The following is a 113,031-nucleotide window of genomic DNA, read 5'->3' as shown; positions in this document are numbered from 1 at the left end:
GTTCGGTCGCGGCAGCGGCGATCGACGGTGTCACGGGCGAGTACTTTCAGGCGAAATTGACCCCGGCCCACGATCACATCCGGTCCTGGTTGTCCGGGCTGCCGGGCCCGGTCGCGGTGGCGTATGAGGCCGGACCGACCGGTTTCGGCCTGTATCGGGCGCTGACCGCGGCCGGTGTGCGGTGCGAGGTCGCGGCACCGTCGAAACTGCAGAAACCTTCGGGGGACCGGGTCAAGACCGACGCCCGCGATGCGGTGCACCTGGCGCGGTTGCTGCGCCTGGACGAGATCACCGCGGTGTCGATCCCGACGGTCGATCAGGAAGCGGCGCGGGATCTGGTGCGGGCACGGGAAGACTGCCGTGGTGACCTGATGCGGGCGCGGCATCGGCTCTCGAAGCTGCTGTTGCGCCATGGCATCGTCTACTACGGTGGCGCCGCCTGGACCGGTGCCCACGATCGGTGGCTGCGCAGCGAAGCAGCCCCGCAGTTGAGCCTGCCGGCGACCCGGATGGCCTTCGATGCCGATTACGAGCACGTACTGACGATGCAGGCCCGCCGCCGGCGCCTGGACATCGCGATCGAAGAGATGGCCACCGGCAGCGAGTTCACCCCGGTCGTACGCCGGGTGTCGTGCCTGCGCGGGGTGAGCACGTTGACCGGGTTCGCGTTGGCCGTCGAGATCGGTGACTGGCATCGGTTCACCGGCAACACGATCGGGTCGTTCGTCGGTTTGGTTCCCTCGGAGTACTCGTCGGGTTCGGCGCGAGTGCAGGGCCCGATCACCAAGACCGGGAACACCCACGCACGGCGACTGCTGGTCGAAGCGGCCTGGCATCACCGGCCGCAGTACCGCGTCGGGGCGGTGATGCGGCAGCGGTGGGAGCAGGCACCAGCGGCCGCCCGCGCCCGCGGCGACGAGGGCAACCGACGCCTGCACAGCCGGTGGGTCGGTTTCCTGCACCGCCGCAAGCGTCCGGTGGTGGCGAACGTGGCGATCGCCCGCGAGTTGGCCGGATGGTGCTGGTCGCTGGCGGTAATGAACGACTGATCGCTCCCTGTTCTGCTTCCTTCCCGAGTTGGTGGTGGCAGCGCGTGGACCGACCCGCGAAGCGACTATGAGCAGACCCCCGTGGTCGACGCTCGATTCTAGACACGCGGATACGGTTCAGCCGAAACCCCGTCCTGCGGTACCCAACCCGCGTATATCAGTCTGACCGCGCGTCGCTAACGACACGCTCACCACACAGACTCGCCGAGGAAGCAACGAGGCGCCGTCGGGGTCGCTCCCCGGCGGCGCCTCCTCATGCCCTCTTGACAAACTTCTCTACATATCAGTCGCGAACTGCCGGCATGCCGAAGTCGCGTTGCATGAGCGTCGAGTCGGGCGCCGAGAACCCAAACCTCGCATAGAGCTCGTGTGCGTCGGCGGTATGCAGCATCCACCGGAACTTGGCTCCCGGACCGTCGTCGACCATGCCTTGCACGATCGATGTCCCGAGTCCGAGGCCGCGACAGTGCGGCGCGACGTAGACATCTGCAAGATATGCAATCGCGGCACCATCCGAGAAGGCGCGTGCGAATCCGACCATCGCCCCCAACAGGCGTTCATATGCCGCCACGATCCGCCAGGCACAGTCCAATTGGCGTTCGAACATCTCACGGGTCCGGTACTTGGCCCAGTAGGCACGTTCGGTGAGCTCGGCCCATAGCCAGTCGCGATCGACTCGTGAAAGTTCGGTTCAGTTCAAAGTCCATAGGTGCGCCCTCGCTCAACTGGTCCCCAGATTTCCAGACCCACCGCACATCAGACTGTGGGACGACTTCGGCAACTGGTACACCGTCTTCCTCACCACTGCCTCTAACCTGGTCGGTACCACGTACCAAACCAACTATGGGTTCTACGGAAATCCGCAGGGTCTGAATCTGCCTCGAACCGCCGTCATCTTCGGGTGGCGGCGGTTTCGTGTTCAGGTGGGCGGGTACAGGTATGCGCATGGCCTTATTCGATGCGGCGGGTGTCGCGGGAGTTATCGCGGGACACGGCATGACAGTGGCCTATCGGCAGAACGGCGAGCCGTACATCGAGTGCGGGTGCCTCGGCGCATTCCCCGACCCGAGGACGTGGGGCGCGCACATCGCCCGGGCGATCCGGGAGGCGTAGGACAACAAGCCGGCGTCACCTACCCGCGACGATCACGCCGGCGCGAAGCCCGCAAGGTGGTCGCGGTGGCTGATCGCCCGCAGGAATGTCGCCAGTATCCAGGTCATGAACCGGTCGGGTATCAACGCGGCCGGGCGCAGCGCGGATTCGGCGTGCGACACCTGTAGCGAGGTCAACCACGACACGATCGCGACCTTTCGCCGCCGCATCTTCTCGTATCCGCGCAGCGCCCTGGAAAGATCCTCGGCCGATGTCAGCGCCCTGCGCAGAATCATGGCGTCGAGCAAGGCCTGGTTGGTGCCCTGAGCCAGAGTCGGTGGAATCGTGTGCGCGGCATCACCAAGAAGGGTGAACGGCCCCTGTCCCCATTCGCGGGGAATCGGATGCCGATAGTGCGGAAAGGGCGAGAGATCCAAATCGGCATCGGTCAAGGTCGCGAGGACTCGGTCGGTCGCCTCGGACCACCCACTGAATTGCGCTCGCACCATCTCGATCGGCCGGTCCGGCCGGACGAAATCAGTGGACCACGGCAGATCGAACCACCACTGCAGCTGCGACCCTCCTGCGGGCCAGAGGCCGAGATTTCCGTGCTCACCGATGATGATCGTGGCGTCGTGGTTGTCCGCGACTTCGGGCAATGAGATCAGCCCCTGCCAACTGCACCAGCCGGTCGGCTCCGCTGCTTGGGCGCCGAACATCTCCCGAACCATGGAATGCCGACCGTCCGCGCCGATGACAAGGTCGCCGTCGACGGCGCTGCCGTCCGCGAATTCGACCCGTGCACCCTCGGGCGTCTCGAGCACCCGGACCGCAGGCGAGCCGCATTGGATGCGATCGGTCGGGAAGCCGGCCAGCAGCCGCTCCAGCAGCACTCGACGCGGGACCATCCGGGTGGGGGCGCCGAGCGTGGCCGAGATCGCGGTCACGTCGATCGTCGCGATTGGGCGGCCGCCCGAGGTAACGACCCGCACCGTGGACAGCTGCTCGCCAGCGCCGTCCATGTCGACGCCCAGTTGCCTGAGCACCGTCGCGCCGTTGGACCAAATGGTCACGGCGCCACCGCCGGTCCGTACTTCCGGCATGCGTTCGAAGACGGTGACGTCATGCCCGTCCTGCAGCAGCCCTCGTGCAACCGCGATTCCGCCGACACCAGCGCCGATCACGAGTACCCGCAACGGCGTTACCGGCCGCGCCACCCGCGATGCCTTCGACTTCGATAGCCGCCTGCCGGGATGCATCCCGGTGCTCTTGTCCCGCAACAAATTCGCCATGTGCTGGCTCTCCATTCGGCGCCGACCCGCGCCGCGACGGGCCCGGGTTCTCCGAAATCAGAGTGGGCTCGGCGCGCGCGCGGCGATAGGCACCGCAGGGTGAAAATGGCACACCCTTACCAAACCGATGGAACGTTGCCGTCCGTCCAGAGCAGGTCAGGTCATGCGCTCATCCAGCTGGATCGTGACTTCATCGCCGACGGCCTTACCCAGGATGCGGAGCATGTCCTTCTTGACCGGTAATTTGTGCGTCCCGTCGCCGAGCGCCATGAACGAGCTGCGGAAGGGGTGGCCGTCGACGGATCCGCGTACCTTCACCAGACCACGGGTGCCGAAGTATTCGGCCGATCCGGGCATCACGACGAAGGTCCATCCACCCGGGTTCGGACTTTTCTGAATGCGGGCAGTGAACTGCTTGTCGAGAGGAGTGGGTCCCGGGGCCGATTCGCGTGCGCACATGATCCTTACTCAACCGGCGGCTACCTCGTCAGTCCATACCTTGAAGCTCGTCAGTGTGGCGGGACCGAACGCGTTGCAGAGCGCGACGTCGGCGGCGTCGCGGCCACGCGCGATCAATACCCTGCCGATGCGGGGCGTGTTGTTGCGCGCGTCGAAGGTATGCCATTGCCCGCCGAGGTACACCTCGAACCAGGCAGCGAAATCCATCGGACCGTACGGCGGGGCCATACCGATGTCGCCGAGGTAGCCGGTGCAGTAGCGGGCGGGGATGTTCATGCAGCGGCAGAAGGCAACGGCAAGATGGGTGAAGTCACGGCAGACGCCGGTGCGGTCGTAATAGGCTTCCAGCGCCGTGCGTGTCATGCGCGCGTGCTCGTAGCCGAACGTGAGATGTCGGTGGACGTAGTCGCAGATTGCCTGAACGCGGTCCCATCCTGGTGGTGTGTGCTCGAAGAGATTCCACGCCGTCTCCGACAGCCGATCGGTTTCGCAGTACCTGCTCCCGAGCAGGAAGATGAGGGTTTCCTCGGGCAGGTCCGGCACCGGAATCTGTTGCGCCTGCGCGACAATGGTGTCGGGTATACCAGTGTCGTAGATGAGTGCATCGGCCCAGATACGGGTGCGGCCGGCGGGCGCAACGATGCGGGTGCACCAGTTGCCGAAGTCGTCACGATAGGCCGCCATCGGGACTGGCGGGTCGACCATCAGGTTGTCCCGGCCGACCAGGTCGGACACGCGGGTGAAGTGGACGTTGAGGTTGAAGATCATCGGGGTGGGTTTCGGGCAGTCGTAGATCATTTCGAATCCGACTTGAATCTGCATTATTTCTCTCCGGTATCCGTCGGGCGCGGACGGGCGTGACCGCCGACGTCGGCGGTGGAAAGGACATCCCGTGTGCTCCTTGGCGCGGGCGTGAAGCATGGCGTGCAATCGGACCGCACCTGCCGTGCACAGCGAATCGACCAGTATGCGCCGAAATGTCGTCCGGCGCCGTCCAGCGAATGATGCCCTGGTTGGCTGCCAGTTCGATTCCGGTGTAGTTGCCGTGCACGAAAGCGCACACGCAAACGCGCCACCCGAGGAGACGACCTGTCTGCGATCGAGCCATCACTGTGGTTCGCGGCGCTGCCGTCGCCGGTTAGCTGGGCGGGAATTCCAGCGGCAGTGTCTGCAACGACACCGACGCGGCGGGCCAGGACAACGTCGGGGTGCCCGCGATGGTGTAGTCGGGGATGCGGGCATGGAATTCCTCGAGCATCAGCCGAAGTTCGGTGCGTGCGAGGTGCGCGCCGAGGCAGCGGTGTATCCCGCCACCGAACGCGAGGTGGGAGATGCGCTCGCCGAGATCCGGAACGTCAAAATCGTTCGCGCGCAGGCCCTCGCGATTCGCGGTGCCCAGCACCAGCGCTACCTGCATACCGGCGGGGATGAGCGTGCCGGCCACCTCGACATCTTCGGTCGTCATCCGCGGCACCATCTGCGCCGGGCCGTCCAGCCGTAGCACCTCCTCGATGAAGAGCGGGATACGGGACGGGTCCGCGATCAGCGCATGCCGCAGGACGGGATCCTCGGCGAGCCGCAACAGGCAGAACCCGATGGCCCCGGTGACGGTGTCGAGCCCGCCGAGCACCAGCACGAAGCACATGCCGAGCATCTGTTCGTCGGTCCACGCCTCGTCGCCGGTGATGGCCAGCACACTACTGATCAGGGCGTCATCGGGATGTGTCCGTTTGTGCGCGATCTTGTCCTGCAGATAGCCGAACAACGCGAGCGAGCATTCCATCTGACGCGTATTGGGCTCGCCGTTGGCCTGACTTGCCGTATCCGAATGGAAAATGCCGTCGACCCAGTCCAGAAACTGCGGCAGGTCGGCATGCGGAAGGCCGAGCAGCGTCAGGATCGCCTGCGTCGGGAACTTGCGGGCGAGATCGGTCATCGCTTCACAGTGACCCGTCGGGGCGAACGCGTCGATGTGGGCGCGCACATCGGCCCGCAGGCCGTCCTCGAGTTCGCGCATCCGCCTGGGCCCGAAGAACGGGTCGAGGACCTTTCGGTACTGCGCGTGCTCGGGCGGATCGACGGCGATCGGGATCAGTTGGATCATCGCGCTCAACCCGTCGAAGGCCTTTGCCGAGGAGAAGATCTCGGGGTGCGTCTGCGCGAATCGCACCCCTTCTCGGCTGGTGATGTAGTACACGTCGCCGGCTCGATACACATCGCCGGGACGCCGCAAATACTCGATGGCAGCGGCCCTGTTCGGCGCCATCGGCGCGTCGTCGTAGTAGCTCCGGGGAAGGGTCTGCATCGGCATACTGTAAGCCTAACGAGAACGACCGGGCGGTCAGGTCCGATCGGACTCTGGCGTTTTGCTGACGACGTATCCGTCACCGAGTCGTCGTCATGCCGGCTCTCTCATCACGCCGATATGGCGCACCGTCCCGGAAAGGCCTGGCAGCTCTTTCACCGGCGACCAGGTAAGCAGCCCGTCCGTGCTGTCGGAATAGAGATACTTTCCTTCGGTATAGGCGTCGAGATAGATCCGCCACGTGTCGTTCGGCAACTGAACCAGGGCTGGGCCCTCCCGCAGCGAACCCCAATTTCCAGGCGCGACGAACGAATAGGGTCCCGTCACCGACGACGCGACCGCATGCTCGATGACCTTCTGCGTCTCGTTCTTGGTAAACGCGTGATAGGTCGATCCCACCTTGACCACGGTCGTGTCGATGTGGTCCGCGCCGATCCCGGCGAGCGGAACGGGCAGGCTCCACATCCGGAGTGATGGATCCAGCGCCGTCATGAGGTACGGCACGAATCCGCCACCGGTCGACAGCGACAGGATGACGTTGACGCGGTTGCCGTCCACGAACCATTCGGGCGCCCAGGCTTTCGTGGTGAACGGCGACAGCGACGGTCCGTCGCTGAACCCGGCCGACCCCGAGGAGCCCGGTGGGCTCGCCGAGCCGGTACCGTCCCCGGTTCCGGGCAGGAAGGCGCAGCAGAACGGGACCGGCCAGTTCCCAAGGAACGTCCAGTTGATCCGGTCGACGCTGCGCGCGAAGCCGATGTTCGCCCCGTCGGCTGTGGTGTAGGTGAGGTAATAGAGCCCATCAGTGTTCCGGAAGATGCTCGGGTCACGCACAGCTCCCGAGGGGGGTCGATACGCCGATAGCCGGGCGGGTTGGAACGCAGTGGCGTCCCACGACTCGTACACATCCAGGTCGTGGTCGCTGGTGTTGCTGAACGCCACCATCGTGTATCGCCAGTCGGGCGGTGCGGCGCCGCTGCTCCCCGGGGCCGCGACCAGCAAACCGGCGACAGCGAGCAGCACCATCGATAGGGCGGAAAAGCAGGTTCGCTTGGTCAGCTTCACCGGTGCAGTATGCCTTACATTAAGCGCGCCATCTGTAACTTTGGCCGTACGCCTCGCCCGGAGACCCGGTGCGAACAGGACCCCGTTCGCACCGCGGGAGACAGGCTCAGATTTGCTCCACCACCCAGTTGGGTGGGCGCTTGTCGATGAACGCTTGCACACCCTCGAGCGCGCTCGGGTCCATCATGTTGCAGGCCATCGTCGCGGCCGCGTCGTCGTAGGCCGAGCCGATGCCTTCCTCGAGTTGGCGGTAGAACAAGGCCTTGCCCATCGCAACCGCGACCCGCGGCTTGGCGACGATGCTTGCGACCAATGACTCGACCGCCTCATCGAGGGCCTCGGGCGCGGCGACGCGATTGACGAGGCCTTTCGCCTGCGCCTCCGCAGCTGAAATGAACTCGCCGGTCACGAGCATCTCGAAGGCCGCCTTGCGAGAGAGGTTGCGCGACAGCGCGACACCGGGTGTCGAGCAGAACAGGCCGACGTTGACACCGCTGACGGCAAAGCGCGCGTCGCTGCTCGCTACGGCCAGGTCGCACATCGCGACGAGTTGGCAGCCGGCCGCGGTGGCGAGTCCCTGCACACGCGCGATCACGGGCACATCGAGGTGCTGAATCGCAAGCATCACGGCGGAGCATTGCGCGAAGAGGCGCTGGTAGTACTCGAGCGACGGGTCGGCCCGCATTTCCTTCAGGTCGTGGCCGGCGCAGAAGGCTTTGCCCGCGGCGCCGAGCACGACGGCTCGGACCGACTCGTCCGTGGCAAGTGAGACGAGCGAGTCGGCGAGCGCGGCGAGCATCGCCTCCGAGAGCGCGTTGAAGCTTTGCGGTCGATTCAGCGTGAGTGTGACGACGCCGCGTTCGTCGCGGTGCTGCAACAGGGGCTCTTCCATCGCCATGACCTCACTCGATCGGCGGGTGCCGTGCGCGCTCGGGCAACCGGATTCTTCTCGATTCTGCCAGCTCGGGTGGCCCGTGGACGGCAGCGTGCCGGATCGGCAGTGCCCATTCGTCCAAGCCCGGTGGTGGGACGCCGGGCTAGCGTGAGGCGAAATAGCCCCGATCTGTGAGGAGAACCAGGTGAGCAGCGTCGATCCGATCCCCGCACATCTGCACACGGTCACTCCGCGACTCGTCGTCCGTGACGCTGCCGCGGCGATCGAGTTCTATGCCGCCGCCTTCGGTGCGGTTGAGCGCCCCGGCCGGTTCACCGCTGCGTCCGGTGAAATCGTGCACACCGAGGTGACGATCGGCGATTCCGTGGTGATGTTGACCGACGAAGGCGCCGACGCGGATGCTCCGGCACGGTCGCCGATGTCGGTCGGCGGGACCGTTTCGGCAATCATGGCCACATATTGGTCCGACGTGGACGCGGTGTGGGAACGCGCCATCCGCGCGGGCGCGGAGATCGTCTATCCGCTCGCCGACCAGTTCTACGGCGATCGCGGTGGGCGTCTGCGGGATCCGTTCGGTCACCAGTGGATGCTCGGCCAGCACCTCGAAGAGGTGTCCCCGGAGGAAGTGGACCGCCGGGCCGAGGCGCTGTTCGGGAGCGATTGACCACCGAGCTATTTGATGTCCGTCGAGGCAGCGATCTCGGTCTGCGTTTCGAAATCGGCGATGCGCTTCTGCAGGGTCGCGATCGTCGATTGCAGCGCAACCGAACCGAGCACCATCCGCAGCGGTGCGGGCTGTTGGTCGGCGCTCTCGATGATGCGGGTGGCCATTAGCGCCGGATCGCCCGGAGCGAGACCGTTGGCCGGATCCAGCATCTGGAGAAATGCGTGCGCGGGTGTGTCATCGTATACGGGCATCAGTTCGGCGACCCGCGCGCTTCCGTAGCGGAATTCTGTTCGGGCGCCGCCGGGTTCGACGATGGTCACACCGACGCCGAACTTCTCGACCTCCTGGGCGACGGATTCGCAGAAGCCCTCGATGCCCCACTTGGTGGCGTGGTACAGCGAGTTGCCGGCAAATGCCACCTGACCCCCGTACGACGAGATTTGGATGATCCTGCCACCGCCCTGCTCGCGAAGATGTGGCAGCGCGGCACGGATCAACGTGATTGGGCCGGTGAGGTTGGTTGCAACGATGTCACCCACTTGGGTATCGGAAAGTTCTTCGGCCGCTCCGAACAAGCCGTAGCCGGCGTTGCTCACAATCACGTCGATTCGCCCGAGATCGCGGAACTTTCGGTCGACGAGTTCGCGCACTGCGGCGGTATCGGTCATCTCGAGCAGCTCCGCGATGAACGTATCCGGATGGGCCTCGGTGAAGTCGGACACCTTCGCGGTATTACGCACGGTGCCCACGACGCGATCTCCGCGATCGAGGAGCTGTTGGGTGAGCTCCCTGCCGAAGCCGCTATTCACCCCGGTGATCATCCAGGTCTGTGGTGACATGTTCTCAGGCCATTCCAGTTGCCGGCGTGGCGACTTCGTCGAGGGCGGCAAGTCCGTTGAGGGTTCGGGGATATCCGATGAACGGGATGGGTTGTGTCAGTACGTCGAGCAGAACCGTTCGATCGTTCCCAACGTTGAGGTTCGCGGCCACATGGCCCTTGACCTGGGACTCACATCCGCCGAGTGCAACCAACATCGAGAACGTCAGCAGTTCGCGCGTGGCAATGTCGAGGCCGGCACGCGACACATGATCACCGAAACAGTTGGCGGACAGATACTTCTGAAGGTGTAGCTCGTCCACCGGCGCATTGGCGTACATGGCATCGACGCGGGCGGTCCCGACGATCCGCTTCTGTACGGCGAGGCCTTCGTCGAACCGGGTCGCGGGAGTCGTCGTCGCCTGGGACGGCAGCGGGAGGTCGACGCCTCGTTCGGTGAGGACCTCGTTGGTGATGTGGAAGAAGTCGAAGACCTTGGCGATGCCGACGTAGGGCACCGCTTGGTAGAGGATTTCCTTCGCCTCGACCGGTGTCACGCCGGTCGTGAGGGCGGCACCGAGCATCGTTCGGTACTCGCCATGCGCCTGGCAGGCGATGATGGCGGAGAGTTGGGTCATCAGGCGCAGCCGTGGATCGAGGTCGTCGTGTCGAAGGACTTCGTCGAAGGCGAAGTTGTCGAACACCTCGATGAGGTCGGGATCGGTCCGAGCCAGTGTGGACACATGGCCGGGGAACAGATATCGCCGTGGACGCGTTGCGCCGCATCGTTCGGGGGCATGGGGTGCGTGAACTCCTATCGGTGATTCGGTGAACGTCGGAGCAGTGCGATCATGTCGTCGGGCTGCCGGGGTTCGTGCCGTAACTCATGCTCATGCCCATGCAGCCGAAGCCGAGCGCCGATACTTCCGGCCCGTCGGTTCCGACTTGTCGTGTTTTCATACGTGCCTCCACTTGTCCGTAGTGCGTCGAGTGCCACGCAACGGTGACGTCATTGGAGTCCCTACACGGGGCGTTGCGGACCGCGGCGAGATGGTATTGCGAGGGTCGATGCTTGGGGTCAGTCCCGTGCGCCGGCCGGGAAATGTTCGGCATCGACCTGGTCATTGCTTGCTGCCCACGAAGCAAGCAGTTTCAGCGCGTCCGCGGTCGGCGTATCCTTCGCCGCGGTATAGATGTTGAGGTACAAGCCCGGTTCGGACGGAAGTTCCATGGCCTCGAAATCGAGGTCGAGTTGGCCGACCACTGGGTGGCGGAGTCTCTTTCGGCCGCTGCGGTGGAACCGCACATCCTGGGAGGCCCAACGCCGGCGGAAGAGTTCACTTTGTGTCGAGAGCTCTCCGACCAATTCGATGAGGGCCTTATCGTGCGGATTGCGGCCGGCCTCGAGGCGGAGCATGGCTGCTGCGTCGCGGGCGATCTGGTCGTAGTCGACGAAGAACTGTTCGGCGGCATCGGGGTGCAGGTAGACGAAACGGGTGGTATTCGCGGGCCGCCGGGGGTCGGCGAGCACGGGAGCGTAGAGCGCCCGGGCCAGCGGGTTCATCGCGAGAATGTCGTGGCGGCCGTTGCGGATCCAGGCGGGCGCGTCGGTGATCGCGTCGATCACCTGCTGGATCGCGGGTCGCACCTGCGTCGCGGGTGCGCGGCGGCGCCGACCGGGGCTCGTATGCGATTGGCGAGCCAGGGCCAGGAGGTGGTCGCGCTCGGCGTCATCGAGTTTCAGGGCGCCGGCGAGAGCGTCGAGCACGCTGTCGGAGGCGCTCGCAAGGTTGCCGCGTTCCATCCGGATGTAGTAGTCGACCGACACTCCCGCGAGCATGGCGACCTCTTCGCGGCGTAGCCCTTTGACCCGACGGTTGCCGCCGAACGCGGGGAGACCGGCCTCCTCGGGAGTGATGCGGGCCCGCCGCGAGCTCAGGAACTCGCGGATCTCGGTACGCAGGTCGGTGCCCATGCCTCAACGGTAGGTAGTGCTTCGGGCAAGTGGGAGGCACTGGCGTTACCTGGAATGGCTGTCACTCCCCGAATGCGCGGGCTCCGGGTCAACTGGATGGCATGCGAGCAACCTACATGTACGGCGCGGGCGACGTCCGCGTCATCGACGTCTCCGACCCGGTCATCGAGCAGTCGACCGACGCGCTGGTGCGCGTGGTGCGGGCCTGCGTGTGCGGCAGTGACCTGCACCCCTACCACTCCATGCCCACCACCTCCGCAGGCACACCGATGGGACACGAGTTCATCGGTGTCGTCGAGGACATCGGTTCGGACGTCGCATCCGTCGGGGTGGGCGATTTCGTGATTGCGCCCTTCGCCGTCTCGTGCGGGAAGTGCGTGTTCTGCAGGGGAGGGCTGTACACCTCGTGCGAGAAGGGCGGGTTCTGGGGCAATGCCGCGGTGGGCACAGCAGGGGCTCAGGCGGAGGCAGTCCGGGTTCCGCTGGCCGACGGCACCCTGGTCAAGGCGCCGGTGCGGGCAGACGCCGACGATGCGTTGCTGGCATCGGTGCTGACATTGTCGGATGTCTACGGCACCGGATGGCACGCCGCCGTGCGTGGCGGTGTCCGAGAGGGCAGTTCGGTCACCGTGATCGGCGACGGTGCTGTCGGCCTGCTGGCGGTGCTTTCGGCAAAGCAACTCGGCGCGGAGCAGATCGTGTTGATGGGCCGGCATGCCGTGCGCACGGACCTGGGCCGCGAGTTCGGTGCCACCGACGTGGTTGCCGAGCGCGGTGACGAGGGAATCGCGAAAGTTCGTGAGCTGACCAAGGGGCTGGGCACCGATATCGTGCTCGAGGCCGTAGGCCACCGGCCGGCCTACGACCAGGCCGTCGGCGTGGTGCGCCCGGGCGGGGTGATCAGCCGGGTTGGCGTGCCCCAATACGAGGATGCGCCCATCGGTTTCGGCAGCCTCTTCGGGCCGAACGTCACGCTCACCGGCGGCCCGGCACCGGTGCGCGCCTACATCGAACACCTGCTCCCCGGAGTGCTCGACGGCACGGTCGAGCCGGGCAAGGTCTTCGATCGGACGGTCGGCATCGAACAGACCCCACAGGCGTATGCCGCGATGGACAGCCGCCAAGCCCTCAAGGTCGTTGTCCGGCCGTGACGACCAATCGCGCACGGACGCCGGCCGCAGGGCCGCGAGTTTCGCGACCGTTCTGACCTGCTACTTCATGGTGTTGTTCGACTACTCGGTTGGTGCTCACCAATCACGAATAGATCTGTCCGGCACGGGATTTGGTGCCGAGACTGTCGGCTCAGGCGCGGGGGAGGAGTTGGAGCGTCGCTGCGCGCGCGGCGGGGCTCGTGATGCGTTCGACGGCGCTGGTCGAACCGCGATACTTTGTGCGATACGCCGCGTCGAGCCGGGTTTGCAGGGCGCTGTCGTCAGCGGGGATGTCGACGAACTCGACGCCGCGGTGTGCGGTACCCGCGGTGAGCTCGCCATGCATCCGATCGTGCGCGTGCCGGAACCACAGCGCGTCGATGCCGTTGACCGACCTGACGTACACGTGGTCACCGTCGGTGACGCCCCAGACGATCACCGATTTGCGGACGGTGTCATCCGGGCGGGCGGTGGCGATTTGCCATTCGCCGGTGGCTGCGATCGTTGCGTGCTCGAGTGCGGGCCACTTGCCCGTCTGCTGTGACTCCGAATCGTCGGTCATCGTTGCGCTCCTCTCGGGTCGGCATCCACACGTTCAGGAAACACCGAGTTGCGCAGTCGCGGGAGTGCCTACCGATCCATGTACTGACAGACCCTCCCTGCCAATCGGTAGCGCGCCTAGCGTTGAACCTCATGACCACCATTCCGCTACTGACCCTGAACAACGGTGTCCAAATACCGGCGCTCGGCTTCGGTGTCTTCCAGACTCCACCCGACGAGACGCTCGCCGCCGTCGACGCCGCCCTGACCACCGGATACCGCCACATCGACACCGCAGCGGCCTACGGCAACGAGCGCGAAGTGGGACAGGCAATTCACCGGTCCGGAATCGATCGCTCCGAGATCTTTATCGAGACCAAGATCTGGATCACCGACTTCGGCTACGACGCGACGCTGCACGCCTTCGACAAGGCGGCCGGCAAGCTCAGTGTCGAACAGATCGATCTGCTGATCCTGCATCAAGCGCTGCCTGGAGAGTTCGACCTCACCATCGGTGCATACAAGGCCCTCGAGCGGTTGCTCGGCGACGGCAAGGTGCGCGCAATCGGCGTCAGTAACTTCATGCCCGACCACCTCGCACGGCTGCTCGAGGCCACGTCGGTCGTTCCGGCGGTGAACCAGATCGAGGTGCACCCGTACTTCCGGCAGTCCGAGTTGCTTGCGGTCGACGACGAACACGGCATCGTCTCGCAGGCATGGTCGCCGATCGGGGGAATCACGTTCTACCGGGATGGATCTCACGGCTCGACTCTGAAAGATCCGGTCATCGGAGAAATCGCCACGGCGCACGGCAAGAGCGCTGCCCAGGTGATGCTGCGCTGGCATCTTCAGCAGGGGCGCCAGGTCATTCCGAAATCGGTGACGCCCTCGCGGATCGCCGAGAACTTCGACGTATTCGATTTCGAGCTGTCCGCCGAGGACCTCGGCGCCATCGACGCTCTCGACACCGGCGTGCGCGGTGGGCCGGAACCGGAGGTCATCACCCGCGAGAGGTTCGGCCGTGACATCCCGGAAGCTTGAGGACGGGCACTGCGGAGCGAACTCTGCCCAAATCGAGACAATCTCGAAGCCTTCTGGACGTCGGATTGGCAGCAGTCACCACTTATGGTTGAACTGGAACGTTAGGCGCGCCGGGGGTATTGAGCTGCGCGGACGTCAGTTGGATTGATCAATTGTCCAGTCCGCCGCGACGAGAGAAGCCGACCCGCGGTATGTTTTCCGGCGAAATTCGGGAATTCCGGTCCGAACGTTATGACACCGATACTCGATTGCCGCGTTCCGTTTAGCCGACGGCCTTGTTGGGCATACAACGTAGGTGTCACGGTGAGTGAGCGGTCCTTAATCGGGACCGCGTCGGAGATCGGAGTCATCCCCCTATGTCTCTCGCAATGGAGCACCCGGCCGAACCCGCGCCCGAATCGCATCTGCTCGGCAATCGCCTTGCCGCGCGCATCGGAGTGGTCGCCTTCGGTGCCGCGCTAGCGCTGTTCAGCGCGATTCTGGTCACCTCGGTGCCCGTCGGTCTGTTGATCGGGGCGGTCGCAATCGGGTTGTGGTGCCTGACGGTCGCCGTGCTCTGAGGGACCGGCTCGCTTCGTTCCAATCCTTGCCCTCGCGCTAGTGCGCGTGCTTTCTCCCCGCGCGTGCTTCCGGTGAACACGTACGCACGTGAACCGGCCGCGCTCGGCGAACAGATCTTCGCGATCATGTGCACGCGCCGCCGTCTGTTGGGTCATTCCGGGGCGCCCGAGTCGCCGAACCGCCGGCACGCACGCGCACGTCGTGTGCCCGCCGCAGGAACCCGGGGTGGTCTATGTTGAATCAGCCGTTGGGCAGTGCTGAATCGACAGTGTGAAAGCAGGAGGGCGCCGATGAGGTCCGACTCGACTCCATCGGCGACGAACGGCGCCGGGTGGTCGATGCCGCGCGGGCTGATTGTGCTGCTCGGTCTCGCCGGGCTGGTGGTCACCGTGGCCGGAATCAAGTCATTCTCGGGAATCCTCGCGCCTACCTTTCTGGCGCTGATGCTGACGGTTGCCGTGAATCCGTTGCCTGCTTGGTTGCGCGGCAAGGGATTACCCGGCTGGGCGGCAGTGACGGTCGCGCTGCTCGCCGTTTACGGGATCCTGTTCGTGCTGGTGATGTCCATCGTGGTGTCGGTTGCTCGACTCGCGACCCTGCTGCCGAGTTACGCCGACAAGCTCGATGACCAGATCGGCAACGTGCAGGGCGCGCTCCAAGATCGCGGCATCGGCTCCGATCAGGCACAGGATTTGCTCTCACATATCAATGCCGGCACCGTTTTCGACTTCTTCACCGCGATACTGGAGAGCGCGGCGGGCATCTTCTCCGACCTGTTCTTCCTGGTTACGCTGCTGCTCTTCATGGCCGTCGACGGCGCAACCTACAAAACGCGAATGGGGATGCTGGCCGGGCTGCGCCCGGACATCGCCGGTGCCTTGACCGCCTTCGCGCACGGCACCCGCAAGTACCTGATCGTGTCGACGATCTTCGGACTGATCGTGGCGGTAATCGATGCCGGGGCACTGTGGGCGATGGGCATCCCGTTGCCGATCCTGTGGGGCCTGGTCGCCTTCGTCACCAACTACATCCCCAACATCGGCTTCGTCATCGGGTTGGTACCGCCTGCGCTGCTCGCGTTGCTCGAAGGCGGTCCCAGCCTGATGTTGTGGGTCATCGTCGTCTACTCGGCGATCAACGTGACGATTCAGTCCATCATTCAGCCCAAGTTCGTCGGGGACGCGGTGGGCTTGTCGGTGACGTTGACATTCATGTCGATGGTGATCTGGACCTGGATTCTCGGGCCCCTCGGTGCGGTGTTGGCAATCCCGTTGTCGCTGTTGACGAAAGCGCTCCTCGTCGACATGGATCCGTCGACTCGCTGGGCAGACATTCTGCTGCGTAGCTCGGTCCCCGACGATGTGGAGTCGCGAACAGTGCCCGCCACCACGCGGGACGAACCGCCACCCCAACCCAAACGACCCGATGAGGGGGATGCCGCGGCCGAGAAGACCGACCAGGAGCGTGCCCCGTCGTGACCACCGAACCGGGGCCGATCGAGCGGACGGCGGCCACGGCCAAGACTGCGTTGCAAAAGTTTGGTTCCACAGCGCGCGGCTCGGTGATCCTGAACGTCGTCGCGGACCTCGCCCGCAGCGATATCGCGGATCGGTCAATGACGCTGGCTGCTCAGTTGTTCACGTCGATTCTGCCGGTGCTGCTGGTGATTTCGTCGATCGGCCACAACGACGGCGTCGACCGGATGGTTGAATGGATCGGCGTCGTGCCCATCAGCGACCAGCTTGCCTACGACGGAACGAGCAGCTTTCCCTCGACCACCACGTTCAGCGTGGTGGGCGCGCTCATGGTGATTCTCAGCGCGACGTCCTACGCGCGGGCACTCGGGCGCTTCTACTCGCGAGCGTGGCAGGTACCGATCGTGCCGATGCGCGCGGCGTGGCGGTGGTTCGCGGTTGTCGCGGTCATGGTCTTCGCGGTCGCGATGGTCGGCTGGGGGCACCTGCTCGACGACGCGCCCTACGTCGGCGGAGTGTTGGACGTGGCCGCGGGCAGCGCGGTGTGGTGTGTGGTCTGGGCGGCGATTCCGCACATCCTCACTCGGGGAGCGTTGAGCCCGCGGATCCTCGCGGTGACCGGAATCCTGACCGGGCTTGCGTTGAGCATCCTGCGAATCGGCAGCGAGCTGGTGATGCCGCGCGTGTCCGCGACGGCCATCGCCCAGTACGGGATCATCGGCATCATCTTCACCATCGTCGGATGGCTGTTCGTCTACTCGGTGATCGTCGTCGCGAGCACGATCGTGGTCGGGTCAGTGGCGCGCGACGAGACCATCGGGCGCTGGCTGGGCTCGCATTTGCGACCGCGCCAGGCCGGCGCGTTCACCGGCTGGGTACGTGACAGCTGACTAGCTGCGCGGCGACAACTCGACAATCGCGATGGGCCGCTTCGTCTTCGCCTGATACGCGCGGTACTGGCCACGATTGGCGGCATTGACGATGTCCCAGTACCGCTCGTAGTCCGCGTCGCCGGGCAGCACCTTCCTGGCGGTCACCGCATGCTTGCTCGGGCCCACCTGGATCTCGCAATCCGGTGCGGCGGTGACGTTGAGCAACCACGCCGGCGGCCGCGGTGAGCCGCCGTTCGACGCCGTCACCAGGTACTTTTCACCGTCCCGGCCATAGGTGAGGGCCGACGTCCTCGGCTCACCGGTGCGCCGACCGACAGTGCGCAGCAGCAACGTCGGGATGCCGAGCAGGATGCGGTGCCCGATCCACCCTCGGCTGTGTTCGTACACCGCCTGATGCACCTCGAGCGACTTCACGAAAAGACTCGTCATGTTCCCCCCTGTACGGACCGTCCGGCACCGAGCCTACGGATGTCGGGGTCGATGGCTGTCGGGCTGGTCCGGCTCGAGACCCACCGGGTAGCATTCGGCACGCTCGGCGCGCGCTCGCCGGGCATGGGGCGGTAGCTCAGTCGGTTAGAGCCGTGGACTCATAATCCATTGGTCGCGGGTTCGAGCCCCGCCCGCCCCACGGCAGAGTTTTCGACCGCTGTCCGCAGCTACGATCCATCGGCTGTGCCGACTGTCCGGTCGAGAAGATCCCTCGTCATCGATCAGGGCCGCTGACTCCACGAGAACGGCCCGCCCCCGGAGAGGGAACGGGCCGCAGTGGCAGCTGGTCCTGATCCGACTGGGATTTGTACGAACCGAACCCCAGGGGGCCGGCGGGAGTCAGGAATCCCAAAAAGCGGGGTTGCAAAACCAAGGCACTGCCAGTGCCGTCTCCGAGGTCTATGCCAAATGCGAACTTCTTGACCTTCAAGGTTCTCTCCGTCCGGGTTCGGACGGCCTGCCTCTGGGCAGGAGAGCAGGCCGTTACATGATTTGGATACTCGGTGCCCGGGAAACCGGCGCGCGCGGATGCCGCTGCGAAGCTTCCTTGGCCGAGTACGTCCCGACTGGGTCGGCATCCATCGGCCAACCATCGCAAAATGAGTAGGAATCGTTGGGATTCCTCGGCATCACGGACGGACAATACCCGGCGTATTCCGTTGTCGCCCATTGCTGAATGGGTCTCGTTCGAATCGAACGGGAACCGCGTTCGGAAATCCATTGGTCGCGGGTGCGAGCCCCGCCGCCCGACGGCCGCGTCGCTCTCCTCGCGCCAAGGCCATCGCCGAGCGCTCGATCGACTTGTCGCAATCGGATGCGGTGGAGTTTGCTGCTAGGTATGCACTCTGACACCGATCCCAGCCACGACGCCCCGCGCTGGTTCCTCGACGCCATCGCAACGCCGGCAGAGGATGCCGCTGTGAACGTCGGCGAAACGAGGATCGCGGTGCGGTGCTGGGGGCCTGCCGACGCCGAGTCTGCCGTGTTGCTCGTCCACGGCGGAAGCGCGAATTCCCATTGGTGGGACCACGTCGCACCACTGCTCGGCGACGACCGTCAGGTGTTCGCCCTGGACATGTCCGGGCACGGCGACAGTGACCGACGGTCCATCTACTCCCTCGACGACTGGTCGGAGGAGGTCGCGGCGGTGTGCGCGGCTGCCGGTGTGCCGCCGAACCCGATCCTGGTCGGACACAGCATGGGCGGCTGGGTGGCGCTCAACTGCACCATCAACCATCCCGATCTCGTCGGCGGCGTCGTGGTGCTCGATTCTCCGATCCGCGAGTTCAGCCCCGAGGAACAGGCCGCAATCGACAGTCGAGCCTTCGGACCGCTGAAGGTCTATCCGGACCGTGGCGATGCGATCGCACGGTTCCGGCCGGTGCCCAAGCAGGAGAACAATCTGCCGTATGTGCTGTCACATATCGCCGAGACGTCGTTGCGCGAGGTTCCCGGCGGGTGGAGTTGGAAGTTCGACCCGCAGATGTTCGCCCGGAACATGCCGCGGCCGGAGATGCTCAAACGGGTCAATGCCCGGGTGGCGCTGATCCGGTCCCAGTTCGGCCTGGTGACACCCTCCGTCGGCGACCAGATGTACGAGTGGCTCGGTCGGCGCGCGCCGGTATTCGAACTGCCCCTGGCGGGCCATCACCCGATGCTCGATCAGCCGATCCCGCTGATCGCCGCGCTGCGGGCGATTCTCGCCGACTGGGAACACTCCTCGCCGATCACCGCCGCACGCTGAACCGGTGCGCGGGGCTCAGATGCTCTCGGCGAGCCGTTTGAGGTTCGACAACTGGCGCCTGGCCATGACCAGATCGCCGAGACACAAGAACGGTCCGAGCAAGCGCCAACTCGGTTGTGCGACTTTGAGTACGAGCCGGGTCGAACCGTTGCCGTCCGGAACGAGAACGTAGGACAGGACTGCCCCCATGATCGTCGCGGTCAGGTGCCCCCCGGGCACCACCGAGAGGACACGGCCCTGCGGTCGACCGCCTGTTGCCGTGAACGGATCACCCGGCACCGGATCCGGCAGCCGGTGCAACTCGTGTGGTGACCGCCGGCCGAGGTTGTCGATCCAGTCGTAGGAGTACGGCGCGAGCCGCAGTTGCACGATCCACGGCCACACCCGATCGGGCGTGGTGTGGACGGTGACTGCGCGCCACGCCTGCATCACGGGCTTCGGCACGAACTCGTCGCACGGGTACGGCCGGCTCGTTTCGGCGTCCGTCACGCCCCACCGGTCGCCGATCACGGCGATTTCCCGTGCTGCTGCACGGGATTAGCGTAATCCCGGTTCGTTGCCTGTCGGTACGGCAGAGTTGGAAGTATGACGAATCCCAAGCTGCCCAACCCGGCCGAGATCCTCGCCGCAGCACAGGCCGCAGCGCAAGCCGCCGCCGAGGCCGCGCAGGCAGCGGCGGGATCGGCATTCGACTCGGCGGTGCGCCTGCCACCGGCATCCGCCCGACTCGCGGCCGAATTGCCCGATCTCGTGGACAACCTGGCGAGCACGCTGGAACGTCTCAACGACGCCATCGACCGGTGGGAACGCATGATGGTGCTGATGGACCCGATGTTCGGGGCGCTCGACCGGCTCATCCCGCAGCTCGAAGCGCTGGTGTCGGTCGGCGACAATGTTTTCGCCAGGTTGGGGCGGCTGCCCGGCATGGGCACGCTCGGGAAGGTCACCGGCGTCTCGGTGGACAAGGAGAAGGAGAAAGCCGACGAACGGGCGCGCGGCCGAACGAAGGCACGCAAGCAGCAGCCGCCGACGCCCGGTCGGGACCGGCGCTAGGCGGTTGTGAACGGGCCCGGCGAGCATGCCCTGGCGGCTGCGGCGGCCTTGAGCACCATTTCCCGATACTCGTCCTCGGCGACGGAATCGAGCACGATCGCGCCGCCCGCGCCGATATGCCAGCGCCCATTCGCGAGAACCGCGGTGCGGATGACGATGTTGAGGTCCGCCGTTCGATTCAGTCCGAGAAACCCGATCGTGCCCGAATACACGCCGCGCGCTTGGGTTTCCAGCGTGTCGATGATCTCCATCGTGCGCAGCTTGGGTGCGCCGGTCATCGACCCACCGGGGAAGCAGGCCCGCAGACAGTCGATCGCGTCCAGTCCCGGTCGTAGGGTGCCGCGGATGGTGGACACGAGTTGGTGCAGCGTCGCATAGGTTTCGGTGACCATCAGCTCGGGCACGTGCACGGTGCCGACCTCGCACACACGGCCGAGGTCGTTGCGCAGCAGGTCGACGATCATCAGGTTCTCGGCCCGCGTCTTGGGGTCGGCGGCCAGCGCACGTCGGAGTTGGTCGTCCTCGGCCGGGGTGGCGCCGCGCGGTGCGGTGCCTTTGATCGGTTTGCTCTCCACCACGCCGCAGCGATCGAGCTTCAGGAACCGCTCCGGAGAGGAGCAGGCCACCTCGACATCGTCGAACCTGAGGTAGGCGGCATACGGTGCCGGATTGCACCGTCGCAGCGTGCGATAGAAGTCGATACCTGCTTCGGTGGCGTCGACTTGGACGCTGTCGGTCAGGCAGATCTCGTACGATTCGCCGGCCCGCAGCGCGCGATCGCAGTCGGCGATGTCGGCGAGGTAGCGATCGTGCCCACGACGCAGCATCGACTCGACGGCGGCAGTGTCGGAGGAGACGAAGAGCTGCGCCGGGTTCGACCAGTCGGGCACCGATTCGAGGACGACACAGGTTTTTTCGATCCACTCCTGTGCCGAGCCCGTGCTGTCGGCGTCATCGAGGGCGATCAGATACGTCGCGTTGGCAACGTGATCGACGGCGATGAAACGGTCGGTGAAGATCAGGCGGGCGTCGGGGAAATCGGAGCGGAACGTGTTGGGGGAGCCGCAGTCGGCTTTCGTCTCATAGCCGAAATAGCCGACGTAGCCGCCGGTGAAGTCGAACGGCATTGGTGCGCAATCGATGCTGCGTCGGGACAGCTGACCGGAGAGGTAGTCGAAGATTGGCGACGGGACGTCGGTGACGTCGGCGCCGCGGTGCACCCGAACGGTTCCGGTGGTGACGTCGTAGCCGATGACCTCGGCGAGCGGACCGGACGCGTCGCCGAGGAAGGAGAAGCGATCCAGGCCCGGCTCGACATGTTCGCTGTCGAGCCAGAACGCGGTGCGCGACTGTGCATAGAGTCGGTCGAAGGTCGCCTCGGTATCCACGGCGCGGTCGATACGCAGCGTCCGGGCGCGGTAGGTCGTTGTGCCCGTTGCGGCGCGGGTGGGTGCTGCCGTCGCGCGCGTGGACGGTCGAGGCGTGATCGGCCGATGCTGTGCGGCAGTGAATTTCGCGAAGTTGCGGAGCAGCGTCGCGCCGTATTCCGCAGCGACCGACTCGGGATGGAACTGCAACCCCCATTGCGGCCGGTGCCGGTGCCGCACCGCCATCACCACGCCGTCGGGCGTGCGTGCAGTCACGGCCAGATCGGCGGGCAGTGGCTCGATCGCACACAGCGAGTGGTAACGCACCACCGTGAAATCCTGTGGCACACCGTCGAAAAGGCCTTCCTCGTCATGGCGCACGCTGTCCAGGAATCCGTGCCGCGGGGTCGGGGCGGGTCCAATCTCACCGCCGGCATCGAGCACCACGCCCTGATGGCCGAGACAGATTCCGAGCAGCGGGACGCGGGTCTCCCGCACGACACGTGCCGAGATCCCGAAGTCGCGGCGGCGGTCGGGGCGGCCGGGACCCGGAGCGATCACCACGTTGTCGAACGAGTCGAAATCGAGCCCGGCGCAGGCCGACTCCTCGTCGTTGCGCAGCACGACGGGCTCGACTCCGTTCACCACGCTGATCAGCTGAAACAGGTTGTAGGTGAACGAGTCGTAGTTGTCGATCAGCAGGGTCCGCATCGTCGAGAAAGATTACGCTTCGGGCGCCTCACCTGCGCCAACCGCGGGGATGGGGCGTTGCGGTGAGGGCGCTCACGCGTGTGCGGCACAATCGCGCCATGTCAACGCAGCAGCAGCCCGACGGTGTCGATCGGGAACTCGTCGATTTCGCGGTTGTCGCCGAATGGATGGATCGGCAAGGCCTGCCCGGAGGCCGGATCGAGAACGTGGCGCCGATCGGTGGCGGTACGCAGAACGTGCTGATGCGGTTCTCCCGCGGTGGCGAAGAGTTCGTGTTGCGGCGACCGCCGCGCCACCAGCGTCCGAAGAGCAATGAGGTGCTGCGTCGGGAGGCGCGTCTGCTCGCCGCGCTGGCGGACACGAACGTGCCGACCCCCGAACTGGTTGCGGCCTGCCCCGACGAAGCGGTGCTCGGCGGAGCGGTCTTCTACCTGATGCGGCCGATCGACGGCTTCAATCCGGGGGTCGAGTTGCCGGAGCTGCACACCGGTGACGCGAGTATTCGGTACCGGATGGGACTGTCGGCGGCCAAGGCGCTCGCCGATCTCGGATCGGTCGACTACGAGGCGGTCGGCCTCGGCGACTACGGCAACAAGCCGGAGAGCTTTCTCGATCGGCAGGTGTCGCGGTGGCTCGGCGAGCTGGAGACCTACACGCGCAACGAGGGATACCCGGGCCCCGATATCCCGGGAATCGATGCGCTCACCGACTGGCTGGAGCGCAACCGGCCGGCGGATTGGCGTCCGGGCATCATGCACGGGGACTGCCACATGTCGAACACGATGTACCGCTACGACGGCCCGGAGCTCGCCGCCTACGTCGACTGGGAAATGTCGACGATCGGCGACCCTCTGCTCGATCTCGGTTGGTTGCTCGCGACGTGGCCCAATGGCACAGCCCTCGACGGACTCGCCGGCGCCTATGCCGCACATGGTGGCCTTGCGACAGCGGAGGAGCTCATCGCGCACTACGCCGCCCACTCGGACCGTGATCTGAGCGCCATCGATTGGTACGTGGTGCTGGCGTGCTTCAAGTTGGGCATCGTCCTGGAGGGCACCCATGCGCGTGCGTTCGCCGGCAAGGCGCCGAAAGAGGTGGGCGATCGGCTGCACGAGCTGACCCTGCTGTTGTTCGAGCGTGCCCGCGGATTGATCGCCTGAGCAGGTAAAACGTACTCCCGCCTCGCCTAGCTACCGGGTGGTACTAGAACGTGTTTCAGTTCTGTCGTAGTGTGTTCAATCACAAGCGGTACGACGGAAGGCGAGAACGAGATGAAGACCAAGGGCGCCATTCTCTGGGGTGTCGGTGAGGACTGGAAGATCGAGGACATCGAGATCGGCGATCCCGTTGCCGGTGAAGTCCAGATCCAGCTCGAGGTGGCCGGGATGTGCCACTCGGACCACCACATCGTCACGGGTGCTACCCCGATGCCGTCCTACCCGGTGATCGGCGGTCACGAGGGCGCCGGCGTCATCACCAAGGTTGGTCCCGAGGTCCACGATCTCGAGGTCGGCGACCATGTCGTGCTGTCCTTCGTGCCGTCGTGTGGCCGCTGTCCGGCCTGCGTCTCGGGCAACATGGCGCTGTGCGATCTGGGCGCCGGGCTGCTCTCCGGCCAAGCCATCAGCGACGGCACCTTCCGGATCCAGTCCAAGGGTGAGAACGTCATCCCGATGTGCCTCCTCGGCACCTTCTCGCCGTACATGACGGTGCACCAGAGCTCGGTCGTGAAGATTGACAAGAGCATCCCGTTCGAGGTCGCTGCGCTCGTCGGCTGCGGTGTGCCGACCGGATTCGGATCGTCGACGCATGTCGCCGACGTCAAGGCCGGCGACACCGTCGCGATCATGGGTGTCGGTGGTGTCGGCATGAGCGCGCTGCAGGGCGCGGTCGTCTCCGGCGCGCGCCGCGTGATCGCCATCGATCCGGTGGAGTTCAAGCGCGAGCAGGCCATCAAGTTTGGTGCGACGCACACCTACGCCTCCGCTCAGGAAGCCATGGGCGGCATGTTCGAGCTCACCGAGGGCCGGATGGCCGACAAGACCATCATCACCGTCGGCGAGATGAAGGGTGAGTACGTCGAAGAGGCGCTCACGCTCACCGGCAAGGGCGGCACCGTCGTTGTCACGGCCATGGGTCACATGCTCGACTTCGACGTGAAGATGAACTGCTTCCTGCTCTCGATGTTGCAGAAGACCGTCAAGGGCTGCATCTTCGGTGGCGGTAACGCGCGTCAGGACATCCCGTTCCTGCTCGAGCTGTACAAGTCGGGTCAGCTCAACCTCGATGACATGGTCACCCGGAGCTACTCGCTCGAAGAGGTCAACCAGGGCTACAAGGACATGCTCGAGGGCCGCAACATCCGCGGCATCATCAAGTACTCCGACGCGGATCGGTAGCCCACCGCGCTCCTGATTCGATGGGGAGGCGGTAACTTGGCGCGGGTGGAGAGCCTCGAGCTGGTGCGGACGTGGCCGGTGGACAACGTTGCCGCGGCGGTGGTGACTCCGGACGGGCGCCACGGCAGCGTCGGGGACACGGAACGCGTGTTTGCGCTGGCGTCGGTAACCAAGCTGCTCGTCGCCTACGGCGCGCTGATTGCCGTTGAGGAAGGTGCAATCGACCTCGACCAGCCGGCAGGGCCGGACGGTTCGACGGTGCGGCACCTGCTCGCACACACTTCCGGGCTCGCCTTCGACGAGCGGCGGGTGCTTGCCGGGCCCGGCACCCGACGCATCTATTCGAGTGCCGGGTTCGAGATGCTCGCCGAGCTGATCGGCGAAGAGAGCGGGATCGCGTTTCCCGACTATCTGCGCGAAGCGGTTTTCGAGCCGCTGGACATGACCAGTTCCGCGCTGACCGGCAGCGCCGGGCACGGTGCCGAATCCAGTGTGGCCGACCTCGCGCGGTTCGCGGCCGAACTGCTCACCCCGACGCTGCTCGACCCCCAAACGCTCGCCGACGCGACCACCGTGCAGTTTCCCGGACTGCCCGGGGTGCTGCCCGGCTATGGATCGCAGCGCCCCAACGACTGGGGTCTCGGCTTCGAGTTGCGCGACGGCAAATCGCCGCACTGGACCGGCAGCCACAATTCGCCGAAGACCTACGGGCATTTCGGTCAGGCCGGGACCTTCCTCTGGGTCGACGCGACGTTGGCCGGCGCTTGCGTCGTGCTCACCGACCGGGCATTCGGGGACTGGGCGAAACCGCTGTGGCCCGAGCTCTCCGACCGGGTGGTCGACGAAATCGGCGACTGACATTCCCGATTTCTCCGCTGGGGTGGCGCAACAGGGGTAACACGGGGCACACTGGTTATCAGTAGCACCTATCACCTGGTCCGACGCAGGCCGTTGGGGAAGACGTCCCTTGTCGACCGGAGGTGTTGTAGGTGCGCGCATTGAATCAGTTCGCCGATGCGACGACTGGAGTGGTGTACATCCACTCCTCTCCGGCTGCGCTATGCCCACACGTGGAGTGGGCACTCGCCTCGACGCTCGAGTCACCGGCCAACCTCAGGTGGACGAGTCAGCCGGCATCCGATGGGTTACTTCGTGCCACTACCGAGTGGGTCGGCCCGGTCGGTACGGCCGCGCGTCTGGCCAACGTCCTGCGGTCCTGGACGATGTTGCGTTTCGAGGTCACCGAGGATCCGAGCGAGGGCGTGGACGGCGAGCGCTTCAGCTTCGTTCCCGGTCTCGGCCTGTGGCGCGGATCGACCAGTGCGAACGGTGACGTCGTGGTGGGGGAGATGCGGCTGCGCGCGATGCTCGAGGGCGGCGGCGAGCGGCTCGCGGTCGAATTGGACACCGCGCTCGGCACGGCCTGGGACGAGGCGCTCGAACCGTTCCGCAGTGGCGGCGAAGGTGCCGAAGTCACCTGGTTGCGCCGCAACGTGGGGTGACTGTTACGTTCCGGCTCGTTTGAGTTCGGTCGCCGGGGGGCACTCGCCGGGGTGTGAGTGACAACACAGCAGACCAAGCCGACGCAGAGAAGCAACCGTCCGAGCCGTCGGACCAAGACGTCGAAGACGCCAAGAAGAAGATGGCCGAGATCGACGAGCGCTACGACCCTGGCAAACGGCACACCACGATCGTGCCGGGCACCAACGGAACGGTGACCGGTACCGCGTTCGCGGACCTCGTCGATGAATCCGAGGACGACTTCGTCGGCGCAGGACACAGCACCGGCGCGAAGACGGGCGACGGCCGTCAGGACACCGCCGACGAAGCCGAGCAGAGCAAAGCCCGAGACTCGTAACCGAGCCCCCGGCCTTCGCGTAGGAAGTTCCGCCGGCTACAGCGGAATGTTCTTGTGTTGCCCCCGGCGCTGCGGTGCGGCCGCCAATGCTGCCGTGATCGTGCTCCGGGTGCGCTTCGGGTCGATGATGTCGTCCACCACGCCGATCGACATCGCACGCCCGACTCCGCCCGCGATTGCCTCGTGCTCGGCCGCCAGACGGTCGTGCAGGGCCTCGCGCTCCTCGTCCGGGGCGGCGGCGAGGGCGCGCTTGTGCAGGATGCCCACGGCGGCGCGAGCGCCCATCACGGCGACCTCGGCCTCCGGCCAGGCATAGACGGCCGTCGCGCCCAAGGCGCGCGCATTCATCGCAATGTAGGCGCCGCCATAGATCTTGCGGGTGACCAGCGTGACGCGGGGGACCGTCGCCTCGGCAAACGCGTGCAGCAGCTTCGCGCCGCGGCGGACCACGCCGTCCCATTCCTGGCTGACACCGGGCAGGTAACCGGGCACGTCGACCACGACGACGAGCGGCACACCGAACGCGTCGCACATCCGGACGAAGCGGGCGGCCTTCTCGGCGCTCTCGGAGTTGAGGCAGCCGCCGAGCCGGAGCGGGTTGTTCGCGATAACGCCGACGGTGCGGCCGCCCATCCGGCCGATTCCGACGACGATGCTGCGAGCCCAGTTTGCCTGCAGCTCCTCGAAGCTGGATTCGCCGTCGACGTTGTCGAGTAGTTCGTGCACGATCGGCTTCACGTCGTAGGCGCGCTTGGCCGACTCGGGCATCATCGCCCGCAGGTCGGTGTCACCGTGCTCGGCTGCGACCTGATCGAAGCTGCCCTGATCGGACAGCATCGACACCAGTCGCCGCGCGCGGTGCATGGCGTCGGCCTCGTCGTTGGCGGCGATATGCGCGACGCCGGACTTCTTGGTGTGGGTGGCGGGTCCGCCGAGGGACTCCATGTCCACCTGCTCGCCCGTCACACTTCGGACGACGTCCGGTCCGGTGACGAACACGCGGCCCTCGGGGGCCATGATCACGATGTCGGTGAGTGCGGGACCGTATGCTGCGCCGCCGGCCGCGAAGCCGAGCACTACGGAGATCTGCGGAACGAGGCCCGACGCGCGGACCATCGCCTCGAACACCAGTCCAACGGCGTGCAGCGCCTCGACGCCCTCGGCGAGCCGAGCACCGCCGGAGTGCCAGAGGCCGACGACGGGGATCCGGTGGTCTATGGCCGTGTCGATGGCGTCCACGATGCGCTTGCAGCCATCGACGCCCATCGCGCCGCCCATGACCGTCGCATCGGAGCAGAACGCGACCGTGCGGCAGCCGTCGACCTCACCGACCGCAGCGAGTACGCCGGACTTATCCCGGGGGTGCAGTAGCTTGGCCGTCCCGGCGTCGAAGAACCGCTCGAGCCGGTCGTGGGGATCCCGCGGATCGACGGCTGTTTCGCTCTTGTGAGTTGGGGCCAAGATCGTCATGGTGTCTCCTCGCCGGCCAGGCTGCACGGGCCTGAAGTGAATGCCCGTCGCGGGCTGGTGCGGTGGCCGTCCGGTTGGGTGCCCAACCCCCGGAACGGGTGGGGTGAGTGGGCCGCAGTTGCCTGCGGCCCACTCGACCGTTCTGGCGCCGGGTCAGACCCGACCAAAAGCGAGAGCAACATTGTGTCCGCCGAAGCCGAACGAGTTATTGATCGCGTACTCGATCTCGCCGCGGCGGGGTTCGCCGTGCACCACGTCGAGGTCGATTTCGGGATCCAGGTTCTCGAGATTCAGCGTCGGAGGAACGACGCCGTCGCGGATGCTCAACACCGTGAGCACCGACTCCAGTGCACCCACGGCGCCGATCGAGTGACCGAGTGCCGACTTCGGTGCGTAGACCGACGGATGGTTCCCGACGGCCTTGGTGATCGCCTTCGCCTCCGCGGTGTCCCCGATCGGGGTTGCCGTGGCGTGCGCGTTGACATGGGTGATGTCTGCCTTGGTCAGACCAGCTGTCTGCATCGCCCGTGCCATTGCACGCGCCGCTCCCGTTCCTTCCGGATCGGGCGCGACGAGGTGGAAACCGTCGGAAGTGATGCCGGCCCCGAGCAGGCGTGCAATGGGCTGCGCACCACGAGCCTTGGCGTGCTCTTCGGTCTCGATGACCACGAGCGCGCCCGCCTCACCGAAGACGAATCCGTCGCGATCCCTATCGAAGGGCCGCGAGGCACCCCTCGGGTCGTCGTTGCGGGTGCTCATCGCACGCATCATTGCGAACGCCGCGATGGGCACCGCATCGATATGTCCCTCGACACCGCCGGTGACGACCATGTCCGCATCGCCCATCACGATCATTCGCCAGGCGTGGGCGAGTGCCTCCGAACCGGACGAACATGCAGAAACCGGGGTGATGACACCGGCCCGCGCCTGCAGTTCGAGCCCGACGACAGCCGACGGTCCATTCGGCATAATCATCTGGACCGCGAGCGGCGACACCTTGCGGTAACCGCCGTTCTTGAGCTTGTCGACGGAATCGATCAGCGCGTCGCCGCCGCCGAGCCCGGTGCCGATCGCGACCGCGAGACGGTCCTTGTCGACATCGGGACTACCGGCGTTCTTCCAGACTTCGCGTCCGAGGATCGTCGACAGCTGTTCGACATAGGCGAGCCGGCGCAGTTCCACGCGGCTGAGGAGGGTATCCGGTTTGACCTTCAGCTGACCGCCGATCCGCACCGGAAGGTCGTACTCGTCGACGAACGGCTCATCGAGAACATCGATGCCGCTCTCACCGTTGAGCAGGTTCTTCCAGGTCGTCTCGGCGTCACCCGCGAGCGACGTGGTCGCAGCAAGTGCCGTCACCACGACATTGGGAAAATTCCCATTCTTGGTGGAAGGTCCCGTCACGACGGCCTCACTCGTCCTTTGCGTCGAACTTCGCGCGGATGGCGTCGGCGGCGTCGGCGTTCTCCGCCTCGAGCTTCTGGATGTAACCGACGGCGTCGCCGACGGTGCGCAGTCCGGCAAGATCCTCGTCCGGGATCTTCACGCCGTACTTGTCCTCGGTCTGCACGGCGATCTCGACCATGGACAGCGAATCGATATCGAGGTCGTCCACGAAGGACTTCTCGATGGTCACCTCGGACGGCTCAATGCCGGTGACCTCCTCGATGATCTCCGCGAGACCGGCAATGATTTCTTCCTGGGTGGCGGCCACTGTGGTGGCTCCCTTCTTCTTGTGGGTGAAAACTTCGAGCTTTTCAGCGGTGACACGTCGTGTCGTTTCGAGCTGACACATCGTGTCGGGTTCATGGCCCGGTGAACACGGTGCGACGTTCGGCCACGGGAGGCGAACCTATCCGAGTCCTCCGTGCTCGCCGATTGCCGGGATGTCCCCGGGGGTCTTGAGTGCAACGGTCGGTGTGCCGCGAAGCTCGCGCTTCGCAATACCGACGAGCGTGCCTGCGGGCGGAAGCTCGACGATCGCCGAAACTTGCGCGGACCGCATCGATGCGGTGCACAGGTCCCAGCGCACCGGGCGCGTCACCTGTGCAGCCATCTTCTCGATGGCGTCGGCGCCGGAGGTGACCGGCTGACCGTCGTAGTTGGACAGCAGCGTACGCGTGGGCTCCGATGGGGTGATCTCGGCGACCGCGGCGGTGACTGCATCCTGGGCCGGTGCCATGAACGCGGTGTGGAACGCGCCGGCGACCGGAAGTGCCCGGACCCGCGCCTTCTCGGGCGGATTGGCGGCCAGCTCGGCGAGCGCATCGAGCCGACCGGCCGCGACGATCTGACCGGCGGCGTTGCGATTCGCCGGCACCAGGCCCAACTCGTCGAGACGTGCGAGCACCGCCTCCTCGTCGCCGCCGAGCAATGCAGACATTCCGGTCGGCTCCAGTGCGCACGCCCTGGCCATCTCGGCACCGCGGATGGCGGCGAGGTTGACGGCGTCGTCGGCGGAGATAACCCCGGCCACGGCAGCGGCCGCGAGTTCACCGACCGAGTGCCCGGCCACGACCGCGTCCGCAGGCGCAACCCCGGACTGCTCCAGTTCCACCCAGGCGAGGAGAGCGGCCGCGACGACGAGCGGCTGCGTGACGGCAGTGTCGGTGATCTCCTCATCGGAGGCGGTGGTGCCGAGTCGTTCCAGATCGAGTCCGGACGCCTTGGACCACAGATTCACTCGGTCTCGCGCGCCCGCGAGCTCCAACCAAGGAATCAGCATCCCGGACGTCTGGGCACCCTGGCCGGGCGCAAGCAGCGCAATCACAACTCCAGGGAACACGTTGGCGGCGTTCTATGGACGTGTCGTTGGGGATGAAGCTTTCCGGGCAGATTTGTGAGGTTCCCACAAACCTGCAGGAATCTGCCCGCAATCGGGCGAGTGGCACTCATTGTTACCGCTGTTGGGTGTATCTGGTTCCTATGTGGCTGATGTTGCATTGGTGAGTGATTCGTTACCCTTTTGTGTCAGTCGACCAAGTGTGGCAGCAATTCGGAGCACGTACGCGTCCCGAGGTTTCGTCGGATCGCGGCCGGTCACTTCCGTGATTCGTTTGAGTCGGTATCGAACCGTATTTGGATGGACAAACAGCTGTCGCGCGCAAGTTTCGACCGCGCCACCAGAGTCCAGATAGGCGTCGAGGGTGTCGGTCAGTGCCGGTCCCGCCGCGGCCAGCGGTTGCACGAGCAGCTCGTTGAGTGCCGCCAATGCGGCCGTATCGCCGAGCAGTGCCCGCTCGGGAAGCAGTTCGATCGCATGTACCGGCCGCGGTGCCCCGCGCCAGCCGACCACCGCCTCCATGCCCGCGAGGGCCTCGACGGCGCTCGCATGCGCGGCGCCGAGGACCGGCATGGTCGGGCCGATTACGACCGGCCCATCGGAGAACGCTTCGATCAGTTCCGCCATGAACGCGGTGCTTGCGGGATCTCCCGAGATGCTGCCACTGATCACCGTCACCAGCCGCGAACCCTGGACCACGGCAAGTGCTGCCCGCCCGTGCCGTTGGGCGATGGTGTGCACCGCCCCCATCACCGACACGCCCTCGTCGGCGGGCGGCGTGCCGACCAGAACAGTAGCGGGTGCCGTGGCGTCCCAATTGAGTGTCGCGGCGCGGGAAAGCATGTCCGAACCGGTATCGCCCCGCACCACCGCATCGACCACGAGGGCCTCGAGCCTGGTGTCCCAGGCGCCCCGCGATTCGGCGGCCGCCGCATAGACCGACGCAGCGGCGAAGCCGAGTTCCCTGCCGTACCGCAGCACGGCTTCGGTCAGGGCTACCAGTTGACGCTCGTTGCGGGCCAGCGCGGGCAGCCACTGCTCGAAGAACTCCATCGCGACCCGGACCATATCGACGGTCTGGCTCAACGTCAGCCGGCGCGCCAGATCCTGCGGCACGAGCTGGAAGGCATCGAGGCTGAACCGGATATCGCTAGCCGGGTTCTGCAACCACTCCAGGAAGTTGACGACCGCGGTCTGCACGATCATGTGGACACTCGCGCGCTGATCCGCGTCGAGCCCGGAGAAGAAGTCGAGCCGGTCCTGCATGGACGCGACCGCCTCGGTCGACAGTCGCCCAGAGAACTGCTTGACCCGTCGGAGCAGCGTGTCCGGGAGCGGGTCGCGCACCTGCTTCACCGCGGCGAGCGCACCTGTCGGGAGATAGACCTCTCGCTCCGTGGTGGTGGGGGTGACCGGACGCGGCGGGCGCGGTTTGCTCTCGGGTATCACTCCTACAGTCTCCCGTCATACGCCGACCGCGAACCGTTGCGTCCAGCGTCCCTGCTTCCCGGCCGGGTTCATTGTGGACCGTGCCACGGTGTATCGGGGTTCTTTCCCCGATACACCGCTTCCGGCGGGTCGGTCAGGCGACGCCGGGATCGGACGTCTGTTCGGGTGCGGCAAGCACGTCGTCGATGCCGTACTTCTGCGCCGCCTCGACCGCTCGGGCCCGGTCGATCGATCCCTCCCGCGCGAGCGCCGACAACACCGCCACCACGATCGAATGCGAATCGATGTTGAACACGCGGCGCGCCGCGGTCCGGGTGTCGGAGAACCCGAATCCATCCGCGCCGAGCGTCGTGTAGTCGCCCGGTACCCACTGGCGAATCTGGTCGGGAACTGCGCGCATCCAATCCGACGCCGCGACGAACGGGCCGACCGCACCGGATAGCGCCCGCGTCACGAACGGCACCGGAGCGTCGTTGCCGGGGTCGAGCAGTGCTCGCTGCTGCGATTGCACCCCATCGCGGCGCAGCTCACCCCACGAGGTCACCGACCACACGTCGGCGTGCACATCCCATTCCGCTCCGAGCATCTCCTGTGCCTTCAGCGCATCGGGCATGGTGACGCCGGAGGCGAGGATCTGTGCGCGCGGCGAACCCTCGGACCCGCGTTTGAAGAGGTAGATGCCCTTGAGCAGACCCTCCACATCGAGGTCGTCCGGCTCGCCCGGCTGGTGGTAGGGCTCGTTGTAGAGGGTGATGTAGTAGAAAACGTTCTCGCCGCCGAACCCGTCCTCGTTCGGCGTGCCACCGTACATCCGGCGCAACCCGTCCCTGACGATGTGCGCGATCTCATAGGCGAAGGCCGGGTCGTAGGCCACCGCCGCCGGGTTCGTCGAGGCGAGCAGCATCGAGTGGCCGTCGGCGTGCTGCAGGCCCTCGCCGGTCAGCGTGGTGCGACCGGCGGTCGCACCGAGGACGAATCCGCGTGCCATCTGATCCGCTGCCGCCCACAGCCCGTCGCCGGTGCGCTGGAAGCCGAACATCGAATAGAAGATGTAGACGGGGATCATCGGTTCGCCGTGCGTCGAGTACGAGGTGCCGACCGCGGTGAACGATGCCGTCGAACCGGCCTCGTTGATGCCCTCGTGCAGAATCTGCCCGATCGCGCTCTCCTTGTAGGCGAGCATCAGCTGGGCGTCCACCGAGGTGTAGAGCTGCCCGTTGCGGTTGTAGATCTTCAACGACGGGAACCACGAGTCCATCCCGAAGGTGCGGGCCTCGTCCGGGATGATCGGCACGATCCGGTTGCCGATCTCCTTGTCGCGCAGCAGTTCCTTGAACACCCGCACGAGCGCCATCGTGGTGGCGATCTCCTGCTTGCCCGAACCCTTCTTGAATGCCTTGTAGGCGTCGTCGCCGGGGAGTTTGAGCGGCTTGGTGTCGGTGCGGCGCTCGGGCAGGAACCCGCCGAGTGCCTTACGCCGCTCGAGTAGGTATTTGATCTCGTCGGAGTCGTCGCCCGGGTGGTAGTACGGCGGCAGGTACGGATCGCGCTCGAGTTCGGCGTCGCTGACGGGGATCCGCTCGCGATCGCGGAACGCCTTGAGGTCGTCGAGGGTCAGCTTCTTCATCTGGTGCGTGGCATTGCGGCCCTCGAAGTGCGGACCGAGGGTGTAACCCTTGATGGTCTTGGCGAGGATCACCGTCGGCTGGCCCTTGTGCGCCATTGCCGCTGCGTAGGCCGCGTAGACCTTGCGGTAGTCGTGCCCGCCGCGCTTGAGATTCCAGATGTCCTCGTCGGACAGGTCCGCGACGAGTTCCTTGGTGCGCGGATCGCGTCCGAAGAAGTGTTCGCGCACGAATCCGCCGTCGTTGGCCTTGTAGGTCTGGTAGTCGCCGTCCGGGGTGCTGTTCATCAGGTTGACCAGCGCACCATCGCGGTCGGCCTTGAGCAGGGCATCCCACTCCCGGCCCCAGACCACCTTGATGACATTCCAGCCGGCGCCGCGGAAGAACGACTCGAGTTCCTGGATGATCTTGCCGTTGCCGCGCACCGGCCCGTCGAGGCGCTGCAGGTTGCAGTTCACCACGAAGGTCAGGTTGTCCAGGCCCTCCGTGGCCGCGACGTGCGCGAGGCCGCGCGATTCCGGCTCGTCCATCTCGCCGTCGCCCAGGAACGCCCACACATGCTGGTCGCTGGTGTCCTTGATGCCGCGATCGTGGAGGTAATGATTGAACCGCGCCTGGTAGATCGCGTTCATCGGGCCGAGGCCCATCGAGACCGTGGGGAACTCCCAGAAGTCGGGCAGCAGCCGCGGATGCGGGTAGGACGGCAGCCCACCGCCCTTGTTCTCGTGGCTGTACTCCTGGCGGAAGCCGTCGAGCTGGGAGGCCGGGATGCGGCCCTCCAAGTACGCCCGTGCGTAGATGCCGGGGGAGGCGTGGCCCTGGATGAAGATCTGGTCCCCGCCGCCGGGATGGTCCTTACCGCGGAAGAAGTGGTTGAAGCCGACCTCGTACAGCGCGGCCGACGAGGCGTAGGTGGAGATGTGGCCGCCGACGCCGACGCCCGGCCGCTGTGCGCGATGCACCATGATCGCGGCGTTCCAACGGATGTAGGCGCGGAACCGGCGCTCCACCTCCTCGTCGCCCGGGAAGAACGGTTCGTTTTCGGTCGGGATCGTGTTGACGTAGTCGGTGGAGGTGAGCGCGGGTATCGAGACGTGGCGCTCGCCGGCGCGTTCGAGCATGCGCAGCATGAGATAGCGCGCGCGGGTCGGTCCGGCGTTCTCGAGCATCGCATCGAACGAGTCGAGCCACTCGGTGGTTTCGTCGGGATCGGTGTCGGTCAGATACGACGCGACGCCTTCCCGGATCAGCCGAACACGTTCGCCGGAATCGCTACCGTGGCCGTTCGTCGACCCCTGTGGGGGGCTTGCCGGGGTAGCACTCGAGGACGAATCGTGGATCAGGTCGGACAACGTCTGACGCTCCTTGTGGTTGGTTGCACGCGAGGTGTGCGTGTCTTCCCCAGCGGACCCGTCCGGGGGTGTGGGCGGCCCGCACGCCGAACGGCGCGCACCCCATCCTTCCCCATCGAGCAACGAAGGTCACCTGCTCACGAGGATTATTGGCTGAGTCACATTCGCGAATTCTGGCCAATCAGCTTGCGCTTGCGCCGCCAACAATGTTCGCTAGCACTACATTGCACCCACAACGCTAGGAGGGAACCACCGTGGTCGCCGCGGCGGATGCGCAGAATTTCGCTCAGCAGCTCGGTATTTCGCACGGCATGGTGGTTCAGGAGCTCGGTTGGGACGATGACACCGACGACGATCTGCGGGCCGACGTCGAGGAGGTCATCGGAGACGAGCTACTCGACGAGGACTCCGACGAGGTCATCGACGTTGTGCTGCTGTGGTGGCGCGACGGAGACGGTGACCTGGTCGACGCCTTGATGGATGCCATCGGGCCACTTTCCGACGAGGGCTTCGTCTGGGTGCTGACCCCGAAGACCGGCAAGCCCGGACACGTCGAACCCAGTGAAATCGCCGAGTCGGCGCCGACCGCAGGCCTCACGCAGACTTCGGCGGTCAAGCTCGGCGCGTGGACTGGCAGCCGGCTGGTACAGCCCAAGGCGCGAGCCCCCAAGCAGCGCTGATCGAGCGGGCCCGGCCCGCTGGTACGCATATCCCCATCGACGAACAGAGGAACTCCATGCCGCTCGAGGTTGGCACCGTCGCGCCCGACTTCACGCTCAAGGATCAAAACAACCAGCCGGTCACGCTGTCCGACTTCCGGGGCAAGAAGAACGTGCTGATCGTGTTCTACCCGCTGGCCTTCACCGGGACCTGCCAGGGCGAACTGTGTGCGGTGCGCGACGAGCTGCCGAAGTTCGAAAACGACGACAGCGCGATTCTGGCGATCTCGGTCGGCCCTTCGCCGACGCACAAGATCTGGGCCGCCGAGCAGGGTTACCTGTTCCCGCTGTTGTCCGATTTCTGGCCGCACGGCGCGGTCGCGCAGTCCTACGGTGTCTTCAACGAGGACTTCGGTTTCGCGAACCGGGGCACCTTCCTCGTCGACAAGGAAGGCGTCATCCGGTTCGCCGAGATGAACGGCCCGGGCGAGGCCCGCGACCTGACCGCCTGGCAGCGGGCGCTCTCCGCGGCGCAGTAGGCGCCGACCGACCTAGCGAAGCCGGGGACCGGGATTTCCTGGGTTCCCCGGCTTCGCGGTATGGTCGCTCTCGCAAAACGCGCGATTCCCGACTTTCGGGCGTCGCTCCGGGCGTATAGCTCAGTGGTAGAGCTCTGGTTTTACACACCAGCGGTCGGGGGTTCGAACCCCTCTGCGCCCACCGAAAGTCCTGTATCCGAACGATCGGTAACCCGGTGGCGGCGCGCTCAGATCCCGAGTCCTCGACTGAGCACCGGCCATGACTTCTTGAACGCGTCCTCCCAGTAGCCCCAGGAATGGGTGCCCGTGGGCTGGAAGTCGTAGGTGGCCGCGATGCCGAGTTGATCGAGGCGGTTCTGTAGGTTGCGTGTGCACCAATTGGTGCCCGATTCGATGGCGCCGCCGACCACTTCCTGGTTGAGCAGACCGGCCACGCCCGGTGTGACCAGATGGGGATCATCGATCCTGTCGTGGATTCCCGGCATGCCTGTTCCGGTGGAGATGAACAGATCGACGCCCCGCAGTCCCTCCGCATTGAGATACGGATCGTTGGCCCGCCACATCGGATCGCCTTCGGGACCGTACATGTTCATGGTGTCGCCGCCGCCCCACGTGTTCACGGTGACATTGACGAAGCGATATCCGATCGGGTCACTGATCTGGGCGCACCCGCTGTAGGCCGCCGCCGCGCGGTACAAGCCGTGACGGGAGATGGCCAACTGCAAGACCGACGTGCCCGAGGTCGATAGTCCGGCAATGGCGTTGACCCCATTGGTACCCAACGCCGCGTCGATGATCGGTGGCAACTCCTCGGTGAGGAACGTCCGCCACTTATTGACCCCGAGATGTGGGTCGGGGGCACGCCAGTCGGTGTAGTAGGTCCATGCGCCGACCATGGGTTGCACGACGTTCGCATTCTTGTCCGACAGGAACTTCTGCACGTCGGTCTGGGCCGTCCAGGTCGCCGCATCTTCGCCGCCGCCCGCGCCGTTGAGCAGGTACAACGTCGGCTGCGGCCTGCTCGCATCCGCCGGACGCTGGACGTAGACCTTGACGACACGGTTCATCGCCGTGGAGAGCACGTCAATCCAAATATGGTTGTCCACCGTCAGGTTCGCGCTCACGATCCGTGAGCCGTCGGGAGCGGCGACCGCGCGAATCAGGCTGCGTTGCGCCACGATCGGATCGACCGGCTGCGCTTGCGCCGCGCCTGCATCCACGATCACCATCGTCGCCGCCACGAGCGCCGCCGCGATCGCTGCCCGAACTCGACTCCGCCGCAATGGGACCCCTTTCGGATCGCCCAGCAGTACGCCACAGCGATCGCAGAACCGTGCGCGCCGATCCTTCGGTCTCGTCGACGCGAGTACGTGTACGGGATCTCGTCCGGTGGGTTGGTCCGGTGCGCGTGAGAGTCGGCCATCGGTGTGTGCAGGTTGCAGCGTATCCGGGTAGCGCGGTAACCGGGGCGAAATGTCTGCGGTGGTGGCTGTATTCGGCCTCGAGTCTCCTCCGCACGTCACGGCCTATGAAATTTTCGCATACTGGGACAATCCGGTCTCCTTATCGCTACCCTCTGATGAGGATTAGCCGGCTAGCGGTCGAACAGTCTATGCAGCGCTCGGGCACGTGTGAATCAAGTACGCGTCAACCGAAAGTACGAACAATGACCCTCAGATGGACCGCTGTCGTGATGGGTATTGCCCTCGCGTTGACCCTGTGTAGTGCTCCCGTCTCCGCCGAACCCTCAGCAACCGCACCACCCCCACCCCCACCCGCGCCTGCGATCTCGATCAGCGGCAGCGCGCTCGGGATGCCCGTACCGGGTGCGGTCGGCGGTCCCGATCTCGGACTCGGCAGTGCTGGAGTAGCACCGGGCGTGACGGCTGGCGCCGGATCGGGCGGCCTGTCGCTGCCGAGCGGCAGTGCAGGCCTATCCCTGCCGAGCGGCAGTGCAGGCCTTCCGATTCCGCTCGGCAGTGGCAGCGCGGGAATGTTCGCACCCACGGGCAGCGCCATCGACAACACTGCCGACCCGGAGCTACAGCCGATCCAGGCCCCCCCCGAAGACGAAGATTTGATAGATCGTCTACTGGCCGGGTCATCTGCGCCCTGTGTGTCGGTGCCTGATCCCGATGACCCCACTGCGCCACCCACCACTACGTGCTGCGGCAGCGGCAGCGCCACCGGCAGCACGACCGGCACCGCGATCGGCACCGGCTCTGCCGGAATCAGCGCGGGCGGAGCAGGCGACGGGGAGATCATTCCCAACGACCCCTGCCAGTGCCCCGGCGATCGCTCACCCGTGCCCGAAGCCTCCGGCTCCGGTGGCGCCGGCGGATCTGCCGGCATCACCGGGACCGGAAGCGGAACCGGCAGTGGCAGCGGCAACATAGCCTGCGGCTTCGGTGGGGGCCTTCCCGCTGTCCTGGGCCTCTTCGTCCCCATCATCACCGGCAGCGCGCTGGGCCTGTTCCCATTCGTGGTCCCCATGGGACCGCCGATGCCACCCGGGCCCTGGGGTCCCGGCACCGGCTACCCGGCGCCCCCGCCCGGCTACCCGTACCCGTACCCGTACCCGTACCCGTACCCGAACTACGGTGCGGCTCCCGCCGGCTACCCGTCCAGCGCCGCTGCCCCGCACCTGCCGACCTACGGCCCCGAAACCGGCTTCGGCGGCGCGATGAACAGCATCAAGACAGCGGCCACGTCCATCTGGGGTCTCTGCCTCGTCTGGCTGCTCGCTCTCGCGGTCGTATTCCGGCGCAGGATCTTCGGACCGTTGTGGGCCCACACCGCCGGACGCTCCAACGTGAAAGTACGGTCTGCACGTTGAGCCTCCGCCGCCCTTCGTGGTTCGTCACCATCGCCTTCACCACGGCGATCGCCGTCACCTGCATCACCTTCACCCAGGGCCTCACCCGAGATGCCGATCGTCGCGACCAACGAGCCGACGTGCGCCCACATGTCACGGCCCCACAGCCGGCCGACTGGTCGTCCGTACCGCCCGGATATGCCGTGCCCACGACGATTCGGGCCGCGAAGATCAACCTCTATGCCCAGATCGCCACCCTGCCGCGTGCCACCAGCGACGTCATGCCGCTTCCGGTGGACCCGCAAGTCGCGGGCTGGTACCCCGACAGCGCCGCGCCGGGCCAACGCGGCACCAGCGTCATCCTTGGCCACTTCGATTCCAAGACCGGCCCGGCCGCCTTTTATACTGTGCCCCAACTGCAACCCGGTGACCTCATCGATATCGACCGATCCGACGGAACCATCGCCCATTTCGCCGTCACCGACGTCGCCATCTACCCCAAGGACAGCTTCCCCGCCGACAAGATCTACCAACCCGCGCCCGACAGTGAAATCCGACTCATCACCTGTGGCGGCAAGTTCAATGACCAACTCCACAGCTACGACTCCAACATCGTCGCCTACGCCACGTACACCTCCAGAGTGGGCGTATCCAACTAGAGGCGCGTTCTCCACTATAAGGCTAGCCTTACCTCATTCGCCCGTGTAGTGTCCGATCGGACGGCACGGCAAGCGCTTCTGGCGGTACGGGGGCTGCGCGCACCGGGGCCGCCTTGGTCGCAATCCGCTCACCGTAGGGAGACATGCATGTCGACAGCACTGGTCGGGGACCTCGAGCAGATCCTCCGCGAAGACTTGGCCATCGATACCAGCCGCATCTCGCGAGAGTCCCGGCTGATCGACGATGTGGGCCTCGACTCGGTCGGATTTGCAGTGGGCATGGTCGCCATCGAGGAGAAACTCGGCGTGGTGCTCGACGAGGAAGAACTACTGAGCTGCAACACCGTCGGGGACCTCGCGGACATCATCACCGCGAAAGCAGGGCAACAACTCCCGGCCTGAACCGGCACACCGCCCATCGACCGGCAGATATCGAGGAGAATCTCGCTTGACCACGCTGAAAACAACCGAAAGATGCCTGGCTGCAACGGTTTCCCACGCGATGCGAACTTCTGTCGCCGATCTCGTTGTACTCGATGGGCAGACCAAGACCTGGCGGCGCACCGCCTGGCCCGAGGTCTACGCCAAAGCCGAAGCGATCGCCGAACGAATTCTGGACAGTTCGCCTGCGCGCGCGCCGGTTCCGGCTGTCGGCCTAGTCGGGGAGCCGAGCGCCGACCTGGTGGCCGCGATCGCCGGCGCATGGCTGGCCGGTTCCGCGGTCTCCATCCTGCCCGGCCCCGTCCGCGGCGCGAGCAGTGCGCAATGGGCGCACTCGACGATGGAACGCTTCGCCGGCATCGGTGTCGGTGTCGTGCTCGGCCACGGCGACCAGCTCGACCTGCTCTGGGATGCACCGTCCGAGTTGCCGATTCACGATCTCGTCGACGTCGCCCGACCCGGCTCCGGGCCTGCGCTGGTGCTACCGCATCTCGATGGCGCTCGAACGGCGGTACTGCAGGGAACGGCCGGCTCGACCGGTAGCCCGAAGACTGCCGCGTTATCGGCGAACGCGTTGCTGCACAACGCAACCGCACTCGCGGAGCGGGGGAAGATCGACGCCGGCCGGGACGTCGGGCACAGCTGGCTTCCGCTCTACCACGACATGGGGCTGGCATTCCTCATGCAGGGGCTCGTCAGCGGGATGCCGATGTGGCTCGCACCGAACTCGGCGTTCGCCGGTGCACCGTTCCGCTGGCTGGAGTGGCTCACCGAGAGCGGTGCGACCTTCACCGCCGCACCGAACTTCGCCTACGACATCATCGGTCGATACGGCCAGCGGGTGAAGGAAGCCGACCTCGGCCGCATCCGGATTGCCGTCAGCGGGGGAGAACCCATCGACTGCGCCGGCTACCAGCGCTTCATCGAGCAGACCGCGCGCTTCGGATTCGATCCCGCGGCGACCTCGCCCTCGTACGGTCTGGCCGAATCGACCTGCGCCACAACGATGCCGGAGAGCGGCACCGGACTGCGCTACGACGAGATCACCGTGGGTGCCGGATCGGAAGCCCGCAAGCGTCGCTACGCGATCCTCGGCCGTGCCGTCGCCGGTATGGAGGTCCGCATCGCGGCGGCCGATGGTGACGTGCCGACCGCGGCGGGACGCGAGATCGGCGAGGTCGAGATCCGTGGCACGTCGATGATGGGCGGTTATCTCGGGCACGAGTCGCTCGGCGCGGAAGAGTGGTTCAGGACCGGGGACCTCGGCTACCTGGACGACGGTGAACTCGTCATCTGCGGACGCGCCAAGGAAGTCATCATCGTGGCCGGCCGCAACATCTTCCCGACCGAAGTCGAGCGGGCCGCGGCGACCGTAGCCGGTGTACGCGGCGGGGGTGTGGTCGCGGTCGGTACCGACGCCGACTCGCCGCGCCCCGGTCTCGTCCTGGCCGCTGAGTTCAGGGGCACCGACGAGACCGCCGCGCGCAGTGCCGTGATCGAGCGCGTCGCCGCCGAATGTGGTGTCTTACCCGCCGATGTCGTGTTCGTCGCACCGGGCTACCTCCCGCGCACCACGTCCGGCAAACTACGCCGCCTCGACGTCAAGCGTTTTCTGGAGACGGGAGCAAACTCGTGACCGCCGTCGTCTGGTCGTCTCTCGACGATTATCGCGTCTTACTCGACTCGACCTTCGGCGACGAGGTCCGGGCGTGGAGCGAGGAAGCCGAAACGCACCGAACGTTTTCCGCGCCACCTGCTCGAACACATCGCTCGCGCAGGCGTGTTCGAGCAGAAATGGACCGATTCACAGCACCCGGACCTGGGCAAGCTTCTCGAGCTGGCGTTCCGGTTGGGTGAGCTGGGCTCGGGCGGTATCGGAGTCGGTGTCAGCCTGCATGATTCGGCGATCGCAACGTTGCGCAGATTAGGCCGGTCCGACTATATGGGCGAGATCTGCGAGCAGGCGATCCGCGGGGAGGCGGTGCTGTGCATCGGCGCCTCGGAAGCGTCCGGACGTTCCGACCCGCAGATCGTCGAAACCGAAATACGCAGCAGCCGCGGTGGTTACCAGGTCACCGGTCTGGCGGCGATCAGCTGGGCTTGGCGCAGGAACGGTTCTCCATCGCCGGGCAGGTGGCCTCGTCCTATGACAAGGCCCTCGGTATCACGCTTGCCCGGATGATGGCGCGCAAGCAGTTCGGCAAGTCGCTTTACGAGTACCAAGCACTACGCCTGCGGATCGCCGACCTGCAAGCGCGCGTCGACCTGCTGCGGCACGCGTTGACCGGTATCGCAACCACCGAGCGGATGGACCTGCACACCGCGGCGTCGGCCAAGGTGAGGACGAAATCCGCTGGGAACTCGTCGCCGCGGCCATGAAGCCCGACCACAAGGGCTACCGCGCATTGGGTCGGCTTCCGCAGCTGGACTAGTACCAAGCAAGGCGGCCCGGCCGGTCTTCGATGAGACCGGGCGGGCCGCTTGGCATTTCGAGTTCGTTACTGACCGCTGGTGCGTTCGAGCGCGTAGAGCGACATGCGCCGGTTCGCCATGTCGTGCTCACCGAGGAAGGTGCAGCCGACGAACTCGCACAGCCGCCGCGCCCCGGTGTTGCGATGGTCCGGATCGAACATCACCCGTCGGCACTGCGGCTCGAGCTCCCACAGCGACGCAATCAGCTTGGGCAGCAGTCGTGGCCCGAACCCGCGGTTCACCACCGCGGGATCGGCGATCGCGGCGTGCAGACCCAGATCCCACGGATCGGCGTCGTACTTCGGTGCGATCGAATCCTGCGCGGCGCGGTAGACCTCGAGATAGGCCAGCGGGGTGCCCTTGAAGCTCGCGATCAACGGACGGGAGTAGTTCGTGGCGAGCTGTGCCGACAGGTGCGCGCGCCACCGGTCGGCCGGCCAGTCCCGTTCCCACGCGGTGACCAGATGCGGACGCTGCATCCACTCGGCGACCAGCTCGGTGTCGGGTCCGGTCGGGTCGATCACCCGCAGATCGTAGGGCTCGGCGAGCACGGGGATCGTCGGCGCCGGCACGGCGAGTACCTCCGGTGCCAGTCCACGCAGCATGCGCGGGAGAGCCGGATAGGTCTCGGTCTGGGTCATCTGTCGTCCTGTCGGTCCGTCGCGGCGCTGATTACGCGCACAGGTACTGGCGAGAATGAAAATACACCGGGTAGTTAGGGTGGGCTAATCCCAGTCGCACGTGTACTACAGCTCGACGCCTTCCCGGTGCGTCGCCATCAGGTGCAGGTACACCGCCGCATTGAGTCGAATGCGTTCGACTTCCTGCTCGCCGAGTTCGCGTCGCACCTTGCCCGGCACGCCCGCCACCAGCGATCCCGGCGGGATGACCGCTCCCTCGGGAATGAGCGCGTTCGCCGCGATCAGTGTGCCGGCGCCGATCTGGGCGCCGTTGAGCACCGTGGCACCCATGCCGACAAGCACATCGTCGGCGATCGTGCAGCCGTGCAGAGTCGCGTTGTGCCCCACCGAGACTCCGGCTCCGATGACGAGCGGGAAACCCGGATCGGAGTGCAGTGCGCAGCCGTCCTGGATGTTGGTCCGCGCCCCGACCGAAATCGTCTCGCCGTCGGCCCGGACGACCGTGCCGTACCAGATGCTGACCTCGGCACCGAGTGTGGCGCGGCCGATCACTGTCGCGTTGGGTGCGATCCAGGCGCTGTCGTCGATCTCCGGCGCGTGTTCACCGAGTTGGATTCTCATGGCGTCGAGGATGCCGGATGCGCCGCAGGCAGCGGTGAACGGGCCGGTGGGTGACGCTGCAGGAAGGCCGACCGAACCGCGAAGACTAGGCTAGCCTCACCTCAGCTATTTGGGAGTGCCGACACACACTCGGCATCACGATCACGAAAGACTCAGCCATGCCCGACGCAGCTCGCACCGTCCTCGAAGAAGTCCTCCGCGACGACCTCCAGATCGACACCACCCGAGTAACCCGTGACTCGCATCTGATCGACGAGGTCGGCCTCGATTCGGTGGCGTTCGCGGTCGGCATGGTGGCGATCGAAGAAAAGCTCGGCGTCGTGCTCACCGAGGAGGAATTGCTCGGCTGCAATACGGTCGGCGACCTGGAGGACCTACTCTGCGCGAAGACCCCGAGCGCGTCGAACTAGCGCCGCCGTCATGACCCCTGCAGTGGCAACAGAACAGTCCCTCGCGTCGACCGCGGTCCGGTCGATGACGACCTCCACCGGCAACCTCGTCATTTTCGACACCGCGTCCGGCGAGTGGCAACCCCACCCGTGGCCGCAGATCCACGTGATCGCACAGAACGTCGCGGCCCGCGCGCTCGATCGCGTCGGTCCCGCGCCGGGTGTCGTCGGCATCGTCGGCGAACCCACGGCCGAGCTCGTCGCCGCGATACCCGGTGCCTGGCTCGCCGGAGCCGCGGTGACGATCCTGCCCGGCCCGGTCCGCGGCGCCGATGTGGCGCAATGGGCCGAATCGACCCTCGCTCGCTTCGTCGGCGTCGGCGCCACGATCGTGTTCGCGAACGGCGCCCAACTGACCGCGCTGCGCGAGGCACAGCACCGCCTGCCCATCGAGGATCTTGCGAGCATCGGGCACGAGAGCCTCGCGACGCCGCTGCCCGAGCCGCACGGCGGCGATGCGTCGCCCGCGGTCATGCAGGGCACTGCGGGGTCGACCGGTACCCCGCGCACCGCCGTGCTTTCCCGGGCCGCGGTGCGCAACAACGTCACCGCGCTCGCCCGACGGATGGAGCTGGATCCGGCCACCGACGTCTGCTGCACCTGGCTGCCGATCTACCACGACATGGGCCTGGCGTTCGTGCTCACCGGCGTACTGACCGGCGCCTCGATGTGGGTCGCCCCGACGTCCGCGTTTGCGGCATCGCCGTTCCGCTGGCTGAACTGGCTGAGCACGAGCAAGGCCACCTACACCGGCGCACCGAACTTCGCCTACAACCTGCTCGGCAAATACGCGAGCCGGGTTCGCGATGTCGATCTGTCGAACCTGCGGGTCGTGCTCAACGGCGGCGAGCCGATCGACTGCGACGGGTTCGGTGTGTTCATCGACCGGATGGCCCAGTTCGGCTTCGATCCGGGCGTAGCGGCACCGTCCTACGGTCTCGCCGAATCGACCTGCGCGGTCACCACACCGGTGCTCGGACAGGGCGGAATCCGGTACGACGAGGTCGAGCAGGAGGTGCCCGGCGGCGCGACCGTGGTGCGTAAGCACGCACTGCTCGGCAAGCCGGTCGACGGAATGGAGATCCGGATCGTCCCGGCCGCCGACGAACCGCCGGTAGTGCGCGGTCGCACCGTCGGTGAGCTCGAGATCCGTGGCACCTCGATGATGAGCGGATACCTGGGCGAGCCGGAGATCGACGCCGCGAGCTGGTATCGCACCGGCGACCTCGGGTACCTCGTGGATGGTTCGCTCGTGGTGTGCGGTCGAGCCAAGGAACTCATCACCATCGCCGGCCGCAATATCTTCCCTACCGAGGTCGAGTCGGTGGCCGCGCGAGTGAAGGGCGTCCGCGAGGGGGCCGTCGTCGCGGTCGGGACCGGTGCCGGGACGGCGAGACCCGGATTGGTGATCACCGCCGAGTACCGCGGTCCGGACGAAGCAGGCGCGCGGACCGAGCTGGTCGCCCTCGTGGCGTCGGAGTGCGGTGTGGTGCCCGCCGAGGTGGTGTTCGTCCGACCGGGCACACTGCCCCGAACGTCGTCGGGCAAGCTCAAACGCCTCGCAGTCAGGCAGCAGCTCGGCGGCTGACCGGATTCCCCGCGCGCCACGTCGCGCCCGGTCCGTCGAGCGCCCAGAATCGAAGGTGGACATCCTCCGCAGCGCGGGCCCACCCGTCCGCGCGGACGTAAGGGGTAGCCATGCAGGTCGGGGTTCCGCGCGAGTTGAAGGATCAGGAATACCGGGTGGCGTTGACACCCGCGGGTGCGCACGAGCTCGCCGTGCGCGGCCATCGGGTCCTCGTGGAAACCGGCGCGGGTGCCGGATCGTCGTTCGGTGATGCCGACTACGTCGCCGCGGGCGCCACGATCGTGGACTCCGTCGACGAACTGTGGGCGGCCGCCGAGCTGATCCTGAAGGTGAAGGAACCCATCGCAGCCGAGTACCCGCGGATGCGGCGCGGGCAGGTGCTATTCACCTACCTCCACCTCGCCGCATCGCGGGACTGCACCGACGCCATCCTCACCTCCGGCATCACCGCGATCGCCTACGAGACGGTGCGCGCGGCGGACGGTTCGCTGCCGCTGCTCGCGCCGATGAGCGAGATCGCGGGGAAGCTGGCCACGCAGGTCGGCGCCTACCACCTGATGGCGTTCGGCGGCGGGGCGGGCGTGCTGATGGGCGGGGTGCCCGGGGTGCGGCCGGCCGATGTGGTGGTGATCGGCGGCGGCGTCGCCGGCACGAGCGCCGCCGCGGTGGCAGTCGGCATGGGGGCGAGGGTGAGCGTGCTCGATCGCAGCATCACCCGGCTGCGCCAACTCGACGCACAGTTCGGTGCGCGGCTGACTACGGTCATGTCGAACACCTACGAGATCGAGCACGCGGTCGGTACAGCGGACGTCGTGATCGGTTGCGTGCTGGTACCCGGTGCGAAAGCGCCCCGGCTGGTGACGAACCGGATGGTGACCCAGATGCGGCCCGGCTCGGTGCTGGTCGACGTGGCGATCGATCAGGGCGGCTGCTTCGCCGATTCGCGGCCGACGACGCACGCCGCGCCGACCTACCGGGTGGCGAACTCGTTGTTCTACTGTGTCGCGAACATGCCCGCCGCGGTACCGCACACTTCCACCCACGCCCTGACCAACGCGACGCTGCCCTACGTGCTCGCACTTGCCGAGCACGGCTGGCGCGCCGCCTGCGAGGCGGATCCGGCATTGGCGGCCGGAGTGAACGCGGACGACGGCACGTTGCTTTCGCCGGAAGTTGCCGCGGCGTTCGCGTGAGCGTCGGAGGCACGCGAGTCGCCGCCGAACCCCCCGCCCGGATCGACTGAACGGAACCGTTCAGTCGATTAGATCGACTGAACGGTTCCGTTCATCCCGCGCAGGTGGGGTGTGTGGTCGGTCGCTACGCTCCGACTGTGCAACCGGCGATCCGAACCGCAATGGGATTGATGCTCGGATTCGCGGCCGATCGGATGCTCGCGGATCCGCACCGATTCCATCCCGTCGCTGGGTTCGGCAGGATCGCCGGCGCGGCGGAATCGCTCACCTACCGGGACGGGCGCGCAGCCGGGTCGGTGCACGCCGCGACCCTCGTCGCGGCCGCCGCAGGTGCCGGTGCGTTGCTCGGCCGGGCGGGGGTGCTCGGCACCGCGACCGCCACCTGGGTCGTGCTCGGCGGGACCTCGCTCACCCGGGCAGGCACGCGGATGGCCGACCATCTCGACGCCGCCGACCTCGACGGTGCACGGGAACTGCTGCCGTCGCTTTGCGGCCGGGACCCGCAATCCCTCGACGCCGACGGACTGGCCCGCGCCGCGCTCGAATCGATCGCGGAGAACACCTCCGACGCCACCGTGGCACCACTGTTCTGGGGCGCGGTCGCGGGTGTTCCGGGCCTGCTCGGCTACCGCGCAGTCAACACGCTGGACGCGATGATCGGCTACCGCAACGAGCGCTACCTGCGCTTCGGTTGGGCCGCGGCGCGTCTCGACGACGTCGCGAACCTGGTGCCGGCCAGGGCCGCAGGCCTGCTCACCGCGGCGGCGGCGCCGCTGGCCGGCGGGCGCGGGGCCGATGCGCTCCGCGCGTGGCGCCGCGACGCCGGAGGGCACCCGAGTCCCAATGCCGGGGTGGCCGAGGCGGCGATGGCGGGGGCGCTCGGCGTTCGACTCGGCGGGCGCACCGAGTATCCGCACGGCGTCGAGGAGCGCCCGATACTCGGCTCCGGTCCTGCGCCGGCGACCGCGGATCTGCGCCGCGCCGTGCGCATCTCGACAGCCGTGCAGGTCGGCGCAGTGCTGTGGTCAGCGGGTCTTGCCGTAGCGGTCGGCCAGCTTCGCCGACACCGTCGGCTGGGTTGACAGCGGCGCGTCCGCCGACCGGGTTGACGCGGGCCGGTCGGGCTCGGTGCTCGGGACCGGTGCCGGAGTGTCGGGCGCAGGAGAGTTGTCGCCGCTCGGTGCCGTTCGAGCAGCCGCCCGCTCCTTGCGCCGCTCGCGCACCTCGGCACGTACGAAATACGCCAGGCCGAGCGGCGCCATGATGCCGAACGCCAGCCACTGCAGCCCGTAGGACAGGTAAGGACCCGCATCGAGCTGCGGCAGCGGGATCGGCTCGAAGGATCCGGGCTGGTCCGCTTCCAGCTGCAAATACCCGTCGATCAGATCCGTCCCGAGGACCCGACCGACCTGGCCGGCGTCCACGAAGTACACCTGGCGGAAGCCTTCCTCGGTCACCGGGTCCTTGCCCGGCACGGTGCCCTCCGACATGCGCAGGCGGGCATTCAGCGTCTGCCTGCCGGTGGGCGGATCCGCGACCTGCGGTGGCCGGGTGCCGTCCACCGGCTGTACATAACCGCGGTCGACGAGCACCTCGCGGCCATCATCGAGCCGGAAAACCGCGAGCACCTCGTAGGCCGGCCCACCATCGACCGAGCGCAGCCGCACCAGAACGGTCGAGTCGGGGACATAGCTGCCGGTCGCGGTCACCCGACGCCACTCGTCGTCGTCGGCGGCGGGCCCGGAAGCGGTGACGAGTTGCTCCACCGGGACGGGTTCGGCGTCCACCGATGCGGCGATCTGGTCGTTGCGATGTGAGGTGCTGGTGTTCTTCCCGAGCTGCCAGGGGGCCAGCACGCTGAAGCACAGGTACGCGAAGCCGGCAACGAGCAGAGCGAGGATTACCCACCCCGGTCGCAGCAGAAACGTCAGCCTTCGCACGGTTCCACGGTAGCCGTCAGCCGGTCGCGCACCCACGCCAGCAGTTCGGGAACGGCGGCTTCGACCTGGCTCAGGACAACCTCGAATTCGGCGTTGTCCCCGTAGTACGGGTCGGCGACGTCACGGCTGTCCGCGTCCGGGTCGAAGCTGCGCAACAGCCGGATCCGGTCGCGCGGCACCCCGAGGCGGCCCAGCGCCCGCTCGTGTCCGGTATCGAGAGCGACGACGAGGTCCGCACCGAGATGGTCCGGTGCGACCTGTGCCGCAACGTGATCGGTGGGGTAGCCGTGTGCGCGCAGCACGGCCCGGGCGCGGTTGTCCGCGCCGTCGCCGACGTGCCAATCGCCGGTACCGGCACTGCTCACCCGGACCCGGTCGGCCAGCCCGGCCCGGTCGACTCGCGCAGCGAACACCTTCTCCGCGATCGGGGACCGGCAGATGTTGCCGGTGCAGACGAACGTCACATGGATCGTCCGGTTCGGATCACGCGATTCGGTCGGTTCGGCCACCGAGCACCTCCGCCAGTTGTGTCGTGTCGTCCACCGTCCACGCTGCGCCTGCACTCTCGGCTTCGCTGCCGTATCCCCAGCGCACAAAAATGGCGGGAATGCCCCACTGCGCCGCGCCGACTACGTCGTGATCCCGATCGCCCACCATGGCCACGCCGGGTGTGCCGCCCTCGGCCGCAGGAACCGGAGCTATCCCGAGACCGCGTAGCGTGTGCGCGATGACGTCGGCTTTCGCCCGACGCACCAAATCCTCCGACGCGCCGCCGATGAACGCGAAGTGCCGCGCCAGCTCGAAGTGATCGAGTATCCGGTGCGCGAACCGCTGCGACTTCGAGGTGGCGACGCCGAGCCGGATGCCGCGCCCGGTCAGATCGGCCAGGATCGGCTCGATACCGGCGAATACCTCGTTGTTCGCCCAGCCACCGCCCGCGTCGTAGCTGTCGAAGTAGGCCCGCAGCGCGCGGTCGGCGCGGTCGGCGTCGAAGCCGAGCCGGCCGAATGTGTCGATCATCGGTGGGCCGACGACCGCGGCGAGCAACTCGTCCGACGGTTCGGGCGCGCCGACCGCGGCCATGGCATGACGAAAGCCCGCGATGATGCCCGGTGCCGAGTCGGTGAGTGTGCCGTCGAGGTCGAACAGCAGCACCGGTGCGGGTAGTTCGATCGCAGGTACCGGATCGATGGACGACTGCGTCGTGGTGTGAGGGGTGGAGAGCACGCGCTCGATTGTCCCGCGCCGCCGCCCGAGTGGCCCCGCCGCCCCACCCGGAGTCGCGGGAGGCGAGCGCGGCCCGGTCGTAAGGTGAGAGCCGTGCACGAGTCCGAGCGCGATCTGCTGCGCCACCACGGCGACGTCGAAGTAGACCCGGGAATGCTCGATTTCGCGGTGAACGTACGCGGCGACGGACCGCCCGCGTGGTTGCGCGAACGACTCGCCGCGCGACTGGGCGGGCTGGGCCGTTATCCCAGCGCCGCAGAAGACCTCGCCACCCGCAGGCTGGTCGCGGCTCGGCACGGACGCGCGGCCGACGAGGTGCTGCTGCTAGCCGGCGGCGCCGAAGGGTTCGCCATGCTGCCGCGGCTGCAACCCCGGCTTGCGGCTGTGGTGCATCCGTCGTTCACCGAACCGGAACTTGCCCTGCGCGAAGCCGGAGTGCCGGTGCTGCGCGTGCCGCTCGACCCGCCGTACCGCCTGGACCCCGGCCGGGTGCGCGACGATGCAGACCTGGTCGTGCTCGGGAACCCGACCAACCCGACCTCGGTGCTGCATCCCGCCGAGTCGGTGCTCGCGCTGCGCCGCCCGGGCCGACTGGTGGTGGTCGACGAGGCGTTCGCGGATGCCACGGTGGGCGAACCCGAATCGGTGGCCGATCGCGCGCTGCCCGATGTGCTCGTCCTGCGCAGCCTCACCAAAACCTGGGCGTTGGCCGGGCTGCGCTGCGGCTACGCCCTCGGCTCGCCGGACGTGCTGGCCAGGTTGGCGCACGGCCGGGCGCATTGGCCACTGTCGAGCCTGCAAACCGAGGCGATCGCCGCGTGCAGCGAACCCGACGCCGTCGCGCAGGCGCAATTGCAGGCGCAGCGGATCGCCACGGAGCGGGCGGCGATGGTCGAGCAGTTGCGCGCGGCTCCGGTGCAGATCGCGCTGCCGGCCGCGGGACCGTTCCTGCTGCTTCGCGTGCCCGATGGTGAGTTGGTGCGGAAGCGGCTGCGGGAGAAAGGAATAGCGGTGCGTCGAGGAGACACCTTTCCCGGGCTCGGGCCCGACCATATCCGGGTGGCGGTGCGCCCGGCCGCGGAGGTGACCCGGCTCGTCGGCGCGTTGGTTCAGGTGTGCCGATGAGCGTGCGGTTGGCCGAGCTGATCGCGGCGATGGATGCGGCCTACCCGCCCGCCCTCGCCGAAAGCTGGGACTCGGTGGGCCTGGTCTGTGGGGATCCCGACGACGAGGTGAGCCGGGTGCTGCTCGCCGTGGACGCGACCGCGGCCGTCGTCGACGAGGCCATCGCGTGGGATGCACAGGCGCTCGTCGTACACCATCCGTTGCTGCTGCGCGGCGTGGACACCGTCGGTGCGAATACCCCGAAGGGCGCGTTGATTCATCGGCTCATCCGGTCGGGGTGTGCGCTGTTCACCGCGCACACCAATGCCGACTCCGCCGATCCAGGCGTTTCCGATGCGCTCGCCGAGGCAATCGGCCTCGCCGACACCGCGCCGCTCGACCCGGCGCCGGGTGGATCGCTCGACAAATGGGTCGTGATGGTCCCGGCGGCGCAGACCGAGCCGGTGCAGGCCGCGATGTTCGCGGCGGGTGCGGGCCGGATCGGTGACTACGGGGAATGCAGCTGGCGGGTGAGCGGCACCGGGCAGTTCCGTCCGCTGCCCGGTGCGAACCCGACGATCGGCTCGGTCGGCGACGTCGAGTCGGTGACCGAGGACCGGGTGGAAATGGTGGCCGACCGGCGCGCGCGCGGCGCCGTTCTCGCCGCGCTGCGTGGTGCACATCCCTACGAGGAGCCCGCCTTCGACGTATTCGAACTCGCCGATCTGCCCGGCCGCACCGGACTGGGGCGGGTCGGTCGGCTGGCCCGGCCCGAGTCGCTGCGCGATTTCACCGCGCGCGTCCGCGCGGGACTGCCGGAGACATCGTGGGGTGTACGAGCGGCCGGCGATCCCGATGCAGTGGTACGCGATGTTGCGGTGTGCGGCGGGGCGGGCGATTCACTGCTGGGCACCGTTGAGCGACTAGGTGTCGATGCCTATGTCACCGCGGACCTGCGCCACCATCCGGCCGACGAGCATCTGCGCCGTGGCGGGCCCGCGCTCGTCGATGTCGCGCATTGGGCAAGCGAGTTCCCCTGGTGCGGGCAGGCAGCGGCGATGCTGCAGCGCACACTCGCAGGTGTGGCGGTGCGGGTCTCGGCGATCCGCACCGATCCGTGGACGCTCGGCGGGTGAGTCGTGCGGAGTACGGTGGTGGCTCACACCGAGACCATTCCCGTCACCCAACTACACAGCCGCGAACCGCTCAGGAGCCCTGTCATTGAACGTCGAACCCAAGATCCAGGCCAAGCTGCTCGAGCTGGCGGCCGTCGACGCCGAGTTGTCGCGGATCGCGCATCGGCGCAAGAACCTGCCCGAGCAGCAGGAGGTGGATCGCCTCGACGCGGAACGCACGTCGCGTAAGGACGACGCGGTTGCGGTGGAGATCGCGATCGACGATCTCGACCGTGACATTCGCAAGCTGGAAGGCGAAGTGGACGCGGTCCGCCAGCGTGAGGAGCGCGACCGGAGCATGCTGGCCAGCGGCTCGGTCGGCGCCAAGCAGCTCTCCGAACTGCAGCACGAACTCGGTACCCTCGAACGCCGCCAGGGTGTTCTCGAGGACGAATTGCTCGAGGTGATGGAGCGCCGAGAGGCGAGCGAGGCCGATCATCAGCATGCCGGTGCGCAGCTGAGCCGGATCGAGGAGGAACTCGCCGAGACACAGCGCCGCCGCGACGAGGCGGTCGCCGACCTCGACGTCGCACATCAGCGTTGCACCACGGACCGCGCGACGCTCGGCGCCGAGTTGCCCGGTGACCTGCTCGCCCTCTACGAACGCCAGCACGACAAGCAGGGGATCGGCGCGGCGCTGCTGCAGGCGCGACGCTGTGGCGCGTGCCGCATCGAGCTCGACCGCGGCGAGATCGCGCGGATCGCCGCGACGCCCGCCGAGACCGTGCTGCGCTGCCCGGAGTGCAGCGCAATCCTGGTGCGCACCAAGGAATCAGGGCTGTGACCGGTACTCGGGAGCGAGTTATCGTCGAGGCCGACGGCGGGTCGCGGGGCAACCCGGGGACCGCGGGCTACGGCGCTGTCGTACTCGACGCGGATACCGAGGCGGTGCTCGCGGGGCGACGAGGCTATCTCGGGATCGCCACCAACAACGTCGCGGAGTACCGCGGTCTGATCGCGGGCCTGGAGGCGGCCGACGAACTCGGTGCGCGCCGAGTCGGGGTACGGATGGACTCGAAGCTCGTCGTGGAGCAGATGTCGGGCCGCTGGAAGGTCAAGCACCCGGACATGATTCCGCTCGCGGCGCGAGCCCGTGAACTCGCGGCGCGGTTCGACGAGACGACGTTCGTGTGGATTCCACGCAACCGCAACAGCCGCGCCGACAAACTCGCGAACGAGGCGATGGACGCGCGCGAGGACACCGTCGAGCGCGTGCCGGCGCCCGACGCCGTGGGGGTCCAGGGTGACCCCGGCGGCGCCACCGATACCGCGGGTCGTGGGACGCCGACCGCACCGGGCTGGACCGGCGCGACCGGCAAACCCACCCGGCTGCTGCTGCTGCGGCACGGCCAGACCGAACTGTCGGTGCAACGCCGGTACTCGGGCCGCGGCAACCCGCCGCTCACCGAACTCGGCCGGGATCAGGCGCAGCGCGCCGCCCGGTGGGTCGCGGCGAAGGGTGGGATCGCGGCGGTGGTGTCCTCACCGTTGGATCGCGCGCGCATCACCGCGGAGGCCGCGGCCCGCGCGCTCGGCCTCGACGTCGAGGTGCACGACGGGCTGATCGAGACCGACTTCGGCGGCTGGGAAGGCGCAACGTTCGCCGAGGCGGCCGCCCGCGATCCGGAATTGCACGCGAAGTGGTTGTCCGACGCCACGGTTCACCCCCCGAGCGGGGAGAGCTTCGCCGAGGTGCGCGAGCGGGTCGAGGCCGTGCGCGATGACCTCGTGGCCCGATATCCGGCGGCGAACGTCCTCGTCGTCTCCCACGTCACGCCGATCAAGACCCTGCTGCAGCTGGCACTGGGGGTCGGCCCGTCGCTGCTGTACCGGCTGCACCTGGATCTGGCGTCGTTGTCGATCGCCGAGTTCTATCCCGACGGCGGCTCGTCCGTGCGGCTGGCGAACGGGACCGGGCACCTCGACGGCTGATCCGGTTGCCATGTGTCTCAGGCGAGCAGGTTCGGGCAAGCAGGCTCAGGCGAGCACCTTGCGGAGCGTGCGCAGATTGCGATTCGTGGTCGTCGACTTGTAGCGCTTCTTGCCGGTCGCTTTGCCGAATGGGCTGTGCAGCGTCTGCCCGCGTTCGACTTCCCAGTACAGCACGCCGTCGCCGAGCTCGATGCGCTCGAGTGCCGCATCGAGCCCGGCGCCCAGTTCGGCCAGTTCGGCCAGCGGCGCGGGATCCGAGGACATCAGCACGTACGGTTGCCACCCCTCGCGTTCGTCGAACGGGTAGGCCGCGACGATCCGGGTGACGGTCTCGGCGTCGAGCAGAACGATCCAGGCCTCGTAGCCGAACGCCTCATTGAGCGCCGCCTCGACCTCCTTCTTCAGCTTCGCGCGATCGCGGCGACCGGACTCGAAAACCACGTTGCCGGAAGCCAGGACGGTGCGTGCGTTCTCGAAACCCAGCCCTGCGAACACATTCCGGAGGTCGGCCATTTTGATGTTGATCCCGCCGACGTTCACTCCGCGCAGAAATGCGACGTATCGGGTCATGCTCGCAGGTTAGCCCCTCGGACGCGTGTAGCCTGTCCGATGCGGACGAGTTGGCTGGGCGGCCGCGGCGATGGGTACCGGCACATATGTGCGCTGGCCCGCCGCCGAGGAAAGTCCGGACTCCACAGAGCAGGGCGGTTGCTAACGGCAACCCGGGGTGACCCGCGGGACAGTGCCACAGAGAACAGACCGCCGATGCATCCTGCGGGGTGCGTCGGTCAGGGTGAAACGGTGCGGTAAGAGCGCACCAGCGTCCCGGGTGACCGGGACGGCTAGGTAAACCCCGCCCGGAGCAAGGTTGAAGGCCGCACCGGCCCTAGGTCGGTGCGGCTGCGCAGGTGTTCGAGGGCTGCTCGCCCGAGCCTGCGGGTGAACCGCTCGAGGTACCCGGCGACGGTGTGCCCAGATGGATGGTCGCCACCCGGCGTTTCGGCGCCGGGGACAGGATCCGGCTTACACGCCAACTCGTCCGCCCCCGCCGCCCGTCGCGATCAGCAGAGCGGCTTGGCCAACAGGTAAAGGGTGTCGGTCTGCATGTCGCTGGGCTTGTCGCCGTTGTTCGTGACGCGCTCGGCGAGCGCGGCCTTTGCCTCGTCATCGCTCTTGCCGTCCGAGATATCGGAGCAGGTGTCGGCGAGGATCTGCTTGATCTCCTCGTCCGAACGTCCCTCGGCGAGACTCGGATAGCCCGCCTTGAACCCCAGGACGAACGTATTCACCTTGCCCTGGTCGAGCAGGTCGCCCGCCTTGTTCTGCAGGGATTCCACCGCCGATCGGGCGGAGGTTGCGGCGGCCGAAGCCGAGGAGGATGCCGCTTCCTCAGCGGTGGGCTCGTCGTCCGAACATCCGGAGACGAAAAGGACAAGGGCGGTGGCGGATGCCGCGAGTGCGGCCGCTGCGATGCGCATGGCCGGATCGTACGTCGGTGGCAGCGGCCGCGCCACGGATTCGGTTGGGTGGGTTCGGTTGGGTGGGTTCGGTTGGCACAGAGCCGGTACCGAAACGAAGCGAGCCCCCGCCGATCGGCGGGGGCTCAGCTGAAGCACGTGGTATTTACAGCGGTTCGACGACGAGCATCTGCGCCCAGTAGGAGGCTTGGTCCGCCCCGACGTAGGGCAGAAGGTAGTCGTAGATGATGGTCGACATCGCTGAGGGCTCCATTCTCTGCAGTGACGCTTTGCGTATCGAGTCTAACGGTGGTCGCCGTTACATCACGACGGTAGGAGAGTAACAGGATGTGGGCGTTTGTCCATCGATCGGCACCGGATGTGAAACGGTACTGTCACGACTTTCCGATGCACCCTCTACGGACCGGTACAGTGACCGAAGTCATACTGTTTCGACGCTGCCGTTCGGCAGCTATCTCGACACGACCCAGGGGTGTTCAGTGATGCGTGGTTTTGTTCGTTCTCTTGCGGCAGGCGCTCTCGTTTTCGGCGCCGCCACAGCCGGTGTTGTCATGGCCGCCGCACCCGCGTCCGCGCTGGGCGTGACCCCGGTGCCCGGCGGGGTTCAGGTCGACCTCAATCACGCCGAGACTCAGTGGGTGTCGCAGAACGGCGTCGGCGTGCGGACTGCCGGACTGCCGCATCCGTCCGCCGCCTCGTTCGGTCAGACGCTCGACTCGGTTGCCGAGGTCGCTGCGGGATATCCGCAGGGGTGGGTCAGCTTCACGGTGTTCGGTCCGCTCGACAGCCTCAACGGCACCATGGTGGCCTACAAGGAGTGACGTCATCCCCGCGATCGGTGGCGGGATCGCCACCGACCGCGGCAATGTCCGGCCGCGACGCATGGCGTCGCGGCCGTTTTTGCTTGTGCCGGGCGGTTAGGCGCCAAGCGCGGTGCACGCCACGGCAAGCCGTTCGATCGCCGGCTGGTAGCCCGCGATCGAGACACGGGCGGCCTGCTCCTCGGCCATGAACAGCAGGCCATAGCCGAACAGATCCTCACCTGCCGCCCGGGCGGCCTCCGCCGCGGCGAGGATCGCGATCTGCGATTCGATCGCGTCCCGGTGATCCCCCAGCACCACCTGCAGCGCCCTGGCTTCGACCGCGACGGGCTCTGCCGACGCGCCGAGCACGCTGCCCGCCGCCTCGGCGCCATACCGCAGCCGCTTGGCGGCTTTGCGCACGTCGTGCAACGCGTCGGCCCGGTCCTCCGGCGCTGCCGCGAACTCGGTCCGCACGAACGCCCGCACCCGCTCGTAGTCCGCGGTCAACGCATCCACGCAGACCGCGGTACCCGGTAAGCCCGCGGCGGGCCCGGTCGCCGGCTCGGCGAGGAGCCGATCGAGCATCGCGCGCAACGTGATGTAGCGCTCACCGTCGAACGCGGCGTGGATGTCGGCCAGCGCCGATTCGTAACGGGCCCGCTGCGCGGTCACCAACCTGGTCGCGATCGGACCGGGCAGCAGTTCGGCCGGTTGCTCGGTGAGCAGGGCGGTGAACCGGGCGGCCCGGACCTCTGCGTCCCTGGCCACGCCGAGGACCTCGCCGAGCCAGCGCAATTCGCTGCGGATCGCGTCGATCTCGTTGCGCGCAAAGACCTTGCGATAGGACCGGAGCACGCTGCGCAGCCGCCGCGTCGCAACCCGCATCTGGTGGACCGAGTCCGGTGCATCGATGCGCACGGCGGGTTCGGCGGTCGTGAGACGGTCCACATCGAGCCCGACTGCGGCCACGATCACCGGCCCTGCAGAAACCGCGCTCACGACGTCTCCGATCGAAATGTGTCCGTCGCGGTGATCAGCCGGTCGACGATGCCGGGCTCGTTCGAGGCGTGTCCGGCATCGTCGACGATGTCCAACTGCGAGCCGGGCCACGCCTTGTGCAGCTCCCAGGCGCTGGTCGCGGGGCACACGATGTCGTAGCGGCCCTGCACGATCACACCCGGAATGTGTGCCATCGCCGCGATATTGCGCAGCAGTTGACCTTCGGCGAGAAAGCCACCGTGGCGGAAGTAGTGGTTTTCGATCCGCGCGAATGCGAGTGCGAATCGGGGGTCGGCCGTCTCGGCGATCCGTTCGGGCCGAGGGAGTAGCGAGCTGGTAGCGCCTTCCCAGGTCGACCACGCCACTGCCGCGGCGATCCGCACCTCAAGGTCGGCGTCGTAGAGCAGCCGGTGGTAGGACTCGACGAAGTCGCCGTCGCGTTCACCGATCGGGACCGGGGCGACGAAATGTTCCCACAGTTCGGGAAAGACGTTGCCGGCCCCGCCGTTGTAGTACCAGTCGATTTCCTTGCGGCGCAACAGGAATACCCCGCGCAGCACGAGCTCGGTGACCCGCGTCGGATGCTGCTGCGCGTAGGCGAGTGCCAGCGTCGATCCCCACGAGCCGCCGAATACGAGCCAGCGCTCGATACCGAGATGGGTTCGGACGGCTTCGATGTCGGCGATCAGCCGGTCGGTGGTATTCGTGGCGAGTCCGTCCGGGCTGTCGATCTCGGCGACGTGCGGGACGGATCGTCCACAACCGCGCTGGTCGAGCAGCACGATCCGGTACGCGTCGGGATCGAAGAACTGGCGGTTGAACGGGGACGTGCCGCCGCCGGGGCCGCCGTGTAGAAACAGCGCCGGTTTGCCGGCCGGGTTTCCGCTGATCTCCCAATAGATCTGCTGGCCCTCCCCGACGTCGAGAAGTCCCGTGTCGAAGGGTTCGATCTCGGGATACAGGGTGCGCATCGATCAGATCCCGACGAGTCCGGAAGCGAGGTCGGGGATTTCGAGGAGTTCGAGCGCCTCCTGCCGAACGTCGGGGCAGTGCGCGATCGTGATGGTGTCGACGAGTCCCCGGTTGCGCAGCACCTCGATATTGACCAACCCGTTCTGCGCCGCCCACGTCTGGACGACGATGTTGAGCCCGGGCTTGCCCAGCGTGGGCCCCTGAACCCGCCAGTTGGACAGCTCCGCCTGGATCGAGGAGCACAAGTTCTGCGCCGCCTCGTCGGAGACTCCGGGCGTGGCGCGGTTCGTCGTGGTCCGCGCCTCGGGGCTCGGAGCCACGGACGACGGGGTGGACGGGGGCTGTGGCGTCTGGCTTTCGCACGCCGCGGTCAGCGCCAGCGCTGCGACGGCGAGCCACGCGAAACGGGTGCGGCGGTTCGGCATTTCCCGAGTCTGCCAGCCGGACGCGACGTTCCGCGCCGCTGCGCCGGGTGTGCGTCGGGTCAGAAGCTGTGCTCGGCGTCGGGGAAGATGCCGGACCGAACCTCGGCCGCGTAGCTGGTGGCTGCGCGGCGCAGTTCGTCGCCGACTTCGCCGAAACGCTTGACGAACTTCGCCGTCTTCCCGCTGGTGTAGCCGGCCATGTCCTGCCACACCAGCACCTGCGCGTCACATTCGTTGCCTGCGCCGATGCCGACTGTCGGGATGCTCAGCTTGCGGGTGACCTGACCGGCGAGTTCGGCAGGCACCATCTCCATCACGACGGAGAACGCGCCGGCCTCCTGGACGGCGATCGCGTCCGCGACGAGCTGCTCGGCGCCGTCGCCACGCCCTTGCACGCGGAAGCCACCGAGTGAGTTCACGCTCTGCGGAGTGAAGCCGATGTGCGCCATGACCGGGATGCCGGCCGCCGTGATGGCCGCGATCTGGTCCGCCACGCGTTCGCCGCCCTCGAGCTTCACGGCGTGGGCGAGGCCCTCCTTCATGAAGCGGGTCGCGCTGGCCACCGCCTGCTCGGGCGTGGACTCGTAGCTGCCGAACGGCAGATCGGCGACGACGAGCGCGTGCGGAGCGCCGCGCACCACGCCGCGGACCAGCGGGATCAGTTCGTCGATGGTGATCGGGACGGTGGTGTCGTAGCCGTAGACGACGTTTGCCGCCGAATCGCCGACGAGCAGGACCGGGATGCCGGCCTCTTCGAAGATTCGCGCGCTGGAGTAGTCGTAGGCGGTAAGCATGGCCCAACGATCACCCGAGGTCTTCATGTCCTGCAGGTGGTGGATGCGGGTCTTGCGCTTGGGTGCGGCATCGGAGGTAGCGGGCGTTGCGCCGTATACGGATGCCATTGAGTCGGACATCTTTGTCCCTTCCTGATCCTCGAGGCCCAAAGCGGGTCCCCGGGTAAGTGACGACAAGGTGATGACTCCTCGATTCTGTCACCGGGTGATCCCGAGGCGAAGGGCGCTGGCCAGTGCAATTCGTCACAACTGGTGCGGCGGGGGTGAGGATTGGCGGTGGATTGGCGGGGGTCTCCGCTGGCCTACCCTCATGGGATGCCGATCGCCGTCCGACCTGTCGCACCGGCGATCGTCGCCCTGCTGTGCGGGCTCCTGCTGGTCGGATGTACGTCATCGGAGACCGACAGCGGTCCGGTGAATACGGAGGCGGGCGAGCTGAGCAAGTTCTACGACCAGACCCCGACCTGGTCGTCGTGTGACGAGTTCGAAACCGACGCCCCGCTCCCGTCGCGGCTGGAGTGCGCCCGGATCACCGTGCCGATCGACTACGACGCCCCGGACGGCGCGACCGCCGAGATCGCCATTTCACGCGAACGCGCGACCGGCGACAAGATCGGCTCGCTGCTGCTCAACCCCGGCGGGCCGGGCGGCTCCGGACTGTCCATGGCGACGCGCGCCGGTGGCACGCCAATCGCCGATCGCTTCGACGTGATCGGGTTCGATCCGCGCGGGGTGGGCGCGTCGACGCCGGCCGTACGGTGCACGACCGCCGAGCAGGCCGACGCCGAGCGGGCGGATCTCGATACCGATATGTCCCCGATCGGGATCGACCAGACCGAGCGCGAAGACCGCGACTACATCGCCGGCTGTGTTGGCGACTCCGGTGACGACCTGCTCGCGCATATCGGCACCCGTGAGGTGGTCCGCGATCTCGACATCATGCGCGCGGTGCTCGGCGACGAGCAGCTCAACTTCCTCGGCTACTCCTACGGCACCCGCATCGGCGCCGCGTACGCCGAGCAGTTTCCGCAGCGGGTGCGAGCGCTCGTCCTCGACGGTGCGGTGCTGCCCGATGCCGACCCGTCCGACGACACGGTGGCACAGGCCGCGGGATTCCAGGGCGCGTTCGACGACTACGCGCGTGACTGCGCAGCCGTGCCGGCCTGTCCGCTCGGTCAGGATCCGACGCAGGCGGTGGCGGCCTACCGCGCCCTGGTCTCGCCGCTGGCCGACCACCCGGCAGCGACGACCGATCCCCGCGGGCTCGGATACAACGATGCGATCACCGGCACGGTGCAGGCGCTGTATTCACCCGATCAGTGGCGGACGCTGACCGCCGCGCTGCGTGAGCTCGCCCGGGGGCACGGCGATACGCTGCTCCAGCTCGCCGACATCTCGGAGGGTCGCGACGACGAGGGTGAGTATTCGAATCTGAACGATGCGTTCAACGCGATCCGGTGTGTGGACGACCCGCGCGTCACCGACCGGGCGGTCGCGGGGGATATGGACACGCGCTACCGGGCGGCGGCTCCGTTCCTCGACGACGGCCGCGGCACTGGGTCGGCCCCGCTGGATCTCTGCGCGCAGTGGCCGGTACCGGCCACCTCGACGCCGCACCGCAGCGAGGCGAGCGGGCTTCCGCCGGTGGTCGTGGTGTCGACGACCAACGACCCCGCAACGCCGTACCCCGACGGCGTGGCCCTGGCCGACCAACTCGGCGGTTCGCTGATCACCTACCGGGGGACGCAGCACACCGTGACCCTGTCCGGGGTGGCCTGTGTGGACGACGCGGTGGCCGACTATCTGGTTTCGCTGACCCCGCCGCCGGACGGACTGACCTGCTGACCGGGACGCTCACCGCGAGACGGCGCGGACTGTGAGGAAATCGCGTCGGTGACGGATTTCGCTACGTAACACAAAGTTAACGCTCGATGCTTAGTCTCGCGGGCATGGATCGTCAAAAAGAATTCGTGCTCCGAACCCTCGAGGAGCGCGATATTCGGTTCGTCCGACTCTGGTTCACCGACGTGCAGGGATACCTGAAGTCGGTGGCGATCGCGCCCGCCGAACTGGAGGGTGCGTTCGAGGACGGAATCGGATTCGACGGTTCGGCAATCGAGGGGTTCGCGCGCGTGTCGGAAGCCGACATGGTCGCCAAGCCCGACCCGTCGAGTTTCCAGATACTGCCGTGGGCCAGCAGTAACGGCCATCAGCATTCGGCGCGCATGTTCTGCGACATCGTGATGCCCGACGGTTCGCCGTCCTGGGCCGACCCGCGGCACGTCCTGCGCAGGCAGTTGAACAAGGCCGCCGACCTGGGATTCAGTTGCTACGTCCATCCCGAGATCGAGTTCTTCCTCGTGGAGAATGCGCCGAACGACGGGACTCCGCCGACTCCGGCCGACACCGGCGGCTTCTTCGATCAGACCGTGCACGAAAGCGCGCCGAACTTCCGCCGGCACGCCATCGACGCACTCGAGTCGATGGGCATCTCGGTCGAGTTCACCCATCACGAGGGTGCGCCCGGTCAGCAGGAGATCGACCTGCGCTACGCGGACGCGCTGTCGATGGCGGACAACGTGATGACCTTCCGGTACCTCATCAAGGAGGTGGCGATCGAGGAGGGCGTGCGCGCGACGTTCATGCCCAAGCCGTTCACCAGTTACCCGGGCTCGGCGATGCACACCCACATGAGCCTCTTCGAGGGCGAGACCAACGCGTTTCACGATCCGGACGACCCGATCCAGCTCTCCGACACCGCGCGCGCGTTCGTCGCCGGGGTGCTCGAGCACGCCGGCGAGATCACCGCGGTCACCAACCAGTGGGTGAACTCCTACAAGCGCCTGATCCGCGGCGGCGAGGCGCCGACGGCGGCGACGTGGGGGCGGTCGAACCGGTCCGCGCTCATCCGAGTGCCGATGTACACGCCGAACAAGGCTTCGTCGCGGCGGGTGGAGGTCCGCTCGCCGGACTCGGCCTGCAACCCGTACCTTGCGTTCGCGGTCGTCCTGGCCGCCGGTCTGCGTGGTATCGAGAAGGGCTACACCCTCGGTGCAGCCGCCGAAGAGGATGTGGCCGCCCTCACCGTCGAGGAACGGCGAGCGATGGGCTTCCGGGATCTGCCCGCAAACCTCAACGAGGCGCTCAACGCAATGGAGAAGTCGGAGCTGGTTGCCGAAGCTCTCGGCGAGCACGTCTACGACTTCTTTCTGCGCAACAAGCGCGCTGAGTGGGAGGAGTACCGCAGCCGCGTGACGCCGTTCGAGGTCGAGCAGTACCTGGGCTTGTAGCGCGTGGCACGCCGCGCTCCATAGGCGTTTCACACCTCGGCCGTCAACAGTCTCGAGGCCATCGGTAATCTTTGCGGCATGGCCGTCCCGAGTACGTCACGACCTGTTGTTCCGAGCGCGGGGCGGCTCGGTCTCGTCGAGCCCAACGCCCCCGTCGACCTGCGCTCGCTCGGCTGGAATCGGGTAGAACACGTCCCCCTGCTGTGGTCGCTTTCCCGCGCCCCCGACGCGGATTTGGCGTTGCGCACGGTGGTGCAGTTGCGTGCAGGCCTCGGGTCGGACTGGTCCGAGCTCGATTCGGCACTGCAGACCGATAGCTCGCTGCGCGGGCGGCTGTTCGGAATGGTCGGAGCGTCGAGCGCGCTTGCCGAGCACCTAGTCGCCGACCCGTATTCCTGGCGGCTGCTGCTCGCCAAAAACCTGCCGAGCAAGGAGACGATGACCGCGGATCTGCTCGCGGCCGTCGACGCGGCACCGGAAGAGGGGCCGAACGCCGGGCCGTTGGTCTACCGGGCCGGCGTCACGGGCTCGAAAGCCATTGTGGCGTTGCGCAAATGCTATCGCGATCAACTCATGGTGCTGGCCGCGCAGGACATGGCGGCCGTGGTCGAGGACGAGCCGGTCGTACCCTATGTCGCGATCGGCAGCCATCTGTCCGACCTCGCCGACGCCGCACTGACCGCTGCGCTCGCGGTTGGTATCTCAACGGTATCGCCCGACGCGCCGCTGTCGTCCCGAATCGCGGTCATCGCGATGGGCAAATGCGGTGCGCGCGAGCTCAATTACGTCAGCGACGTAGATGTCGTCTTCGTCGCCGAGCCGGCGGACACGAAGTCCAACCGGGTCGTGGCCGAGATGATGCGGATCGGCACCGAGGCGTTCTTCGAGGTGGACGCCGGATTGCGGCCGGAAGGACGGCGCGGCGAGCTGACCCGCACGCTCGAATCGCATGTCGCCTATTACGAGCGCTGGGCCAAGACCTGGGAGTTCCAGGCACTGCTCAAGGCGCGGCCGATGACCGGTGATCTCGAATTAGGCGAAAGCTATTGCGCCGCACTGATGCCGGCGGTCTGGAGGGCGTCCGAACGCGAGGACTTCGTACCCGAGGTGCAGGCGATGCGCCGCCGGGTGGAGAGCCTGGTGCCCGAGGAACTGCGCAGCCGAGAGCTCAAGCTCGGCACCGGCAGCCTGCGCGACGTCGAGTTTGCGGTACAGCTGTTGCAGCTCGTGCACGGCCGCCTCGACGACTCGCTGCATGTCACCGGCACGGTGCAGGCGCTCGCACGGCTCGGCCAGGGCGGCTATGTCGGCCGCGACGATGCCGCGAACCTCACCGCTTCCTACGAGTTCCTGCGCTTGCTCGAGCATCGGCTTCAGTTGCAGAAGCTCAAGCGCACCCACCTGCTGCCCCCCGAGGACGACGCCGAGGGGTTGCGCTGGCTCGCGCGAGCCGCCCATATGCGCCCGGACGGGCGGCAGGACGCCACCGGTGTGCTGCGCGCGGAGATCAAACGCAACGCCCAACGCGTCGGCCGGTTGCACGGCAAGCTGTTCTACCGGCCGCTGCTCGAATCGGTCATCCGAACCGGCTCGCTCGCAATGGCGCCCGAGGCCGCGGTGCGGCAGCTGTCGGTACTCGGCTACGTCGCACCCGAGCACGCGCTCAATCACCTGCGCGCGCTCACCGCGGAGGGCACCCGCAAGGGCCGTATCCAGTCGCTGCTGCTCCCGACGCTGCTCGAATGGCTCGGCGACACCCCGGACCCGGACAAGGGTCTGCTGGCATATCGGCGGGTATCCGAGGCGCTGAACGACCAGACATGGTTCCTGCGCGAGCTACGCGACGAAAGCGCAGTCGCGCAGCGGTTGATGATTGTGCTCGGCGGCTCGGCCTATCTGCCGGACCTGATCATCAATGCACCAGAGGTCATCCGGATGTTCGCCGACGGACCGGACGGGCCATTGCTACTCGGCCCAAAGATCGAGGATGTCGCGCGCGGGATCGTGTCGTCCTCGGCGCGCTACGACACCCCGGAGCGGGCGGCCGCCGCGGCCCGCTCGCTGCGCCGACGCGAGCTGGCCCGAGTGGCATCCGCCGACATGCTCGGCATGCTCGAGGTGCCGGAAGTTTGCGCGGCGCTGTCTTCGGTGTGGTCCGCGGTGCTCAATGCCGCGTTGCAGGCCGCCATTTCGGCGAGCGAAGCCGAGACGGGGGAGTCGGCACCGGCGGCGCTGGCGGTGATCGGCATGGGCCGTCTCGGCGGTGCCGAACTCGGCTACGGCTCGGACGCCGATGTGCTGTTCGTCTGCGAACCCGTCGAGGGGGCCGACGAGACCAAGGCCGTCCGCTGGGCCACCGGAATCGCGGAACGGGTGCAGCGTGTGCTCGGTGCACCGAGTATCGATCCCCCGCTCGAGGTGGATGCGAACCTGCGGCCGGAGGGCCGTAACGGGCCGCTCGTGCGCACGCTGGGGGCCTATGACGCCTATTACGGGCAGTGGGCACAATCGTGGGAGGTGCAGGCGTTGCTGCGGGCGCATCCCGTGGCGGGCGACCCGGACCTGGGACTGCGTTTCCTGCACACCATCGACAAGGTGCGCTACCCGGAGGGCGGGATTTCGCCGGAGGCGGTGCGGGAGATCCGTCGCATCAAGGCGCGGGTCGATTCCGAGCGGCTCCCGCGCGGCGCGGATCCGTTGACGCACACCAAGCTCGGTCGCGGCGGTCTTTCCGACATCGAGTGGACCGTGCAGCTGCTGCAATTGCGTCACGCGCACGACTTGCCGTCATTGCACAACACGTCGACGCTGCAGACGCTGGACGCCATTTCCGCGGCGGCGCTGGTGAACCCGGCCGACGTCGAGTTGCTCCGCGAGGCGTGGATCACCGCCACCCGCGCACGCAATGCGCTGGTGCTCGTCCGCGGCAAGGCCAGCGATCAGCTACCCAATCCGGGACGCGAACTGCTCGCCATCGCCCGCGCCGCCGGCTGGAAGACCGACGACCCGAGCGAGTTCCTCGACAACTATCTGCGCGTCACGCGGCGCGCCCGCCGGGTCGTGCTCGAGGTGTTCGGCACCTAACTGGCCGAGTCAGCGATGCCCGTCGAGCCAGGTGAGCACCTCATCGAGCACCTGCTCGCGCTCGGGTTCGTTGAGCAGCTCGTGATAGAGCCCGTCGTAGTACTTGACTGTCAGGTCCGAAGTCCCCACCGCGTCCGCGACGAGTTTGGTGGCGTCCGGCGAAACCAGTGCGTCCGCGGTGCCGTGCATGACCAATAGCGGGACCTGCAGTTGTGCCAGGCGTGGTTGCATCCGCTCGAACGCGGCGAGCAGCTCGCCGACTGTGCGCGCCGGGATTTTGCCGGAGTGCACCAGGGGATCGTCGATGTAGCGCTGCACCACCTCGGGGTCTCGGCTGACCGTGGTGGCGTCCAGTTGCAGCACACCGAGGTTCGGTGCGACCCGGGACAGCACGCGCGCCGCGATCTTCTCGACCGCCGACACCGCGCCCGGGTCGGCCGCGGGCGCGGAGAGCACCACCCCAGCGAGCTCGACCGGGCGTCGGGTGACGTAGTAGAGCGTGATCAGCCCACCGAGGCTGTGCCCGAGCAGGAAGCGGGGCACGTCCGGGTGGCGTCGCGTGGCTTCGGCGAGCATCGTGCCCACATCGTCGGCAACGCCGTCCATCGAGTCGATATTCGCGCGCGTGCCATCGGACAATCCGTGGCCCTGATGGTCGGGGGCGTACACGGCGTAGCCCTTGGCGGCGAGCTGCTCGGCGACCCACGCGTACCGGCCGGCGTGCTCGCCGAGCCCGTGCACGACCACCACCAGCGCGGTTGCCGGGCCGTCCGGCAGCCAGCCCTGCCAGCGGATCATGCCTGCCGCACCCGCGAATTCGCCGTGTGTCGTCGCTGTCATCGGTCCTCTTTCCTGTCCGGCCCCGTCACCGGACGCGCACAGCGATTGAACCCGATCGGAGTGCTCGCTGGCGAGTTCCGCCGCACGACACGCACCATGGGACACATGACCCCTCCGGCGCCGGCCCGCGATGTGGTGCGTTGGTCGTCGATCGGGGCGATCGTGCTCGCCGGAATGTTCGTCGCGCTCGCCGTGACGGTGAGCGCACTCGGGCGACCCACCCGTGCCGATGTTGCGACCGCCGAGTGGTTCGCCGAGCACCGCACGCCGGTCGTGACGTCGCTCATGCGTGCCGTGTCGTTCCTCGGCAACACACCGCAGGCCATCGTTCTCACGACGGTTGCCGTGCTGCTCATCTGGCGCTTCGGCCGTGGCGTCGCACCGGCCGCCGTCCTGGCCGGGTCGGTGTGTGTCGCGTCGTTGTGCAGTGCCACGACGAAGCTGATCGTCGCGCGGGAGCGGCCACCTGGGGAGTTGCGGCTGGTCCGGGTCCGTACGCACTCGTTCCCGTCGGGGCACGTCACGTTCACCACGGTGTTCGTGGTCGGTCTGCTCGTGGTGACCGCGGGTGCGGTGACCGGTGCGGCGCTGTGGGCTGCCCGTGTCCTCGCGCTCGTCTTTGTCGTCCTGATGGCCGTCAGCCGGATGTATGTCGGCGTGCACTGGCTCACCGACGTGATCGGTGGAGCGCTACTCGGGGGTGCGGTCGCACTGCTCGGCGCGGTCGTACTCGCACGGGTTCGCGCCCGGGCACCCGCCGGGCTGTAGTCGCGACGGGCACACATACGACTGCGGGGGAGCAGCCGGATGGCTGCTCCCCCGCAGATCGGGTTGTCTCGACGATTTAGACGTCGAAGTAGAGGTCGAACTCGTACGGGTGCGGACGCAGGTTGATCGGGGCGATCTCCTGCTCCCGCTTGATGCTGATCCAGGTGTCGATCAGGTCCTCGGTGAACACGCCACCCTCGGTGAGGTACTCGTGGTCCTTCTCGAGGCTGTCGATCACCGCGTTGAGCGAGGTCGGGGCCTGCGGGATGTTCTTGGCCTCCTCGGGCGGCAACTCGTAGAGGTCCTTGTCGATCGGCGCCGAGGGCTCGATCTTGTTCTTGATGCCGTCGAGACCGGCGAGCATCTGCGCGGCGAACGACAGGTACGGGTTGCCCGAGGAGTCCGGTGCGCGGAACTCGAGGCGCTTGGCCTTCGGGTTGTTGCCCGTCGTCGGGATACGCACGGCGGCCGAGCGGTTACGGCCGGAGTAGACCAGGTTGATCGGCGCCTCGTAGCCCGGCACCAGGCGGTGGTAGGAGTTCACCGTCGGGTTGGTGAACGCCAGCAGCGACGGCGCGTGGTGCAGGATGCCGCCGATGTAGTGCCGCGCCAGATCGGACAGGCCCGCGTAGCCGCGCTCGTCGTAGAACAGCGGCTTGCCGTCCTTCCACAGCGACTGGTGCACGTGCATGCCGGAACCGTTGTCACCGAAGATCGGCTTCGGCATGAAGGTGGCGGTCTTGCCGGCCTTCCACGCGGTGTTCTTCACGATGTACTTGAACAACTGCAAGTCGTCCGCGGCGCGGAGCAGGGTGTTGAACTTGTAGTTGATCTCGGCCTGGCCGGCGGTGCCCACCTCGTGGTGACCGCGCTCGAGCACGAAGCCCGCCTTCGTCAGGTTGGTCGAGATCTCGTCGCGCAGGTCGACATAGTGGTCGTACGGCGCGACCGGGAAGTAGCCGCCCTTGGGACGAACCTTGTAACCGCGGTTCGGGCTGCCGTCGAACTCGACCTCCGCGCCGGTGTTCCATGCGGCCGAGATCGAGTCGATCTCGTAGAACGCGCCGTTCATCTTGGACTCGTAACGGATCGAGTCGAAGATGTAGAACTCGGCCTCGGCGCCGAAGTAGGCGGTATCGGCGATGCCGGTGCTCGCCAGGTACGCCTCGGCCTTGCGGGCGACGTTGCGTGGGTCGCGACTGTAGGACTCGCGGGTGTACGGGTCGTGGACGAAGAAGTCCATGTTGAGCGTCTTGGCGTGGCGGAACGGGTCGAGCTGCGCGGTGCCGTAATCGGGGAGCAGGATCATGTCCGACTCGTGAATCGACTGGAAACCGCGCACCGACGAACCGTCGAAGGCCAGGCCGTCTTCGAGCGTGTCCTTCTCGAACGCGCCGGCAGTGATCGAGAAGTGCTGCTGCGTACCGGGGAGATCGGTGAACCGGATGTCCACGTACTCGATGCCCTCATCCGCGATGTACTTGATGACCTCTTCGGCCGTCGTGAACGCCACGCTTGTGCTCCTTTGGGTTCGTAATCCCGCGCCGCCCGTCCAACTGACAGCGGGGTCGTCGGTCGTGAACGGTATGGAAACGGTGTTGCCTGGTAGTCAAGCCCGTGTTTCGCCAGTGTTACACGTCGCCACTTCGGGTGAAGCGGACACCGCGTGCGGTCCCGGCGCGGTCGCCCGTATCGGCGCAGCACCATGCCACCGGTTCGGGCCGGAGCTCAGGGCGGGCCTATCCTTGGGATATGGCGCGTATGACCGGTTCGTGGCTCTCCGGCCCCTCCGCGGCCCTCCCGCCGCGAGATTCCGCAGAAGAGGACAAGTACCGGGGCGAGAGTCTCGGTCTTCCGGAGACAGGGCCGGATTCGCTCGTGCGCACCGGTCGGCGGGTGGCGGCGCTGTTCGTCGACTGGCTCATCGCCTACGGCCTCGCGGCGTTGGTCGTCGGCCCGGACGAGCTGCAGGGCTCCATTTCGACGGTCACGCTCGGGTTCTGGATGGCAATCGGCATCGGCGCGGTGAGCTACTTCGGCTTCACCCCCGGCCAGTTCTTCGTCGGTATCCGGGTGATCCGCATCGACGGGCCGGTCCGGGTCGGGTTGGTGCGGGCCGCGGCCCGGTCGGTGCTGCTGTTCTTCGTCGTTCCGGCGTTGTTCAACGACACCGACGGGCGCGGCATGCACGACCGCGCGACCGGCACCGCCGTGGTGCGCAGCCGCTGACCGGCAGGTCTACCTGGCGGCGCGTCAGCGGCGGCGAATGGTTCGCTGCATCCCGCCGCGCATCTTGCCGCCACCGGGAAGCGGACCCTTCGGCATAGCCGGTCCGCCCCGCGCGCCGAGCGCGGACAGTCGCGACTCGATGGTGTCCATCCGTTTGGTGTCGATATTGCGCGGTAGCTTGTTCAGGTAGCGCTGCAGCTCTTTGAGCTTGACCTGTCCCTCGTCGTTGCCGATCACCACGTCGTAGATCGGGGTGTCCCCGACCAGGCGAGCGGTCTTCTTCTTTTCCTGCGCGAGCAGCGATTTGACCCGCTGTGGTGCGCCCTCCGCGACCAGGATGACGCCGGGCCGGCCGATCACCCGGTGCACGGCATCGAGTTGTGTGGTCCCGGCGACGGCGTTCTGCACGCGCCACTGGCCCTGCATGTTCTCCAGCGCCCACGCCGCGGCGCCCGCCTGGCCCTCGGCCTTGCGGTAGACCGATCCCTGCACCCGCCGGCCGAAGATGATGAACGCGACAAGCACACCGAGCACGATGCCGATCGGCAGCAGGAACCACGGGATGCCGAAGACGAGCCCGACGAGAAAGAATGCGAGAGCGAAGACGAGGATCGACCCGATCATCAACGGCAGCAGCAACTTGTCCTCTTTGCGCTGCATGTTGAAGGCCTGCCAGAGCTGCGACCTACGCTCTCGCGATGCCTGTCGCTTGGCCGCTTTCGCGGCGGCCTTCGCCTCTTTGCTGGGCTTGCCGCCCTTGCCGTTCGCCATGAGTCAAGGATAAGCCCCGGTGGTGGAGCGAATTTCGCGGCCGGTGCGCAGGCCGCGCAATGCTGCAGGTGGTGCGGTCAGCGAGCCATCCGGGCCAGCACCGAGGTGGCCTCCTGGGCGGCGCTGCCCTCGTCGGCGAGGTGTCCCATTTCGGTCGGCAGCGCACGACCGTGATGCGCCATCGCCTGTGCATAGAGGCGTCCGGCGCGGTAGGACGAGCGCACCAGCGGGCCCGCCATCACACCGGCGAATCCGACCCGTTCGGCGTGCTGGGAGTGCTCAACGAACTCCTCCGGCTTCACCCAGCGGTCCACCGGATGGTGCCGCGGCGACGGACGCAGATATTGAGTGATCGTCAGGATGTCGCACCCGGCTCGGTGTAGGTCCTCGATCGCGGCGGTGATCTCTTCGGGTTCCTCACCCATACCGAGGATCAGGTTCGACTTCGTCACCAGTCCGGCGTCGCGGGCCGCGGTGATCACGTCGAGACTGCGCTGGTAACGGAACGCCGGGCGGATCCGCTTGAAGATGCGCGGCACCGTCTCGACGTTGTGCGCGAGCACTTCCGGGCGCGAGGAGAACACCTCGGCGAGCTGGTCCGGGTCGGCGTTGAAGTCGGGGATGAGCAGCTCGACGCCGGTATGCGGGTTCAGCCGCTTGATCGCGCGCACCGTCTCGGCATAGAGCCAGGCGCCGCCGTCGTCGAGATCGTCGCGGGCAACCCCGGTGATCGTCGAGTAGCGCAGGCCCATCGCCTGCACGCTCTCGGCTACTCGGCGCGGCTCGTCCCGGTCGAGTTCGGCGGGCTTACCGGTGTCGATCTGGCAGAAGTCGCAACGACGCGTGCACTGTTCGCCGCCGATCAGGAAGGTGGCCTCGCGGTCTTCCCAGCATTCGTAGATGTTCGGGCAACCGGCTTCTTCGCAAACTGTGTGCAGCCCTTCGCGTTTGACCAGGCCTTTCAGCTCGGTGTACTCGGGGCCCATCGTCGCGCGGGTCTTGATCCAGCCTGGTTTCCGCTCGATCGGTGTTTGCGCGTTACGCACCTCGATACGCAGCAGTTTGCGTCCGTTCGGCGCGGTTTCCGGTGCCACAGTCACTGCACCGATGTTACCTGTGCTTGATGCTCGCTCCGCAGGCTCCGCTCGTGTGCTTGATGCTCGCTCCGCAGGCTCCGCTCGTGTGCCGGCGCGACCGTACCGGCCGGTGCGTGCAAGCACCCCCGCTCGATGTCGTGATCGGTGACCGGCAGCCGGCCGTCGAGCGCAGCCAGTACCGCATCGGTGACGGCGGGGCTCACCTCGTCGACGGTGACCTCTCGACCGAGTTCGCCGCTCAGCGAGGTGACGCCGGCGTCGGTGATCCCGCACGGAACGATCGCGTCGAACGCGGCCAGCGCGGAATTGCAGTTCAAGGCGAACCCGTGCAGCGTCACACCGCGCTGCACCCGCACGCCGATCGCGGCAATCTTGCGCTCGGGCCGCCACCGCCCGCCGTCGTGCGCGGCCGCGAGCCACACCCCGGAGCGGCCCTCCACCCGTCCAGCGGGCAGACCAAGGTCGGCGCACACCTGGATCAGCGCCTCCTCGAGCCGGCGAACGTAGCGCACGACGTCGATGGGCTCGGCGAGCTTGACGATGGGGTACCCGACGAGCTGGCCCGGTCCGTGCCAGGTGATCTTGCCGCCGCGATCCACCTCCACGACGGGGGTGCCGTCGGTGGGACGATCCTGCGGCTCGGTGCGCCGCCCCGCGGTGTACACCGACGGATGCTCGAGCAGCAACAGCCGATCTCGGCCGCGGCCCTCGGCGCGCTCGGCTGCGATCGCGCGCTGACGCTCCCACGCCTGCACGTACTCGACCCGGCCGAGATGGTCCACCTCGACGGGTTCGGTCGACGCGCGGGCCGAATCGGAAGCAGCGGGCATGAGTTCGAGACTACGCCGCCGGATCCACCGGTCCGGGCAGGGTGAGCTGCATCAGGGTGAGGTCGAGCCAGCGGTCGAACTTGGCGCCCACCTGCGGAAGTTCACCCACGACCCGGAAGCCGAAGTTGTTGTGCAGCGCGATCGAGGAGTGGTTCGCCGATTCGATGCCGGCGACGATCACATGCACTCCACCTTGCGCTGCGCGCTCGATCAGCGCGGTCATCAATGCGGTTGCGACCCCGCGTCGGTGGTAGGCATCGGCCACGTAAACCGAGTTCTCCACGGTGAATCGGTAACCGGACTTCGGCCGCCACGGACCATAGCTCGCGTACCCCGCGATCGCGCCGTCGATGTCGGCGACGAGCACCGGGAACCCCGCCTGCCGGCGGTGCGCCCACCAGGAGATGCGCTCGTCGAGATCGGTCGGCGCGGTGTCCCAGATCGCGGTCGACTCCGCGATCGCGGAGTTGTGAATGGCAAGGATGGCCGGCATATCCGCTGGTTCCGCGTCGCGCACGATCATGTCGGTGAAGAGGCCCAATTCAATGCAACGCCGCCTCGAGCGCCTCACCGATGGTGTGATGGCGGAACGAGTAGCCGGCCGACTCCAAGCCGCGCGGGATCGCCCGCGGACTGGCGAGGACGGCCTCCTTGGCGAACTCGCCGATCAGCGCGACCAGCGCGCGTCGCGGGACGATCCACGGGGCCGGGCGATGTAGCGCCTGCGACATGGCGCGATTGAACTGCGCGTTGGTCACGGGCGCCGGACCGACGAGATTCAGCGGCCCGGAAATCTCGGGGTTGCCGAGCGCGAACTTGATCGCGTTTATCTCGTCGTCGAGTGAGATCCAGGGAAAGTACTGGCGTCCGTCGCCGAGGCGGCCACCGAGTCCGAGCGAGTACAGCAGCTTGAGGCGGTGCAGGATCCCGCCGTGCTTGGCAAGCACCGGGGCGCTGCGCAGCAACACCACCCTGGCCTTCGCCGCCGGCGCGGTCGCCGCCTCCCAGTCCTGGCACATCTCGGCCAGGAAACCGGTTCCGGCGGCGGCGGATTCGTCGACCACACGGTTGCCGGTGTCGCCGTAGAAATGCACACCGCTCGCGTTGAGCAGGGTCGGCACGCCTTCGGCCGCGACGGCGTTCGCGAGCACATCGGTCGCGGTCAGCCGGCTGTCCCGCAGCGCCTGCTTGTAGGCCCCGGACCACCGCTTGTCGCCGATGCCGACGCCGCAGAGATTCACCACGGCGTCGGCACCGGCGAGGGCACCCGGATCGATATCGCCCAGCTCGGGCTTCCACTCGAATTCATCGGCGGCCGCGGGACGGCGACGCACCAGACGCGCGACCACATGCCGGTCCGCGCGCAGCGAGGCGACGAGCGCCGTCCCAATCAGCCCGGACGAACCGGCGATGACGATGTGCATAGGCGGCTACAAACCGAGGTCGGCCTCGAACGCCGCTTCCTGCAGGCGCTGCTTCACAGTGGTGAGGAAGCGGCCCGCATCCGCGCCGTCGATGAGCCGGTGGTCGTAGGTGAGCGGGAGGTACGCCATCGACCGGACACCGATCGACTCCGCGCCTGCGTCGTCGGTCACGATCACAGGACGCTTCACGATCGCGCCGGTCCCCAGCATCGCCGCCTGCGGCGGCACCAGGATCGGCGTGTCGAACAGCGCGCCCTGGCTGCCGATGTTGGTGATCGTGAAGGTGCCGCCGGAGAGCTCGTCCGGCTTGAGACCCCCGTTGCGCGCGCGGTCGGCGATGTCGAAAATCGCGCGGGCGAGTCCGGCGAGTGACAGATCACCGGCATTGTGGATCACCGGCGACAGCAGTCCCTGCTCGGTATCGACGGCGATGCCGAGGTGAACGGCCGCGTGGTAGGTGATCGTCTTGGCCGACTCGTCGTAGCTGGCGTTGACATTCGGGTGCACGCCGAGCGCCTCGACGACCGCCTTGGCGAAGAACGGCAGGAACGTCAGGTTGACGCCCTCGCGCTCCTTGAACCGTGTCTTGGCCCGCGTCCGCAGCGCGGCGACCTTGGTCAGGTCGGCCTCGTGCACCTGCGTCAGCTGAGCGGTGGTCTGCAGCGACTCGCGCGTCTTGGTGGCAGTGATCTGCCGGATGCGGTTGGCCTTCTGCGTGGTGCCGCGCAGGTGCGCCAGTTCCGGTCGCGCGGCTGCAGCCGTGGGCCTCGCGGCGGGCGGGGCACTCGCCGCAGGCGCGGCTTCGGGCTCGGCCGGCTTCTTCTTGGCCTCGGCGGCCGCGAGCACGTCCTGCTTGCGGATGCGGCCGCCAACACCGGTGCCGCTCACTGTCGACAGATCGACGTCGTTGTCCGCGGCGAGCTTGCGCACGAGCGGGGTGACGTACGGCGAGCCATCGCCGCCGGACGGCTTCGATTCCTGCTTGGGAGCCTCCTGCTTGGGCTCTTCCTTCGGAGCCTCCTGCTTCGGCTCGGGTTCGGGCTCCGGTTCGGGCTCGGGCTCCGGTTCGGGCTCCGGTTCGGGCTCAGGCTCCTCCTTCTGCGCCGGCTGACCCGACCCGATCACGGCGAGCTGCCCACCGACCTCGATGACGTCGTCTTCTTCGGCGCTGATCTCGAGCAGCGTGCCCGCGACCGGCGAAGGGATCTCGGTGTCGACCTTGTCGGTCGAGACCTCGAGCAGCGGCTCGTCGACGGCGACCTCGTCGCCCACCGACTTGAGCCAGCGGGTGACGGTGCCCTCGGTCACCGACTCGCCGAGTTCGGGCATCGTGACCGGCGTGCCATCGCCGCCGCCGCTGTCACCGGTGTCGGCCTTGGGTGCCTGCTTCGGCTCGGGCTGCTCTTCATCGTCGGATCCGGATTCGGAATCCGACTCGGCCTCGGCGGGCTCGCTTTCGGCGCTCGACTCCGCTGTGTCGCCGGAGTCGTCGCTGCCGGAATCGTCGCTGCCGGAGTCGTCGCTGTCGGACGCTTCACCGATTTGCGCGAGTTCGCCGCCCACCTCGACCACGTCGTCTTCCTGGGCCACGATCTTCTTCAGCACGCCCGCGGCCGGGGAAGGGATTTCGGTATCGACCTTGTCGGTGGAAACCTCGAGCAGCGGCTCATCGACTTCGACCGTGTCTCCCTCCTGCTTCAGCCACCTGGTCACCGTTCCCTCGGTGACACTTTCGCCAAGCGCTGGCATCTGGACGGAGAAGGCCATGTCCGTTGACTCCTCGATGTGGTTCGGTCTTCGACTTTTGGTCGCACACCATTGTGCTAGGCGGTCGCCGATCGTGTGGGATCTTGCTTGCTCAACCATCCTTGCACTGGTCGGGTGGGACGAAGCGTTCGGGCGGGATTCGGAGATCTGCTGGCACTATGGATTTACTCGGTGCGAGGCAAGGAGGAATCGTGGGCCTGTTCGACCGCTTGCGCAAAGGTCGCGAGCAGCCCAGCCACCGTCTCGGACCGGAAGGTGAGTACCTCGCGGAGTGGACGCGTACACATCGCGGTGTCGAGGCCTTCGTCGAGCCGAAAACGACGGTGACCGATGTGACGGTGGTGCTGGTGGCCACAGACGGCGAGTGGACGCGGCGCATCGTCGGGGAGCGGGGCGCGCGCAAGCTCGCCGCCGCCCTGCGCATTCCCGTGTACGACGTCCGTAAGACGGGCTACCCGCAGCGGATGCGGGATTTCGATGCCCGTCGGCGCATCCAGAAACGGCGCGCGCGAGAGCAGTAGCGGCGTATGCGTGCACTCCCCGCCGCGGTGGCGACGAGAAGTGCACGCTCGGCCGGTCAGGAATGTGCGATGTCCTCGAGCACGGCGATCATCGTGCGCACCGGGACGCCGGTCCCGCCTTTGCCGATGTAGCCGAACGGACCGCTCGTGTTGTACGCGGGCCCGGCGATGTCGATATGCGCCCACTGCACGCCGTCGGCGACGAATTCGCGTAGGTAGATCCCCGCGACCAGCATCCCGCCGAAGCGGTGGTTGGAGACGTTGGCCAGGTCGGCCACCTTGGAGTCGAGATCCTTGCGCAGTTCCGCGGGTAGCGGCATCGGCCAGGCGTTCTCGCCTACCTCCTGGGACACCCGCGCGATCCGGTCGCGGAACTCCTCGGTCCCCATCACACCCGGTGTGCGGTTGCCCAGCGCGACGAGCTGCGCGCCGGTCAGCGTGGACGTCTCGATCAGGTAGTCCGGCTCGTCCTCGCAGGCGCGCACGATCGCATCGGCGAGGATCAACCGGCCCTCGGCGTCGGTGTTGATCACCTCGACCGTGGTCCCGCCGTACTGCGTCAGGACATCTCCCGGGCGCTGCGCGGTGGACGACGGCATGTTCTCCGCCATCGGCACGGTCGCGATGACATCGATCGGCAGGCGCAGCTTCGCGGCGAGCACGACCGTGGCCACGACAGCTGCCGCCCCGCCCATGTCCGAGGTCATGTTCTCCATGTTCGCGGCGGGCTTGATGGAGATGCCCCCGGTGTCGAACGTGACGCCCTTGCCGACCAGCGCGACCTTCGCCGCGTTCGTGGCGCCGCCGGAGTAGGACAGCCGCACCAGGCGCGGCGGACGCGACGATCCCTTGCCGACGCCGATTATGCCGCCGTATCCGCCCGATTCGAGCGCCCGCTCGTCGAGCACCTCGACCGACAGACCCTCGGCAAGCGCGAGATCGGCCGCGCGTTGCGCGAACTCGGCCGGATACAGATGACTGGGCGGGGTGTTGACGAAGTCGCGGGCGGTGGCGACCGCGGCGGCGATGGCCGCCGAACGGGACAGGGTTGCGGTGGCCTCCGCATCGACATCGGACACGAGCAGCGTCACTTTCGCCAACGGCCCCTCACCGGGCTTGGGTGCGGACTTCACCGACTTGTAAGCGGTGAAGGTGTACGCGCCCAGGTAGTGGCCCTCGGCGGCGGCACCGAGATCGAAAGAGCCGAGGGTGCTCGTCGCGGACTCGACACCGGACAACGCCCGCGAGGCCACGCCGGCCGACTTGCGGACCTGCTCTGCCGTCACGTCGCCGACTTTGCCCAGTCCCACCGCCAGGACGCTCGCGACGGGGAGCGATTCGGGCGCGGGGATTCGGGTCAGCTCTTCGGCCTTGCCTTTGGCGCCGACGGCCGCGAGCCGGGCGACCAGGTCGGCGGCGAGCTCGTCGCCGATGCCGGGCGAGCCCGACAGTTCCGGCGTCGAGTCCGGTCCGGCGGTGATGCCGACGATCAGGACGCCGCCCTCGTCGAGGGACGTGGACAGGGACAACTCGGGGCGCGGTGCATGCGGTGTTGACGTCACGGAACGAGACTACGACGCGTGCGATGGTGCGGTCGGCGACGGCGGTCGGCGACGGGACAGGCCGTAGGCTTCGGCGCATGAGTGACGCCGAGCTGCTGTCTGGCCCCATTCACGATGTGCACGTCGAACTCGGTGCGACTTTCGCGCCGTTCGGCGGCTGGACGATGCCGGTGTCCTACGCGGGGACGGTCGCCGAGCACACTGCGGTGCGCACCACCGTCGGCCTGTTCGACGTCAGCCATCTCGGCAAGGCGTCGGTAACCGGGCCCGGCGCAGCGGCATTCGTCAATTCGGCGCTGACCAACGACCTGGACCGGATCGGCCCGGGCAAAGCGCAGTACACGCTGTGCTGCACCCCCGATGGTGGCGTGATCGACGACCTGATCGCGTACTACGTCGGAGCGGACGAGGTCTTCCTCGTGCCGAATGCGGCGAATACGACGCGGGTGGTGGCCGAGCTCGAAAGCGCGGCGCCGCAGGGGGTCACGGTCACGAATCAGCATCGCGAGTTCGCTGTGTTCGCGGTGCAGGGGCCGCGTTCGGCGCAGGTCCTCGCCGCGCTCGGCCTGCCGACCGACATGGACTACATGGCGTTCGAGGATGCGGACTGGTCCGGTTCGACACTGCGGGTGTGCCGCACCGGCTACACCGGCGAGCACGGCTACGAACTCCTACCGCGGTGGGGCGACGCCGAATCGGTCTTCCGCGCCCTGCTCGGCGCGGTGCGCGACGCGGAAGGGCAGCCGGCGGGTCTCGGTGCCCGCGACACCCTGCGCACCGAGATGGGCTACCCGCTGCACGGGCACGAACTCGCCCTGGACATCTCGCCGCTGCAGGCGCGCTGCGGCTGGGCGATCGGCTGGCGCAAGCCGGCATTCTGGGGCAAGGAAGCACTCGAACAGGAGAAGACCACCGGCCCGCAGCGGCGGATCTGGGGCCTGCGGGCCCTCGACCGCGGTGTGTTGCGGGCCGGGCTGTCGGTGCTGCGCGACGGCGCTCCGGTTGGCACCACCACGTCCGGAACGTTCTCGCCCACCCTCAAGGCCGGCATTGCGCTCGCCCTGCTCGACGCCGATGCCGACATCGCCACGGGCGGCGAACTATCGGTGGACGTGCGCGGGCGCGCCCTGCGTTGCGAAGTGACCAACCCGCCGTTCGTGCAGGTGAAGACGCGCTGAGCGGAGCGAACCCAGCGCACTGAGCGGAGCGAACCCGGCGGATTGAGCGGAGCGAACCGAGCGCACTGAGCGGAGCGAACTTAACGCACTGAGCGGGAAGAAACTCGCTCGACAGGCTTGGATAGAATTGCTGTCATGACGACAGCCGCCAAATTCACGCGCGTTCCGCATCCCTCGCCTGCCACGACGGACGCACGGAACGCGGTATTGGCGGCGCCCGGCTTCGGCAGGTTCTTCACCGACCACATGGTGACCATCGACTACACACCGGAGACCGGCTGGACCGACGCCCGGGTCGAGCCCTACGCCCCGATCACGATGGATCCGGCGGCGATGGTGCTGCACTACGGCCAGGCGATCTTCGAGGGCCTCAAGGTCTACCGCCAGCCGGACGGCTCGCTAGCCGGGTTCCGGGTCGAGGCGAACGCCGAACGCATGCGCTCCTCGGCGCGCCGGCTCGCGATGCCCGAACTGCCTACCGAGCTGTTCGTCGGCTCGATCACCGAGCTGCTCGACGTGGACCACGAGTGGGTGCCGGCCGCGGGTGGCGAGGATGCGCTGTACCTGCGGCCGTTCATGTTCGCCACCGACGTCGGGCTCGGGGTGCGCCCGTCGAACACCTACAAGTACATGCTGCTCGCCTCGCCCGCGGGTGCGTACTTCCCCGGTGGTGTGAAGCCGGTGAGCGTTTGGCTGTCCACCGAGTACGTTCGCGCGGCGCCCGGCGGTACCGGCGCGGCGAAGTTCGCCGGCAACTACGCCGCCTCCCTCGTCGCCCAGGCTCAGGCCGCGGAGAAGGGCTGTGACCAGGTGGTCTGGCTCGATGCGATCGAGCGCCGCTACGTCGAGGAGATGGGCGGCATGAACCTGTACTTCGTGTTCGGTTCGGGTTCGGACGCCCGCCTCGTCACCCCGGCATTGTCGGGCTCGCTGCTGCCCGGCATCACCCGCGACTCGCTGCTCGCACTGGCCAGTGACGCCGGAATCCCGGTGGAGGAGCGCAAGATCGGCACCGACGAGTGGCAGAAGAAGGCCGAGTCGGGGGAGATCAGCGAGGTGTTCGCCTGCGGCACCGCCGCGGTCATCACGCCGGTCGGCCGAGTCAAGTCCGCCGACGGCGAGTTCACCATTGCCGGCGGTGAGCCCGGCAAGGTGACCATGGCGTTGCGGGACACGCTCACCGGGATTCAGCGCGGCACTTTCGCCGACACCCACGGCTGGCTGACGACGTTGCGCTGACCGCGACAAGCATCAGTCCAGCGGGTTGATCCAGGTGATGTCGCGAAACCGGGCGAAGTCGGAATCGGCGGAGTAGACCGGCACGCCGTGCTCGAGCGCGAGCGCGGCAAGTTGCGCGTCCGGGACGAGGTTGCCGGTGATGTCGACCTGCGCGGACACTTGTGCGTATGCGTCCGCGGTGCGTTCGGTCGCCGGGGGAATCCATGTTGTGGGTGCGGCAAGCCACGATTCGACGATGGCCCACGCTGCGTCTCCGGTCAGTGGGTTCTCCGAAATTCGCGGGTGGGTGGCGATCCGGACGAATGCGCCGAGGCTTTGCCAGGGCAGGCCGACCCGGATCGTCCGTTGAGCGAGTCGGTGAACCATCGGGCGGTGGCCGCGTGGTGGGAACTCGTCGAATCCACCGCGTAGAGCAACAGGTTCGCATCGACGATCATCGACTACCGCTCCGAATCGAGCAGATCCAGCACCTCGCCGATATTGGAGACGTCGGTACGTAGACCGAGTGGCGCGGACCGGTGGACGTAGGCCCGCTTGGGGGCGGGGACAGCAAGGCCCTCGCGTACGAGTTCGTTGATTGTTTCGCTGAGCCCCATGCCGGATTCGCGACGACGTTGGATAACCGCCGCTGCAACATCGTCGTCGAGGTTCACCGTGGTACGCATGACCTCAGTTTAGCGTCATGATGCGTCGTGGACCGCATCATGATGCGTCCGGCGGTCGGCTAGGCGCCCATCAGCATGCGCCACTGGTCGAGGCTGTTGGCCCGGTACACGTAGTTCGTCCGGCGCACGTCGTCCAGTGGGGCGCTCGGTTCCTCCGAATACCAGTGCCCCGGGAACACCGTCGGATTGTCGGCCAGCTTCGACAGCTGCTGCAGGCTGCGGTACATCTCGTCGACATCGCCGCCGGGAAAGTCCGTGCGCCCGCAACCGTCCAGGAACAGGGTGTCGCCCGCGACTAGCCGGCCGTCGAGCAGAAAGCATTGGCTGCCCGGCGTGTGGCCGGGGGTGTGCAGCAGCTCGATCTCGATGTCGCCGATCGCGACCTTGTCGCCGTGCTCGTGGCCGGTGAGCTCACTCTCTGCGATCCCGGTGACCCCGGAAACCCATTGCAGCTCATGGTTGTTGACGTGCACGGGCACACTCGTCCGGTCCAGCAGTTCGGCCAGGCCTTTGAGCGTGAAGCCCATCATCGTGCCGCCGACATGGTCGGGGTGGTGGTGGGTGACGAGCACACCGGACAGTCGCATCCCGTCCGCCTCGACCACGTCGGCAAGGTCGTTGGCCGCATAGGCGGGGTCGATCACGACGCAGTCACCGGTCTCGCGATCGCCGATCAGGTACGCGAAGTTGCGCATTTGGGTGGCGATCATGTCGCCGACGGCGAAGTCGCGTCCGGCAAGCAGTTGGCGAAAATACAAGCGGTCCGAATCAGCCATGGGGTCAGCCTATGGGGGCGCTTTCAGCGCAGTGCCGATGGGCGCATTCAGCGCAGTGTCAGCCCCACCGCGCACAGCGTCACGGTCACCTCGATCACCGCGCCGAGCACGTCTCCGCTGATCCCGCCGAACCGGCGCGCACAGTGCCGGGCCAGCAGCACCGCCGTAGCCACCGCCACGGCGACGACCAGCGGCCCCTGCCAGGGGTTCGGTAGCACCCACACGGCGGCGACGGCAAGCGCGAGCGACCACACGACTCCGCGCCACATCGGCTGGGTGCCGACCACGAGCGCCCCGAAACCGGTGTCGGAGAAGGCTGAAACACCGCGTCGGCACACCGGAACCACGGCGACCCGGCCCGCGGTGACGGCCAGTGCGATTGCCGTCCAGCGGCCCTCGCCTGCCAGCGCACCGAAGGCGAGCGCCTGCGACAGCATCGCCGTGATCAGCGCCGCGACACCGAATGGGCCGACTCCGCCGCTGCGCATCACTTCCTGCGCACGCTCGGGCGGGCCGTAACAGCCGAGGCCGTCGATCGTGTCGGCGAGCCCGTCGATATGCATTCCGCGCGAGAGCAACGCGAGCACCGCGACGCTCAGTAGTCCGGCCAGGGTGGCGCCGAGGCCGGCCTCGGACAGCGCCCACAGCAGCGCAGCGGTGAGCGCGCCGAGCACCACCCCGACCAGCGGCACGGCAGCGATCGCCCGGCCCGCCGCGACCCGATCGATGCGGCTCGGCCCGCGCACCGGCAGCACGGTCAGCCAGGAGAACGCGAGCGCGATCCCGGTCACGTGTCGGACGACCCACTCACTCCGGCGTCGCCGAACGTCGCCATCTCCGCCAGCGTCGCCACCGCCGCGTGCACCAACGGCAGCGCGGTGAGCGCGCCCGAGCCTTCGCCGAGGCGCATCTCGAACTCGAGCAGTGGTGGCTCGAGTCGCAGGTGTTTGAGCGCGAGCGAGTGTGCCGGTTCGGGGGAGCGGTGGCTCGCGATCCACCAGTCCCCGGCACCGGGCGCGAGCCGTTCGGCAACAAGAGCCGCCGCCGTGACGACGACGCCGTCGATCACCACGGGTGTGCGGCGCACCGCAGCCTGGGCGAGAAAGGCCGCCATTGCGGCGAAGTCGGCGCCACCCGCGACCCGCAGCAGCGCGACTGGATCGGCCAGCACCGGTCGGGCACGGCGCAACGCATCGCGTACGGCCGCGGTCTTGCGGCACCATGCTGCGTCGTCGATGCCGGTGCCCCGGCCAACCGCGGCGACCGGCTCGGTATCGGTGAGCGCCGCGATCAGGACGGTGGCCGGGGTGGTGTTCCCGATCCCCATCTCGCCGGCGATCAAAATGTCCGCCCCGGAGTCGACCTCCTCATCGGCGATCGCGCGCCCCGCGGCGATGGCGGCGCGCACCTCGTCCTCGGACAGGGCGTCCTCGCGGTCGATCGACCCGGACGACCGGCGCACTTTGTGGTCGCTGACCCGCTCGTCGGTGTCGGCGTCGACGGCGATATCCACGACCCGCACGGTGGCTCCTGCGGTACGAGCCAGTGCGTTCACGGCGGCACCGCCGGCCAGGAAGTTCGCCACCATCTGCGCGGTGACCTCGCTCGGAAACGCGGACACACCGTGGCGCGCGATGCCGTGGTCACCGGCGAACACGACGACGCGAGGGCGCTCGAGCAGTTTCGGCGGGCATTGACCTTGGCAGGCAGCGATCCAGTTGCCGATCCGTTCGAGGCGGCCGAGTGAGCCGGGCGGCTTGGTCAGCTGCAGCTGGCGCGCCTCCGCGGCCGCGCGCATCCCCGGATCGGGTGCGACGACGGGGCCGAACTCCGGATTGTCTGCGTCAGCCGTCACTGGGAGGCCTTTCGTCTTGCGTCGAATAGCATGGTGGACAGGGAAATTCGCTACTTCAGTGGGAGTGGTAGGCCCGCGACCACGAGCACCACCTCGTCGCACGCGGCGGCGATTCGTTGATTGAGGTCGCCGAGTTCATCGCGGAACAGCCGTCCCGACGAGGTGGCGGGCACGACGCCCTGGCCGACCTCCGGGGTGACGATCACCAGGCGACCGGCGTACCTGGCCACCGCCGACGTAAGTCGTTCGGCGTGTGCCGCGATCGTGCCGCGCGGTTCGTCCCAGGCATCCGCGTCGTCGATCACGACGGTCAGCCAAGTGCCGAGGTCGTCGATGAGGGTGGCCGGGGCCGCCGGCGCGGCCAGCAGGTCGGGCAGGGCAGTATCGGCGGACTCGACGACAGCCCAGGTCGGCGGGCGGCGTTCGCGGTGTGCGGCGATCCTCCGCTCGAAATCGTCGTCGCCCGGGTGTCGGCGCGCGGTGGCGATATACCGGACCGGGTCGCTGCCGTCGGCGACGATCCGTTCGGCGTGTGCCGACTTACCCGACCGTGCACCGCCGATGACGAGTGTCCGGTGCGGGACAGCGGCGGGCGACGGCACGCAGGAACGCTATCAACCCGCCTGTGCGGCGGGCTCGGCTCGGCAGCTGAACCGGCGCCGGTACTCCGCGGGGGCGATGCCGACGAGCCGATTGAAATGGTGGCGCAATAGCGCGCCGGAGGAGAACCCACACCGGTCGGCGATCGACTCGAGCGGCAGATCGGTGTTCTCGAGGAGATCCTTCGCGTGCAGGATCCGCTGATTGGTCAGCCATTTCACCGGGGTGGTGCCGGTCTCCGCAGCGAATTTGCGGGCGAAGGTGCGTGGCGACATCGTCGAGCGGGCGGCGAGGTCGTCGACCGTGTGCTGCTGGTCGAGGTTGTCGTTCATCCACTGCAGTGTGGGGGCGAGACTGTCCGAGCGGCACTGCACCACGGGACGTTCGATGAACTGGCGCTGGCCGCCATCGCGTTGGGGCGGCACGACCATGCGCCGGGCGATGGAGTTGGCGACGGTACTGCCGAGCTCGCGGCGCACGAGATACAGGCACGCGTCGATCCCCGCAGCCGTACCGGCGCTGGTGATGAGATTGCCCTCGTCGACGAACAGCACGTCGGGGTCCACGGTCGCGGACGGGTACATGCGCGCGAGTTCGTCGGTGTACTTCCAGTGCGTGGTGCAGCGCCGTCCGTCGAGCAGTCCGGCGGCGCCGGCGACGAAGGCGCCCGAGCACACCGTCAGCACTGTCGCGCCCGCGTCGGCGGCGGCGCGCAGTGCGGCGAGGATTCGCGGGTCGTAGCCGTTGTGCGCGGCCGCGGCGGGGATCACGACGAGATCGGCGTCGTGGACTTCGTCGAGGCCGTGTTCGGGAGTGACGGCGATACCGGGTGTGGAACTGCGCATCGGGGTGCCCGGATCGGTGCCGCAGACCCGGAAGTCGATCGTCGGCAGGCCGTCGTCGCTGCGATCGAGACCGAAGACCTCGCACACCACGCCGAACTCGAACATCGCCACGCGTTCGCAGAGCACGACGGCAACTTTGTGCAGCATGCCATCAGCCTAGATGGCGGAATCTTTTCGCACCATGTCCGATCTGCCACTTTCGGCAGTAATTGGCCTGGCGCAAAATTACTGCCATGACGACATTCGCATTATTGGTGCTGGTGATGCTGGCTCTGGAAGGCGGACTGGTCGCGTTACGGCGTCGCCCGCGCCCCGCGCCGGCTTGGCTGCCCAACTTCCGCTACAACGCGCTGCGCCCGTCCGACCCGGCCGACTCCTACACGGGAATCGATCGCGACGCGGCCCGGGTGAACGCTGAAATTCTCGCGATGAGCCACCGCGCCCCGCACAACTGACCGGACGGCCGCACGCGTCAGACGCTGGCGCCGATCTCGACCTGCGGTTTCGGGGCGCGCATCCGGCGTAGCTGCGATGCGCGGACGAACACGTACCAGCCGAGCTTGAGCCCGCTCTCGGTGCTGTCCGGGTAGCGCTCGTGCACGCGATTGTTCACCCGGCGACCGAGCAGGACGCCCTCGGCCGCCATGAAAACGAACATGACCAGCATCACCAGGGTGATGAGCGACTGCAGCGCGGCAGCGGCGAACATCGTCAGGATCAGGAACAACGCCAGCGGCATGAACAACCCGAGCAGGTGGCGCCGGGAGTCGACGATGTCGCGCGCCAGCCGGCGGGCCGGTCCCTTATCGCGCGGGAGCAGGTATTTTTCTTCGCCGGCGAGCATCCGGGCGCGGCGATCCGCAGCGTCCTCGCGGCGCTCGTTGGCGGCCTGTTTGCGCTCGGTTTTATCGCCGCGAGCAGCCTTTTTGCGCGCCCGAGCTTCCTTGGCCGTCAGCGGTGCCGGCGCGACCGGCCCCCGGCGCTTGGCTTCGGCCTCGCGCCGCTTGGGGGTGGGTTTGCCCTTGCCGACTTGTTGGGACTCCAGCGGGGGGATCTCCGCCGCCGACGAACCGTCGTCCGAATTGCCGGTATTTTTGCGGCCCAAGAGCTTCACCCTCCCAGGCTATGGGATGGCACAGTGAACGCGACAATCCGGTTGCCGTCGATATCGCAACGCAACGGGTGATCTGTGCTCGGGCGGGTCGGTTCGGCCAGGTGAAATGGAAGGAATACCGGGAGCGGGGGTACCGTTGTCTTGTTCACGGCAACGAACAGCATGCTTTTAGTTAGGGAGACCCGATGACTGTGCAGAACGAGACCGCCATCCATGGCGTGACTCTGACCGACGCGGCCGCCGCCAAGGCGAAGGCGCTGCTCGACCAGGAGGGTCGCGACGACCTCTCGCTTCGCATCGCGGTGCAGCCCGGAGGCTGTGCGGGCCTGCGCTACCAGCTTTTCTTCGACGACCGCAACCTCGACGGTGACCTGATCGTCGACTTCGGCGGGGTCAGCCTCGCGGTGGATCGGATGAGCGCGCCCTACGTGCAGGGTGCCTCGATCGATTTCGTCGACACCATCGAGAAGCAGGGCTTCACGATCGACAACCCGAACGCGACCGGCTCGTGCGCGTGCGGTGACAGCTTCAACTAAAGACGCGCAACGTTCGCCTGACCACGACAACGGCGTGGGTGTGCTCAATCGACACCCGCGCCGTTGTCGTGTGTCACGGCGGGCTCGAATGAACGGAACCGTTCAGTCGATCTGATCGCATGAACGTACCGTTCATTCGATTGCGGCGGACCGCCCGGGTCGCGGGTGTGGTCGGCACCACCCGGTAACGTGGCGCGGGTCCGGGCCGATTCCCGGTAGTCGAAGTCACCCCGGTAGTCGAAGTCACCCCGGTAGTCGAAGTAACCCAGGAGAGGCGAAATCCCGTGCCCATTGCCGTTTCCGGATCCATCGCAACAGATCACCTGATGAGGTTTCCTGGACGGTTCTCCGACTCCCTGCTCGCAGATCAGCTCGAGCATGTCTCGCTCAGCTTCCTCGTCGACGACCTGGTCATCCGCCGGGGTGGTGTCGGCGGGAACATCGCGTATGCGATGGGACAGCTCGGCGGCTCGCCGCTGCTCGTCGGTGCGGTCGGCGCCGACTTCGACGACTACCGGCACTGGCTGGAATCCAACGGCGTGAACTGCGCCGGGGTCGCGGTGTCCAAATCCGCGCACACCGCGCGTTTCGTCTGCACCACGGACGAGACGATGGCGCAGATCGCCTCGTTCTACCCGGGCGCGATGAGCGAAGCCCGAGACATCTCGCTGGCGCAGCTGCGCGATGCAGGCAACGAGCTCGATCTCGTGCTCATCGGTGCCAATGATCCTGAGGCGATGCTCCGGCACACCGACGAATGCCGCACGCTCGGCGTACCGTTTGCCGCCGATCCGTCCCAGCAGCTCGCCCTGCTCGACGGAACCCAGGCCGCCCGGCTCATCGACGGCGCCGCCTACCTGTTCACGAACGAATACGAGTGGGGCCTGCTGCGGCAGAAGACCGGGCTGTCTGCCGAGGAGATCGCGAGTCGGGTCGGTATCCGGGTCACCACGCTGGGCTCCAAGGGTGTCGAGATTGCCGCACCGGGCGCCGAGCCCGTCCGCGTGGGCGTCGTCCCCGAGCATGCCAAGGCCGATCCCACCGGTGTCGGTGACGCGTTCCGCGCCGGTTTCCTCGTCGGCCACAGCCGCGGCCTCGGGCTCGAGCGCGCTGCGCAGCTCGGATCGCTGGTCGCGGTGCTCGTGCTCGAGACCGTCGGCACGCAGGAATGGGTGTTGCAGCGAGACGATGCACTCAAGCGTCTGACCGACGCCTACGGCGCGGACGTGGCCGACGAAATCGCCACTGTCCTGTAAATCGCGACCGTCCTGTAAATCGCGACCGTCCTGTACCGAGCGGTCACCGGGCCTGCTGCCGCGGCGAATTGCCGCCGGCCGCCCTCAGACCTCGACCGGGTAGGTCGGCTCCTTGATGTCGGGCACGATGCGGCCCTCGACGAAGATGCCGTGCCAGACCATGAAGATCAGCACGGTCCACAACCGCCTGCTGTGATCGGACCGGCCCGCGCGATGCTCGTCGAGCATGGTCTTGATCGCGGCCTTGTCGAGGAGATGGTCGGTCTGCGACTCGGCGATCTGTAGTTGCGCCCAGTCGTAGAGTTCGGTTCCGCGCAGCCAGTGCCGCAGCGGCACCGGGAAGCCGAGCTTGGCGCGATGCAGCACGTGCGCAGGCACGATTCCCTCCAGCGCCTGGCGCAGGGCGTATTTCGTCGTCTGTTGGGTGGAACGTCGCTGCCCCGCACGACCGCGCCCGCTGGTGATCTTCTGGTCGAACGGAATCTGCTCGGCGACCCGGAATACCTCGGGGTCGAGGAACGGTACGCGCAGCTCCAGCGAGTTGGCCATGGTCATCTTGTCGGCCTTGACCAGGATGTCGCCGCGCAGCCAGGTGAACAGGTCCAGGTGCTGCATCCGCGCCACCGGGTCCCAGCCCTGCGAGCGCTCGTAAATGGCCGCGGTCACGTCGCGGTGGGTCCATTCGGGGCGAAACTCGCGCAGCACCGCGCGCAATTGCGCGTCGTTGAAGCTGCGGGCGTTGCCGTAGTAGCGCTCCTCGAGCGTCATCGAGCCACGGTGCAGCAGGCTCTTTCCCCTGGTCCCCTCGGGAATGCGCTCCGAGAGCCGCGCCGCGGCGCGGCGCAGACGCGGCGACAACTTTTCGAACGGGCGTAGCGAGAGGGGCTCGCGGTAGATGGTGTAGCCGCCGAACAATTCGTCGGCACCTTCGCCGGACAGCACGACCTTGACGTGCTTGCGCGCCTCCTTCGCCACGAAGTACAGCGGCACCAGCGCCGGGTCGGCGACCGGATCGTCGAGATACCAGACGATCTCCGGGATGGCCTCGGCGAACTCGAGCGGCGAGACGACCTTGACGATGTGACGGGCGCCGATTGCCTCGGCCGACTCCGCGGCGACGTCGACTTCGGAGTAGCCCTCCCGCTCGAAACCGGTGGTGAAGGTGATCAGATTCGGGTTGTGCCGCATCGCGAGTGCCGCGATGGCGGTGGAGTCGATGCCGCCGGACAGGAACGACCCGACGGTGACGTCGGCGCGCATGTGTTTGGCGACCGAGTCTTCGAGTGCGTCCGCGATTTCGGCGTACCGCGCCTGCTCGGACCCGGGCGCGAACGGGCGCACCCGGAAGGCCGGTTCGAAATATCGGGTGACCTCCGGGTCCTGGCCCGGCCGGAGGGTGGCAAAGCAGCCGGACTCGAGTCGGCGGACATTTCGGTGCAGGGTTTCCGGCTCCGGCACGTACTGCAGCACGGTGTAGTGCTCGATCGCTCGTGGATCGAGCTCATCACCGAGGCCGAGTTGCCCGAGCAGTTGCAACACGCTCTTCTTCTCGCTGCCGAACGCGGTGCCGCCCGGACCGGTGGCAAGGAACAGCGGCTTGATCCCGAACGGGTCGCGGGCGATGAACGCGGTCCGGTCCAGGGTGTCCCAGATGGCAAAGGCGAACATGCCGCGCAGCCGGCGCACCGCCGAGGGGCCCCAGTAGTGGTAGGCCGCGACAATCGTCTCGCTGTCACCTTCCGTGCGGAACTGCGCACCGTGCTTTTCGGCGAGTTCGGCGCGCAGCTCGAGATAGTTGTAGATCTCACCGTTGAAGGTCAGCGCGTACCGGTCGGGGAAATCCGGCGGGCCCCACCGCAGCGGTTGATGCGAATGCGCGATGTCGATGATCGACAATCGATTGAAACCGAAGACCATGTCATCGTCGTGCCAGGTGCCGTGCTCGTCGGGGCCGCGGTGCCGCAGGCAGTGCATCGCGCCGTCGACCAGCTCGACGGACTCGTCGCTGGTGCCGTTGGACGTCAGGAGTCCGAGCAGGCCGCACACGTTGTCTTCGAACCTCGTTTCGGTTTCGGATGATGGGTGCTACGAGCACATGCCGGGCGTCACACGTTCCGCCCGAGTATGCCGCAGCGCCGCGGCGGGCAGGCAGGACCGGACTCTACCTGCGGCGAGTGTTGCCACCACTGGGCCGGTGAGTAGGTGCGCGACCCGACAGCGAACTGGCACCGGGTTTGGTCTACGCTGCGTAGTATTCGAGCCATCGCTGGTGGCTCGTGCGTGGATCAAGACTTCAGCAGTGCCATTCGAAGTTGCGGCGATCAGGAAGGCGTGAACGTGGCGCACAAGAGCGGAGTTCGGGGAGCGGTCCGGCCACCGAGTCGAATCGTTCGGCGAGCCGGCCTTGTTATTTCACTCGGCGTGGCCGCGGTGTTGTTGTCGGGTTGTTCGACCGACAATGCCGTACTCCGGTTCGGCTGGCCGTCGGGCGTCACGCCGCAGGCCGAGCGCATGCGCGAACTGTGGACCTGGTCGGTCATCGCCGCCCTGGCGATGGGTGTGCTGGTCTGGGGTCTGACCTTCTGGACCGTGGTATTCCACCGCAAGAGCCGCGCGAAGGAGGGCGAGGACTTCCCTCGCCAGACCGGTTACAACGTGCCCCTCGAGCTCAGCTACACCGCCGCGCCGTTCGTGATCATCGCGATCCTGTTCTACTTCACCGTCGTCGTGCAGAACTACGTCCACGAGAAGGAGCCGGATCCGGCCGTTGTCGTCGATGTGACCGCGTTCCAGTGGAACTGGAAGTTCGGCTACCGCACCGTCGACGATGGCACGGTCCGCTGGGACGGCGCCGACCACGTCCGTGAGGACGCGAACAAGCTCGCGGCCGAGGAGGCCGCCGAGCGAACGAATGAGGAGGGCCGCCCGCGGCCCGGTCCGATCAACGGCAAGGACGCCGGGGACCTGTCCTACCTGAAGTACGACACAATCGAGACCGTCGGTTCGAGCGACCAGATTCCGGTGCTGGTGCTGCCGACCGGCAAGCGGGTCGAGTTCTCGCTCGCCTCCGCAGATGTCATTCACGCGTTCTGGGTGCCGGAGTTCCTGTTCAAGCGCGACGTGCAGCCGAACCCGAAGGAAAACCACTCCGACAACGTCTTCCAAATCAGCGAGATCGAGAAGGAAGGGGCCTTCGTCGGCCGCTGCGCCGAAATGTGCGGCACCTTCCACTCGATGATGAACTTCGAGGTCCGTGCGGTGAGCCCGGAGGCATTCGACACCTACATCGACGCCCGCAAGCCGGTGTCGGAGGGTGGCCAAGGCCTGTCCAATGCCGAGGCGCTGCAGCTGATCGGCCAGTCGCCGACCGCCACGTCGACGTATCCGTTCGACACCGACCGCACCATTCGCGAGGCCTCCACGGCCGCGGGCAACTAAGGACTGAAACGAAATGAAGGTCGAAGCCAAGCTCTTCGAACTCCTGACGGTGTTCTTTATTCTCGTCGCGATCATCTACGGGGTCTTCACCGGGCTCTCCCGCACGGGCATCGAGTGGGCCGGCCTCACCGCGATCGTGCTGACCGCAGGGCTCTCACTCATCATCGGCACCTATTTCCGGTTCGTCGCCCGCCGGCTCGACCTGCGCCCGGAGGACTACGAGGATGCCGAGATCGCCGACGGCGCGGGTGACCTGGGCTTCTTCAGCCCGTTCAGCTTCTGGCCGATCACCCTTGCCGCGGCGGCCACCACCACCGCGACCGGTCTCGCGTTCTTCGAGCCGTGGCTGATCGCGACCGGCGTCGTGTTCGTGCTGTTCGCGGTCGGCGGCCTGGTCTTCGAGTACTACCTCGGACCCGAGAAGCACTAGGTCATCCGGATTCGACGTCATCCGGATTCGACGTCATCCGGATTTGACAAGGGCGCCGCTCCCACGGGGAGCGGCGCCCTGTCGTTTGCCCGAGTGGCAGCCGGTCGAGTTACAGCTCGATCGGCGTATCGGCCACGACGCGTCCGCCGAGCCGCACCCAGCCGTCGGGCTCCCACGCGGTAACCAGTTGCGACCCGCGGCCCTGCCGGATGCGCAGGTCGCGGCTCAGCCGCGCGGTGATCCGGACGGCGGCCGCGCCGGTGGCCTCGTCCTCCGCGATGCCCATGTCGGGGGCGAACATTCGCGATCGGATCGTGCCGCTCGCCTCGTCCGACCATGCCCACGCGTAGTGATGGCGGTCGTCGAAGGCCGCAGGGTCGAGCGCGTCGACTTCCTCCGGCGCGGCGAGGTCGTGGAAAACGAACTCCGGTGCCCACTCCGCACGGGCCCGCACCGTCGTGAGTCCGTCTCGGCGACCGACCTCGACACGGCCCGCAGGCACCTCGAGCACCTGCACCGGCGTCCCGGTCGAGTGCAGCCACCACGCCACCCCGACGGTCGGGTGCCCGGCGAAGGGTAGTTCCGCAGCCGGAGTGAAGATCTGGACCGTCGCGGAACCGGAACCGGGTGTCACGTAGACGGTTTCGCTGAAGCCGAGCTGGGTGGCCAGTGCCTGGCGGTCGGGTGCGGCGACCGCTTCGGCGGCGACGATGCCGAGCGGGTTGCCGAATTGCCCCGCCGCATCGGTGAACACCCGGACGACGTCGACGTGTACTGGCATGGCGTCACCGTACCGCCGTCGGGGGAGCAGGCACCGAACGCAGCAGGGCTCCGCATCCTTTCGGAGTGCGGAGCCCTGCTCGGCCGATGCTCAGACGGCGACGTTGGCCAGCGTCTCGGCGGCGACGATGGCCTGGGCGACGCCCGCCACGGTCGCGGCGATCTTGACGGCCTCCCAGACCTGCTCCTTGGTCAGCCCCTCCTTGCGAACCACCGCATCGTGAGCGGCGGTGCAGTCGTGGCAGCCGTTGATCGTGGATACCGCCAGGCTCCACAGTTCGAAGTCGGCCTTCTCGACGCCGGGGCTGCCGATGATGTTCATCCGCAGGCCAACTCGCACTTGGGCGAAATCGTCACCGAGGAAGCTCTTGGCCCGGTAGGCGACATTGTTCATGCCCATGATGGTGGCCGCGCCGAGCGCGGCGTTGTAGGCCTCCTCGGACAGTACGTCGGCCGCGTCCTCGGCAATCTCGCGCAGCACCGTGGCCGAACGGGTGGCGGCTGCCGCGGCGAGGAACGTGCCCCACAGTTGCTGTTCGTTCAGCTCGGTGGACCGTGCCAGCGACCCGAGGTTCAGTTTGACGTCCTTGGCGTACTCGGGAAGTGCGCTCTTGAGGTTCTCGATGCTCATGGCTGCTCCGATCAGACGCTGGCCGACAGCAGTTCGCCGGCGTCGATGGTCGGATCGCCCTTGCGCCAGTTGCAGGCGCACAGCTCGTCGGACTGCAACGCGTCGAGCACGCGCAGCACCTCCTCGACGTTGCGCCCGACCGAACCGGCAGTCACCGACACGAACTGGATTTCGTTGTTCGGGTCGACGATGAACGTCGCGCGGTCCGCGACGCCGTCGGCGTTGAGCACACCGGTCGCCGTGGCGAGTTCGCGCTTGAGATCGGAAAGGATCGGGAACGGAAGGGTCTTCAGATCCTCGTGCTGCGCGCGCCACTGGAAGTGGACGAACTCGTTGTCGACGGACGCGCCGAGCACCTGTGCGTCACGGTCGGCGAACTCCTCGTTCAGCTTGCCGAACGCGGCGATCTCGGTCGGGCACACGAACGTGAAGTCCTTGGGCCAGAAGAAGACGATGCGCCACTTGCCCGCGTGGTCGTCGCTGGTGATCGTGGTGAAGTAATCGTCGGGCTGCTTGGCATCGACCTTCGAGAGGTCACCGCCGATGACGGCCTTCAGGTTGTAGGCAGGGAACTGGTCACCGATGGTGAGCAGGGGCATGTGGCTCCTCTTTCGTGTTGGACTATTCGAGTTGGTGAACGACTGTGTGATTCGATCCTGCCCAATAACTGCCCAAAGGTGAAGCCGATCAGTTCCGCTAGACTCATAGGCGTGTCCGATCAGAGTTATCAACCCACACTGTCACACCTGCGTGCGTTCGTGTCGATCGCCGAGTTTCGTCATTTCGGCACGGCCGCAGCGCGTTTGGGTGTGAGTCAACCCACACTCTCGCAGGCGCTGGCCGCGCTGGAGAACGGCCTGGGATTGCAGCTGATCGAACGCAGCACGCGCCGGGTGCTCGTCACCGCGGCCGGGCAGCGACTGCTTCCGCACGCGATGGCGACGATCGAGGCGGCGCACCGGTTTCTCACCGTCGCCAGGGGCACCGGGGAGTCGCTGACCGGCACATTGCGGATGGGATTGATCCCGACCGTCGCGCCGTACATGCTGCCTGCGCTGCTGCCGATGCTGCGCAGTGAGTTGCCCGATCTCGAGCTGCAGGTCATCGAGGACCAGACCGCGGTGCTGCTCGACCGGTTGCGCAGCGGCGTGGTCGACGTGGCGGTGCTTGCCTTGCCGACCAACGCGCACGGGATGTCCGAGATCCCGCTCTTCGACGAGGGTTTCGTGCTCGTCGTGCCACCCGGTCACGAGCTTGCTGGACGATTGCGGCTTAACCCGAAGGTGCTCAACGACATTCCGCTGCTGCTGCTGGACGAAGGGCACTGTCTGCGGGATCAGGCGCTGGATCTGTGCCGGTCCGCGGATGCCCGACCCGCCCCGGTCGGTGACACCAGGGCGGCCTCGCTCAGCACGGTCGTGCAATGCGTCGCCGGCGGCCTCGGGGTCACACTCATCCCGGACATGGCGGTGTCGGTCGAAACTTCGCGGGCCGAGCTGGGTATCGCGAGGTTCGCCGGACCCGTGCCCGGCCGAACCCTGGGGTTGGTGTTTCGTTCGTCGAGCATCCGGAGCGAGGACTACGAGCGGCTCGCGCTGTTCATGCGGCAACTGCGCAATGGCAGCCGCGCGGCGGCATCCTGACCGGCAAGCCGGTCAGGGCTGTTGGGACCGGGCAAGCCGGTCATCGCCGCCCACGCTTGCCCGGTTTCGCGGGTTTCCCGGCCGCGGCGCGGGTGGCACGTTTCGCGGCGGCCTTCTGCGATGCGGTGCGTTTGGGCGGCGGGGCGGTGGCGCCGCGCGAACTGTTGACCCCGCGCCCACGCACGATGCCGACGAACTCCTCCACCAGATCGGTGGTCGCCGCGGCCGGCCAGGCCAGCGCGACGGGGGAGGCGGGCGCGTCGCGCACCGACCGGAACGTCAGGTCGCGGCGGTGGTGCAGCCTGGCCAACGACTGTGGAACGACGAGTAACCCCACCCCGGCGGCGACGAGTTCGATTGCATCGCTGGTCGATTCGGGTCGGTGCACGGCCGCGGTCCCGGGTCGGGCGGCCCACTCGAGGGTGTCGTCGTAGGGGTGCAGCACGGTTTCACCGTCGAGGTCGGCGACGGCGATCTCGTCGACGGCGGTGAACAGATGGTCCTTGGGCACGACGACGACGGGGGTCTCCTCGTAGAGCGGGATGACACTGAGCCGGTCGCCGTTGATGGGCAGTCGGACGAGGCCGGCATCCGCGGCGCCGTTCCACAGCGAGGCGACGATGGTGGCGGCTGCGGTGTCGACGAGTTCGAGTGGCACGTCGGGTCGGCGCTCACGCCAGACCCGCACCCACTTCGCCGGAGTGACGCCAGGCACGTACGCGATCCGGAACGCGGCGGCTCGGCTCGGCTCGGTCATTTGAGTCAGGGTAGGCGATCGATAGGCTGACCCCATGAGTTCGCAGAAGACACCCCAGACGATGAAGTCGGCGACGGCGGCAAAGAAGCTGGGTGTCTACCTCGAGGCCACCCCGGCCCAGTTCCAGGCGGGCCCGGTCTCGCGGGACGAGCTCGCGCAGCTGCGGGACAATCCACCCGAGTGGTTGGACACCCTGCGCCGGGATGGCCCGCATCCACGGCCCGTCGTGGCCGACAAACTCGGCGTGTCCATCGCCGGTCTCGCGCGCGGCGGCGTGACCGAAGCGTTGACCACCGCCCAGATCGATGCGCTGCTCGCCGATCAGCCGGACTGGCTGGTTGCCGAACGCGCGAACCTGGTCGAGGTGCGAAAGGACGAGCAGCGGATCCGCGAGCAGCAGGCGGCGAAGCGGCAGGCGGCCAACCGTAAGCCGCGCGACGCGCGGCCTCTGTAGGCCGAACGCGCAACGTTCAGCGCGCCGGCCGCTGTCCGACGTAGAGGCGAACCGGCGCCGGCCAGCTTCGCGGAACTTCCTGCGTCGCGTCGAGTCCGGCCGCGCGCAGCACGCCGAGCAGATCCTCGCCTCGCCACGGTCGCCCACCGGAGCGGACGGTGCGCAGATCGGTGAGCAGCTCGGGCAACACTCCGGGTGGGCCGGCGAAGGTGCCCGCGAGCACCCAGCCGCGCGGGCGCAGTGCACCGATTGCGGCCTCGACCGCGGCGGGCACGATGGATTCGGGCCGGAACGGCAGCGGAAGCCAGACCGCGTCGAAGCCGTCCGAATCGCACAGCGTCGTCACGTCCTGGCGGCGTAGTTCGATCCGGTCGGACACCCCGCTCGCCGCGACGTTCGCCCGGGCGAGTTCCAGTGCCGCGTCGAAGATGTCGATGCCGACGACGGAGAGGTTCGGGTACGCGCGGGCTGCGCCGATCGCGAGCCAGCCGGTGCCGGTTCCTACGTCGAGAAACCGTGCGCGAGGTGAGTTGAGCGGTTCGCGGAGATCCGGAATCCGTTGCTGCGCAGCAGTGAAAGCGCCGACGATGGCGCCGGACAGTCTGCCGATGCTCTGCAGCAACACGGGGTCGATTCGGTCCCACCCGCCACTGCGGCCGGGATCGTCGATGAGGTCGGCCGCCTGTGCCACGAAGGTGCGCGCCAGCCCGACCACCGGTGCCGACTGCTCGATCGGAGCGTTCTGGGCGCCGAGAAGTTCGGTCGCGATATCGGCGAGGACTGCCCGCACCGCCGGATCGGCGGGTATTCCCTCGGTCTCGATCCGGATGTGCGCGGCCAACGCCGCGAGTGCGTCCACCGACACGCCCAGTGCCACGGCCCGGGAGAGGGGATCGTCGGTGCTCACGGCGTCACCTCCTCGAACCGACGACGATCAGCCTGCCAGGATGTCGAATTCGTCGAAGACGATTTCGCCGATCTCGTCGGACTCCGCCACATCGACGGAACCGACGATCGCCCAGCCGTGATCGCCGGCCGGATCGTCGAGCACCTGGCGAACCGACCAGATGCCGGGGCGCTGCTCGATCTGGAACAACTGCGGCCCGCGTGCTTGCGGACCGGTGCCGATGGTGCCGTACTCGTCGAAATAGGGCGTAAGGGCGCGTTCCCAGTCGTCCGCGTCCGGCCCCTCGCCGAGCTCGGCGAGCTCGGCCCACCGCTTGCGCGAGGCGAGTTCGACGCGGCGGAACATCGCGTTGCGCACCATCACCCGGAAGGCGCGTTCGTTTGCCGAAATCGGCCGCGGCGCCGTCTCGAACGCCAGCTGCTCGGCGTCGCGTTCGGCGGCGGGATTGGTGAGCTGTTCCCATTCGTCGAGCAGGCTCGAATCCACCTGGCGGATCAGCTCGCCGAGCCATTCGGTGATGTCACCGAGTTCCTCGGTGCGAGCCTGCTCCGGCACCGTGCGCCGCAGCGCGCGGTAGGCATCGGCGAGGTAGCGCAGCACGAGGCCCTCGGAGCGCGTCAGACCGTAGCGGGAGATGAGGTCCGCGAACGTCATCGTCCGCTCGATCATGTCCCGCACCACCGACTTCGGTGACGGGCTGAACTCCGAGACCCAGGGGTGGCCGCGCCGGTACGTCTCGTACGCCGGCTCGATGAGCTCGGCGAGCGGCTTGGGCCAAGTCACCTCTTCGAGCAGTTCCATCCGCTCGTCGTATTCGATGCCGTCGGCCTTCATCTGGGCGACCGCCTCACCGCGCGCGGCGTGCTGCTGGGCCATCAGCACCTGGCGCGGGTCCTCGAGCGTCGACTCGATCACCGAGATCACGTCGAGCGTGTAGCCGGGGGATTCGGGCTCGAGCAGTTCGAGCGCGGCGAGCGCGAACGGGGACAGGGGTTGGTCGAGCGCGAAGTCGCGCTGCAGGTCCACCGTGAGCCGGGCCCACCTGCCGTCCGCGTCGGGTTCGGAAAGTCGTTGCACCACACCAGAATCGACGAGGCTGCGGTAGAGCCGGATCGCGGTGAGAATGTGCCGCCGCTGCGCGGGGCGCGCCTCGTGATTGTCCTCGAGCAGATGGCGCATCGCTTGGAAACAGTTGCCGGGACGGGCGATGACGTTGAGCAGCATCGAATTCGTCACGGTGAACCGCGACACCAGCGGCTCGGGATCGGCCGTGACGAGCCGGTCGAAGGTCGACTCGCTCCAGTTGACCGACCCCTCGGGCGCCTTCTTGCGCTGAATCTTCTTGAGCTTCTTGGGATCGTCACCCGCCTTGAGGACGAGGCGGTGGTTCTCGATCTCGTGTTCGGGGGCCTGCACGACGACGGTGCCCATGGTGTCGAATCCGGCGCGGCCGGCGCGCCCGGCGATCTGATGAAACTCCCGCGCCCGCAGCTGGCGCGTCCGGACCCCGTCGTACTTGGCGAGGCCGGTCAGCAGGACGGTGCGGATCGGGACGTTGATGCCGACCCCGAGCGTGTCGGTGCCGCAGATGACCTTCAGCAGGCCGTCCTGCGCGAGCCGTTCGACGAGCCGCCGGTACTTGGGCAGCATGCCCGCATGGTGCACACCGATACCGTGGCGGACCAGTCGCGAGAGCGTCTTGCCGAATCCGGTGGCGAACCGGAATGCGCCGATCGCCTCGGCGATCGCGTCCTTCTCCGCGCGGCTGCAGATGTTGACGCTGGTCAGTGCCTGCGCTCGTTCCAGCGCCGACGCCTGGGTGAAATGCACGACGTACACCGGTGCCTGGTGCGTGGTGACGAGTTCCTCGATCGTCTCGACGATGGGGGTGCGCACGTAACCGAAGGTGAGTGGGACGGGCCGCTCGGTGCCGGCGACGACGCTGGTCTCGCGCCCGGTCCGGCGGGTCAGATCGTCGGCGAAGAAGTCGACCTCGCCGAGTGTCGCGGACATGAGCAGGAATTGTGCGTTCGGCAGCTCGATCAGTGGCACCTGCCAGGCCCAGCCGCGGTCGGGTTCGGCGTAGAAATGGAACTCGTCCATCACCACCTGGCCGATATCGGCGTCCCGGCCCTCGCGCAGCGCGAGGTTGGCCACGATTTCGGCGGTCGCGCAGATGATCGGCGCCTCCGGGTTGACCGCCGCATCGCCGGTGACCATGCCGACCCGTTCGGCGCCGAAGACGTCGCACAGCGCGAAGAACTTCTCGCTCACCAGTGCCTTGATCGGCGCGGTGTAGTAGCTGCGCTGTCCGCGGGCAAGAGCGGTGAAATGGGCGCCGACCGCGACCATCGACTTTCCCGACCCGGTCGGCGTGGCGAGGATGACGTTGGCGCCGGAGACCAGCTCCATCAGCGCTTCCTCCTGCGCCGAATAGAGCTCGAGCCCGCGGCCCGAACTCCATTCGCAGAATGCGTCGAACACGCGGTCCGAATCGGCCTCACCTGCGGCTAGGAACTCGTCGATCAGGCTCGGCAAAGACACTGCTACAGGCTACGTGGTGGGTGGGGTGCCACGAACAACAGCGGTTGCGCCGTCAGGTGGCGCTGCGTTCGGTCGCGTCCATCACCGCGACCGCGGCCCGCCGTTCCATCGATGTCCCGGTCACATGTGATTCCCCCGACCCGGTAGCCAGCAGGGCGCGCCGGCGGGAGGGATCGAACGCCGCCGCGTCGGTGGAATCGACGAACTTGCGGACCACCTCGATGAACCGTTCCGGTTCGTCGCGGAACGGGAAGTGGCCGGCGCCGGCGAAGATCTCGAGTTGCGACCCGGGGATCGCGGCATGGGCGAGGTGCGCGTGCGACACCGGGATCACCGCATCGCAGCCACCCCAGATGATCTGCACCGGCACCTGCTCGTAGAGGTAGCACCGGTCCAGCATCGTGATCACCTGACCGCGCCAGTCGACCGCGGCGCGCAGCGTGCGCAGGAACGCGAGATAGCCCGTGTTGTCGGCGAATCCGTCGAGTACCCGGACGATGTCCACGGCATCATGGCCTGCGGTGGACCGGCCGACCGGCGACGTCGCGACGCGCTGGGCGATCGCCGAACCGAGCGCGGCCAGCGCCCTCGTCGCGCCGGGCAACTGCAGGACCCGCAAGCCCGAGCTGATCAGCGGGGCAGTCGCCACCCGCAGCACCGCATGAACTTCCTTGCTCACGCCGCCGGCACCGACGAGGATGACGCGCTCCACCATCTCGGGGAACTGGTAGGAGAACTGGGTGGCCACTCCGCCGCCGAGCGAGTGGCCGATCACGGTCACCCGGTCGTAGCCGAGCACCGTCAGCAGGTCGCGCAGGCCGTTGGCGTAGGCGGCGACCGAGTAATCGGCCCGCGGCTTGTCGGAGCGGCCGTGGCCGAGCATGTCGGGGGCGATGACGGTGTAGCTGGTGGACAGATCGGCCATCACCTCGGCCCAGGTCAACGAGTTGTCGCCGATGCCGTGCAGCAGCACGATCGGGGGACCCTCGCCCGCGATCCGGACGGCGCGCCGGTATCCGTGGATGGTCCGGAACGTCAGCTGCGGCTCGGAACGGACGCTGCGCAACGGCGCGGGCGAGCGGGAATCATCCATGTCGCCTCCTTCCGGTGTGACGTGACCGCTGCGCGCACTCGATGACGCCACGCCCGGCCCGAATGCGTTGGGCCGAAATCGAAGCGACGTGGGGTGTCTGCTGTGCCGATCCTACGGCTCCGCGACGGGTTGGGCAGAGCAAGTGCAAGGTGCTCTCAGGTGGCACTGCGCTCGCTCGATCCCATCGCGTCGAGCACCGCCATCCGGGTCATCGGGCCGCCCACGATGTCCCCTTCGCCAACGCCGGACATGAGCGTGTGGCGCCAGTGCGCAGCGTCGAATTCGGCGGGCACCGTGGTGGACAGGAATTCCTCCAGCACACGCAGGAAGCCGAGCGAATCACTCCGGAACGGGTAGTGACCGGCATTCTTGAAGACCGCGATCCGCGAACCGGGCATCGCCGAATGTGCGAGGTGGGCATGCGTCACCGGGAAGATCGTGTCGCGTGCGCCCCAGACGATCTGCACCGGAATCGCCTCGTTCAGGTAACAGCGGTCCAACAGGGTGACGACCTGGCCACGCCAGTCGACGACCGCACGCAGCGACTTGAGGAAGGCGAAGTAGGCAGCATGGTCGTTCAGTTCGCCGAGCACGCGCATGATGTCCGGTGTCCGAGTCAGCACGGCGCCGGGGGCGACGGTTCCCTCGTGGAGCTGGTCGAGCAGGTTCCACGCCACCCGGGCGATGCTATGACCGCCCGGCAGCCTCAGCATGCCCATCCACTCGTTGGCCACCGGCACCGAGATCAGCCGCAGCACCGGATGCACGTCCTTGGTGATCCCACTCGACGACACGAGCACCAGCCGCTCGACGAGTTGCGGGAACTGATACGCCATCTGCATCGCGACGGCCCCGCCGAGCGAATGACCGACCACCGTCGCCCGCTCGATACCGAGGACGGCGAGCAGATCTCGCATGCCGTTCGCGTAGGCCGCGACCGAGTAGTCGCCACGGGGCTTGTCGGACTGACCGTGGCCGAGCAGATCCGGAGCGATGACCGTGTAGTCCTTCGCCAGATGCGGGACGAGATCGGCCCAGATCGCAGAGCTGTCGCCGATGCCGTGGATCAGCAGCAACGCCGGTCCATCGCCCGCGATCCGGTACGCCCGCTTGTAGCCGTGAATCACGCGGTGCATCAGTTGCGTCTCGACGTCCGGTACCGGCCGCAGTGTCCGCGATCGCGTCGTTGCCATGTCGCCTCCCCGCTGATCGACGTGCACGTCGCCACTGGACGGCAAGTTGGATAGGTGTCCAATAGTGGCGCACTCGAGTAACGCACACGTTTCCGGGGGCGCACAACTGCGCTACCCGAGAACGACCTCGGGGACCGGCCCCCCTTGGATCGACTGAACGGAACCGTTCAGTCGATCCAATCGAATGAACGGTTCCGTTCAGTCGATGCCGGAGCCGAGAGTTAGTCGGTCGAATCGGGCCGATCGAGGTCGTCATTGCCCGATTGAGCAGCGAGGAAGCGTTCGAATTCCGCGCCGAGTTCCTCGCCGCTCGGCAGCGGCTCGTCGGAGGCGAGCAGCGTCGACTGCTGCTCCTGCGCGGCCACGAAGCTGTCGTACTGCCGCTCCAGCGCCGAGACAACACTCTCGACCTCGGGATTTCCGGCGATGTGCTCGTTGACCTGCTCCCGGACGCGCGCCGCGGCCTCGCCCAGCGCGGCGAGTGGAAGCTGCAGGCCGGTGTTGTCGCCGACGTTCTCCAGCAGCGTTTGCGCTGCCTCCGGATACGCGGTCTGCGACAGGTAATGCGGCACATGCACCGAGAAGCCGACCGACTCGTGCCCGTGTTGGCCCATCCGGAACTCGAGCAGCGCCGACGCGGAGCCCGGCACCTGCAGCTCGCCGGGCCAGCCGGCAAGCTCCTTGATCAGGTCACGGTCGCTCGCATGGGCGGTCATGCCGAGCGGACGGGTGTGCGGGACCGCCATCGGGATCGAGTTGAGGCCGATGGTTCGGCGCACGCCGAGCTGTTCGGCGAGCAGTCGCACGGCGGTGGTGAACCGCTCCCAGCGCAGATCCGGCTCCAGGCCGGCGAGCAGCAGGAACGGCGTCCCCGCGGTATCGCGCAATGCGTAGAGGTTGATCTCCGGGTCGGCGTAGTCGGAGAAGTGGTCGTTCTTGAATGTCATCAACGGTCGGCGGGAGCGGTAGTCGACCAGTTCGTCCACGTCGAAGGACGCGACGAGCTCGGACTCCAGGCTCTGCCGAAGGTGCTTGGTCGCCAGTCGCACGGCGTGGCCGGCGTCACTGAAGCCCTCCAGGCCGTGGACGAGCACGGGCCCGGAGCCGTCCGCGGACGCCAGTTGCGGCTCGGGAAACTCCAGTTCGTACATGCTCGATTCGTCCATATCGGCCCCTTTCCACATGCTCGCCGAAACCAGTCCGGCAACACCATTGTCCCCTACCCGCCCGGAGCCGGTGACAGCCGCGGGGTACCCGGAACGTACTTATGCCCAACGTCGTCGGCCGGCGCAGCATTCCGACCGTGTTGAATCACCTTCGCTCGTCTGGACACCTGTCTTGTGGCACGCTGAACGCCGGTCGTCGGACGGATACGAAGGAGAGCATCGTGGGTCAATCGGTACGAGGTGTCGTTGCGCGCGGGCGGGGCGAGGCCGTTGCGGTCCAGACCATCCTGATCCCCGATCCCGGCCCCAACGACGTCATCGTGCGCATCCAGGCCTGCGGCGTGTGCCACACGGATCTGCACTATCGCGAGGGCGGGATCAACGACGAGTTCCCCTTCCTGCTCGGCCACGAGGCCGCGGGCATCGTCGAGGAGATCGGAACGGCTGTCGACTCGGTCGAGGTGGGTGATTTTGTGGTGCTGAACTGGCGCGCGGTGTGCGGTCGTTGCCGGGCCTGCAAGCGCGGCCGGCCCTGGTACTGCTTCGACACGTTCAATGCGAGCAAGAAGATGACCCTCGCCGACGGCACCGAACTGAGCCCGGCGCTCGGCATCGGCGCCTTCGCCGACAAGACCCTCGTGCACGAGGGCCAGTGCACCAAGGTCGACCCCGACGCGGACCCGGCCGTCGTCGGACTGCTCGGTTGCGGCGTGATGGCCGGTGTCGGGGCCGCGATGAACACCGGCAACGTCGGACGCGGCGATTCCGTCGCGGTGATCGGTTGCGGCGGCGTCGGCTCCGGTGCAATCGCCGGTGCCCGCTTGGCCGGTGCGACCAAGATCATCGCCGTCGACCTGGACCAGCGCAAACTCGACTGGGCCACCGAGCTCGGTGCCACGCACACCGTGGACGCATCGGCGGGGGACCCGGTGCAGGCGATCCAGGACCTGACCGACGGCTTCGGTGTCGACGTGGTGATAGACGCGGTCGGTCGGCCGGAGACGTGGAAGCAGGCGTTCTACGCTCGCGATCTGGCCGGCACCGTGGTGTTGGTTGGGGTGCCGACCCCGGAGATGAAGCTCGAGATGCCGTTGCTGGACTTCTTCAGCCACGGTGGGGCGCTGAAGTCGTCCTGGTACGGCGACTGCCTGCCCGAGCGTGACTTCCCGATGCTGGTCGACTTGTATCGGCAGGGCAGGTTCCCGCTGGAGAAGTTCGTCACCGAGCGCATCTCGCTCGACGACGTGGAGAGCGCCTTCGCCACGATGCACGCCGGGTCGGTGCTGCGGTCGGTGGTCGTGGCATGAGTGGTGTGCTGCGGGTCGACAAGGTCGTCACGTCCGGGACGTTCAGCCTGGACGGCGGCACCTGGGACGTGGACAACAACATCTGGCTTGTCGGTGACGACGACGAGGTCGTGGTGATCGACGCGGCGCACACCGCCGCGCCGATCGTCGACGCGGTCGCGGGGCGCCGGGTCGGCGCGATCGTGTGTACGCATGGGCACAACGACCACGTGACGGTCGCGCCGGAGCTCGCCGAGACTCTCGACGCGCCGGTCCTGCTGCATCCCGGCGACGACATGCTGTGGCAGCAGACCCATCCCGGCGTCGCGCACCGCGGACTTGCCGACGGCGACCGCATCGAGGTCGGCGGCACCGAGCTGGTAGTGGTGCACACGCCGGGGCACTCACCGGGGTCGTGCTGTTTGTATGCACCGGAGGCGGGCGAACTTTTCTCCGGCGACACGTTGTTCTCCGGCGGCCCGGGCGCGACGGGCCGATCGTTCTCGGATTTCCCGACCATCATCGACTCGATCTCCGCTCGACTGTTCGAGCTGCCGGCCGAAACGAAAGTGCGCACCGGGCACGGTGATTCCACCTCGATCGGCGCCGAGGCACCGCACCTGGAGGAGTGGATCGCGCGCGGGCACTGACCGGGCAGGCACACTGGAATGTGGGAACCGGGGCACGCAAACGACGATCGGATGGCAACCGATGCGAAGAGCCGGCAACGCGGCAGCGGGCTCGGCGGGCGGGCCGTGGCGTGGTTTTGCCGTGTTGCTTGCCGTTTCATTCCTGACCGGCGGGTGCTCGGCCGCGGTCTCCGGCACCGCCGTCCCGGAGGGGGTCCGGCCACCCGCGCGGCTCGATGCGGACCTCGCCGAGCTGTTGCCGCCGGCGGAGTCGTTCCCCGCGCGCTACCCGGCTGTCGTGCTGGCGCCCCCCGCGGTCGCGCAGGCCGCTGCGGACCTGACCGGCGTCCCCGCGGGCGCGACGGTCGATCCGCCCGGATGCACACCGCCGCAGCACGCCGAGGACACCGCGATCGTCGTCGGCACCGACGAGGCGGAGCGTGCGACGATCACCGTCGAACTGACCCGCGTCGATCAGCCACTCGACCAACGCCGCGCGCAGTTGCGCCGGTGCCCGGATGTCGAGGTCACCGGCAACGGCACCACGTCGACGGTGCACAGTGAGCTGCTTGGGCCGCCGGTCGTGAACGCGGACGACGCGCTGGCGGTACGCCAGACCGTGCAGTCGGGAAGTGGTGGCGCCAGCCTCACTCAGTCGATGCTCACGCTGACCGCCCAACGCGATGACGTGCGGATATCGGCGACCTATATGACATTCGGCGGCGGCCAACCCGATACCGCGACGCTCGACGCGGTGTTCACCGACGCGGTGCAACGCGTCGGAGGCGCTTAGTCCGGTTCGCGTAACCTCGTTCGCGTATACCCGACGACTCCGACAGCACACACCGCGCCACCCCGATTCCCGGGCAGGTTGTCCACAGCGGCCGATCGATCCACAATCGACCTGCGCGGCAGCGGGTTTCGACGGGCTCCGCGACGACGCTGGTGGGCATGACAACTTCCGCTGGCCCGTACGACTCGACCGCTGCGTGGCGACCACCGCTGCGCATCAGCGATCCCGGCGACCTCCTCGCCGCGATTCCCGCGATGCTCGGCTTTCGTCCGGAACACTCCATGGTGCTGTTGTGCCTCGGCGGCGGATCGGGCAGCGCGCTCGGCGCCGTGCTGCGCCACGATCTCGTTGCCGACCCGGGCGCCCCGAAATCGGTTGCTCGCGAGATGGTCGCGGTATTCGAGCAGTTCGCCATTGTCTCCGCGCGAGAAGGGGCGGCGTCGGTCATCGCGGTGTTCGTCGACGAGAACACGGCCTGCGCGGTGTGCGAACGGTGCACCGGTCCGCACGAGGGCGCGTCGCACTGCGCCGCGCTTCGGCACACGCCACTGCACGCTGCGCTCGTGGCGCGCCTCGACGAAGCGTTGCGTGCGCGGGGCTGTTCGCTGATCGGCGCGCACGTGACTCCGGCGATCGCGACCGGGCATCCCTGGTGGAGTCTGCTCGACGATCCTCGGCGCGGTCTCGTGCCCGATCCGGACACATCACCGGTGACGACGGCGCATGTGTTCGAGGGCAGGCAGATTCGGGCGTCGCGCAGCGACCTCGCCGACCTGCTCGCCGGCGACCACACCGATCGTCGCGACGTCGCCGGCGCGCTCCCCGAGGTCCGCGCAGCTTCGGGACAGCGGTCCGGTCCGCGCAGTGGGCGAGGCGCGTCGGTACGGAAGAAACTCGAGTTCGTCTTGTTCGAGATCGAGAGCCTCGCCTCGGGCGAGGAGCCCTCGGCGCGCGAATTCGCCGCCCTCGCACTGGCGCTCGAGTACCGCCGAGTGCGCGATGCGGTCATGGGACTCGCGGTTGGGGACAGCGGCGCGGCCGCGGAAGCATTGTGGCTGGCCATGACCCGGGTACTGCCGCACCCGGAACGGGCGGACGCCGCGACGCTGCTGGGGTTCAGCGCATATGTGCGCGGAGATGGGCCGCTGGCCGGTATCGCTTTCGAGGCCGCGCTCGCCGCGGATCCCGAGCATCGGCTGGCGTGGTTGCTCGATTCCGCGCTGCAGGGCGGAATCCGGCCCGATGCAATGCGCGAGTTGGCGCTCGGTGGTTACGAGCAGGCCGCTGAACTCGGCGTGGTCCTCCCGCCGCCGACTATGCCGCGGCGGTGACGCTCGGGGCACGCCGCGCCGTGAACGCGTCAGCCGCGGGCGCGATCACCGAGCGACTGCACGTAGGTCCATGCGTCGGCAACGATCTCGTCGAGGTCGGTGTGCTGCGGGCTCCAGCCCAATTCGGCGATCGCCCGCGCACTCGATGCGACGAGGACCGCGGGATCGCCCGCGCGCCGGGGGGAGTCCTTGGCGTCGATGTTTCGGGCGGTGACCCGCTCGCAGGCCGAAATGACTTCGCGCACACTGAATCCGTTCCCGCTACCGAGGTTGTAGATCCGGTGCTTGCCCGGCTCGCTCGATTCGAGGGCGAGCACGTGCGCGTCGGACAGGTCGCGGATGTGAATGTAGTCGCGCACGGCGGTTCCGTCCGGGGTGGGCCAATCGGTGCCGAACACCGCAATGCTTTCGCGGCGTCCGACCGCGACCTGCAACACGAGGGGGATGAGATGTGTTTCGACGAGACGGTTTTCACCGAAACCGGCATACGCACCGGCGACGTTGAAATAGCGCAGGCTGGTCGCGGCCAGGCCGTGCGCGACGGCGTAGGAGGTGATGGCGTGATCGATCGCGAGTTTGGTGGCGCCGTAGGGGTTCGTCGGGCGCGCCGGGGCGTCCTCGGTGATCGGCGACGACTCGGGCTCACCGTAGGTCGCGGCGGTGGAGGAGAACACCAGTCGGGGTGTGCCGGAACTGCGCATCGCGTCGAGCAGGTCGAGCGACTTCACAACGTTGCCGTGCCAGTACGTCTCCGGTTCGAGGACCGATTCGCCCACCAAGGATTTCGCCGCGAAATGCAATACGCCGTCGAAACCGCCGCCGGTGAGCAATCCCGTTGCCTCCGCGGCGACATCGCCTTCCACGAACGAGGCCCCCTCGGGGACGGCGTCCGCATTTCCCGTCGACAGGTCGTCGAGGACAACCACCTCGTGCCCGCGCTCGAGCAAGACCTTGGCGCACACGCTGCCCACATAGCCCGCGCCGCCGGTGACCAGAAGTTTCACAACGCTCCTTCGCGTCCGCGCACGGCCGAGCCTGCGCAGGCCGTATCGACACTGTCGGCCGGGCGGGCGAGACCGCCGCTAGACCAACTTCACCTGCACGGCGTGGGCCATCTCTTCGCTGAGTTCGTAACCGCTGTGGCCCGGTACCGAAATCGACACCAAACCAGGCCTCGTCTCGACTGTAACGCGCGCGTCGGGGACGACACCTGCTTCACGCAAACTCGCGATCACGTCGGGCTCGGACTGCACGTACTCGGCGAGCCGGCGGACAACCACCGCAGTCGGGGCGCCATTGGGTATCTCGGTCAGCCGGATGAGACGTTCGGGCGTGGTGAAGTTCTCTTCGAGGCCGAGCTCCTCGAGACCGGGGATGGGGTTTCCGTACGGCGAGGTGGTCGGATGGTTGAGCACCTCGAGCAGTCGACGCTCGACCTGCTCGCTCATCACGTGTTCCCACCGGCACGCCTCGGCGTGCACTTCCGACCATTCGAGGCCGATGACATCCACGAGCAGCCGCTCGGCGAGTCGATGCTTGCGCATGACCGAGACGGCGAGCATTCGACCCTTGGGCGTCAGTTCGAGGTGACGATCCCCAGCAACCAGCAACAGTCCATCGCGCTCCATCCGGGCGACGGTCTGACTGACAGTCGGACCGCTCTGCTCGAGTCGTTCGGCGATCCGCGCGCGCAGCGGGATGACACCTTCCTCCTCGAGGTCGTAGATGGTACGGAGATACATCTCCGTGGTGTCCACAAGATCCTTCACCCTCATACCCCTTCGTCCACGCAAATTCTACCGGCCCAGGCAGCAAATCGGGGCGGCCACGCCGCCCGGCGGACGTGCCGGGTAATAAGCGTCCAGATATGTCAACGAGCCAAGCCCGGTCGCGATTCCGCGTGGCGAAGTAGTTTGACCATATGGCAGTGCAGTCGCCCGCGGGCGGGTCGGATGCGGAGCGGTCGGGTGCCTCGCCGCCCGGTCTCGGACACGCACTCGTGTGGTCCCCGCGATATCTGAGCTACACCTGGGCAAAGGGACATCCGATGAACCCGGTGCGCCTCGATCTCACGATGGCGCTGGCACGTTCGATCGGCCTGCTCGAGGGTGTCGAGATCGTCGAACCCGCATCGGCGACGGAGGCGGATCTGCTGCGCATTCACACCGCGCGCTACATCGAGGCGGTTCGTGATGTCGACAACCGACCCGCTGCGGAGTTCGAACCGCGGGACGACGCACCGGCCGATCCGCCCTACGGCCTGGGGTCGACGGACAATCCGATCTTTCCGCACATGCACGACGCGGCGTCGGTCATCGTCGGTGGCACGCTCGCGGCGGCGCAGGAGATCGCGTCGGGGCGCGCGCGTCGTGCGGTGAGTATCGGTGGCGGTATGCACCACGCGATGGCCGCCTCGGCCGCGGGCTTCTGCGTGTATAACGATGTGGCCGTGGCTATTTCGTGGCTGCTCGACAATGGCTACGACCGGATCGCCTATGTCGACGTCGATGTCCACCACGGCGACGGCGTGGAGCGCGCGTTCCAGGGCGATCCGCGCGTGCTGACGGTGTCCATCCATCAGCACCCCGCGACGCTCTGGCCGGGGACGGGCTGGTCCAGCGAGGTGGGGGTCGCCGAGGGCGTGGGGCGGGCGGTGAATCTGCCGCTGCTGCCCGGCACTTCGGATGCCGCGTGGCTGCGTGCGTTCCACGCCGTGGTGCCCGGTGCGCTCGCGGCGTTCGCGCCGCAGATCGTGATCAGCCAGTGCGGCGTCGACACCCACCGCGAAGACCCGCTCGCCGACCTGGCACTCAGCGTCGAGGGCCAGCGGGCGGCGTTTTTGGCCATGCGGGATCTGGCCGATCGGTACGCGGAGGGCCGGTGGCTTGCGGTCGGCGGCGGCGGGTACGGACTGGTGCGGGTGGTGCCGCGATCGTGGACGAATCTGCTCGCCGCCGCGCTCGATCGCGACATCGATCCGGCCCGCCCGATCCCGCAGGAATGGAAGGACGGCGTCGCACAGCTCGCGCCTTCGGTGGAACTGCCGGCGACGATGGGCGACGGCGTGCCCGCGAACTATCTGCCGTGGGACGGTCCCGGCGGCGCCCCCGAAACCGGTGACTCGACGCACGACCGCGTGCTCGCCAGGGTGGACAGCGCCATCCTCGCGACTCGCCGGGCGGCTTACCCGCTGCTCGGCCTCGACCCCGACGACCCCAGAGATTGACCAGCCCCGAAACCGGCGAGGCGCGCGTTGGGAACCCGAGGGAGTGGAACCCCGACACGAAGAACCGAGTCCGACAACCTGAGACGTGAGGAATCCCGTGACTGGAGACGCGAACCTCGATTCCGCTCAGCACCGCGTGACCTCGACGGATCCGGAGTTTCCGCGGCACTGGATCGCCGACGTGCTCGCCTCCGACGGCGGTGTGGTCACGCTGCGCCCGATCGCGCCGGAGGACGCCGACCTGGTGGTGGCGTTTCACGAAGCCTTGTCGGATCGGTCCAGGTACCTGCGATACTTCGGCCCGCACCCGCGCCTGTCGGCCAAGGAACTCGCGCACGACGTCAACATCGACTATCGCAATCGGGTCGCGTTCGTGGCAGTGCTCGGCGACGAGATCATCGGCATCGGCCGCTACGAGCGCCTGCTCGACGATGCCGGGTCGCGCTCGGCCGAGGTCGCGTTCGTGATCGCCGATGCACACCAAAGCCGCGGTCTCGGATCGATCCTGCTCGAGCATCTCGCCGGCGCCGCGGCCGAGAACGGCATCGAAACCTTCGTCGCCGAGGTACTCGCAGAGAACCGCGGGATGCTGATGGTGTTCCGCGAAGCGGGATACCAGTTGCAGCGCAGCCTGGACGGCTCGGTGATGCACCTCGCCTTCGCAATCGATCCCACCGATGCGCTGCTGTCGGTGCGCGACGCGCGGGAGCGGGCGAGCGAGGCGCGCAGCGTCCGCAACCTGCTCTCGCCCCGTTCGGTTGCCGTGATCGGGGCTTCGGTCACATCGGGCAAGGTCGGCACCGCCGCGCTGGCGAACCTGCTGGCCGCCGAGTTTTCCGGTCCGGTTTACCCGGTGAACTCCGCGCACCGCTCGGTGCACGGCGTGCGCTCCTATGCCACGGTCCGCGACATCCCCGACGACGTCGACCTCGCGGTGGTCGCGGTGCCTGCCGAGGCGATGACCGAGGTGTTCGACGACTGCCTCGTCAAGGGGGTCAAGGGCCTCGTCGTGCTCACCGCGGGTTTCGCCGAGGAGGGCACGCCCGAGGGCCGGGCGGCGGAGCAGCGACTCGTGCAGGACGCCCGTCGACACGGTATGCGCGTCGTCGGACCGAATGCGCTCGGCATCGCCAACACCGACCCGGCGGTGGCGCTGAATGCCACCCTGGCGCCGGTGCTGCCCGAACGCGGCCGGGTGGGATTCTTCTGTCAATCCGGGCCCCTCGGTGGGGCGATCCTGCGCGAGGCGGCCAGCCGTGGGGTGGGCCTGTCCACGTTCGTGTCGGCCGGCAATCGCGCCGACGTCTCGGGTAACGACCTGCTGCAGTACTGGGACACCGACGCCGACACCGAGGTCGTCCTGCTGTACCTAGAGACGTTCGGCAATCCGCGCAAGTTCTCCCGAATCGCCCGGCGAGTGGCTCGCGCCAAGCCGATCGTCGTGGTCGGCACCGGCCGGACCGGGCCGGTCGGGTCGGACGAGGCGGACTCGGTGGTCGTGCGGGATCTGTTCGCGCAGACCGGGATCATCGAGGTCGAGTCCGTCAACGAACTGTTCGACTGTGCGGTGCTGCTGGGCTATCAGCCGCTGCCGGGCGGTTCGCGGCTCGCGATCGTCGGCAACACCGCGGCGCTCATCCGCCTGACGCGCGACAAGGCGCGCGCGGATGGTTTCGACGTCGGTCCGACGGTCAACCTGGGCCCCGCCGCGAAGCCGGACGACTATCGAGAGGCGCTGCGGACGCTGCTTACCGACGGCGAGGTGGATTCGGTGGTGGTGATCTTTTCGCCGGCAGTTCCCGTCGGCGCGCAGCCCTTCGCTGAGGCGTTGCGTTCCGTTGTCGACGAGTTCCCCGGCAAGCCAGTGCTATCGAGTTTCACTGCGGAAGAAGGGATTCCACGTCTGCTGGCGGTGCGCGACGACCGTGGGCACGCAGTCCGCGGGTCGATCCCGTCGTATTCTGATCCGCAGCGGGCGGTG

Annotated in this window: 111 protein-coding genes, 2 tRNA genes, 1 other RNA gene and 2 pseudogenes (2 of these 116 cut by a window edge); 55 read left to right on the top strand and 61 right to left on the bottom strand. The window is 67.4% G+C overall.

Annotation, left to right across the window (positions count from 1 at the left end; translation table 11 throughout):
- A protein-coding gene (locus tag OG921_RS05860) for an IS110 family transposase (RefSeq protein ID WP_266111413.1) crosses the window boundary here: on the top strand, nt 1–1,049 show its 3' portion. The gene continues 43 nt to the left of window position 1, outside the view; only the last 1,049 of its 1,092 coding nucleotides appear in the window; its start codon lies beyond the left edge, outside the window; the stop codon is at nt 1,047–1,049.
- Nucleotides 1,050–1,332: 283 nt separating this feature from the next.
- On the opposite strand, the pseudogene OG921_RS05855 reads toward OG921_RS05860, so the two are convergent.
- Nucleotides 1,333–1,698, bottom strand: a pseudogene (locus OG921_RS05855) (GNAT family N-acetyltransferase); the annotation flags it as partial.
- Between the two features lie 296 nt (nt 1,699–1,994).
- On the opposite strand from OG921_RS05855, the gene OG921_RS05850 reads away from it, so the two are divergent.
- A complete protein-coding gene (locus tag OG921_RS05850) occupies nt 1,995–2,162 on the top strand; it encodes a hypothetical protein (protein ID WP_266111412.1) in 168 nt (55 codons plus the stop codon).
- A gap of 32 nt (nt 2,163–2,194) precedes the next feature.
- Here OG921_RS05850 and OG921_RS05845 read toward each other — a convergent pair whose 3' ends face one another.
- The 6 genes from OG921_RS05845 to OG921_RS05820 all read right to left on the bottom strand — a co-directional run bounded on the left by OG921_RS05845 (nt 2,195) and on the right by OG921_RS05820 (nt 8,154).
- Nucleotides 2,195–3,400 carry an NAD(P)/FAD-dependent oxidoreductase gene (locus OG921_RS05845; RefSeq protein WP_266111636.1) on the bottom strand — a complete coding sequence of 402 codons (1,206 nt, stop codon included), beginning with the start codon at nt 3,398–3,400 and terminating at the stop codon, nt 2,195–2,197.
- Between the two features lie 189 nt (nt 3,401–3,589).
- On the bottom strand, nt 3,590–3,892 hold the full coding sequence (locus tag OG921_RS05840; protein WP_266111411.1) for a DUF1905 domain-containing protein: 303 nt from the start codon (nt 3,890–3,892) through the stop codon (nt 3,590–3,592).
- 9 nt (nt 3,893–3,901) lie between these two features.
- Complete coding sequence (locus OG921_RS05835; protein ID WP_266111410.1) at nt 3,902–4,714, bottom strand: transglutaminase family protein; 813 nt, start codon at nt 4,712–4,714, stop codon at nt 3,902–3,904.
- 316 nt (nt 4,715–5,030) lie between these two features.
- Nucleotides 5,031–6,197, bottom strand: a complete 1,167-nt coding sequence (locus tag OG921_RS05830; protein ID WP_266111409.1) for a cytochrome P450 — start codon at nt 6,195–6,197, stop codon at nt 5,031–5,033.
- 93 nt (nt 6,198–6,290) lie between these two features.
- The gene (locus OG921_RS05825; RefSeq protein ID WP_266111635.1) at nt 6,291–7,223 is read right to left on the bottom strand and encodes an arabinofuranosidase; all 933 of its coding nucleotides are present in this window, start codon (nt 7,221–7,223) and stop codon (nt 6,291–6,293) included.
- 145 nt (nt 7,224–7,368) lie between these two features.
- Entirely contained in the window at nt 7,369–8,154 is a 786-nt protein-coding gene (locus OG921_RS05820; RefSeq protein WP_266111408.1) for an enoyl-CoA hydratase, read from the bottom strand.
- 187 nt (nt 8,155–8,341) lie between these two features.
- Between OG921_RS05820 and OG921_RS05815 the strand changes: the two genes are divergently transcribed.
- Entirely contained in the window at nt 8,342–8,821 is a 480-nt protein-coding gene (locus OG921_RS05815; RefSeq protein WP_266111407.1) for a VOC family protein, read from the top strand.
- Between the two features lie 8 nt (nt 8,822–8,829).
- On the opposite strand, the gene OG921_RS05810 is transcribed toward OG921_RS05815, so the two are convergent.
- From OG921_RS05810 to OG921_RS05800, 3 genes are all read right to left on the bottom strand, one after another.
- On the bottom strand, nt 8,830–9,663 hold the full coding sequence (locus tag OG921_RS05810) for an SDR family oxidoreductase (protein WP_266111406.1): 834 nt from the start codon (nt 9,661–9,663) through the stop codon (nt 8,830–8,832).
- A 4-nt stretch (nt 9,664–9,667) separates the two neighbouring features.
- Nucleotides 9,668–10,384 carry a carboxymuconolactone decarboxylase family protein gene (locus tag OG921_RS05805; protein ID WP_266111405.1) on the bottom strand — a complete coding sequence of 239 codons (717 nt, stop codon included), beginning with the start codon at nt 10,382–10,384 and terminating at the stop codon, nt 9,668–9,670.
- Nucleotides 10,385–10,719: 335 nt separating this feature from the next.
- Nucleotides 10,720–11,616 (bottom strand): helix-turn-helix transcriptional regulator, encoded by an 897-nt coding sequence (locus tag OG921_RS05800; RefSeq protein ID WP_266111404.1) that lies wholly within the window; start codon nt 11,614–11,616, stop codon nt 10,720–10,722.
- 101 nt (nt 11,617–11,717) lie between these two features.
- Here OG921_RS05800 and OG921_RS05795 point away from each other — a divergent pair, with 101 nt between their 5' ends.
- The gene (locus OG921_RS05795) at nt 11,718–12,767 is read left to right on the top strand and encodes an alcohol dehydrogenase catalytic domain-containing protein (protein WP_266111403.1); all 1,050 of its coding nucleotides are present in this window, start codon (nt 11,718–11,720) and stop codon (nt 12,765–12,767) included.
- Nucleotides 12,768–12,918: 151 nt separating this feature from the next.
- Here the strand turns inward: OG921_RS05795 and OG921_RS05790 are convergent, their stop codons facing one another.
- Nucleotides 12,919–13,329 (bottom strand): DUF2255 family protein, encoded by a 411-nt coding sequence (locus tag OG921_RS05790; protein WP_266111402.1) that lies wholly within the window; start codon nt 13,327–13,329, stop codon nt 12,919–12,921.
- Nucleotides 13,330–13,460: 131 nt separating this feature from the next.
- Here OG921_RS05790 and OG921_RS05785 point away from each other — a divergent pair, with 131 nt between their 5' ends.
- From OG921_RS05785 to OG921_RS05770, 4 genes are all read left to right on the top strand, one after another.
- Nucleotides 13,461–14,348, top strand: a complete 888-nt coding sequence (locus tag OG921_RS05785) for an aldo/keto reductase (RefSeq protein WP_266111401.1) — start codon at nt 13,461–13,463, stop codon at nt 14,346–14,348.
- Nucleotides 14,349–14,704: 356 nt separating this feature from the next.
- Nucleotides 14,705–14,908: a hypothetical protein gene (locus OG921_RS05780; protein ID WP_266111400.1), complete on the top strand. Its 204-nt coding sequence runs from the start codon at nt 14,705–14,707 to the stop codon at nt 14,906–14,908.
- A gap of 291 nt (nt 14,909–15,199) precedes the next feature.
- Nucleotides 15,200–16,387: an AI-2E family transporter gene (locus OG921_RS05775; protein ID WP_266111399.1), complete on the top strand. Its 1,188-nt coding sequence runs from the start codon at nt 15,200–15,202 to the stop codon at nt 16,385–16,387.
- Nucleotides 16,384–17,274 carry a hypothetical protein gene (locus tag OG921_RS05770; RefSeq protein ID WP_266111398.1) on the top strand — a complete coding sequence of 297 codons (891 nt, stop codon included), beginning with the start codon at nt 16,384–16,386 and terminating at the stop codon, nt 17,272–17,274. Before OG921_RS05775 ends, OG921_RS05770 begins: the two co-directional genes overlap by 4 nt.
- Here OG921_RS05770 and OG921_RS05765 read toward each other — a convergent pair whose 3' ends face one another.
- On the bottom strand, nt 17,275–17,706 hold the full coding sequence (locus OG921_RS05765; protein ID WP_266111397.1) for a nitroreductase family deazaflavin-dependent oxidoreductase: 432 nt from the start codon (nt 17,704–17,706) through the stop codon (nt 17,275–17,277).
- 125 nt (nt 17,707–17,831) lie between these two features.
- Between OG921_RS05765 and OG921_RS05760 the strand changes: the two genes are divergently transcribed.
- Both OG921_RS05760 and OG921_RS05755 read left to right on the top strand, forming a co-directional pair.
- Nucleotides 17,832–17,905: transfer RNA gene (locus OG921_RS05760), tRNA-Ile, on the top strand.
- A gap of 699 nt (nt 17,906–18,604) precedes the next feature.
- On the top strand, nt 18,605–19,510 hold the full coding sequence (locus OG921_RS05755) for an alpha/beta fold hydrolase (protein ID WP_266111396.1): 906 nt from the start codon (nt 18,605–18,607) through the stop codon (nt 19,508–19,510).
- 15 nt (nt 19,511–19,525) lie between these two features.
- Here OG921_RS05755 and OG921_RS05750 read toward each other — a convergent pair whose 3' ends face one another.
- On the bottom strand, nt 19,526–20,020 hold the full coding sequence (locus OG921_RS05750) for a polyketide cyclase (RefSeq protein WP_266111395.1): 495 nt from the start codon (nt 20,018–20,020) through the stop codon (nt 19,526–19,528).
- A gap of 75 nt (nt 20,021–20,095) precedes the next feature.
- Here OG921_RS05750 and OG921_RS05745 point away from each other — a divergent pair, with 75 nt between their 5' ends.
- Nucleotides 20,096–20,563: a hypothetical protein gene (locus OG921_RS05745; protein WP_266111394.1), complete on the top strand. Its 468-nt coding sequence runs from the start codon at nt 20,096–20,098 to the stop codon at nt 20,561–20,563.
- Here the strand turns inward: OG921_RS05745 and pabB are convergent.
- Complete coding sequence (gene pabB / locus OG921_RS05740; protein WP_266111393.1) at nt 20,560–22,641, bottom strand: aminodeoxychorismate synthase component I; 2,082 nt, start codon at nt 22,639–22,641, stop codon at nt 20,560–20,562. The genes OG921_RS05745 and pabB overlap by 4 nt on opposite strands.
- Nucleotides 22,642–22,739: 98 nt before the next feature.
- Here pabB and OG921_RS05735 point away from each other — a divergent pair, with 98 nt between their 5' ends.
- From OG921_RS05735 to OG921_RS05715, 5 genes are all read left to right on the top strand, one after another.
- Entirely contained in the window at nt 22,740–23,801 is a 1,062-nt protein-coding gene (locus OG921_RS05735; RefSeq protein WP_266111392.1) for a phosphotransferase family protein, read from the top strand.
- A 111-nt stretch (nt 23,802–23,912) separates the two neighbouring features.
- The gene (locus OG921_RS05730) at nt 23,913–25,040 is read left to right on the top strand and encodes an NDMA-dependent alcohol dehydrogenase (RefSeq protein WP_266111391.1); all 1,128 of its coding nucleotides are present in this window, start codon (nt 23,913–23,915) and stop codon (nt 25,038–25,040) included.
- A 45-nt stretch (nt 25,041–25,085) separates the two neighbouring features.
- Nucleotides 25,086–25,898 (top strand): serine hydrolase, encoded by an 813-nt coding sequence (locus OG921_RS05725; RefSeq protein ID WP_266111390.1) that lies wholly within the window; start codon nt 25,086–25,088, stop codon nt 25,896–25,898.
- Nucleotides 25,899–26,029: 131 nt separating this feature from the next.
- Nucleotides 26,030–26,542 carry a DUF3145 domain-containing protein gene (locus tag OG921_RS05720; protein WP_266111389.1) on the top strand — a complete coding sequence of 171 codons (513 nt, stop codon included), beginning with the start codon at nt 26,030–26,032 and terminating at the stop codon, nt 26,540–26,542.
- Nucleotides 26,543–26,595: 53 nt separating this feature from the next.
- Complete coding sequence (locus OG921_RS05715; RefSeq protein ID WP_266111388.1) at nt 26,596–26,898, top strand: hypothetical protein; 303 nt, start codon at nt 26,596–26,598, stop codon at nt 26,896–26,898.
- A 36-nt stretch (nt 26,899–26,934) separates the two neighbouring features.
- Here the strand turns inward: OG921_RS05715 and OG921_RS05710 are convergent, their stop codons facing one another.
- The 6 genes from OG921_RS05710 to aceE all read right to left on the bottom strand — a co-directional run bounded on the left by OG921_RS05710 (nt 26,935) and on the right by aceE (nt 35,576).
- Nucleotides 26,935–28,368 carry an acyl-CoA carboxylase subunit beta gene (locus tag OG921_RS05710; RefSeq protein WP_266111387.1) on the bottom strand — a complete coding sequence of 478 codons (1,434 nt, stop codon included), beginning with the start codon at nt 28,366–28,368 and terminating at the stop codon, nt 26,935–26,937.
- Nucleotides 28,369–28,521: 153 nt separating this feature from the next.
- A complete protein-coding gene (locus OG921_RS05705; protein ID WP_266111386.1) occupies nt 28,522–29,772 on the bottom strand; it encodes a KasA/KasB family beta-ketoacyl-ACP synthase in 1,251 nt (416 codons plus the stop codon).
- Nucleotides 29,773–29,779: 7 nt separating this feature from the next.
- Nucleotides 29,780–30,082 carry a meromycolate extension acyl carrier protein AcpM gene (gene acpM / locus OG921_RS05700; RefSeq protein WP_266111634.1) on the bottom strand — a complete coding sequence of 101 codons (303 nt, stop codon included), beginning with the start codon at nt 30,080–30,082 and terminating at the stop codon, nt 29,780–29,782.
- Between the two features lie 138 nt (nt 30,083–30,220).
- Nucleotides 30,221–31,138 carry an ACP S-malonyltransferase gene (locus tag OG921_RS05695; RefSeq protein ID WP_266111385.1) on the bottom strand — a complete coding sequence of 306 codons (918 nt, stop codon included), beginning with the start codon at nt 31,136–31,138 and terminating at the stop codon, nt 30,221–30,223.
- Nucleotides 31,139–31,291: 153 nt separating this feature from the next.
- On the bottom strand, nt 31,292–32,506 hold the full coding sequence (locus OG921_RS05690; RefSeq protein ID WP_266111633.1) for a CdaR family transcriptional regulator: 1,215 nt from the start codon (nt 32,504–32,506) through the stop codon (nt 31,292–31,294).
- Nucleotides 32,507–32,732: 226 nt separating this feature from the next.
- The gene (gene aceE / locus OG921_RS05685; protein ID WP_266111384.1) at nt 32,733–35,576 is read right to left on the bottom strand and encodes a pyruvate dehydrogenase (acetyl-transferring), homodimeric type; all 2,844 of its coding nucleotides are present in this window, start codon (nt 35,574–35,576) and stop codon (nt 32,733–32,735) included.
- 254 nt (nt 35,577–35,830) lie between these two features.
- On the opposite strand from aceE, the gene OG921_RS05680 reads away from it, so the two are divergent.
- From OG921_RS05680 to OG921_RS05670, 3 genes are all read left to right on the top strand, one after another.
- The gene (locus OG921_RS05680; RefSeq protein WP_266111383.1) at nt 35,831–36,256 is read left to right on the top strand and encodes a DUF3052 domain-containing protein; all 426 of its coding nucleotides are present in this window, start codon (nt 35,831–35,833) and stop codon (nt 36,254–36,256) included.
- Between the two features lie 56 nt (nt 36,257–36,312).
- The gene (locus OG921_RS05675; RefSeq protein WP_266111382.1) at nt 36,313–36,774 is read left to right on the top strand and encodes a peroxiredoxin; all 462 of its coding nucleotides are present in this window, start codon (nt 36,313–36,315) and stop codon (nt 36,772–36,774) included.
- 109 nt (nt 36,775–36,883) lie between these two features.
- A tRNA-Val gene (locus tag OG921_RS05670) sits at nt 36,884–36,955 on the top strand.
- Nucleotides 36,956–37,001: 46 nt separating this feature from the next.
- Here OG921_RS05670 and OG921_RS05665 read toward each other — a convergent pair.
- The gene (locus OG921_RS05665; protein ID WP_266111632.1) at nt 37,002–38,003 is read right to left on the bottom strand and encodes an alpha/beta hydrolase family protein; all 1,002 of its coding nucleotides are present in this window, start codon (nt 38,001–38,003) and stop codon (nt 37,002–37,004) included.
- Nucleotides 38,004–38,896: 893 nt separating this feature from the next.
- On the opposite strand from OG921_RS05665, the gene OG921_RS05660 reads away from it, so the two are divergent.
- From OG921_RS05660 to OG921_RS05640, 5 genes and pseudogenes are all read left to right on the top strand, one after another.
- Nucleotides 38,897–39,610: a hypothetical protein gene (locus tag OG921_RS05660; RefSeq protein ID WP_266111381.1), complete on the top strand. Its 714-nt coding sequence runs from the start codon at nt 38,897–38,899 to the stop codon at nt 39,608–39,610.
- Complete coding sequence (locus OG921_RS05655; RefSeq protein ID WP_266111380.1) at nt 39,607–40,248, top strand: class F sortase; 642 nt, start codon at nt 39,607–39,609, stop codon at nt 40,246–40,248. The genes OG921_RS05660 and OG921_RS05655 overlap by 4 nt, the downstream gene beginning before the upstream one ends.
- A gap of 93 nt (nt 40,249–40,341) precedes the next feature.
- The gene (locus OG921_RS05650; protein ID WP_266111631.1) at nt 40,342–40,650 is read left to right on the top strand and encodes an acyl carrier protein; all 309 of its coding nucleotides are present in this window, start codon (nt 40,342–40,344) and stop codon (nt 40,648–40,650) included.
- Nucleotides 40,651–40,696: 46 nt separating this feature from the next.
- Nucleotides 40,697–42,325: a long-chain-fatty acid--ACP ligase MbtM gene (mbtM, locus tag OG921_RS05645; RefSeq protein WP_266111379.1), complete on the top strand. Its 1,629-nt coding sequence runs from the start codon at nt 40,697–40,699 to the stop codon at nt 42,323–42,325.
- Nucleotides 42,322–43,121, top strand: a pseudogene (locus OG921_RS05640) (acyl-CoA dehydrogenase family protein). Before mbtM (OG921_RS05645) ends, OG921_RS05640 begins: the two are co-directional and overlap by 4 nt.
- A gap of 66 nt (nt 43,122–43,187) precedes the next feature.
- Here the strand turns inward: OG921_RS05640 and OG921_RS05635 are convergent.
- Nucleotides 43,188–43,802, bottom strand: coding sequence for a GNAT family N-acetyltransferase (locus tag OG921_RS05635; RefSeq protein ID WP_323182699.1), 615 nt, complete (start codon nt 43,800–43,802; stop codon nt 43,188–43,190).
- 105 nt (nt 43,803–43,907) lie between these two features.
- A complete protein-coding gene (locus tag OG921_RS05630) occupies nt 43,908–44,423 on the bottom strand; it encodes a gamma carbonic anhydrase family protein (protein WP_266111378.1) in 516 nt (171 codons plus the stop codon).
- A 134-nt stretch (nt 44,424–44,557) separates the two neighbouring features.
- Here OG921_RS05630 and OG921_RS05625 point away from each other — a divergent pair, with 134 nt between their 5' ends.
- The 4 genes from OG921_RS05625 to OG921_RS05610 all read left to right on the top strand — a co-directional run bounded on the left by OG921_RS05625 (nt 44,558) and on the right by OG921_RS05610 (nt 48,735).
- Nucleotides 44,558–44,833, top strand: coding sequence for an acyl carrier protein (locus OG921_RS05625; protein ID WP_266111629.1), 276 nt, complete (start codon nt 44,558–44,560; stop codon nt 44,831–44,833).
- A gap of 10 nt (nt 44,834–44,843) precedes the next feature.
- Nucleotides 44,844–46,460: a long-chain-fatty acid--ACP ligase MbtM gene (mbtM, locus tag OG921_RS05620; RefSeq protein WP_266111377.1), complete on the top strand. Its 1,617-nt coding sequence runs from the start codon at nt 44,844–44,846 to the stop codon at nt 46,458–46,460.
- Between the two features lie 110 nt (nt 46,461–46,570).
- Nucleotides 46,571–47,653, top strand: coding sequence for an alanine dehydrogenase (gene ald / locus OG921_RS05615; protein ID WP_266111376.1), 1,083 nt, complete (start codon nt 46,571–46,573; stop codon nt 47,651–47,653).
- Nucleotides 47,654–47,814: 161 nt separating this feature from the next.
- Nucleotides 47,815–48,735 carry a cobalamin biosynthesis protein gene (locus OG921_RS05610; protein WP_266111628.1) on the top strand — a complete coding sequence of 307 codons (921 nt, stop codon included), beginning with the start codon at nt 47,815–47,817 and terminating at the stop codon, nt 48,733–48,735.
- Here the strand turns inward: OG921_RS05610 and OG921_RS05605 are convergent.
- Genes OG921_RS05605 through OG921_RS05595 form a run of 3 tightly spaced genes read right to left on the bottom strand, consistent with a single transcriptional unit; the run spans nt 48,679 to nt 50,784 of the window.
- On the bottom strand, nt 48,679–49,593 hold the full coding sequence (locus OG921_RS05605) for an SURF1 family protein (RefSeq protein ID WP_266111375.1): 915 nt from the start codon (nt 49,591–49,593) through the stop codon (nt 48,679–48,681). The two genes, OG921_RS05610 and OG921_RS05605, sit on opposite strands and share 57 nt — an antisense overlap.
- Nucleotides 49,581–50,102, bottom strand: coding sequence for a low molecular weight protein-tyrosine-phosphatase (locus OG921_RS05600; RefSeq protein ID WP_266111374.1), 522 nt, complete (start codon nt 50,100–50,102; stop codon nt 49,581–49,583). The genes OG921_RS05605 and OG921_RS05600 overlap by 13 nt, the downstream gene beginning before the upstream one ends.
- On the bottom strand, nt 50,077–50,784 hold the full coding sequence (locus OG921_RS05595) for an HAD hydrolase-like protein (RefSeq protein WP_266111627.1): 708 nt from the start codon (nt 50,782–50,784) through the stop codon (nt 50,077–50,079). The genes OG921_RS05600 and OG921_RS05595 overlap by 26 nt, the downstream gene beginning before the upstream one ends.
- A gap of 120 nt (nt 50,785–50,904) precedes the next feature.
- On the opposite strand from OG921_RS05595, the gene cobC reads away from it, so the two are divergent.
- The 4 genes from cobC to OG921_RS05575 all read left to right on the top strand — a co-directional run bounded on the left by cobC (nt 50,905) and on the right by OG921_RS05575 (nt 55,031).
- The gene (gene cobC / locus OG921_RS05590; RefSeq protein ID WP_266111373.1) at nt 50,905–51,945 is read left to right on the top strand and encodes an Rv2231c family pyridoxal phosphate-dependent protein CobC; all 1,041 of its coding nucleotides are present in this window, start codon (nt 50,905–50,907) and stop codon (nt 51,943–51,945) included.
- Complete coding sequence (locus OG921_RS05585; RefSeq protein WP_266111372.1) at nt 51,942–53,060, top strand: Nif3-like dinuclear metal center hexameric protein; 1,119 nt, start codon at nt 51,942–51,944, stop codon at nt 53,058–53,060. The genes cobC and OG921_RS05585 overlap by 4 nt, the downstream gene beginning before the upstream one ends.
- 85 nt (nt 53,061–53,145) lie before the next feature.
- A complete protein-coding gene (locus tag OG921_RS05580) occupies nt 53,146–53,883 on the top strand; it encodes a zinc ribbon domain-containing protein (protein ID WP_266111371.1) in 738 nt (245 codons plus the stop codon).
- Nucleotides 53,880–55,031 carry a bifunctional RNase H/acid phosphatase gene (locus tag OG921_RS05575; RefSeq protein WP_266111370.1) on the top strand — a complete coding sequence of 384 codons (1,152 nt, stop codon included), beginning with the start codon at nt 53,880–53,882 and terminating at the stop codon, nt 55,029–55,031. The genes OG921_RS05580 and OG921_RS05575 overlap by 4 nt, the downstream gene beginning before the upstream one ends.
- Before the next feature lie 45 nt (nt 55,032–55,076).
- Here the strand turns inward: OG921_RS05575 and OG921_RS05570 are convergent, their stop codons facing one another.
- The gene (locus OG921_RS05570) at nt 55,077–55,601 is read right to left on the bottom strand and encodes a DUF1697 domain-containing protein (RefSeq protein ID WP_266111369.1); all 525 of its coding nucleotides are present in this window, start codon (nt 55,599–55,601) and stop codon (nt 55,077–55,079) included.
- A 46-nt stretch (nt 55,602–55,647) separates the two neighbouring features.
- Between OG921_RS05570 and rnpB the strand changes: the two genes are divergently transcribed.
- Nucleotides 55,648–56,073, top strand: an RNA gene (gene rnpB, locus OG921_RS05565) — RNase P RNA component class A.
- Nucleotides 56,074–56,092: 19 nt separating this feature from the next.
- On the opposite strand, the gene OG921_RS05560 is transcribed toward rnpB, so the two are convergent.
- Nucleotides 56,093–56,509, bottom strand: coding sequence for a hypothetical protein (locus tag OG921_RS05560; RefSeq protein WP_266111368.1), 417 nt, complete (start codon nt 56,507–56,509; stop codon nt 56,093–56,095).
- A gap of 551 nt (nt 56,510–57,060) precedes the next feature.
- On the opposite strand from OG921_RS05560, the gene OG921_RS05555 reads away from it, so the two are divergent.
- A complete protein-coding gene (locus OG921_RS05555; RefSeq protein WP_266111367.1) occupies nt 57,061–57,330 on the top strand; it encodes a hypothetical protein in 270 nt (89 codons plus the stop codon).
- Between the two features lie 96 nt (nt 57,331–57,426).
- Here the strand turns inward: OG921_RS05555 and OG921_RS05550 are convergent, their stop codons facing one another.
- From OG921_RS05550 to panB, 4 genes are read right to left on the bottom strand one after another with little or no spacing between them, the layout of a single operon-like run.
- Nucleotides 57,427–58,311, bottom strand: coding sequence for a CHAD domain-containing protein (locus OG921_RS05550; protein WP_266111366.1), 885 nt, complete (start codon nt 58,309–58,311; stop codon nt 57,427–57,429).
- Nucleotides 58,308–59,282: a prolyl aminopeptidase gene (pip, locus tag OG921_RS05545; RefSeq protein ID WP_266111365.1), complete on the bottom strand. Its 975-nt coding sequence runs from the start codon at nt 59,280–59,282 to the stop codon at nt 58,308–58,310. Before pip ends, OG921_RS05550 begins: the two co-directional genes overlap by 4 nt.
- Before the next feature lie 3 nt (nt 59,283–59,285).
- Entirely contained in the window at nt 59,286–59,708 is a 423-nt protein-coding gene (locus tag OG921_RS05540) for a hypothetical protein (RefSeq protein ID WP_266111364.1), read from the bottom strand.
- A 59-nt stretch (nt 59,709–59,767) separates the two neighbouring features.
- Nucleotides 59,768–60,622 (bottom strand): 3-methyl-2-oxobutanoate hydroxymethyltransferase, encoded by an 855-nt coding sequence (panB, locus tag OG921_RS05535; RefSeq protein WP_266111363.1) that lies wholly within the window; start codon nt 60,620–60,622, stop codon nt 59,768–59,770.
- Between the two features lie 195 nt (nt 60,623–60,817).
- On the opposite strand from panB, the gene OG921_RS05530 reads away from it, so the two are divergent.
- From OG921_RS05530 to OG921_RS05520, 3 genes are all read left to right on the top strand, one after another.
- A complete protein-coding gene (locus tag OG921_RS05530) occupies nt 60,818–62,347 on the top strand; it encodes an alpha/beta hydrolase (protein ID WP_266111362.1) in 1,530 nt (509 codons plus the stop codon).
- Nucleotides 62,348–62,451: 104 nt separating this feature from the next.
- On the top strand, nt 62,452–63,792 hold the full coding sequence (glnA, locus tag OG921_RS05525; RefSeq protein WP_266111361.1) for a type I glutamate--ammonia ligase: 1,341 nt from the start codon (nt 62,452–62,454) through the stop codon (nt 63,790–63,792).
- A 78-nt stretch (nt 63,793–63,870) separates the two neighbouring features.
- Entirely contained in the window at nt 63,871–66,876 is a 3,006-nt protein-coding gene (locus tag OG921_RS05520) for a bifunctional [glutamine synthetase] adenylyltransferase/[glutamine synthetase]-adenylyl-L-tyrosine phosphorylase (protein ID WP_266111360.1), read from the top strand.
- A 9-nt stretch (nt 66,877–66,885) separates the two neighbouring features.
- Here the strand turns inward: OG921_RS05520 and OG921_RS05515 are convergent, their stop codons facing one another.
- Nucleotides 66,886–67,716 (bottom strand): alpha/beta hydrolase, encoded by an 831-nt coding sequence (locus OG921_RS05515; RefSeq protein WP_266111359.1) that lies wholly within the window; start codon nt 67,714–67,716, stop codon nt 66,886–66,888.
- 105 nt (nt 67,717–67,821) lie between these two features.
- Between OG921_RS05515 and OG921_RS05510 the strand changes: the two genes are divergently transcribed.
- Entirely contained in the window at nt 67,822–68,484 is a 663-nt protein-coding gene (locus tag OG921_RS05510; protein ID WP_266111358.1) for a phosphatase PAP2 family protein, read from the top strand.
- 76 nt (nt 68,485–68,560) lie between these two features.
- On the opposite strand, the gene glnA (OG921_RS05505) is transcribed toward OG921_RS05510, so the two are convergent.
- Nucleotides 68,561–69,997 carry a type I glutamate--ammonia ligase gene (glnA, locus tag OG921_RS05505; protein WP_266111357.1) on the bottom strand — a complete coding sequence of 479 codons (1,437 nt, stop codon included), beginning with the start codon at nt 69,995–69,997 and terminating at the stop codon, nt 68,561–68,563.
- 239 nt (nt 69,998–70,236) lie between these two features.
- Here glnA (OG921_RS05505) and OG921_RS05500 point away from each other — a divergent pair, with 239 nt between their 5' ends.
- On the top strand, nt 70,237–70,713 hold the full coding sequence (locus OG921_RS05500; protein WP_266111356.1) for an RDD family protein: 477 nt from the start codon (nt 70,237–70,239) through the stop codon (nt 70,711–70,713).
- Nucleotides 70,714–70,737: 24 nt separating this feature from the next.
- On the opposite strand, the gene OG921_RS05495 is transcribed toward OG921_RS05500, so the two are convergent.
- The 6 genes from OG921_RS05495 to sucB form a co-directional block, all read right to left on the bottom strand.
- The gene (locus OG921_RS05495; protein ID WP_266111355.1) at nt 70,738–71,484 is read right to left on the bottom strand and encodes a DUF4191 domain-containing protein; all 747 of its coding nucleotides are present in this window, start codon (nt 71,482–71,484) and stop codon (nt 70,738–70,740) included.
- A gap of 77 nt (nt 71,485–71,561) precedes the next feature.
- Nucleotides 71,562–72,584, bottom strand: a complete 1,023-nt coding sequence (lipA, locus tag OG921_RS05490) for a lipoyl synthase (protein ID WP_266111354.1) — start codon at nt 72,582–72,584, stop codon at nt 71,562–71,564.
- A complete protein-coding gene (gene lipB / locus OG921_RS05485; RefSeq protein WP_266111353.1) occupies nt 72,581–73,411 on the bottom strand; it encodes a lipoyl(octanoyl) transferase LipB in 831 nt (276 codons plus the stop codon). The genes lipA and lipB overlap by 4 nt, the downstream gene beginning before the upstream one ends.
- A 10-nt stretch (nt 73,412–73,421) precedes the next feature.
- Nucleotides 73,422–73,934, bottom strand: a complete 513-nt coding sequence (locus OG921_RS05480) for a GNAT family N-acetyltransferase (RefSeq protein WP_266111626.1) — start codon at nt 73,932–73,934, stop codon at nt 73,422–73,424.
- A 19-nt stretch (nt 73,935–73,953) separates the two neighbouring features.
- Complete coding sequence (locus tag OG921_RS05475) at nt 73,954–74,835, bottom strand: TIGR01777 family oxidoreductase (protein ID WP_266111352.1); 882 nt, start codon at nt 74,833–74,835, stop codon at nt 73,954–73,956.
- A 6-nt stretch (nt 74,836–74,841) separates the two neighbouring features.
- Nucleotides 74,842–76,602 carry a 2-oxoglutarate dehydrogenase, E2 component, dihydrolipoamide succinyltransferase gene (sucB, locus tag OG921_RS05470; protein WP_266111351.1) on the bottom strand — a complete coding sequence of 587 codons (1,761 nt, stop codon included), beginning with the start codon at nt 76,600–76,602 and terminating at the stop codon, nt 74,842–74,844.
- Nucleotides 76,603–76,811: 209 nt separating this feature from the next.
- Here sucB and OG921_RS05465 point away from each other — a divergent pair, with 209 nt between their 5' ends.
- The gene (locus tag OG921_RS05465) at nt 76,812–77,123 is read left to right on the top strand and encodes an oxidoreductase (protein WP_266111625.1); all 312 of its coding nucleotides are present in this window, start codon (nt 76,812–76,814) and stop codon (nt 77,121–77,123) included.
- Between the two features lie 56 nt (nt 77,124–77,179).
- Here OG921_RS05465 and OG921_RS05460 read toward each other — a convergent pair whose 3' ends face one another.
- Nucleotides 77,180–78,685, bottom strand: a complete 1,506-nt coding sequence (locus tag OG921_RS05460) for a leucyl aminopeptidase (RefSeq protein WP_266111350.1) — start codon at nt 78,683–78,685, stop codon at nt 77,180–77,182.
- 77 nt (nt 78,686–78,762) lie between these two features.
- On the opposite strand from OG921_RS05460, the gene gcvT reads away from it, so the two are divergent.
- Together gcvT and OG921_RS05450 are read left to right on the top strand one after the other, a co-directional pair.
- Nucleotides 78,763–79,863 (top strand): glycine cleavage system aminomethyltransferase GcvT, encoded by a 1,101-nt coding sequence (gene gcvT / locus OG921_RS05455; protein ID WP_266111349.1) that lies wholly within the window; start codon nt 78,763–78,765, stop codon nt 79,861–79,863.
- A gap of 135 nt (nt 79,864–79,998) precedes the next feature.
- Complete coding sequence (locus tag OG921_RS05450; protein ID WP_266111348.1) at nt 79,999–81,102, top strand: branched-chain amino acid aminotransferase; 1,104 nt, start codon at nt 79,999–80,001, stop codon at nt 81,100–81,102.
- 12 nt (nt 81,103–81,114) lie between these two features.
- Here the strand turns inward: OG921_RS05450 and OG921_RS05445 are convergent, their stop codons facing one another.
- The 7 genes from OG921_RS05445 to OG921_RS05415 form a co-directional block, all read right to left on the bottom strand.
- Complete coding sequence (locus tag OG921_RS05445; RefSeq protein ID WP_266111347.1) at nt 81,115–81,468, bottom strand: TA system VapC family ribonuclease toxin; 354 nt, start codon at nt 81,466–81,468, stop codon at nt 81,115–81,117.
- A 74-nt stretch (nt 81,469–81,542) separates the two neighbouring features.
- Nucleotides 81,543–81,767 (bottom strand): CopG family transcriptional regulator, encoded by a 225-nt coding sequence (locus tag OG921_RS05440; RefSeq protein ID WP_266111346.1) that lies wholly within the window; start codon nt 81,765–81,767, stop codon nt 81,543–81,545.
- Between the two features lie 59 nt (nt 81,768–81,826).
- On the bottom strand, nt 81,827–82,543 hold the full coding sequence (locus tag OG921_RS05435) for an MBL fold metallo-hydrolase (protein ID WP_266111345.1): 717 nt from the start codon (nt 82,541–82,543) through the stop codon (nt 81,827–81,829).
- A 47-nt stretch (nt 82,544–82,590) separates the two neighbouring features.
- On the bottom strand, nt 82,591–83,334 hold the full coding sequence (locus OG921_RS05430; protein ID WP_266111344.1) for an adenosylcobinamide-GDP ribazoletransferase: 744 nt from the start codon (nt 83,332–83,334) through the stop codon (nt 82,591–82,593).
- On the bottom strand, nt 83,331–84,341 hold the full coding sequence (gene cobT / locus OG921_RS05425; protein ID WP_266111624.1) for a nicotinate-nucleotide--dimethylbenzimidazole phosphoribosyltransferase: 1,011 nt from the start codon (nt 84,339–84,341) through the stop codon (nt 83,331–83,333). The genes OG921_RS05430 and cobT overlap by 4 nt, the downstream gene beginning before the upstream one ends.
- A gap of 107 nt (nt 84,342–84,448) precedes the next feature.
- Nucleotides 84,449–85,000 carry a bifunctional adenosylcobinamide kinase/adenosylcobinamide-phosphate guanylyltransferase gene (cobU, locus tag OG921_RS05420; protein ID WP_266111343.1) on the bottom strand — a complete coding sequence of 184 codons (552 nt, stop codon included), beginning with the start codon at nt 84,998–85,000 and terminating at the stop codon, nt 84,449–84,451.
- A gap of 12 nt (nt 85,001–85,012) precedes the next feature.
- Nucleotides 85,013–85,990 carry a helix-turn-helix domain-containing protein gene (locus OG921_RS05415; protein WP_266111342.1) on the bottom strand — a complete coding sequence of 326 codons (978 nt, stop codon included), beginning with the start codon at nt 85,988–85,990 and terminating at the stop codon, nt 85,013–85,015.
- Between the two features lie 86 nt (nt 85,991–86,076).
- Here OG921_RS05415 and OG921_RS05410 point away from each other — a divergent pair, with 86 nt between their 5' ends.
- Nucleotides 86,077–86,298 (top strand): hypothetical protein, encoded by a 222-nt coding sequence (locus OG921_RS05410; protein WP_266111341.1) that lies wholly within the window; start codon nt 86,077–86,079, stop codon nt 86,296–86,298.
- Nucleotides 86,299–86,315: 17 nt separating this feature from the next.
- Here OG921_RS05410 and OG921_RS05405 read toward each other — a convergent pair whose 3' ends face one another.
- Nucleotides 86,316–86,957 (bottom strand): DUF3043 domain-containing protein, encoded by a 642-nt coding sequence (locus OG921_RS05405; protein ID WP_266111340.1) that lies wholly within the window; start codon nt 86,955–86,957, stop codon nt 86,316–86,318.
- Nucleotides 86,958–87,142: 185 nt separating this feature from the next.
- On the opposite strand from OG921_RS05405, the gene OG921_RS05400 reads away from it, so the two are divergent.
- Together OG921_RS05400 and OG921_RS05395 are read left to right on the top strand one after the other, a co-directional pair.
- Nucleotides 87,143–87,493: an iron-sulfur cluster assembly accessory protein gene (locus OG921_RS05400; protein ID WP_266111339.1), complete on the top strand. Its 351-nt coding sequence runs from the start codon at nt 87,143–87,145 to the stop codon at nt 87,491–87,493.
- 284 nt (nt 87,494–87,777) lie between these two features.
- On the top strand, nt 87,778–88,749 hold the full coding sequence (locus OG921_RS05395) for a carbohydrate kinase family protein (RefSeq protein ID WP_266111338.1): 972 nt from the start codon (nt 87,778–87,780) through the stop codon (nt 88,747–88,749).
- Nucleotides 88,750–88,833: 84 nt separating this feature from the next.
- On the opposite strand, the gene asnB is transcribed toward OG921_RS05395, so the two are convergent.
- Nucleotides 88,834–90,795, bottom strand: a complete 1,962-nt coding sequence (gene asnB, locus OG921_RS05390) for an asparagine synthase (glutamine-hydrolyzing) (protein WP_266111337.1) — start codon at nt 90,793–90,795, stop codon at nt 88,834–88,836.
- A 291-nt stretch (nt 90,796–91,086) separates the two neighbouring features.
- Here asnB and OG921_RS05385 point away from each other — a divergent pair, with 291 nt between their 5' ends.
- Both OG921_RS05385 and OG921_RS05380 read left to right on the top strand, forming a co-directional pair.
- Nucleotides 91,087–92,187 (top strand): cytochrome c oxidase subunit II, encoded by a 1,101-nt coding sequence (locus OG921_RS05385; protein ID WP_266111336.1) that lies wholly within the window; start codon nt 91,087–91,089, stop codon nt 92,185–92,187.
- A gap of 13 nt (nt 92,188–92,200) precedes the next feature.
- Nucleotides 92,201–92,617, top strand: coding sequence for a cytochrome c oxidase subunit 4 (locus tag OG921_RS05380; RefSeq protein WP_266111335.1), 417 nt, complete (start codon nt 92,201–92,203; stop codon nt 92,615–92,617).
- A 109-nt stretch (nt 92,618–92,726) separates the two neighbouring features.
- Here OG921_RS05380 and OG921_RS05375 read toward each other — a convergent pair whose 3' ends face one another.
- The 3 genes from OG921_RS05375 to OG921_RS05365 form a co-directional block, all read right to left on the bottom strand.
- Nucleotides 92,727–93,398 (bottom strand): PhzF family phenazine biosynthesis protein, encoded by a 672-nt coding sequence (locus OG921_RS05375; protein WP_266111334.1) that lies wholly within the window; start codon nt 93,396–93,398, stop codon nt 92,727–92,729.
- Between the two features lie 90 nt (nt 93,399–93,488).
- Nucleotides 93,489–94,028, bottom strand: coding sequence for a carboxymuconolactone decarboxylase family protein (locus OG921_RS05370; RefSeq protein ID WP_266111333.1), 540 nt, complete (start codon nt 94,026–94,028; stop codon nt 93,489–93,491).
- Nucleotides 94,029–94,039: 11 nt separating this feature from the next.
- Entirely contained in the window at nt 94,040–94,627 is a 588-nt protein-coding gene (locus OG921_RS05365; protein WP_266111332.1) for a peroxiredoxin, read from the bottom strand.
- A gap of 111 nt (nt 94,628–94,738) precedes the next feature.
- Between OG921_RS05365 and OG921_RS05360 the strand changes: the two genes are divergently transcribed.
- Nucleotides 94,739–95,671, top strand: coding sequence for a LysR substrate-binding domain-containing protein (locus tag OG921_RS05360; protein WP_266111331.1), 933 nt, complete (start codon nt 94,739–94,741; stop codon nt 95,669–95,671).
- A gap of 40 nt (nt 95,672–95,711) precedes the next feature.
- On the opposite strand, the gene OG921_RS05355 is transcribed toward OG921_RS05360, so the two are convergent.
- Nucleotides 95,712–96,428, bottom strand: coding sequence for a LysR family substrate-binding domain-containing protein (locus OG921_RS05355; RefSeq protein ID WP_266111330.1), 717 nt, complete (start codon nt 96,426–96,428; stop codon nt 95,712–95,714).
- A 34-nt stretch (nt 96,429–96,462) separates the two neighbouring features.
- On the opposite strand from OG921_RS05355, the gene OG921_RS05350 reads away from it, so the two are divergent.
- Nucleotides 96,463–96,882 carry a DUF5997 family protein gene (locus tag OG921_RS05350; protein WP_266111329.1) on the top strand — a complete coding sequence of 140 codons (420 nt, stop codon included), beginning with the start codon at nt 96,463–96,465 and terminating at the stop codon, nt 96,880–96,882.
- Between the two features lie 16 nt (nt 96,883–96,898).
- On the opposite strand, the gene OG921_RS05345 is transcribed toward OG921_RS05350, so the two are convergent.
- The 5 genes from OG921_RS05345 to OG921_RS05325 form a co-directional block, all read right to left on the bottom strand.
- Nucleotides 96,899–97,789, bottom strand: a complete 891-nt coding sequence (locus tag OG921_RS05345; RefSeq protein WP_266111328.1) for a class I SAM-dependent methyltransferase — start codon at nt 97,787–97,789, stop codon at nt 96,899–96,901.
- A gap of 27 nt (nt 97,790–97,816) precedes the next feature.
- The gene (locus tag OG921_RS05340; protein ID WP_266111623.1) at nt 97,817–100,318 is read right to left on the bottom strand and encodes an RNA helicase; all 2,502 of its coding nucleotides are present in this window, start codon (nt 100,316–100,318) and stop codon (nt 97,817–97,819) included.
- Between the two features lie 67 nt (nt 100,319–100,385).
- Complete coding sequence (locus OG921_RS05335; protein WP_266111327.1) at nt 100,386–101,426, bottom strand: alpha/beta fold hydrolase; 1,041 nt, start codon at nt 101,424–101,426, stop codon at nt 100,386–100,388.
- 155 nt (nt 101,427–101,581) lie between these two features.
- Nucleotides 101,582–102,619: an alpha/beta fold hydrolase gene (locus OG921_RS05330; protein WP_266111326.1), complete on the bottom strand. Its 1,038-nt coding sequence runs from the start codon at nt 102,617–102,619 to the stop codon at nt 101,582–101,584.
- Between the two features lie 221 nt (nt 102,620–102,840).
- Nucleotides 102,841–103,785: a proteasome assembly chaperone family protein gene (locus OG921_RS05325; protein WP_266111325.1), complete on the bottom strand. Its 945-nt coding sequence runs from the start codon at nt 103,783–103,785 to the stop codon at nt 102,841–102,843.
- A gap of 221 nt (nt 103,786–104,006) precedes the next feature.
- Between OG921_RS05325 and OG921_RS05320 the strand changes: the two genes are divergently transcribed.
- The 4 genes from OG921_RS05320 to OG921_RS05305 all read left to right on the top strand — a co-directional run bounded on the left by OG921_RS05320 (nt 104,007) and on the right by OG921_RS05305 (nt 107,824).
- Nucleotides 104,007–105,092, top strand: a complete 1,086-nt coding sequence (locus OG921_RS05320) for an S-(hydroxymethyl)mycothiol dehydrogenase (protein WP_266111324.1) — start codon at nt 104,007–104,009, stop codon at nt 105,090–105,092.
- Nucleotides 105,089–105,721: an MBL fold metallo-hydrolase gene (locus OG921_RS05315; RefSeq protein WP_266111323.1), complete on the top strand. Its 633-nt coding sequence runs from the start codon at nt 105,089–105,091 to the stop codon at nt 105,719–105,721. The genes OG921_RS05320 and OG921_RS05315 overlap by 4 nt, the downstream gene beginning before the upstream one ends.
- 61 nt (nt 105,722–105,782) lie before the next feature.
- Nucleotides 105,783–106,493 (top strand): sensor domain-containing protein, encoded by a 711-nt coding sequence (locus OG921_RS05310; RefSeq protein WP_266111322.1) that lies wholly within the window; start codon nt 105,783–105,785, stop codon nt 106,491–106,493.
- A gap of 158 nt (nt 106,494–106,651) precedes the next feature.
- Nucleotides 106,652–107,824, top strand: a complete 1,173-nt coding sequence (locus OG921_RS05305) for a DUF4192 domain-containing protein (protein WP_266111321.1) — start codon at nt 106,652–106,654, stop codon at nt 107,822–107,824.
- Between the two features lie 29 nt (nt 107,825–107,853).
- On the opposite strand, the gene galE is transcribed toward OG921_RS05305, so the two are convergent.
- Nucleotides 107,854–108,828, bottom strand: coding sequence for a UDP-glucose 4-epimerase GalE (gene galE, locus OG921_RS05300; protein WP_266111320.1), 975 nt, complete (start codon nt 108,826–108,828; stop codon nt 107,854–107,856).
- A gap of 78 nt (nt 108,829–108,906) precedes the next feature.
- On the bottom strand, nt 108,907–109,593 hold the full coding sequence (locus OG921_RS05295) for a metal-dependent transcriptional regulator (RefSeq protein ID WP_266111319.1): 687 nt from the start codon (nt 109,591–109,593) through the stop codon (nt 108,907–108,909).
- Nucleotides 109,594–109,871: 278 nt separating this feature from the next.
- On the opposite strand from OG921_RS05295, the gene OG921_RS05290 reads away from it, so the two are divergent.
- Together OG921_RS05290 and OG921_RS05285 are read left to right on the top strand one after the other, a co-directional pair.
- Nucleotides 109,872–111,050 carry an acetoin utilization protein AcuC gene (locus tag OG921_RS05290; RefSeq protein ID WP_266111622.1) on the top strand — a complete coding sequence of 393 codons (1,179 nt, stop codon included), beginning with the start codon at nt 109,872–109,874 and terminating at the stop codon, nt 111,048–111,050.
- 97 nt (nt 111,051–111,147) lie between these two features.
- Nucleotides 111,148–113,031: the 5' portion of a bifunctional GNAT family N-acetyltransferase/acetate--CoA ligase family protein gene (locus OG921_RS05285; RefSeq protein WP_266111318.1), read on the top strand. The gene runs 804 nt beyond the window's last position; 1,884 of the gene's 2,688 nt are visible here — the first part of the coding sequence; it begins with the start codon at nt 111,148–111,150; the stop codon falls past the right edge of the window.

This window comes from Aldersonia sp. NBC_00410 (assembly GCF_026342035.1).
Classification (GTDB): Bacteria; Actinomycetota; Actinomycetes; order Mycobacteriales; family Mycobacteriaceae; genus Aldersonia.
The sequence above is the reverse complement of the archived record's forward strand: the minus strand, read 5'-3'. Positions and strand labels throughout refer to the sequence as shown.

Coding starts and splice junctions, on each gene's coding strand:
- OG921_RS05710 (WP_266111387.1), bottom strand. CDS start 28,368: ATGACGATCTTGGCCCCAACTCACAAGAGCGAAACAGCCGTCGATCCG.
- OG921_RS05570 (WP_266111369.1), bottom strand. CDS start 55,601: ATGACCCGATACGTCGCATTTCTGCGCGGAGTGAACGTCGGCGGGATC.
- OG921_RS05480 (WP_266111626.1), bottom strand. CDS start 73,934: ATGATCGTGCGCGACGCGGAACCAGCGGATATGCCGGCCATCCTTGCC.
- OG921_RS05435 (WP_266111345.1), bottom strand. CDS start 82,543: ATGGCTGATTCGGACCGCTTGTATTTTCGCCAACTGCTTGCCGGACGC.
- OG921_RS05555 (WP_266111367.1), top strand. CDS start 57,061: ATGGCCGCCGCACCCGCGTCCGCGCTGGGCGTGACCCCGGTGCCCGGC.
- OG921_RS05825 (WP_266111635.1), bottom strand. CDS start 7,223: ATGGTGCTGCTCGCTGTCGCCGGTTTGCTGGTCGCGGCCCCGGGGAGC.
- OG921_RS05540 (WP_266111364.1), bottom strand. CDS start 59,708: ATGCCGAACCGCCGCACCCGTTTCGCGTGGCTCGCCGTCGCAGCGCTG.
- OG921_RS05510 (WP_266111358.1), top strand. CDS start 67,822: ATGACCCCTCCGGCGCCGGCCCGCGATGTGGTGCGTTGGTCGTCGATC.
- OG921_RS05775 (WP_266111399.1), top strand. CDS start 15,200: ATGAGGTCCGACTCGACTCCATCGGCGACGAACGGCGCCGGGTGGTCG.
- mbtM (WP_266111377.1), top strand. CDS start 44,844: ATGACCCCTGCAGTGGCAACAGAACAGTCCCTCGCGTCGACCGCGGTC.
- OG921_RS05840 (WP_266111411.1), bottom strand. CDS start 3,892: ATGTGCGCACGCGAATCGGCCCCGGGACCCACTCCTCTCGACAAGCAG.
- OG921_RS05530 (WP_266111362.1), top strand. CDS start 60,818: ATGCCGATCGCCGTCCGACCTGTCGCACCGGCGATCGTCGCCCTGCTG.
- OG921_RS05495 (WP_266111355.1), bottom strand. CDS start 71,484: ATGGCGAACGGCAAGGGCGGCAAGCCCAGCAAAGAGGCGAAGGCCGCC.
- OG921_RS05610 (WP_266111628.1), top strand. CDS start 47,815: ATGGGATTGATGCTCGGATTCGCGGCCGATCGGATGCTCGCGGATCCG.
- OG921_RS05500 (WP_266111356.1), top strand. CDS start 70,237: ATGGCGCGTATGACCGGTTCGTGGCTCTCCGGCCCCTCCGCGGCCCTC.
- OG921_RS05635 (WP_323182699.1), bottom strand. CDS start 43,802: ATGACCCAGACCGAGACCTATCCGGCTCTCCCGCGCATGCTGCGTGGA.
- OG921_RS05800 (WP_266111404.1), bottom strand. CDS start 11,616: ATGGGCACCGACCTGCGTACCGAGATCCGCGAGTTCCTGAGCTCGCGG.
- OG921_RS05440 (WP_266111346.1), bottom strand. CDS start 81,767: ATGCGTACCACGGTGAACCTCGACGACGATGTTGCAGCGGCGGTTATC.
- OG921_RS05365 (WP_266111332.1), bottom strand. CDS start 94,627: ATGCCCCTGCTCACCATCGGTGACCAGTTCCCTGCCTACAACCTGAAG.
- OG921_RS05765 (WP_266111397.1), bottom strand. CDS start 17,706: ATGACGAGTCTTTTCGTGAAGTCGCTCGAGGTGCATCAGGCGGTGTAC.
- OG921_RS05730 (WP_266111391.1), top strand. CDS start 23,913: ATGAAGACCAAGGGCGCCATTCTCTGGGGTGTCGGTGAGGACTGGAAG.
- OG921_RS05410 (WP_266111341.1), top strand. CDS start 86,077: ATGACGACATTCGCATTATTGGTGCTGGTGATGCTGGCTCTGGAAGGC.
- OG921_RS05380 (WP_266111335.1), top strand. CDS start 92,201: ATGAAGGTCGAAGCCAAGCTCTTCGAACTCCTGACGGTGTTCTTTATT.
- glnA (WP_266111361.1), top strand. CDS start 62,452: ATGGATCGTCAAAAAGAATTCGTGCTCCGAACCCTCGAGGAGCGCGAT.
- OG921_RS05835 (WP_266111410.1), bottom strand. CDS start 4,714: ATGCAGATTCAAGTCGGATTCGAAATGATCTACGACTGCCCGAAACCC.
- OG921_RS05845 (WP_266111636.1), bottom strand. CDS start 3,400: ATGCATCCCGGCAGGCGGCTATCGAAGTCGAAGGCATCGCGGGTGGCG.
- OG921_RS05330 (WP_266111326.1), bottom strand. CDS start 102,619: ATGGCAACGACGCGATCGCGGACACTGCGGCCGGTACCGGACGTCGAG.
- OG921_RS05370 (WP_266111333.1), bottom strand. CDS start 94,028: ATGAGCATCGAGAACCTCAAGAGCGCACTTCCCGAGTACGCCAAGGAC.
- OG921_RS05560 (WP_266111368.1), bottom strand. CDS start 56,509: ATGCGCATCGCAGCGGCCGCACTCGCGGCATCCGCCACCGCCCTTGTC.
- OG921_RS05310 (WP_266111322.1), top strand. CDS start 105,783: ATGCGAAGAGCCGGCAACGCGGCAGCGGGCTCGGCGGGCGGGCCGTGG.
- panB (WP_266111363.1), bottom strand. CDS start 60,622: ATGTCCGACTCAATGGCATCCGTATACGGCGCAACGCCCGCTACCTCC.
- OG921_RS05355 (WP_266111330.1), bottom strand. CDS start 96,428: ATGACCGAGCCGAGCCGAGCCGCCGCGTTCCGGATCGCGTACGTGCCT.
- lipB (WP_266111353.1), bottom strand. CDS start 73,411: ATGCCCGCTGCTTCCGATTCGGCCCGCGCGTCGACCGAACCCGTCGAG.
- OG921_RS05415 (WP_266111342.1), bottom strand. CDS start 85,990: ATGCTGCACAAAGTTGCCGTCGTGCTCTGCGAACGCGTGGCGATGTTC.
- sucB (WP_266111351.1), bottom strand. CDS start 76,602: ATGGCCTTCTCCGTCCAGATGCCAGCGCTTGGCGAAAGTGTCACCGAG.
- OG921_RS05335 (WP_266111327.1), bottom strand. CDS start 101,426: ATGGATGATTCCCGCTCGCCCGCGCCGTTGCGCAGCGTCCGTTCCGAG.
- OG921_RS05810 (WP_266111406.1), bottom strand. CDS start 9,663: ATGTCACCACAGACCTGGATGATCACCGGGGTGAATAGCGGCTTCGGC.
- OG921_RS05585 (WP_266111372.1), top strand. CDS start 51,942: ATGAGCGTGCGGTTGGCCGAGCTGATCGCGGCGATGGATGCGGCCTAC.
- OG921_RS05795 (WP_266111403.1), top strand. CDS start 11,718: ATGCGAGCAACCTACATGTACGGCGCGGGCGACGTCCGCGTCATCGAC.
- OG921_RS05290 (WP_266111622.1), top strand. CDS start 109,872: ATGAACCCGGTGCGCCTCGATCTCACGATGGCGCTGGCACGTTCGATC.
- OG921_RS05820 (WP_266111408.1), bottom strand. CDS start 8,154: ATGGAAGAGCCCCTGTTGCAGCACCGCGACGAACGCGGCGTCGTCACA.
- OG921_RS05520 (WP_266111360.1), top strand. CDS start 63,871: ATGGCCGTCCCGAGTACGTCACGACCTGTTGTTCCGAGCGCGGGGCGG.
- OG921_RS05850 (WP_266111412.1), top strand. CDS start 1,995: ATGGCCTTATTCGATGCGGCGGGTGTCGCGGGAGTTATCGCGGGACAC.
- OG921_RS05755 (WP_266111396.1), top strand. CDS start 18,605: ATGCACTCTGACACCGATCCCAGCCACGACGCCCCGCGCTGGTTCCTC.
- OG921_RS05790 (WP_266111402.1), bottom strand. CDS start 13,329: ATGACCGACGATTCGGAGTCACAGCAGACGGGCAAGTGGCCCGCACTC.
- OG921_RS05475 (WP_266111352.1), bottom strand. CDS start 74,835: ATGCACATCGTCATCGCCGGTTCGTCCGGGCTGATTGGGACGGCGCTC.
- OG921_RS05745 (WP_266111394.1), top strand. CDS start 20,096: ATGACGAATCCCAAGCTGCCCAACCCGGCCGAGATCCTCGCCGCAGCA.
- OG921_RS05830 (WP_266111409.1), bottom strand. CDS start 6,197: ATGCAGACCCTTCCCCGGAGCTACTACGACGACGCGCCGATGGCGCCG.
- OG921_RS05305 (WP_266111321.1), top strand. CDS start 106,652: ATGACAACTTCCGCTGGCCCGTACGACTCGACCGCTGCGTGGCGACCA.
- pabB (WP_266111393.1), bottom strand. CDS start 22,641: ATGCGGACCCTGCTGATCGACAACTACGACTCGTTCACCTACAACCTG.
- gcvT (WP_266111349.1), top strand. CDS start 78,763: ATGAGTGACGCCGAGCTGCTGTCTGGCCCCATTCACGATGTGCACGTC.
- OG921_RS05400 (WP_266111339.1), top strand. CDS start 87,143: ATGACTGTGCAGAACGAGACCGCCATCCATGGCGTGACTCTGACCGAC.
- OG921_RS05450 (WP_266111348.1), top strand. CDS start 79,999: ATGACGACAGCCGCCAAATTCACGCGCGTTCCGCATCCCTCGCCTGCC.
- OG921_RS05375 (WP_266111334.1), bottom strand. CDS start 93,398: ATGCCAGTACACGTCGACGTCGTCCGGGTGTTCACCGATGCGGCGGGG.
- ald (WP_266111376.1), top strand. CDS start 46,571: ATGCAGGTCGGGGTTCCGCGCGAGTTGAAGGATCAGGAATACCGGGTG.
- OG921_RS05315 (WP_266111323.1), top strand. CDS start 105,089: ATGAGTGGTGTGCTGCGGGTCGACAAGGTCGTCACGTCCGGGACGTTC.
- pip (WP_266111365.1), bottom strand. CDS start 59,282: ATGCGCACCCTGTATCCCGAGATCGAACCCTTCGACACGGGACTTCTC.
- OG921_RS05780 (WP_266111400.1), top strand. CDS start 14,705: ATGTCTCTCGCAATGGAGCACCCGGCCGAACCCGCGCCCGAATCGCAT.
- OG921_RS05630 (WP_266111378.1), bottom strand. CDS start 44,423: ATGAGAATCCAACTCGGTGAACACGCGCCGGAGATCGACGACAGCGCC.
- OG921_RS05735 (WP_266111392.1), top strand. CDS start 22,740: ATGTCAACGCAGCAGCAGCCCGACGGTGTCGATCGGGAACTCGTCGAT.
- OG921_RS05350 (WP_266111329.1), top strand. CDS start 96,463: ATGAGTTCGCAGAAGACACCCCAGACGATGAAGTCGGCGACGGCGGCA.
- cobT (WP_266111624.1), bottom strand. CDS start 84,341: ATGCGCGCGGCCGCGGAGGCGCGCCAGCTGCAGCTGACCAAGCCGCCC.
- OG921_RS05325 (WP_266111325.1), bottom strand. CDS start 103,785: ATGGACGAATCGAGCATGTACGAACTGGAGTTTCCCGAGCCGCAACTG.
- OG921_RS05665 (WP_266111632.1), bottom strand. CDS start 38,003: ATGGTGATCGTGGATGCAGGCGCGGCGCAAGCGCAGCCGGTCGATCCG.
- OG921_RS05515 (WP_266111359.1), bottom strand. CDS start 67,716: ATGACAGCGACGACACACGGCGAATTCGCGGGTGCGGCAGGCATGATC.
- OG921_RS05785 (WP_266111401.1), top strand. CDS start 13,461: ATGACCACCATTCCGCTACTGACCCTGAACAACGGTGTCCAAATACCG.
- OG921_RS05675 (WP_266111382.1), top strand. CDS start 36,313: ATGCCGCTCGAGGTTGGCACCGTCGCGCCCGACTTCACGCTCAAGGAT.
- OG921_RS05445 (WP_266111347.1), bottom strand. CDS start 81,468: ATGGTTCACCGACTCGCTCAACGGACGATCCGGGTCGGCCTGCCCTGG.